Genomic DNA, 115,343 nt, shown 5'->3' on the forward strand with positions numbered 1-115,343 from the left:
AATTACGTCAGTTCTTTCTTTCTTTAGAAAGAAAGAGGATTTTGTTTTGTTTCAGCGTACGATTAAAATGTCGACAGTAACGAGAGCGTTAGCAATTGTCGTTGCTAGTCAAATACTTATTTTTACAGCGGTATTTGTATTAATGCTTACAGAAGACTTCAGTTTTATTCAGTTATTATTTGAGACAATTTCGGCGTTTGGTACAGTAGGGTTAACAATGGGGATTACTGCGAAGCTATCGGCGTTTGGAAAATGTATTATTATGTTTGTTATGTTTTGTGGATTAATCGGACCGTTAACACTTGTGTTCTCTTTGGCACGACCAGCAAAACAAAAAATTAAATATCCATCAGAAGATGTATTTACAGGATAAGGTATCCCGCATAAAGCGAGATACCTTTTTCTTTTTAAAAAAGAGAGAACAATAAACCAATAAGCGCCACTCGGAATAAAATCGCAATGAGTGCAGCGATACCACCCACAATGGCAGCGGTACCGCCAGTTACAGTAGCCCCGCGATTATAAGCGTAAATACCAAGTAGAACAGACACAAGACCAAATAGTGTTGGGAATGTGAATAATGATAATATTGCTAAGGCAAGAGCAATGAAACCAGCAGTCGATCCAGCTGCAGACGATCTTACATCATCGTTATCTTTATCATCATAATCGATACGCTGTGGTGCAACTTCAGCTGCGTATTCTTCTTTATAATCACTATCTATTCGATCTCTTTTTTTATATTCATCAAATTTCTCAGTCAAAGTAAGGACTCCTTTCATAACAAGGTTCAATAGTAGTATGTTTCTCTTTACTGTTTTTATCCCGCTATTTGCGAGCAGTAAGACTCCCACCTCAAAATTTGGTTGGAGCCCTGCGGCTCGTGAACGCCCGATTGGTGTGGGCTAATAATCAGTGGGGGATGAACAAAGCCTCCACTGATTAAAGTTTCACTTTATCTGAACTTGTACAGGGGGTAATATCCAATTGGAAAGTGGAAAATGTTTTTTCAAAATAGGAAAACTTAGTATGACTTCCTCTATTTTGGAAAGTATAAAAAAGAATAATGAGGAAAGGGTGTAGTACATAATGGAACATCCAATTGAAAATTTAATGAAAACAGCAATGACAAATTTAAAAGAGATGGTAGATGTAAATACGATTGTTGGAAGTCCGGTTTCAACAGCTGACGGAAATGTAGTATTAACAGTATCTCAAGTGGCTTTTGGTTTTGGAGCTGGTGGAAGTGACTTTAAAGGTGATTTTATTTCCGAAAAACATAACGGCGGACAAGGGCAGCATAAAGAGAACAAGCAAAGTCATCCATTCGGAGGCGGAAGCGGGGCTGGGGTTTCTATTAGCCCAGTTGCTTTTTTAGTAGTTGGTTCTAACGGTGTGCAAGTATTGCATCTCAATAGTAGTACACATTTAATTGAAAAAGCGTTAAATACTGTGCCAAGCACTGTGGATAAATTTGTGAATGGTCGCCAAAAGTGAACTTGCATTTTTTAGGAATTATGATATATTAGAAAAAGTGCGCTTTATGACGATCGGAATAATTGAACTGTAAATATATATGATGTGTGGAATAAGGGAGAGGAATTTATGATTAATATCAAAAACTTAGTAGTTGGCTTATGTATGTTAGTAAGCGGTTTTGTTGTATATGTAATAAAAGAAAAAGCTCCATTCTAAAACAGACAAACCGTTAATGTCTGTTTTTAATTTGTAAAAAATGTTGACAAGTTATTGTATTGGTGTTAGAATTTTAATTCGTGTCTCGGTTAAAGCTAGTGTAAAGTAAATAAATCTTATGAATATAATACGAAAAGTTTGCGAAAGATCGGGTAGTCTTACCAACAACTTTTGTGAACAAACCCTATAAATTGTATATGTAAGCTTTATATGTATACTAGTGAATCAAGGAGCGGTCAGTGGAACCGTAATGATGAGAGAGAGGTAGGGCTTTCATCCAGTATATGTTACTTTCCCGTTAGGTGAATATAAAAAAGAGGGCTCCTTTTGAAAAGGAGCCCTCTTTCTATAAATAAATTGAAACTATAATCAGTGGGACCATTCCATTCCCTTTACATGTTAGCTCACAAATAATGTGATAAAAATGATTAAGTGCGGTTTTCAACTTGCTTACAAATTTCATCTGTTGTTAAACCATGTGCTTTAATTACAGATCCTTTTATCGATGTATCTGCAATGCCCATCATATTAGAATCTTGCCCGGTTACAACGCAACAATCACACCCATGTGCATCATTTTCAGAGTTAAGTGAAACGACTTCATGTCCTTGTTGCTGAAGAGCTTGTTGAACATCTGTTAAAGAGTTCTCAACACCAATTCTAGCCATAATTTTCACCTCCTACCATCTAGTTGCTAGTATGCTCAAGTCCATAGCATATATTTATGAAAAAATGGTAGGAAGAGAATATTTGTTTAGTCGTTATATACACCAGTAAGCATTTGACTAACGAATTGATCATTTAATGTATCTTGTGCTGAGCTGTTATTAGACTGAATATCGATTGAAGCTGTGTAGTTGTTATGTTTCCTACTATTTGGTTCTACTTCAACGTAATTATTGAATTTACAAAATCCTTTCGTATCCATTAGATCAAATAGTTGTAGCATTTCTACTACCTCTTGTCTCGTTCCTTTAATTTGTACACACGCCATTGTTATTTCCTCCTTCAATTTGACAAATTGTTTTTTAAAAATAGGATTATGATTACTAAATGAAAAATATGAATGTTATTTTTAGACAGCGTTATTTTTGTTATTTTCCCCCTTTTTCACCAAAAGTCGTTGTATATTCCCGGATTTATAAAATCGGACGTCCGTTTATTGAATACAATAGATTCGTATCAATTGGCGAAAACCCTTCTTTTAAACAAATATTTTTTTAGTAGAATTTGACGAGAAAATTTTTTTGACTTTTTTGTAAACGTTAACAATGTTATTAAATCAATATAAACAAAGATGTACGTACGATTAAAAATTAAAAATTTTCTAAAAATTGACTTGATTTATTTGAAAAGGAGAGTAGACTAGGAAACAATAAAAAACTCATAGAACATAGGGGGCGCTTTCAAGTGAACGAGCAGTGGATTTTCTTAAATGGAGAATTTGTTCCAAAAGACGAAGCAAAGGTTTCAGTATATGATCATGGCTATTTATATGGCGATGGAGTGTTCGAAGGAATTAGGGTATATAGCGGTAATGTTTTCCGTTTGAGAGAGCATCTTGTCCGGTTATATGAATCAGCGAAATCCATCATGTTAGAAATTCCATATACGTTAGAAGAAGCAACGAAAATCGTTGTTGAAACGATTCGACAAAACAAACTATCTAATGGATATATCCGCCTCGTTGTATCAAGAGGACCTGGGAACTTGGGATTAGATCCCGATTCTTGTACGAAACCAAATGTAGTAGTAATTGCAGAGCAATTATCTTTATTTCCACAAGAATATTATGAAAAAGGGATTCCGATTATAACAGTTGCAACGCGTCGCAATCGCCCGGATGTTTTATCGCCCCAAGTAAAATCTTTAAATTACTTAAATAATATTTTAGTTCGCATTGAGGCGAAATTAGCTGGAGTACAAGAAGCACTTATGTTAAATGACCAAGGATATGTAGCTGAAGGCTCTGGAGATAATGTATTTATTGTGAAGGGAAATAAATTAATTACACCACCAAGTTCTGCTGGAGCGTTAGAAGGTATTACACGAAACGCGATTTTAGAAATCGGCGAAAAACTTGGATATGACGTAAGAGAAGAATTATTTACAAGGCATGATGTATATGTAGCTGATGAAGTGTTTTTAACAGGAACAGCTGCTGAAGTAATTGCTGTTACGACAGTAGATGGAAGAACGATTGGTTTAGGTAGAACAGGGCCACATACGAATCGTTTATTAGAAGAATTCCGTAAATTAGTTGTAGAAGATGGAGAGAAAATTTACGAAGAAAATAAAGTTGGATAATAGCTCTTATGACATGATAAAGCGTTGATAGGGAGGAGTAGTTGACTGTGAAGCCTCACAGAGAGTCGGTGGTTGCTGGAAACCGATGGTTCACGTCGACGAACATCACCCCTTGAGTGCTAAGCTGAAACGTTTGTTTAGGCTTAGACGGTAGCTCCGTTATTAGCTAGACTCATATCCCGAGTCACTGAGGCAAGAGTAATCTTGCAAAGAAGGGTGGTACCGCGAAATCTTTCGTCCCTTCAGCACATAGCTGGAGTGTGGACGTAGGATTTTTTTATTTTATAAATGTTTTAAAAAAGGGGGCTTATAAGAAAAATGTCTTCAAAAACGGAAGAGAAACTGGCAACTGGTGCACAGCTATTGTTAGAAGCGCTAGAAAAGGAAGGAGTAGAGGTGATTTTTGGTTATCCAGGTGGTGCGGTTTTACCTCTATATGATGCGCTTTATGATTGTGAAATTCCGCATATTTTAACGAGGCATGAGCAAGGTGCAATTCATGCTGCTGAAGGATATGCAAGAATTACAGGAAATCCAGGAGTGGTAATTGCAACAAGTGGACCGGGTGCTACAAATGTTATTACTGGTCTAGCTGACGCGATGATTGATTCATTGCCACTTGTTGTATTTACAGGGCAAGTAGCAACAACGTTAATCGGGAGTGATGCTTTCCAAGAGGCTGATATTATGGGGCTTACGATGCCGGTGACAAAACATAATTATCAAGTACGAAAAGCATCGGATTTACCCCGAATTATTAAAGAAGCATTTCATATCGCTAGAACAGGAAGACCAGGCCCAGTCGTAATTGACCTTCCGAAAGATATGGTAGTAGAGAAAGGTGAGCGATGTAGTGATGTACAAATGGATTTACCAGGATACCAGCCTAATTACGAACCGAATCTACTACAAATAAACAAATTATTACAAGCGATTGCGACTTCAAAAAAACCGTTAATTTTAGCTGGAGCAGGTGTATTGCATGCGAAAGCATCGAAAGAATTAACAAGTTTTGCTCGCAAATATCATATTCCAGTTGTTCATACATTACTTGGTCTTGGTGGGTTTCCGCCAGATGATGAACTATTTCTAGGGATGGGAGGAATGCACGGTTCATACACCGCAAATATGGCGTTATACGAATGTGACTTACTTATTAATATAGGTGCAAGGTTTGATGATCGTCTTACTGGAAATTTAGCTTATTTTGCTAAAGAGGCGATTGTCGCACATATAGATATTGATCCAGCGGAAATTGGGAAAAATGTGCCGACTGAAATCCCTATTGTTGCGAGTGCAAAGCAAGCATTAGAAGCTCTACTTATTTTTAAAGAAGGGGAAGTACATCACAATGATTGGCTTTCGTTATTGAATAGTAGAAAAGAAAAATACCCTCTTTCTTACAAAGAACATGCAGAGCGTATTAAACCTCAATATGCAATTGATATGCTATACGAAATTACGAAAGGGGAAGCGATTGTAACGACAGATGTTGGGCAACATCAAATGTGGGCAGCTCAATATTATCCGCTGAAAAATCCAGATAAATGGGTAACTTCTGGAGGCTTAGGAACAATGGGCTTCGGATTTCCAGCAGCAATAGGTGCACAAATCGCAAAGCCTGAAGAACTAGTTATTGCAATTGTCGGTGATGCTGGATTTCAAATGACCTTGCAAGAACTTAGTGTGTTAAAAGAGCATTCTTTACCAGTTAAAGTTTTTATTTTAAATAATGAAGCTTTAGGGATGGTAAGACAATGGCAAGAGGAATTTTATAATGGGCGATATTCGCACTCCTTACTTTCATGCCAACCAGATTTTGTTGCGCTTGCCAATGCTTATGGCATAAAAGGTGTTCGTATTGAAGACCCACTTCTTGCAAAGCAACAATTACAGTATGCAATTGAGTTAAGAGAGCCTGTTGTAATTGATTGCCGCGTACTTCAATCCGAAAAGGTAATGCCGATGGTTGCCCCAGGAAAAGGCGTTCATCAAATGGAGGGAGTGGAGAAAAGGTGAAGAGAATTGTAACAGCGACAGTTCGAAATCAAAGCGGTGTGTTAAATCGAATTACAGGTGTTATGACACGTAGACATTTTAATATTGAAAGTATTTCAGTAGGTCATACGGAATCATCGGATATTTCGAGAATGACGATTGTTGTACACGTTGAAAATGAACAGCAAGTTGAGCAGTTAATTAAACAACTTCATAAGCAAATCGATGTACTGAAAGTATCAGATATTACAGAAGAAGCGATGATCGCTAGAGAACTTGCACTTATTAAAGTAGCAACGTCTGTAGCAAGAGCAGAATTATATAGTTTAATTGAACCGTTCCGAGCCGCTGTAATAGACGTTGGGAAGGATTCCATAGTGGTGCAAGTAACAGGTACCCAGGAGAAAGTAGAAGCGTTAATTGAATTACTTCGTCCATATGGTTTGAAAGAAATTGCTAGAACAGGTGTAACAGCATTTACACGTAGTATGAAAAAACAAGATAAACAAGTTATGTTAATTCAATAATTATTTAAAAAATAGGGGGAAATGAAAATGGCGAAAGTTTATTATGAAAAAGACGTAACGGTAAATGTATTAAAGGAAAAGAAAGTAGCAATCATCGGATATGGATCGCAAGGCCATGCGCATGCGCAAAACTTACGTGATAACGGATTTGATGTGGTAGTAGGACTGAGGAAAGGGAAGTCATGGGATAAGGCGAAAGAAGACGGTTTTTCTGTATATACAGTAGCGGAAGCAGCAGAAAAAGCAGATGTAGTAATGATTCTACTACCTGATGAATTACAGCCGGAAGTATATGAAGCTGAAATTGCACCAAACTTACAAGGCGGCAATTCTCTCGTTTTCGCGCATGGATTTAATGTTCACTTTGATCAAGTAAAACCGCCAGCTAATGTAGATGTATTTCTAGTAGCACCGAAAGGTCCAGGACATCTAGTACGTCGTACGTTTGCGGAAGGGGGAGCTGTTCCTGCATTATTTGCAGTATATCAAGATGCAACAGGAGTTGCGACTGAAAAGGCACTTTCATATGCAGATGGAATTGGGGCGACGAGAGCAGGTGTATTAGAAACAACGTTTAAAGAAGAAACAGAAACAGATTTATTTGGAGAGCAAGCTGTACTTTGCGGCGGAGTAACTGCACTAGTAAAAGCTGGGTTTGAAACGTTAGTTGATGCTGGTTATCAACCGGAAGTTGCATATTTTGAATGTTTACATGAACTAAAACTAATCGTTGACCTTATGTATGAAGGCGGACTTGAAAATATGAGATATTCAGTTTCAGATACAGCGCAGTGGGGCGACTTCGTATCAGGACCACGCGTTGTAACGGAAGATACGAAGAGAGCGATGGGTGCAGTGCTAGCAGAAATTCAAGATGGTACATTTGCAAGAGGCTGGATTGCAGAGCATAAAGCAGGAAAACCAAATTTCCATGCGACAAATGAGAAAGAAAATGAACATGAAATCGAAGTAGTTGGACGTAAATTACGTGAAATGATGCCTTTCGTACAGCCCCGAGTAAAGGCAGGGGTCAAATAATATGAAGCAAATTTTGTTCATGGATACGACGCTACGTGATGGCGAACAATCACCAGGAGTTAATTTAAATGAACAAGAGAAATTACAGATTGCGAGGCAACTAGAGAGACTTGGTATTAATGTAATGGAAGCTGGATTCGCAGCAGCTTCTGAAGGTGATTTTCAATCGGTAAAACGTATCGCAAATACCATTCAAAATGCTACGGTTATGAGTTTAGCTAGAGCGAAAGAAAGTGATATTCGAAGAGCCTATGAAGCTGTGAAAGGCGCTGTCTCTCCTCGTTTACACGTATTTTTAGCTACGAGTGACATTCATATGAAATATAAGCTTTGTATGTCAAAAGAAGATGTATTAGATAGCATACATCGCTCGGTTACGCTCGGGAAATCACTATTTCCAACAGTTCAATTTTCAGCAGAAGATGCAACAAGAACATCGAGAGCATTTTTAGCGGAAGCAGTAGAAGTCGCGATTCGCGCAGGAGCGAATGTAATCAATATTCCTGATACAGTTGGATATACGAATCCAGAAGAATATTATTCTCTCTTTAAATACTTACAAGAATCCGTTCCGTCGTATGAAAAAGCAATTTTCTCTTGTCATTGTCACGATGATCTTGGGATGGCAGTAGCGAATTCGTTAGCTGCGGTTGAAGGCGGAGCGTTACAAGTAGAAGGAACGATTAATGGAATTGGAGAAAGAGCGGGGAATGCGGCGCTAGAAGAAGTCGCGGTTGCTCTCCATATTAGAAAAGATTTCTATGAAGCAGAATCCTCTATGACATTAAAAGAAATTAAAGCGACGAGTACGTTAGTAAGTCGGTTAACGGGTATGGTTGTACCGAAAAATAAGGCGATTGTTGGAGCAAATGCTTTTGCTCACGAATCAGGTATTCATCAAGACGGTGTATTAAAAGAAGTAACGACGTATGAAATTATTGAACCATCACTGATTGGAGAGTCACAAAATTTATTTGTATTAGGAAAGCATTCCGGGCGCCATGCGTTTACTGAAAAAATGAAAGAACTTGGTTATGAGTTTACAAAAGAAGAACGAGATGTGGTGTTTGAAGCATTTAAAAACTTGGCTGACCGTAAAAAAGAAATTACAGAAGAAGATTTACGTGCGCTTATGCTTGGTGAAGCAGCATTTGCGGCCCAGCAATATAGCATTACTCAATTGCAAGTACATTTCGTATCAAATAGTACACAGTGTGCAACGGTTGTACTAAAAGATGAGGAAGGAAATATGTACGAAGATGCAGCAACTGGTTCTGGAAGTATTGAAGCGATCTATAATGCAATTCAAAGAATTTTAGGATTAGAATGTGACTTAGCGGATTATCGCATACAATCTATAACGCAAGGTCAAGATGCACTTGCACATGTTCATGTTGAATTAAAAGAAGGAACTCATCAAGTATCAGGTTTTGGTGTTGCGCAAGACGTATTAGAAGCATCGGCGAGAGCGTATGTTCATGCGGCCGGAAAATTAAAATCTTTTATTACTCTTGTGAAGTAACTGTTTGATAAGTGAGGGGATCGTCCCTTACTTATCAAAATATATTTCTGAAAATCCAGATAAAAAGGAGTGTTTTAATTGGAAAAACGTATCGTTTGTTTAGCGGGTGATGGTGTTGGTCCGGAAATTATGGAAAGCGCGAAGGAAGTATTGCATATGGTAGAGAGGCTATATGGACATCACTTTCATTTACAAGATGAGTACTTTGGCGGAGCGGCTATCGATTTAAATGGGCAACCATTACCACAGCGAACACTTGCCGCTTGTTTAGCGAGTGATGCGGTTTTACTTGGAGCGGTTGGTGGACCGCGGTGGGATGATGCGAAAGAAAGGCCAGAGAAAGGATTATTAGCTTTAAGAAAAGGACTTGGTGTATTTGCGAACGTTCGTCCTGTAACAGTAGAAAGCGCAACTGCACATTTATCGCCATTAAAAAACGCAGATGAAATTGACTTCGTTGTCGTTCGTGAACTAACAGGCGGTATTTATTTCTCTTATCCGAAAGAAAGAACGGAAGAATCGGCAACTGATACACTTACGTACCATCGTCATGAAATTGAACGTATCGTGTCGTATGCTTTTCAATTAGCGAGTAAGAGAGAGAAAAAAGTAACCTCTATTGATAAAGCGAATGTTTTAGAATCTAGTAAATTGTGGAGAGCTGTTACGGAAGAAGTAGCTCTTCGTTATCCTAATGTTGAATTAGAGCACATTTTAGTAGATGCAGCTGCTATGGAGTTAATTCGAAACCCAAGGAGATTTGACGTTATCGTAACAGAAAATTTATTTGGTGATATTTTGAGCGACGAGGCTTCTGTATTAGCAGGGTCATTAGGAATGCTTCCATCAGCGAGCCATGCGGAAAACGGGCCGTCTTTATATGAGCCTATTCACGGATCAGCGCCAGATATTGCAGGTAAAAATAAAGCGAATCCAATTGCGATGATGCGTTCAGTAGCGATGATGCTTGGGCAATCATTTGGATTAACGAGAGAAGGGTATGCGATTGAAGAGGCAATTTCTGCAGTTCTTCAATCTGGGAAATGTACAGCTGATATTGGGGGGAATGAGACGACAACTTCATTTACGAGGGCAGTCATTCAAGAAATGGAAGAGCAGGCACTAGTAGGGAGAGGAAGATAATGGGGAAAAGGTTACTAGATAAGCTTTGGGAAAGACATGTAGTTGTAACGAATGAAAATGGATTGGATTTATTATATATCGATCTTCATCTCGTTCATGAAGTAACGTCACCGCAAGCCTTTGAAGGCTTGCGGCTTGCAAATCGAACTGTTCGGAGACCGGAATTAACGTTTGCAACGATGGATCATAATATTCCAACGAAAGATGTTTGGAATATTACCGATCGTATTGCGAAGCAGCAATTGGATACACTTCGTGACAATTGTAAACAATTTAAGGTGCGATTAGCCGATATTGGTGATGAAGAGCAAGGAATCGTTCACGTTATAGGACCAGAACTTGGGCTCACACAACCGGGGAAAACGATTGTATGCGGTGATAGCCATACAGCAACCCACGGTGCTTTCGGTGCTTTAGCGTTTGGTATTGGTACGAGTGAAGTAGAACATGTATTAGCAACTCAAACGCTGTGGCAACGAAAACCGAAAGCGATGGGGATTGAATTAAAAGGAAAGTTACCGAAAGGCGTTTATGCAAAGGATATTATTTTGCATCTTCTCTCAAAGTACGGTGTAGCGGTTGGAACGGGGCATGTAATGGAATTCTACGGAGAGACGATTCGTGATATGGGTATGGAAGAGAGAATGACACTTTGCAATATGGCAATTGAAGGGGGAGCGAAAGCTGGCATCATTGCACCAGATGAGAAAACATTTTCTTATGTAAAAGGGCGTGAATATGCACCGAAAGACTATGAAACGTTTACGGGAAAATGGTCGGAGCTTTATACAGATTCAGATGCAATTTATGATTTACATATTTCGGTAGATGTTACGGATTTAGCACCGTATGTCACTTGGGGAACAAATCCTAGTATGGGTGTTCCTATTGATGAAAAATTACCAGAGAAGCATAACGAAAATGATGAAAGAGCATTTTCATATATGGGATTGAGCCCTGGGCAAAGTACGTTTGAAATTCCTGTTAAGCATGTCTTCATTGGTTCTTGTACAAATTCACGTTTATCTGACTTAGAAATTGCTGCATCTGTTGTAAAAGGGAAAAAGGTAAAAGAAGGTGTGCGAGCACTCGTTGTACCAGGATCAAAAAGTGTGAGAGAGCGGGCGATGCAAAAAGGCTTACATCGCATATTTGAAGAAGCGGGATTTGAATGGAGAGAGCCTGGATGTTCAATGTGTCTTGGGATGAATCCAGATCAAGTACCTGAAGGAGAACATTGTGCTTCTACTTCAAATCGTAATTTTGAAGGAAGGCAAGGGAAAGGAGCACGAACACATTTAGTAAGTCCAGCTATGGCTGCAGCAGCTGCGTTATATGGTCATTTTGTTGATATTAGAAAGGAGAGTTACGATGGAACCATTTCATATTCATAAAGGTATTGCCGCAGTACTTATGAATGATAACATTGATACAGATCAAATTATTCCGAAGCAATATTTGAAGAGAATTGAAAGGACGGGATTTGGAAAATATTTATTTGATGAGTGGCGTTACGATAATGAGCGCCATGAAAATCCTAATTTCCCCCTTAATGCACAAGAACGAAAAGGAGCAAGTATATTAATTACAGGTGATAATTTTGGATGTGGTTCTTCAAGAGAACATGCTCCGTGGGCGCTTGCGGATTATGGTTTCCGCGTTATTATCGCCGGAGGATTTGCAGATATTTTTTATATGAATTGTATGAAGAATGGTATGTTACCGATTGTAATGGATAAAGAGATGCGTGAACAACTTGCCAAAACGAATGCGAGAGATCAAATGGAAGTTGATTTAGAGAATGAAGTAATTATTACGAATACGCACAGGTTTCATTTTACAATCGAGAAAATGTGGAAAGAAAAATTATTAAATGGTCTAGATGAAATCAGCATTACAATGCAATATGAACAAGAAATTGAAGAGTATGAAAGAAAAGTAGCTTCACATTAACTAAAAGTAGAATATTCGAAATGTATTTACATTCAGAATTAACTGTTATATAATATGTAAAAAATCAGAGGAGAAAGGGAGTAAGTATTATGAATATCGTGCAATCTATTAAAATGCTTACAAAACTACATCATCATACATGAAACCCTTGAACCTAACGTGAAAACGTGTAGGCACAAGGGTTATTCCCGTTGTACCTACACTCTACTAAAGAGCCTTGTAGGTATTTTTTCTACAAGGCTCTTTTTATTTTCTGTTTGTGTGGATGGAATGGGCATAAATTAAAGAGGGAAGGGTGTGTGAATTCAGATGACAAAGTGGAAACGGGCAAATCCGAATGGAACGAGAGATTACTTATTCGAAGAATGTACGTTAATTGAAGAAGTGGAACAAAAATTAAGACGGACCTTTTTAGAGAGAGGTTATGAAGAAATAAGGACACCTACAATTGAATTTTATGATGTTTTTGCATTTCAAAACAGGCCGATAGATGAAGAAAAGATGTATAAATTTTTCGATGAAAAAGGACGGATTATCGTTTTACGCCCAGATATGACAATTCCTTTAGCAAGAGTAATTGGAACAAAGAGAGGAGATATTCCTCTTAAAGTAACTTATAGCGGGAATGTATTTCGGGCGAATGAGTCCCTTACTGGGAAATATAATGAAATAGTGCAAAGTGGTATTGAAATTATCGGGATTGAAAATGTAAGGGCTGAAATTGAATGTGTGATAAGCGTAATTCAAGCACTTCAAAAATTAAAGGTGCAATCTTTCACAATTGAGATTGGGCAAGTGCAGTTATATAAATGTATCGTAAAAAAGCTCCCCATTAATGATGAAGAAGAGAAGTTACTTAGAACGTATATTGAAAGTAAAAATTATGCCGCACTCTCACACTTTATAGAAGAAAAGAAATTAAATCGGTGTGATGAAACAGTAAGGTTACTTGAGAAACTACCAAGGTTATTCGGGAGTTTAGATGTTGTTGAGGAAGCAGAAAAACTCGCCTCAAGTAATGAAATGAAAATGGCCATTGCGAGAGTGAAAGAAATATATGAAACAATTGAACAGTTAGGATATGGCTCTTACATATCAATTGATTTAGGTATGGTTCAACATTTGGATTATTATACGGGTGTTATTTTCAAAGGGTATATATATGAAATTGGAGAAGAGATTGTTAGTGGCGGAAGATATGATGAGTTAATTGGAAATTTTGGAGAGATGATGCCAGCGGTTGGGCTCGCGGTGCAAGTAAATCAAATAGTTAAGGCACTTCAAGAGCAGCAAGAACCATATAAACGAAAGAGAATAGATATTATGATTCATTATGAGTTAAATAGATTAGCAGAAGCGGAAAGGTTACGAAATTTACTTCAAAAGGACGGGAAGAATGCCCAGTTATCTTTATTCTCTAATTTAAACGATACTTTTCAATTTGCAAACAAGAATAAAATAATGACAGTCGTTGAGGCGAAGAGTGAGTCACTAGTGGAATATGTATGGAGAGAGAAATGGATCATCCAGAAAGAAGGGGAGGCTTCATGCGTAACATTCAAATTGCGTTAACGAAAGGAAGATTAGAAAAGCATGTTATTCCACTGTTTGAAAAAATTGGAATTGATTGTTCAGAGCTCAAAGATAAAGGAAGAAAACTTGTGTTTAAAAGTAAAAACACAAACATTTCATTTATTTTAGTGAAAGCGGTAGATGTTGCTACTTATGTAGAACATGGCGTAGCTGATATTGGAGTCGTTGGAAAAGATATATTAATGGAATTTGAGAAAGATATATATGAGATGGTCGATTTAGGAGTGGGCGTGTGTAAATTTTGTGTCGCTTCTATTCCTACGTATAATCCCAAGAGCTATCGAAAAAAACGAATTGCTACGAAATATCCGCACATTACTTCTACATATTTTCATGATAAAGGGGAGGATGTAGAAATTATTAAAATAGAAGGATCTGTAGAGATTGCTCCACTTCTAGGTTTGGCAGATGCCATTGTTGATATTGTTGAAACAGGAAAAACATTACAAGAAAACGGGTTAATTGTATTTGAGGAAATGTGCTCTATATCAGCTCGAATGATTGTGAATAAGGCTGCATTGAAAACTAAAAAAGACGAAATATTCTGTATTATAAATATGATGGAACAAGAAATTTTGTCAGGGAAATAGGGGGACTTTAAATGGAGATAGTTTTTGAAGATTTCCAAGAGGCTTTATCGAAAATAAAATCGCTACGAGAAAGCGCTAATATAATAGAAGAAACTGTTCAAAGAAGTGTAAGTGAAATTGTTCAAAACGTAAGGAAGAGTAAAGATGAGGCTTTATCGTTCTATACAAAAAAGTTTGATGGTGTAGAGACAAAAGATTTTCGTGTAAGTGAGGAAGAAATAAAACAAGCAAGTAAGTTTGTAGAACAAGCTTTTTTAGAAGCGTTAAAAGAGGCGAAGAAAAATATTATCTCGTATCACGAAAAGCAAAAAAGACAATCTATGTTTGATTGCGTGAGTGAAGGGGTAATTAGAGGGCAGCTTATTCGTCCGTTAGAAAATGTAGGTGTATATGTGCCGGGTGGGACTGCTTCGTATCCTTCATCAGTATTAATGAATGTATTGCCAGCAAAACTCGCAGGAGTGAAAAAAATTGTAATGGTAACACCGCCGAAGCAAGGAGGAATTGATCCGCATATTTTAGCTGCTGCAAGTCTTGCAGGTGTAGATGAAATATATATGGCCGGTGGTGCTCAAGTAATTGCTGCTCTAGCATATGGAACGGAATCGATTCCTAAAGTAGATAAAATAGTTGGGCCAGGGAATTTATATGTCGCGCTAGCGAAGAGAGAAGTATATGGGATAGTCAATATCGATATGATTGCTGGACCATCAGAAATTGTAGTTATCGCAGATGAAACAGGAAATGCCGAATATATTGCTGCTGATTTATTATCACAGGCAGAACATGACGAGAGGGCAACAGCTATTTGTATTACAACAAATATAAAGCTTGCTAAAGAAGTAGAAAGAGAAATAGAAAGGCAGCTAGAGACGTTGCCTAGAAGTGAAATCGCTCGTGAATCCATAAAAAGAAATGGAGCAATTTTTATTGTCCCTTCTTTAGAAGAGGCGTTTCATTTATCAAATGAAATCGCTCCAGAACATTTAGAGTTACACATAAAAGAGCCAATGAATGCTCTAGCTTATGTAAAGCATGCTGGATCAATTTTTCTTGGTCCATATGCACCTGAACCGCTCGGAGATTATTTGGCGGGGCCGAATCACGTATTACCGACAAGTGGAACGGCAAGATTTTTTTCTCCGTTATCCGTCGATGATTTCGTAAAAAAATCAAGCTTCGTTTCGTATACGGAAGAAGCGTTAAGAAGTGTACAGCATCATATTGTAGAACTTGCAAATAAAGAAGGTTTACATGCACACGCAAGAGCAATCCAAATTAGGTTTAAGGAGGAAGAATAATGCGCGAGTCTAGTCAAGTACGTGAGACGACGGAAACAAAAATTAAATTAAGTTTGCAACTTGATGAAAGTACGAATGTTTCTGTGCAAACAGGAGTTGGATTTTTTGATCATATGCTAACTTTATTTGCTAGACACGGAAGATTTGGTTTGCAAATTGAAGCTGAAGGTGATGTATTCGTTGATGCTCATCATACGGTTGAAGATGTTGGAATTGTACTCGGAACTTGCTTGAAAGAATCATTGCAAAATAAAGAAGGGATTAACCGTTACGGCTCAGCGTATGTACCGATGGATGAATCTTTAGGATTTGTCGCGATTGATATAAGCGGGCGCTCATATATTGTATTTCAAGGTGAATTAACAAATCCGAAGCTAGGGGATTTTGACACAGAATTAACGGAAGAATTTTTTAGAGCAGTTGCTCATGCTGCAAATATTACGTTACATGCTCGCGTTTTATACGGAAGCAATACACATCACAAAATTGAAGCTTTATTTAAAGCGTTCGGTCGAGCGCTTAGAGAGGCAGTCGATAAAAATGCCAATATTAATGGTGTAAATTCAACGAAAGGGATGTTGTAATTGATTGCAATTATAGATTATGGAATGGGAAATATTCGTAGTGTGGAACAAGCATTAAAATATATTGGAACAGAGTACATCATAACGGATGATAAAAAAGAAATATTGAGAAGTGATGGAGTTATTTTACCAGGAGTAGGCACATTTCCGAAAGCGATGGGCGTTTTAGAAGAAAAAGATTTAGTATGTGTGCTAAAAGAAGTTGGGAGCTTAGGAAAACCGCTTCTGGGTATTTGCTTAGGAATGCAGCTTTTATTTGAAAAAAGTGAGGAACTACAAAATTGTAACGGATTAAATTTATTGCCAGGTGTTATTCGAAAGTTAAAAGTTCCTTATAAAATTCCACATATGGGGTGGAATGAATTAAAAAAAGAAGGAGAAATATCGCTTTGGAATGGAGTAGAGGACGGTTCTTTCGTATATTATGTCCACTCTTATTATGCAGATTGTCCGAATGAAATTGTGTATGGGGCAAGTGAATATGGAGTGAAAGTACCTGGTTTTGTAGCAAAAGGAAATATATTTGGCGCACAGTTTCATCCTGAAAAAAGTGGGGAAATTGGGATGCGAATGTTAAAAAATTTCAAAGGGGTGGTAGAAGCATGGAAATCTTCCCAGCTATCGATTTAAAAGAAGGACGATGCGTCAGGCTTTATCAAGGAGAGTTTAGTAAAGAAACGGTGATGAATGAAGATCCAGTCGCACAAGCAATCATATTTGAAAAACTTGGAGCGAAAATACTACACGTTGTTGATTTAGATGGAGCAATTGTTGGGGAGTCAGTAAATTTACCTGTCATTGAAAAAATATGCAAGGCGGTACGTATTCCGGTGCAAATTGGAGGAGGAGTTCGGTCACTCGCGGCAGTGGAGAAGTTGTTGTCAGTAGGTGTAGAAAAAGTGATATTAGGAACGGCTGCTCTTTACGATAAATCATTTTTAGAAGAAGCGGTTCGTCTATATAAGGAGCAAATCATAGTTGGAATTGATGCGAAAAATGGTTTCGTAGCAACGAGGGGCTGGTTAGATGTGTCTGAAATTTCGTACATCGATTTAGCGAAGCAAATGGAAAGTGTAGGTGTTCAAACGATTGTGTTTACGGACATTTCAAAAGATGGGACACTTGCAGGACCAAATTTTGAGCAATTAGAGTTACTGCAAAAAAGCGTGGGTATTCGTGTGATTGCATCTGGAGGTGTCGCATCTATTCAAGATGTGAAAAGATTAAATGATATGAACATATATGGCGTCATTATTGGGAAGGCACTTTACGAGAAAACGATTGATTTAGAAAAAGTGTTACAGGTAACAAAACTATGTTAGCAAAACGAATTATTCCATGTCTAGATGTGAAAGAAGGGCGGGTAGTAAAGGGTGTGAATTTTATAGGGTTACAAGACGTCGGTAATCCTGTTGAAATAGCCGCATTATATAATGATGCGGGAGCAGATGAAATCGTATTTTTAGACATCACTGCGACGCATGAAGGGCGAAAAACGATTATAGATGTTGTAGAACAAACAGCCTCAAAGGTGTTTATTCCTCTTACAGTTGGCGGGGGGATTTCAAGTGTTAAAGATATGTACAATTTACTAAGAGCTGGAGCAGATAAAGTTTCAATAAACTCAGCGGCAGTGAGAAATCCGAAGTTAATCCAGGAAGGTGCGGAACATTTTGGCTCACAATGTATTGTCGTAGCAATTGATGCTAGAAAAGTAGAGGAAGATAAATGGAATGTATACGTGAACGGCGGAAGAGTCGATACAGGGATGGATGCAATCGAATGGGCGAGACGCGTTGCCCAGCTCGGGGCAGGAGAAATTTTGTTGACGAGTATGGATGCAGATGGAACGAAAAACGGATATGATCTTCGTTTAACAGGAGCAATTTCAAACAGCGTTTCTGTTCCAGTAATCGCATCAGGTGGATGTGGTCATGTGGATCACATTATAGAAGTATTTCAAAAGACAACAGTTGATGCAGCATTAGCGGCATCAATCTTTCATTATGGTGAAGCGACTGTACAAGATGTAAAGAGAAAATTAAGAGAAGCAAACGTTGAGGTGCGGTTATGAAACCTAATTTTGCAAAAGGATTGATACCAGCTGTTGTTATCGAGGAAGATACGAAAGAAGTTTTAATGTTAGCTTATATGAATGAAGAAGCGTATGAGAAGACGCTGGAAACGAAAAGAACATGGTTTTATTCCCGTTCGAGACAATCGTTATGGAATAAAGGAGGTACATCGGGAAATGTCCAATATGTGCAATCACTTTATTTAGACTGTGATCAAGATGCAATCGTTGTTGTCGTAAAGCAAGTAGGGCCTGCTTGCCATACGGGAGAAAAAACGTGTTTTCACTACAAAATTATATAGGGGGATACATATGGAAGATATCCTTAAGTTATTATTTGAAACAATTGAAGAACGAAAGAAAAATCCACTCTCTGAATCATATACGAATTATTTATTTTCAAAAGGTGAAGATAAAATTTTAAAGAAAATTGGTGAGGAGTGCACCGAAGTAATTATTGCGTCTAAAAATAATGATAAAGAAGAAATAGTAAAAGAAATGGTTGATGTGTTCTATCACTGTTTTGTTCTATTAGCCGAAAAAAATATTCCATTAGAAGATGTCATGCAAGAAGTGAAAGAAAGAAATGGAAAGCTTTCGCGAGTAGGGGACAGAAGAGAAATAGATACATTATAAGGGGGAATATGGATGAAAGTGGACTATCACATTCATTTAGAAGAAGGACCATATTCAATAGGGTGGCTAGCTAAAGTAAATGATGCGCTACAATATTTTGAACCGCTTAAAGAAGAAAAACATTCTATGGAATGGCTTATGAAAACACAAGAACGCCTGCAAAGACGTGTGAAGGAAGGTCCATTTACAGCGAAATGGATTGATTTATATTTAGAAGAAGCTGTGCGAAAAGGTATAAAAGAAGTTGGTATTGTCGATCATTTATATCGTTTTCATGAAGCGAAAGGATATTATGAAAAGTATGTAGATATTAGTGATTCTAGGCTTGGTCGTCTGCAAAAAGAATGGTTAGATCAAGTAAGAGTAACGTCTATTTATGATTTTACAAAGGCGATTGAAGAGGCAAAAGAGCGATGGAGTAAACGAGGGATAACGCTCAAACTTGGAATTGAAGCGGATTATTTTATCGGGGGTGAACAAGAGTTAAAAGGTTTACTAGCATTAGGAGACTTTGATTATGTAATCGGTTCGGTCCATTTTATAGATGGATGGGGATTTGATAATCCAGATACGAAAGAGTATTTTGGTACGCATGAGTTACATACTTTATATCACACGTTTTTCGCTACAGTTGAAAGTGCTGTTCGTTCCGAGCTTTTTGATATTATAGCTCACCTCGATAACATAAAAGTATTTAATTACCGGTTAGATGAGAATGAACAGCTTTCTTATTATAAGGAAATTGCTCGTGCGTTAGTGGAAACAAATACAGCAACAGAAATAAATGCGGGATTGTACTATCGATATCCTGTGCGCGAAATGTGCCCAAGTCCGCTTTATTTACAAGTATTAGCTAAGCATGGAGTTCCGATTACTCTATCCTCAGATGCCCATTATCCGAATGATTTAGGAAAGTATGTGGAAGAGAATATAAAGACATTACGCAATCATGATATTTCTCACATAGCTACATTTACGAAACGAGTAAGAACGATGAGATTGCTTGAAGAAGAAGTAATAATTTCAAAATGAAACACGATTTTTTGATGAAAATCACCCTTTTTGTTCAAAATAAGAAAGAATGAAAAGGAGGATGAAAAATGGTGAAACAACAAAATAAACAAAACGTACAAGCGGCAGATCAAGCCTATACTTCTGAAACAAATAATACTGCTAACTCAGTTATTGAGGAACAAATTAGCGATACAGTTACAGAAGGAACAATCGATGCGAAGCTTGGGAAAGAATCGCAAGAAAAAGCGTAAAAAGAGGGGAGAGTTGCATCTCCTCTTTTTTTATGGAAAAGTGTCGATTTTCAAAACTATAATCAAATTCCTTGGTTTTTATATGTAGATTTCTTACAATGAAATATAAGAGATATCATATTTTGTATAGAAGAGGTGTTAGTAGTTGGCGAAAATATTAGTAGCAGGGAAAATTCCAGAAATCGGATTAGAATTATTGAAAAATCATGATGTAGAAATGTACAATAAAGAAGAATTAATTAGTGTAGAAGAGTTAGCAGAACGTGTAAAAGATAAAGATGCACTTTTAAGCTTACTTTCTACGAAGGTATCGAAAGAGGTTATTGACGCAGCACCAAACTTGAAAATTATCGCAAATTATGGTGCTGGTTACGATAATATTGATTACACATATGCTGGAGAAAAGGGTATTGCTGTTACAAATACGCCGAAAGTATCAACTGAAGCGACAGCAGAATTAACGTTTGCACTTCTTTTAGCAGCGGCACGTAGAATTCCTGAAGGTGATACGTTATGTCGTACAACTGGATTTAACGGATGGGCACCGTTATTCTTCTTGGGCCGCGAAGTACACGGTAAGACAATCGGAATTATTGGCCTTGGAGAAATCGGGAAGGCAGTTGCAAAGCGTGCGAGAGCATTTGGAATGAATGTTTTATATACAGGACCAAATCGAAAGCCTGAAGCTGAAAGTGAACTGGAAGCGACATACGTAACGTTGGAAGAATTATTACAAACAGCGGACTTTATTACAATTAACTGTGCTTATAATCCGAAATTACATCATATGATTGATGAAGAACAGTTTAAAATGATGAAGAAAACAGCATATATTATAAATGCTTCACGTGGACCAATTATGAATGAATCAGCACTTGCTCATGCACTAAAAACGAATGAAATTGAAGGTGCAGCTCTTGACGTATTTGAATTTGAACCGAAAATTACAGAAGAGCTAAAAGGATTAAAGAATGTAGTACTTGCTCCTCACGTAGGAAATGCAACATTCGAAACACGTGATGCAATGGCTGAAATGGCAGTAAGAAATATTTTAGCTGTATTAAATGGTGAAGAACCTGTAACACCTGTAAATCAAAAAGTATTAGTTACAAAATAAAAAAGAAACCTTCCGAAATACGGAAGGTTTTTTTATTTTTCTTTATTCGCTTTTTTAGAAGGTCTTTGTCTAATAAATTGAGATAACATATACAAAATGTATAGTGGAATGGCAATGAATAAGAAAACAGAAATGTTGCCAAAACTTGTTTGGTACATTGTGATAATAATTCCAACTAAAAATAGTGTAATAATTATGCTATATCGTGGAATTGGTACATCTTTTAAACTTGGGATACGAACACGGCTCACCATTAAAAATGCGAACGTTACAAATACGGTAATGAGAACGATTTTTGGAATGGTATGTGAAAATAATGTTAAGAAAGCAACAAGCCCTCCTGCTGCAGTAATCGGAACTCCAGTGAAATATTTCATAGAAGTAGAAGATGGTGTTACATTAAATCGTGCTAAGCGATATGCTCCGAACAGAGGGAATAATCCCGCTATGTATAGTCCAATGATTCCGTAGTTGGAAAAAGATGTGTAATACATTAAAACAGCAGGTGCTGCGCCAAATGTTACAACATCCGCGAGTGAATCAAGCTCTTTTCCCATTTGTGAATCAACGCGTAATAAACGAGCGACACGACCATCAAGACTATCTAACATCATCCCGATCAGTACTAAAATAGCAGCTGATTTATAATATCCTAAAGATGCATAGCCGATTGACAAAAATCCGCTATATAAATTCCCGAGCGTAAATAAGTTTGGAATAGCTGCTCTATACAAAATCTGATCCCTTGCTTTCTGTTATAAATTCTTAATTAGTGTATGAAAGTTTACTTATTTTATCATACCATAAATTTCTTTCTCAGACGAAAAAAATTCCCAATTTGTGAAAGATTGTATAGAAGAGAAATTTGAAAAATAAGTAAAAAAAGGAAGCAACTTTTGTAAAGTTGCTTCCTACACTATTCAAATTTCGTTGTCATCGTTCCGGTTTTATATCGATTGTTAGGATCAAATCTTAATAAATCTCCATAAATGAGTTTGTCGGATAATTTTAATTCTGTTTTTGCTTTTTCAATATAAGGCTGACATAGTGTTAAATCAGCTTCTTCACCTGTGCTTCTTTTATAGCACATATTTTTTGTATAAACATAATCTTCCGAAACAAAACTGCCGTCCCGCATTACCATAAGAGGGTCTTTTTCTTTCGTAAATAAGTCTGTTCCAAATTCTACGGATTGATTTGTTTTAATACCAAGTAAATGAAGTAACGTTGGTTTAATATCAATTTGACCAGATACTTTAGAGATGACCTTTCCTTCTTGGCCAGGCACATGAATAATGAGAGGGACGCGTTGTAATTGCATAGAATCAAACGGTGTAATAGCGTCTTTCCCAAGGAACTGAGCCATAGCTGTATTATGGTTTTCAGAAATGCCGTAATGATCACCATAAATGACAATAACGGAATTATCATATAGTCCTTCGTCTTTCAATTGTTTAATAAATAATTTAAGAGCTTCATCCGTGTAACGAACGGTTGGGAAGTAGCGATTTAAAACACCACTTTCGGAATTAAATTCATCAACATATTGATCTTCTGGATTTAGAAGAAATGGAAAATGGTTTGTTAACGTAATGAATTTTGTATAGAACGGTTGTGGTAAAGATTTTAACTTTGGAATAGATTGCTCAAAGAACTCTTTATCTTTTAATCCCCAACCGACAGACATTTGTTCCGTTCCTACGTAATCATTTAAATTAAAGTAACGATCATATCCAAGCGCAGGATACATTATGTCACGATTCCAAAACGTTTTATCGTTTGAATGGAAGACAGCAGAAGAATATCCGTATTTCTTTAATTGTTCTGGTGTGGCAGTGTATTCATTTGTTGCATGAGTAAAGAATACAGAACCACGGTCTAACGGATAAAGGGAATTTTCAACGATAAATTCAGCATCAGAAGTTTTACCTTGTCCCGTTTGATGATAGAAGTTATCGAAATAAAAACTATCTTTAATAAACTCATTTAAAAATGGAGTAATCTCTTTTCCATTTATTTTTTTATTAATAACAAAACTTTGTGTAGATTCCATTGAAATTAAAATTACATTTTTACCCTTTGCAGCTCCAAATAAGTTTTTATCAACTTGTTTATCTTTTGAGTCTGTATAGTTTTTAATTTCAGAGAACCCGTCTCCACTTGCAAATACACGCTCAGCTGAAGACTTAGATTGAAGTGTAATATCAAATAGATGATATGTGTATAACCCTAAATTTTTCACGACAGTTTGACGATCAAATGAGCGTGAGAACATTTGTGGTTTATATATAACTGAAACAACAATTTGTAGTGCTAATAATACTGTTACACCGCTAAAGAAAGTTCGCTTCTCAGAGCGAGAAAGGGGTGTTTTATCACCAAATGATGGGAATTTACGCGAAATAAACATTAAAATAATTGCGTCTGCAAATAAAAGTAATGTTTTATACGTAAATAGTTCTTTTATACTCGTCCCTAAGTCAGCCATATTATTTGTTTGGAATAAAACAGGGAAAGTAACAAAATCGTTATAGAACCCGTAAAACATTGCATTTCCAAATAAAATAAATGACAGTATAAAACTAATTACAATAATAATTCGGTTTCGGTACTTAGATGCAAGTAAAGCGAAACCAAAAAATAAAAGTAACGAAGCTAGTGGGTTAATAAAAAGCATAAACTCTTCAAAGAAGTTATCAATTCTAATATCAAATGCTAGCTTGTACACAATATATGTTTTTATCCATAATAAAACGACTGCAACTAGTGCAAATCGCAGTTTTGGAAACAGATTTTGTAGCATAATATACTCCTCTCCTAAAAGCATGACGGTTCTTGTGAGCCGGTTTGATTAGCGCCTCATTTTATATATACGAACAGTCCTTTATTATTATGTTTATTATACTATGAGTATCATTATACGAAAATAAAAGAGAGTTGTGGGCTTTTTTATAATAATTGAGTAGAAAAAGGGCAGTGGGAGACAATAAAACGGAGTTTCTATGTATGATAATTATCGTGCGCAAAAAGAATCGAGTAATAAAACGGAGGTTATAATGCGAAAATTATTATATTTTATAGTATGCAGTAGTGTTATACTTTTTGCTTCACCGAGTGTGTCGGTAGCACAATATGATGCACCCCTTATGGAAGATGCCCTTTATTCTGTTTTATTTCCAAAAATAAATAAGGCAATTGAAAAACAATATGGGAGCTTGAAGTCTTATCAATGTCCTAAAATTATTAGTTTAAAAAAAGTGTATAGTGGTACATATTTATTTCAAGCGAGTATTGAAGTAACGAAGTATGAACAGGTTGGTGGGAAAATTGTTCCACCATTTGAGAAGGTAACGATTACATTTAATAACGAAGAGGGCGAATGGGAAGTGACAAAGGTTTCAGTAAAGCGCTTACCAAATGATACAAAATTAAACTGTAAAAAAACAATATAAAAAATTGTTTGACAAATAAAATGGTCCTTTGGTATGGTTAATAGCAACAATTAGATGTTTGAAAATTAAATAGACTTACCTCATCTACTCTCAAAGGTAGAGGCCGCGATAGGAAAGAGTAAGCTATGGGAGATTTAATGGAATCTGTGATCATAGGTTGAAAGGGACTATTGCCGAAATATAAGAATAACCATCTTATTCATATATTGGGACTGCATTGAATAAATGTAGTACTGTCATAAGATTTATTTTATGAAGAGCTATTTGGAGATGTTGATGCGGTTTCTTATTTTGAGGAGATAACAACTCGTTTATTTTTTCAATATATATTTTTCCTAATAAGAAACGCGTGTGAACATTGTTCCGCGCGTTTTTTGTCTATCTAAAAGCGTGCTGCAATGAATAGAAGATTGGGGTTATGAGTTTTAGAGGAAATAAGGGAGGAATTTAAATGTATTTACACGGCACAAGCCGAATCAATGGGCAAGGACACTTAGAAATTGGTGGGTGCGATACGACGCAACTAGCAAAACAATACGGAACACCACTTTATGTATACGATGAAGAGTCTATTCGAGGAAAGTGCCGCGCGTTTCATCGTGCTTTTAAAGAAAGTGGTTTCTCTTATCAAGTAGCATATGCAAGCAAGGCGTTCTTGTGCATGGAGATGTGCCGAGTAGCTCGTGAAGAGAATATGTCTTTAGATGTTGTTTCTGGAGGAGAATTATATACTGCGCTCCAAGCTGGTTTTCCGGCATCGCGTATTCATTTTCACGGAAATAATAAAACAGAAGAAGAAATGATTATGGCTCTTCAGGCGAATATCGGTTGTTTTGTAGTAGATAATTTCTTAGAATTAGAAATCTTACATGATTTAGCAATGCAACATGGGAAATTTGTGAACATATTAATCCGTGTAACGCCTGGAGTAGAGGCACATACACACGAATATATAACAACAGGTCAAGAGGATTCGAAATTTGGATTTGGTGTTTCAAATGGTCAAGCGATGCAAGCAATTGAGCTTGCCTTGCAAAAATCAAATTATAATGTGCTAGGAATTCACTCGCACATCGGATCACAAATATTTGAAACGGCTGGATTTGTTCGAGCAATTGAAGTACTCCGCCAATTTTTAGAAGAAGTGAGAGAGCGAACACATTATGTGATGAAAGTATTAAATGTGGGCGGAGGTTTCGGTATACGTTATACGGATTCAGATACACCGTTAACACTTGAAACGTATGTGCACGCTGTAACAAGTACGATAAGAGAACAATTTACATTATGTGAATATCCGCTTCCAGAAATATGGGTTGAACCAGGTCGTAGTATCGTAGGTGATGCGGGAACAACACTTTATACAGTCGGAGCGGTGAAAGAGATTCCTGGCATTCGGAAATATGTTTCAGTCGATGGTGGAATGACAGATAATTTAAGACCAGCTCTATACGGAGCCCGTTATGAGGCGATGTTGGCGAATCGAGGGAATGATGAGAATGAGGAACTCGTTTCGATTGCTGGGAAATGCTGTGAAAGTGGAGATATGCTGATTTGGGATATTAACTTACCGCAAGTTGCTTCTTCTGATTTACTAGCAATTTCTTGTACGGGGGCATATGGGTACTCGATGGCGAATAATTATAATCGTATTCGTAGACCAGCTGTCGTCTTTGCAAAAGGCGGGACGTCACAAATTGTCGTAGAACGTGAAACATATGAAAATATCATTGGGAACGATCGCATACGTATTAAAGAACTGGTGTGAATGAGAAAGAAGGAGTTGTCTAGTAAAGGCAACTCCTTTTAAAAAAAGAAAAATAATTAAATATATCGGAAAACTAGGATTGAAAAAAAACAGAATTGTGATAAAATACAAATACAAAGCTTATCAAGAGAAGCTGAGGGAACTGGCCCTACGAAGCTCGGCAACCTGCTTATAGAAAGCAAGGTGCTAAATCCAGCAAAATGGAATCCATTTTGAAAGATAAGGTAAAATATATTACCGAACAGTCTTTTCGAAATGGGAAAGATTTTTTTTATGAATAAAAAGGGGGGCTGTTTGCGTGAGCGTACGGGAGCATTTTGATGAAGTATCTGAGAAAATTCAAGCGATGCTTGCTGATATGAAATATGGTTCCATTACAATTGTTGTGCAAGATGGAAAAGTGATTCAATTAGAAAAAAGTGAAAAGGTTCGTTTAAAGTAAAAAGCGCTGACTAGAAAAACTAGAGGCGGTTTTAATCTATTTTTAATAGGTTAAAGCCGTCTTTTTGCTTTTACAGGGGGAAAAAACATGTTGACGTACGAAACGTGGAAAGAAAATAGTGTTTCATTTTCTGAAGAAGATGAAACGAAAGGCGCGCTATCAGTATTAAGTTGGGCTTATAACGAATATAAAGATGAAATTGTATATGCATGTAGCTTTGGGTTGGAGGGAATGGTTTTATTGCATCTTATAAACCAAGTAAATCCATCTGCTAAAGTTGTATTTTTGGATACAAATGTTCATTTTCAAGAAACGTACGAATTAATTAAGAAGGTACGCGAGAGATTTCCTTCATTAAATATTATAGAAAAACAGCCAGAACTTACACTCGATGAACAAGCGAAGCTTCATGGAGAGAAGTTATGGGAAAGTAATCCGAATCTTTGCTGTAGTATTAGAAAAATTTTACCGTTAGAAAAATCATTAGCAGCGGAAAAAGCGTGGATATCAGGCTTAAGAAGGGAACAATCAGAAACGCGTAAGCATACACAGTTTATAAATCAAGATCGTCGTTTTCAATCTATTAAAGTTTGTCCGCTCATTCATTGGACTTGGAAAGAAGTTTGGCGATATGTATATAAACATAGTTTGCCGTATAACCCATTGCATGATGTTGGCTATCCGAGTATTGGGTGTGAGAAATGTACATTACCTGTAGGTGATGGTGGCAACTCAAGAGATGGAAGATGGGCTGGGAAAATGAAGACGGAATGTGGCCTTCACTTTCAATGAGATAGATTTTGAAATAAAGCTAAGAAGGGATATAAGAAGATGAGTACAACAAATGAATTAGTAAACCGCATTGATGAAACATATGAAATATCGAACATTGTAAAGGAAATCGAGATAGACAAAATTGCACTTAGTGATTTAGAACTTTTGGCGACAGGAGGATATAGCCCTCTTACAGGATTTTTAGGGAAGAGAGATTATGATTCAGTAGTAGAAACGCTGCGTTCAGCAAATGGTAGCGTATGGAGTATACCGATTACACTACCGGTAACAGAAGAAGTAGCCGAGAAACTGCAGGCTGGAGAGGAAGTAAAACTTGTCAACGCAGGAAATGTATATGGTGTTATTCAAATAGAAGATATTTTTGTACCAGATAAAGAAAAAGAAGCGTTACTTGTATATAAAACGACGGATGAAGCACATCCAGGTGTGAAAAAATTATATGAACGACCAAACGTTTACGTTGGAGGAGCTATTATTCTTACAAAACGCTTTGGAAATAATCCGTTTCCTTCTTATCATTTAGATCCAATTGAAACGAGAGAAGAATTTAAAAAACGCGGTTGGAAAACAGTAGTTGGATTTCAAACGAGAAACCCAGTACATCGTGCCCATGAGTATATTCAAAAATCTGCCCTTGAAATTGTAGATGGTCTCTTTTTAAATCCGCTCGTTGGGGAAACGAAGTCAGATGATATTCCTGCTGATGTAAGGATGGAAAGCTATGAAGTATTACTTCAAAACTATTATCCGAAAGATCGTGTCTTTTTAGGTGTATTTCCTGCAGCAATGCGTTACGCAGGACCAAGGGAAGCGATATTTCATGCACTAGTAAGAAAGAACTTTGGTTGTACCCACTTTATTGTAGGGCGTGATCATGCTGGGATAGGGGACTATTACGGAACATATGAAGCGCAGGAAATCTTTACGAATTTTACAGTAGAAGAGTTAGGGATTACGCCGTTATTTTTTGAACATAGTTTTTACTGCACGAAATGTGAAGCAATGGCTTCAACGAAAACATGTCCGCATGGAAAAGAAGACCGTGTCATCTTATCGGGTACGAAAGTACGAGAAATGTTAAGGAATGGTGAGATTCCGCCAAGTACATTTAGTCGTAAAGAAGTAGTGGAAGTGCTAATTAAAGGTTTGAAAAAAGAAGTAGTAACAGAATAGGGAGAGAATGAGATGGATAAGAATATTACTTGGCATACAGCTTCTGTTTCAAAAGATGAGAGAAGAGTGAAGAATGGGCATCACAGTTTTGTAGTTTGGTTTACTGGTTTATCAGCTTCGGGCAAATCTACAGTAGCGAATGCGGTTGCTCGTAAACTATTTGAAAAGAATATCGGAAATTATGTGCTAGATGGGGATAACATTCGGCACGGTTTAAATAAAGACTTAGGTTTTTCTGAAAGTGATCGTATGGAAAATATAAGACGTATTGGCGAAGTGGCAAAGCTATTTGTAGATCAAGGTACTGTTGTCCTTACAGCGTTTATTTCACCATTTCAAGTAGATCGAAAACAAGTTAGGGATTTATTAGCGGCAGATGAGTTTATAGAAGTGTTTGTAAAATGTCCAATTGAAGAGTGTGAAAAACGTGATCCAAAAGGGTTATACAAAAAAGCGAGACAAGGTGATATTAAAGAGTTTACTGGTGTTGATTCACCGTATGAGGAACCAAAACAAGCAGAATTAATTGTAGAAACGCACAAGTATTCTATTGAAGAATGTGCAGAGCAAATTGTGAAGTACTTGCAAGAGCGTAGTTTCATATAGGGGGATAAAAGATGAGTTATGAAAAAGTGTGGGCTAATAATGAAAAATTAAATCAAACAGAGAAAAAGAAATTAGAGAAAGACGGATTAGAAATCTTTAATGATATTCCTTACTATGCGGAGAATGGATTTGAATCTATTCCGAAAGAAGAGTGGGACGCTTTTAAATGGGCGGGATTGTATTTGCAAAGACCGAAAGAAGCGGGCTATTTTATGATGCGTGTCAACATTCCTTCTGGAATTATTACAAATGCGCAGGCAGAGGTGTTGGCTTCCATTGCTGAAGATTATGGGCGTGATGTGTTAGATATTACGACAAGACAGGCGATTCAGTTTCATTGGTTAGAAATTGGGCAAATTCCGGATATTTTTAAGAGGTTAGCTAGAGTTGGTTTATCTTCAGCAGGGGCATGCGGTGATATTACGCGTAATATTACAGGTAATCCACTTGCTGGAATTGATGCGAATGAACTATTTGATACAACATCGATTGTTAAAGAAATATACGATTACTTCCAACATAATGAAGAGTTTTCTAATCTACCACGTAAATTCAAAATGTCTATTAGTTCTAACATTTATAATTCAGCAAATGCAGAGATTAACTGTGTGGCGTTTACACCTGCTAAGAAAGAAATAAATGGTGAGGAAAAGGTTGGGTTTCATATAAAAATAGGCGGAGGATTATCAGCTCGTCCATACTTAGCGGAAGAATTAGATGTATTCGTTTTACCAGAAGAAGTGAAGGCAGTGTCGATTGCAATTGCTACTATATTCCGTGATTTTGGATATCGTGAAAAACGCCACTTAGCACGTTTGAAATTTCTTGTCGCTGACTGGGGCGCTGAGAAATTTAAAGAGAAACTAGTAGAATACACAGGCCCATTGCAAAGTAAAGGGGAAAGTGCTCTCAAAGGCTGGAATGCAGGATACTTTTATGGCGTTCAAGATCAAAAACAAGCAGGATTAAAGTATGTCGGCTTTAATGTACCAGTAGGGCGTTTACACGCAGAGGAAATGTTTGAGATTGCAAGAATTGCAAAGAAATATGGAAACGGGCAAATTCGAACTTGTAACTCTCAAAACTTCATTATTCCGAATGTTCCGCCAGAAAATGTTGCAGGATTATTAAGTGAACCGTTGTTTGAAGCAATTTCAGCAAATCCGAAATCGTTTATCGGTCATGCGGTTTCATGTACTGGCATTGAGTATTGCAATCTTGCGTTAGTAGAAACGAAAGAAAGATTACGCAAAATCGCAGAGTACTTAGATACACAAATTGCACTCGATGTTCCAGTTCGAATTCATATGGTAGGATGCCCGAACTCATGTGGTCAACGTCAAATTGCTGATATTGGTTTGCAAGGGATAAAACTGAAAACGAAGGAAAAGGGAATCGTTGAGGCGTTTGAAATATATGTGGGCGGAACACTATTAGACGGAGGAGCATATAACGAAAAGTTAAAAGGGAAAATAGATGGAGAAGATTTGCCGGATGTTCTCGTGTCCTTTTTAAGTTATTTCCAAAAGAATAAATTACTAGCCGAAACGTTTTATGATTTCGTAGGACGTGTTGGAGTGGAAGAATTACAAATTGTACTAAATCGTGTATTAGAAGAAGTAATAGCATCTTAGGAGGGGCAATATGGACTTATATCGATTTGAAGCTGTATTAGTAAATAGTATTGTTCCAATTGTTGTCGTTGCTCAGAGTGAAGAACAGGCATTTAAGCTTGCGGAAATTGAGCTTGAAAAACATTTTTTACCGTTACCAGAAGTGAAAGAGATTTCTTTGTTTGAAAAAAAGAAGATTCGAAAAGGGGCGGCATTTGTTATTCATGAGTAGAGAACATGTAATACGACATAATAGTAACTTCCATTCGTGATGAAGAGTGGAAGTTTCATTTTATAGTAGAAATGAGGAGAGATTATGGGGAAGGTTTATATCGTCGGGGCGGGTCCTGGTGATCCGGATTTAATTACTGTTAAAGGGTTGAGATGCATCGAGAAGGCTGATGTTATATTGTACGACCGTCTCGTAAATAAAGAATTGCTTTCTCATGCAAAGCCTGAAGCGGATTTAATTTATTGCGGGAAACTCCCAAATTATCACACGATGAAGCAAGAGACAATTAACACATTTCTTATTAAATATGCGAAAAAAGGAAAAGTTGTAACGAGACTTAAGGGCGGAGATCCATTTGTATTTGGAAGAGGTGGAGAAGAAGCTGAAGCGTTAGCAAAGCAAAGTATCCCATTTGAAATTATTCCTGGTATTTCAGCTGGTATAGCTGCTCCTGCTTATGCTGGAATTCCAGTAACGCATCGCGATGCAAGTGCAAGTTTTGCTGTTGTGACAGGGCACCGGAAAGAAGGGGCTGAAGAGGAAGTGAAGTGGGAAAGTTTAGCGAAAGGTGTAGATACATTAGCGGTCTATATGGGGGTTAGTAATTTACCTTACATATGTGAACAACTAATAAAACATGGAAAAGATCAAAGTACACCTGCCGCTATCATTGAGTGGGGAACGACATCTATGCAGCGTACTGTTACAGCGACGTTAGGAACAATTGTAGATGTTGCCAAAAAAGAACGAATTCAAAATCCGAGTATGATTGTTATTGGAGAAGTTGTCCGTTTTAGAGAAAAGATACATTGGTTTGAGAAACAAACGGAAAATGCATATCAAGTAAGCGGAGTATTGTAAAATGAAGGCTGTTATATATATATGTCATGGAAGCCGTTTGAAAGCAGCAAAAGAAGAAGCGGTTGCATTTATTACGTCATGTATGAACCGTGTAGAGGCAAATATTCAAGAAATTTGTTTTTTAGAGCTAGCGAATCCTTCTATTGAAGAAGGATTTCGTACATGTGTGAAGCGTGGTGCTACAGAGATTGTCGCTATTCCTGTTTTTTTATTAGCGGCAGGACATGTAAAGAAAGATATTCCGCTTGAATTACGAAAGTTAAACGAGGAATATCCGGATATCAAAATAGTGTATGGTAATCCATTTGGTGTATCAGAAGTGCTTGTAAAAGCGGTATATAACGGAAGTGGTATTAAAGACTATAAGGAAGAAGTAACACTTTTGCTCGTTGCAAGAGGGAGTAGTGATCCGGAAACTTTACAAGACATAAAGTGGATTTCTTCTTTATTTCAAAAAGAAGAGAACATTAAAGAGGTGGAAGTTTGTTATTTAGCAGCCGCAGAGCCGAAGTTTGATGAGAGGTTGAAAGAAATTGTAGAACAAAAAGAACGGAACATTGTTGTGTTACCTTACTTATTATTTACAGGCTTACTCATGAAACATGTTGAGAAAGAAGTGCGTCAATATGAGTCGGAAGAGATAAAAATAAGTCCCTATTTAGGAAAAAATGTAGCGTTTCGAGAGATGTTAATTCAGAAAACAGAGGAAATATTGAAGGGAGATCAATATGTATCCACTTACAGTGCGAGTTGATAAGAAACGTGTTGTTGTCATTGGTGGAGGGAAAGTAGCGGGGTTTAAAATTATTCCTTTACTAAAACAAGGTGCGGATATTGTTGTAGTAAGTACAGAATTAGATGCAAATTTAGTGAAACTTGTAGAAGAAAAGCAAATTCGTTGGTATCAAAGAGAGTATGAGAAAAGTGATATTAAAGATGCTTTTTTAGTAGTTGCAGCGACTAGTGATTCGGTACTAAATGAACAAATTGCTGAAGATGCCGCAGTGAATCAATTGGTAAATGTTATTACGAATCCGGAAAGTGGAAATGTTCATTTTCCGGCGGCAATTCATCGTGGATTGCTTAATGTAGCTGTTTCTACTGGAGGGGCAAGTCCGAAACTTGCAAAAAAAATTCGTGATGATATCGCAAATAAATATGATGAGAAGTATGAATCGTATCTTGATTTTTTATATGAAGTTAGACTAAAAGTGAAAGAATTACAAGTAGAGAAAAGGCAAAAAAATATATTGTTACAAGAAGTATTAAAGTCGATATATATTCAAAGTGAACAAAAAAGAGAGCTTTTTTTACAAGAATTAGAGAGGGGAATTTATATAAGATAGTGAGTGAATTGTGCTTTACAAATATAAAAATATAATTTATAATCACAAGTAACTTCAAAAGATGAAATCGATGAGCAAGAAGAGTACGTATATTTGATGCGTTCAGAGAGCTGGGGTAAGGTGTGAGCCCGGTACGATAAAATATACAGAATGGGCTTGCGAGAGGTATGCTGAACATTGCAGTAGGCAACCCGGGTTCCGCCGTTAAAAGGATAGGGTATCGGAATTTTCCTGTACCTGAACAAGTGGGATTTATTGATCCAATTGAGGTGGTACCACGGTATTCTATTACATATATCGTCCTCTACATGCATATTTGCGTGTAGGGGACTTTTTTATTTTCTAAAGGAGGTGTGCGAGTATGAAATGAAAGTGTATAATTGATAAAAGTTATAATATTCAGAAAAGGAGAATTTATGATGAAAGAAACACAGCAATGGACGTCGAAAATTGGCTTTGTACTCGCAGCAGCCGGAGCCGCAGTAGGTCTTGGTGCAATATGGAAGTTTCCATATGTTGCAGGTAATGGTGGGGGAGGCGCATTCTTCCTTGTATTCTTACTATTAACTTTATTTATTGGTATGCCTCTTCTTTTAGCTGAATTTGTTATTGGCCGTAGTACTCAAAAAGAGGCCGTTACAGCTTATAAAGTATTAGTACCGAATAGCAAGTTATATCCTTGGATTGGTCGTATGGGGGTTGTTACTTGTTTTAGCGTACTATCTTTTTATAGTGTTGTAGGTGGATGGATTTTACTTTATTTATACTATAGTGTCACAGGTAGTTTCTGGAACGGAGTAGTCGATTATGGACAATTGTTTGCTGAAACAATTTCAAATCCAGTAAGTGCGATTGGGGCGCAATTCATCTTTATGCTTTGTACCATTTTTGTTGTTAGTAAAGGTGTGGAAAAAGGCATAGAAAAAGCAAGTAAGTACATGATGCCGCTATTATTCATTTTATTTATTGCTATCATTATTCGTGCGTTAACACTTGATGGTGCTATGGCTGGGGTAGAGTTCTTCTTAAAACCAGATTTTTCAAAGCTTACAGCAGATACGATTTTATATGCGATGGGGCAATCTTTCTTCTCACTAACGGTAGGTGCCTCGGTAATGGTAACGTATAGTTCGTATTTAAAGAAAGAAGAGCATTTAGCTAAATCAGCAACATCTATTGTAAGTTTAACTGTATTTATTACAGTACTTGCAGGATTAGCGATTTTCCCAGCGATTTTCGCATTAGGAGTTAAACCGACAGAAGGACCAGGGCTACTGTTTATCGTTCTTCCTGCTGTCTTTGCAAAAATTCCATTTGGACAATTTTTCTTCATTATGTTTTTAGTTTTATTCTTCTTTGCGACTTTAACATCTGCGATTTCAATGCTTGAAATTGTAGTAGCATCTGTTGCGAAAGATAATGAGAAGAAGCGTCCGTCAGCTTCTTTATTAATTGGTATTCTTATTTTTGCAGTTGGTATTCCATCAGCGTTATCGTTTGGAATTATGAGTGATGTAAAAATATTTGGTAAGACATTCTTTGATTTCGTCGATTTTTCGGTAAGTAATGTATTACTGCCACTCGGAGTGCTAGCCATTTCGCTATTCGTACCAAATAAAATGAGTAAAGAGTTATTAATGAAAGAATTAGAAGTTACGGAAACGAAAGGGAAAACATTATTTAACATTTGGTTCTTCTTACTTCGTTATGTTATTCCGGTAACTGTAATTATCGTATTTTTAAATGCGATAGGCGTATTTAAAATGTTTGCATAATAAAAAGACGGAGATGTGGATTCTCCGTCTTTTTATTGTGTTGTAGAAGTATTTAATAAGCGATTATATGCTTTATAAGCTGTGACAACTGCGATAAATGATCCAATTAAAAATAACGCTGAGCCGCCGAATGTAAATAGCCGGCCAATGTATGTTTCTCTAGCTTCTTCTATTTCTTCTTGTAATTGTGTATTCATATTTATCACCCCGCAAAATATAGGCATTTAGTTGTAGTTTATGTAAAACGCCTAAAAAGTGTGAAGTAGTAAAAAAAACTCGGTATGCACCGAGTTTTTTATAATCCGATATAAGGAGACGGATCAACTGCGTTTGTCTTACCAACATTCCATTCCCCAAGGTGAAGTTCGAAGTGTAAATGTTGTCCGTATGATTGGCCAGTGTTCCCCATAAAGCCAAGTTGAGTGCCTTGTTTTACAGTTTGTCCATTAGATACAGAGCGGCTACTCATATGTGCATATACAGTTGTATATGTTTTTCCGTTTATACGGTGAGATAAGTATACAACATTTCCGTAACTAGATGATAATTCTGAACGGATAACGACGCCATCTGCAGCGGCAATAATTGGCACTGTTCCTGAAGCTGCGATATCGATTCCTTTATGGTTATCTAAAGAACGTGTACCAAATCCTGAAGTTTTCGATCCAGCGGCAGGTTTAATAAATCCACCTTTGTTCGTATCTTGCGGTGTTGGTGCGGATTGTGTGCTTTCTTTAGCAGAAGCGGCGGCTTGTTTTTTTGCTTCCTCAGCCTTACGTGCCTCTTCGGCTTTACGCGCTTCTTCTGCACGTTTTTCTTCTTCAATTGCTTTTTGAACAGCTTGACGCTGGTTTTCTAAAATGCCTTTTGATTCTTCTAACCCTTCAATCTCTGAATCTACTTTTGCTACTTTCGTATGTAGATCGTTAATAAAAGTTTGTTGCTGTTGTTGATTACTTTGTAACTCTTGTTGTTTTTGTACTAATTTTTGCTCGGATTCTTTCAATTGTTGCTCTTTTTTCTCAACAGCTTCTTTTTCTGTTGTCACAGCATTCTGATCACTTGTTTGCTTTTTCACAATATCTGTATCGTTATTTAAAATTAAACTTACAGAATACATATTATCAACAAGATCGGCAATATTTGCAGAACTTGTTATTACTTCTGTAATGATACTCGTACGAGGCTTTTCTTGCATAGATTGTAGTCGTTGTTTAATAACTTCCTGCCGTGTATCTATGTTCGTTTGTAATTGCTCTATATGTTTCTTTTTTTCAGTAATAACTTGCTGTGTGTTGCTAATTTCTTTTTTTGTATCGTTTAATTCAGCTTCGTTTTTATTAATAGAAGTAGTTAATTCGTCGATTTTCTTTTGTAATTCCTGGATTTCTTTTTCTATTTGTTCTTTCTCAGCTGATTTATTTTGTAAGTCATTTTGTTTGCCTTCTAATTCGGATTGAATATTAGATAATTTATTCTCATTCGTTTCAGCGTATACGGGTGAAAGTAACGGGGAAACGAAAATCGTTCCAGCTGCTAAAACACTAAATGCTGCAAATTTCTTTTTCATGGTTGTCTTGCTCCTTTCCCTATGAATGTTATATATCATAAGAAGAAGAGTGTCTATCGTTGTAATCATAATGTAAAGAAAATTTTATAATTTTGCTAAGTTTTGTCGGAATTTAGTATCTTTTCGTAGTGTTTGTCATAAAGTTAAAATGCTTGAATGTATAGAAAAAGATATCAATTTCTATATTTTTAAAAAAAACATGGGAAATGATGGAGTTTTCCATAATGAAACAGTATTTTAAAAACCTATCAATCACTAGTAAGGAATCGATTTCATGTGAGGTTTTCTGACATGGAGTTTGTTTTTGTCAAGAAAATTATTTGCATTCGTGCAAACTTATTTTGTTGTCAGATTTTAAATTTTGATTTATGATTTTCAACAGGGACAAAATGTAGTGAATTGTCGAATAATATGTAATACTCTTAATTTCAAGTTTTATAGAGATAGAATGAGAGATAGAGTGACACATCGAAGAGGGGGTTACCACAAGTATGAAAAGAATAGGACTTGCATGGCAAATTTTAATAGGACTTGCGCTTGGTATTACAGTTGGGGCGATTTTCTTTGGCAATCAGGAAGTGGTGAAGTACTTACAACCAATTGGTGATATTTTCATCCGATTAATTAAGATGATTGTTGTACCGATTGTTGTAGCGAGTATTGTTGTTGGGGTTGCTGGTGTTGGCGATATTAAAAAGTTAGGTCGACTAGGCGGAAAAACAATTATTTACTTTGAAATTATTACAACACTTGCAATTGTTGTTGGTTTATTAATAGCAAACATTTTCCAACCTGGAAAAGGCGTTGATATGGATAAGTTAACAAAAACAGATATTTCTAAATATACACATACGACAGAGCAAGTACAAAGTCATTCGTTCGCGGATACGTTTGTAAATATTGTTCCGACGAACATTATGAAATCATTAGCTGAAGGTGATATGCTTGCTATTATCTTCTTCTCGGTATTATTTGGTTTAGGTGTAGCAGCAATTGGTGAGCGTGGTAAACCAGTTCTACAATTTTTCCAAGGTGTAGCAGATGCAATGTTTTATGTAACGAACCAAGTTATGAAGTTTGCACCATTTGGTGTATTCGCATTAATTGGTGTTACAGTTTCTACATTCGGATTAGCTTCATTAATTCCATTAGGGAAATTACTCATTGTAGTATACGGAGCAATGATCTTCTTCGTTGTAGTTGTATTAGGACTTACAGCGAAAATATTTGGAATAAACATTTTCCAATTCTTTAAGATTTTAAAAGACGAGCTGATCTTAGCGTATTCTACAGCAAGTTCAGAAACGGTTTTACCGAAAATTATGGAGAAAATGGAGAAATTCGGTTGTCCGAAAGCAATTACATCTTTCGTTATTCCAACAGGTTATTCATTTAACTTAGATGGATCAACTTTATATCAAGCAATTGCGGCAATTTTCTTAGCGCAAATGTACGGTATTGAATTATCCATTACACAACAAATTACGTTATTACTTGTATTAATGGTTACATCAAAAGGTATCGCGGGTGTACCGGGCGTATCATTCGTTGTATTATTAGCAACACTTGGTACAGTAGGTATTCCAGCTGAAGGTTTAGCGTTTATTGCAGGTATTGACCGTATTCTTGATATGGCTCGTACAGCAGTTAACGTTGTAGGTAACTCTTTAGCGGCTGTAGTTATGTCTAAGTGGGAAGGTCAATATGACGCTGAAAAAGGACAAGCCTATTTAAAAGAGATATCTGAAAAGGGTCAAGCAGCTTAATTATAATATGAACAAGCTCTCACATAATATGTGGGGGCTTTTCTATATATAGAAGAGGAGCGGACGTAATGAAACGTAAATATGGTGACGGTTCTTCGTGGAAGCGACTAATAGAGAAGGATTATAGGGTTAAGCAAGTAGAGGATGGAATGTTAGGAATACTGGACATAAAAAAAGTGAGAGAACCTAGTTATAAAGAATACAATGGTAAACAGCTTTGCATTGCAGGTGATGGGTATACATGGATGCAATATTTTATAAACGGGGAAAACTTTGCAATTACAGCTATGTTAGACAATCAAAAACAATTAGTACAATATTATATCGACGTGACGAAAGAATATAAAATAGACGAGCGTGGTTTACCTTATTTTGATGATTTATATTTAGATGTAGTATTGTTACCGAACGGTGAGATCTATGTACTGGATGAAGACGAGTTAGAGGATGCCTATAAAATTGGTGATGTTACAAAAGAAGAATATGAGTTAGCATGGAATACAACAAAATGGATTATCGCGACGATAAAAAATAGAAAATTTTATTGGATCTCAATATTGGATAAAGAAATCGAAAAGTTAAAATGATTGGTTTATTCATATTTTTGTATAATTACCAAAAAAATCTATACAAAAAATAATTGACTTTTGTTTTGTAAGCGAGTAAAGTTAGGAAAGAAATTATTATTAAAAAATAAATATGAAACCTTCTTATAAAGAGAGGCGGAGGGACTGGCCCTACGATGCCTCGGCAGCGGACTCGATTTCAGAGTGCTGTGCCAAATCCAGCAAGCATGTGCTTGAAAGATGAGAAGAGTGTTTCTTATAGATGTATAAGACCTCTTCTCATCGGAAGAGGTCTTTTGTTGTTCATTAGAAAAGGTTGAAAACTAGGGAGAGATGATACTTTGAAAGAAACGAGAGGAAATGGTTTAGCGTTATTACCACTTGGAATATTTTTGGCGCTATTTATTGGTTCTGGAATTATTACAGGTGATTTCTATAAATTGCCGATACTTGTAGCAATTTCAATTGCCGTAGGAATTGCTTTAGTGATGAATCGTAAGGAAAGCTTTAATGTGAAAGTAGAACGATTTGCTAAAGGTGCAGGAAACCCTGATATTATGATTATGGTATTAATTTTTGTACTTGCAGGGGCGTTTTCTGAAACAGCAAAAGGAATGGGCGGAGTTGATTCCACTGTTAACTTAGCGTTATCTATTTTGCCACCAGGATTTATCGTTGCTGGAATTTTTGTTATAGGGGCATTTATTTCATTAGCGATGGGAACTTCAATGGGAACAATTGCAGCACTAGCACCGATTGCTGTAGGTATTAGTGGGCAAACTGATATCTCAATAGCACTTGCGATGGCTACTGTTGTGGGCGGAGCGATGTTTGGTGATAATTTATCATTTATTTCAGATACGACAATTGCTGCTGTTCGTTCACAAGGAACAGAAATGAAAGATAAGTTTAAAACGAACTTTTTAATTGTATTACCAGCCGCTATTATTACAATTGTACTATTAGTAATAATTACTTTAGGAAGTGATACACAAGTTAAAGCCCATAGTTTTGACTGGATAAAGATTTTACCGTATGCAGGAGTACTTATTACAGCACTACTTGGCTGGAATGTACTTATTGTGTTAACTGGTGGAACAATATTATCAGGTGCTATCGGCCTTATAGATGGAAGTTACACGTTAGAGAGTTTCTTTAAAAGTGTAACGACTGGAATGGGCGGTATGATGGAGCTAGTACTACTTGCTATATTAATCGGTGGTATGGTTGAACTTATCCAATATAATGGTGGCATTCAATATTTAATGAATCTTTTAACACGTAATATTCGTTCGAAAAAAGGAGCAGAGTTTGGTATTGCTGGTTTAGTGAGTATGACGAATATGTGTACAGCAAATAATACAATTTCTATCATTTTTACAGGTCCGCTTGCGAAAAATATTGCGGATCAGTATGAAATTGATCCCCGTAAATCAGCGAGTGTACTGGATCTTTTCTCTTGCTGTGTACAGGGGTTAATCCCATATGGTGCTCAAATGTTAACAGCGGCAGGATTTGCTGCGTTATCTCCGGTCGAATTGTTACCATATGCATTTTATCCAATTTTAGTTGGAGTATGTGGAATCATTTCTATATTAATTGGTTTCCCGAGATTTTCTAAAGTGGCGGAAAAAAAAGAGTATCATAAAACTGCATAACATAAAGAGACATTTATTATTAGCAGTTGAAAACGCTCGGAGAACATTCTCTGAGCGTTTTTTATTATTTATAAATCCTTTTTCAAATAGTAGTGTTTATAATCTCTTCCTACGTTATCGAGGATACCATACTCTTTATAACCATATTTTTTATAGAAATCTAATGCTTGAAAGCTTAAAGTGTCAACTTTTATAAAATCACAATTTCTTTCTAAAGCGATTTTTTCTACTTCTAATAACAGTTTAGTTCCATACCCTAATGCACGTATATCTTCATCGATGATAAAAGAGTGAATCTCTAACCAATTCCAACAGACTTCACCTAATATTCCCCCGCATATTTTACCATTTTCATCCTTAAGAAATAAATGAATCTCTAAGTATCTGTCTCTTAAATCAGATGGAAAGTGCTTTAAATTATATTCATAAAGCTGATTGTTTATACAGTTTTTAGCGGCGGTATTGATTTCTTTCGTAATGTGTAAATTCATGATATATCCCCTTTAATTTAAATGTAGCCTTCTGATTTATTTTAACATAATTTTCTTAATAATATATTTAATGTAATTTAATAAACGTTTGTATGTATTACTAATTTTTTGGACGCGCAAGTTGAGATTTTCATCCGTTATTGAATAAGAATTTTTCTGTATCTATACGCATCGTATACATGTTCGTTTTGCAAAAGGCTGAATTCAACTCGGTCTTAAGTCTGAGTCGAAAACAGTTCTTAAGCTCGTTATGAAAAAATGAAAAAATAGTTAAGATAAGAGTATCAAATCGAAGGGAGGCAAGCACAAGATGAAACAATTTCTAGCGTTTATCGCAGCCGGTATTTTGGCTTTAATTGCTCTTGGTAGTCTTGCTGGTATTGTAGGATTCGCCATTGGAGCAGGAGTTGTGTACTGGAGCTATAAATCATTTGTGCGAGCTAAATCATTTTTTGGAAAGTTAGCTTGGGGTATTGTTGGTTTAATCGGTTTGTCCATTGCACTTTCTCATTCCCCAGCATTAATCGGTATCGCAGCATTAGTAGTTTTATACTACGGATACCGTGAGTGGAAAAAAGGAAAAAATGTAGTTGTTGATTCTGCTCCAGAAAGTGCTAAACCATATAGCAACTTTGAAGATGAGTGGAACAAGTTAATGAAAAACTAATATAAAATAAATCAAATTATAAAGTAGAAGAGAGGAAGATTATAATGAAACAATCTTTATTCGGACGTGTACGCGATGCAATTTTAGCTGATTTTCATAATGTGTTAGATGAGAAAGAAAGAAAAAATCCAATTGCTATGTTAAACCAATATTTACGCGATAGTGAGCGTGAAATAACAAAAATTGAGAAGTTAATTCAACGTCATAAAACATTAAAATCTAACTTCGCTCGTGAGCTTGAGCAAGCACGTTATTTCGTTAATAAAAGATCAAAGCAAGCTATCATCGCACAAGAAGCAGGCGAATTGCAATTGCATGAACGTGCATTAGAAGAAGTAGCGTATTATGAAGGGCAAGTAACTCGCTTAGAAGAAATGTATGCTGGTGTTGTAGAGCAAATTGATGAGTTAGAGCGTCGTCTTTCAGAAATGAAAAATAAATTAAAAGAAATGAACGCAAAGCGTATGGAATTAATGGCCCGTGAAAATATGGCGCATGCAAACCGCCGTATGAATACTGCTATGCATAAAATGGATGAAAATAATCCGTTCTTACGATTCGAAGAAATTGAAGATCACATTCGTGACATAGAGCTTCGTATAAATGAAGAGCATGAGCGTGATACATTTGATATGAAAATTGCAAAACTAGAGAGTGAAATGAAAGAGAAAAATGAAGTATCGTTAACGAAAGAAGTAACAAAATAATTGTAGTATATAATAAAACAGGCTTATGATATAGTGATAGGAGAAAAGGTGTTGGAAAGCAATGCCTTTTCTTCTATGTATATGTGACAAGGAGGGGGGAGCTGAAATGAAGAAGCAATTTTCAAAAACACAATTTATGGGGATGCTCCTCATCATATTTGGATTCGGTCTTTTTCTTGATATGATACTTGGACATTTTGAACCAGGTGGTCTAATATTTGCATTTATTATGATTATGTTTGGAAGACATTATCGAAAGAAGAACCGTTATGTAAGAGGGAATGTATTTTTATTTGTCGGTGGTATTGTCTTCTTATTCTTCTTATTTTCATCAGCGGCATTCGTACTTGTTGTGTTTGCTTGTTTAGCTTTAATTGGTTATCAACTTATTCAACAAGGACATCGGCAAAAAGCAATGAAAGTTGAAATTAAAGAAAAGGGATATATAAATGAAGAAAAACAAATATATCGTACAGAACCGTATATAAAAAATATGTTTGTAGGTAATGTACGAATGATGGATCATATTTATGAAATAGAGGATATTAACGTCCAATATGGTGCTTGTGACGTCGAGATTGATTTAACAACTGCTATGATTCCAGAGGGAGAAACGGTTATTGTGATTCGGGGCGTCATTGGTAATATTCGCTTATATGTACCATATGATATTGAATTGTCTTTAAATCATTCTGTTATTGTTGGGCGAGTGCTCCTGCCAGGACACGAAGAAACTGGATTTAACCGTAATGTTACGTTTAGAACAGAACAGTATAAAGAAGCCCCTCGTCGTATTAAAATTATTTCTTCGCTTGTCGTAGGCGATACGGAAGTGAGGAAAGTATAATGAAAAAACAAAGGAATATTTCGTGGATGTATATTCGTTATTCTATGTTGTCCTCTGTGAGTATCGCACTTATTTGTACAATTGTATATGTATGGAAAAGCGAGCAACAAGTTTATGATTTACTCTGGAAAGAATCCATTGCTTCTGTTCCAATTGGCTTGTTTATTATGAGTACGAGTCTTCTTATCGGAGGAATTGTAGGATATGCAATCGGTTATTATATAGAACAGCGTATACAAGGATTAAATACTTTTCTATTTGAAGTAGAGCGAGGGAATTTTCCGAGTGATGTTTCATTTACTGCGGACGATGAATTTCATGAAGTGGAACGAAAAGTAATTGGTCTTGCTCGTCGCTTAGAGGAGCAAGCTGGGCTATTTCAAAAAGTAACGAATGAACGAGCCCATTGGAATGAAGAGATGAGACAAGAAGCGATTTCTCAAGAAAGGCATCGATTAGCGAGAGAGCTGCACGATTCTGTAAGTCAGCAGCTTTTTGCAATGTCGATGATGATGTCAGCCATTAATGAGCAAGCAGCTGAAATTCCAGACACGACGAAAAAACAGTTGCAGCTTGTTGAGAATATGGTTGTAAATGCACAATCAGAAATGAGAGCATTGCTCCTTCATTTACGCCCAGTGCAGTTAGAAGGTAAGAAACTAACAGAGGGTATAGAAGAATTATTAACAGAACTGTCTAGAAAGCAACATATGAAAATTGAATGGTTAATTGAACCGATTCAATTAAAAAAAGGTGTAGAGGATCATTTATTCCGTATTGTACAAGAGGCGCTGTCTAATACTTTACGGCATGCGAAGGCAAAGAAAACCGAAGTACGCCTTCGGAAAATTGATCAATATGCGATTTTGAAAATTATTGATGACGGTGTTGGGTTTAAAGTTGGTGTTAATAAGGCTGGTTCATACGGTTTAAGGTCAATGCAAGAGCGAGTTCATGAAATTGGTGGTACATTAAAAGTTCTTAGTTTTCCGAATAAAGGTACGCAAATAGAAGTGAAAGTACCTATTATGATTGAGAGAGGGGGAGAATCATGATAAAAGTATTACTAGTTGATGATCATGAAATGGTTCGAATGGGTGTATCAGCATATTTATCAACGCAGCCAGATATTGAAGTAGTTGGAGAAGCTGAAAATGGAAGAAAAGGTTCAGAGTTAGCTTTGCAATTAAGACCGGATATTATTTTAATGGACCTTGTTATGGATGAGATGGATGGGGTTGAAGCGACACGTGCTATTATTCAAGAATGGCCAGAAGCGAAAATTGTAGTTGTCACGAGCTTTTTAGATGATGAAAAGTTATATCCTGTTATTGAGGCGGGGGCGACAAGTTATTTATTAAAAACATCAAGAGCGAGTGATATTGCAGATGCTGTAAGAGCTACTTATGATGGGGAAACGGTATTAGAGCCGAAAGTTACTGGCAAAATGATGTCTCGTATGCGTCAGAAGAAAGAACAACCTTTGCATGAGGAGTTAACAGAAAGAGAGTCTGAAATTTTGTTATTAATTGCAGAGGGGAAAAGTAATCAAGAGATTGCAGATGAGTTGTTTATTGCCCTTAAAACAGTAAAGACACATGTGAGTAATATATTAAATAAGCTAAATGTAAGTGACCGGACACAGGCGGTTATTTATGCGTTTAGACACCAATTGACGAAATGAGAAGGAAGCTTTGACTATATATGGTCAAAGCTTTTTATTGACGGTTATTTATGTAAGCGTTATCATTAAGGTGTTAACAGTACATACAAAGGGGAGAGAGTGTATGTTAGTTCAAACGATATTTGGAATGGATGAAACGAAAAAATTAGGTAACTATGTGAATGCGTTGCAAGCACTTTGTGAACAATATGATATTGAAACAGATCGTATTGCAATTATTGAGGCGACAGAAGAATATTATTTATTTCTAGTGAAGCAAGAAGATTGCTATGATGTTGTAAAAGTAGAAACAGTGGATACGAATATTGATTACTATACGAAAGCTTATAAAGTAAGTAGCTTTAATCATACTTCTTATCAAATGTAAAAAACTCCCGAAATGGGAGTTTTTTTATGATACTTTCGATTCAGGTGAATGATCCGTTAATGGTACTGCTTTGGCGCCACTTAATTTTGCGATAGCAAAACCGATAATAGCCCCAACTAATGCTGGTACTAACCAGCCAATTCCTTCATTATATAATGGAATAAACTCGAAATAAGATGTGATAGATGAAACAGGAATATTCCCTTGTTTTAATCCATCAAATACGCTCACAACTGCAGAACCAATTAACGCACCTACATAAACAGAACGATATCCACCGAAATATTTATGAAGTAATGATAGTAATACGAGTACAATCGCAATTGGATATACAACAAGTAAAATAGGAACAGAGATTGCGATAATTTTTGTTAAACCTAAGTTGGCAACTAATAATCCTAATGTGCAAATGACACTTGCTAACGTTGTGTATGAAAATTTTGTTAATAATGTTGAGAAGTATTGACTGCATGCAGATACAAGTCCAATACATGTTGTTAAGCAAGCGAGTGTAACGATAAGAGATAATAGAATTAGACCATATGGACCGAGTAATTGTTGTACGATAATGGTAAGTAGCTGTCCGCCGTTTGTTGCGTACCCGAGAGAGACACTAGTTGTACCGAGCCAGCCAAGTGCACCATATACAAGTACGAGACCAGTAGCGGCAATAAGTCCTGCTTTTGTTGTTGCGATGGCAATTGATTTGCGGTCATTCACACCTTTTGAGCGAATTGCATTTACAACGATAATTCCAAATGCAAGCGCTGAAATGGTATCCATCGTTAAGTATCCTTCCATAAAACCTTTGAAAACTGGAGAAGTTTGATACTCTTGCATTGCTGGTCCTGATTGCCCAAGTGGTGAAAATACACTCTTAAAGAATAATAAGAAAATAGAGAGTAATAAAATAGGTGTTAATACGCTTCCGATACGATCGACGAGTTTAGAAGGATTTAAACTAAGCCAAAATACGATAGCAAAGAAGATGACTGTGTATAAAAATAGCGTTAGGCTGCTAGAGCGAATAGTTTCTGGTAAGAAAGAACTAATTCCCATTTCATAAGCGACATTAGCAACACGTGGGATGCCCATAGATGGACCGATTGCAATGTATACAACTACCGTAAAGAATATTCCGAATAATGGGTGAACATGACTCGCAAGTTGTTGCATTCCATTTCCTGATAGAGAAATAGCGATAACAGTAAGTAGTGGTAAGCCGACTCCTGTTAGTAAAAAACCAATCATTGCTGGCCAAAAGTTTTCACCAGCATTTTGTCCAAGCATTGGAGGGAAAATTAAATTTCCTGCTCCAAAAAATAAAGAAAACAGCATAAGACCTGTGAAAAAAACATGTTTTTTTGATACAGTGTTCATTGTTTTTTTTCTCCTTTTTTGTAAATTCATTGTAAGAACACAAAAAACTCGTCCCTTAAGAAAGGGACGAGTTATATTTACCCGCGATACCACCCTAATTTATACATGTAGAAATATATCTATATGTATACGGCTTTACAACGTACAACATGATACGTGTTCCTTGTAACGGGGGACGACCGGTAAGAACTTACTTTAGCATTCGGTTCTACTTCTCGGAGATGATTTTCGGTTACGAACTGAGCGTTGGCTTTCAGCAAAATACCAACTCTCTGGGGAACAGCTCTATAACATACTCGTTCTCGTCAATGAATTTTTATTCAAGTATTCTGACAACATTTTTACATGTTTTTTTTAGAAAGTCAACATATTTTTTGGGAAATACACTTTCCTGTAGAAATATAGCTGAGAATATAAGGGTTAATACTATTTGTAAAAATGCTGTAAAACAGTATAGAGAATTGTAAAGTTTATGGAGAAAATCGATATTTATAGGAGTAAGGGAGGAATTGTTTGAATTTGCAGAGAATAATACAACAATCCACTTGCTGGAAAGAACAAACCAAAAGAGGTGACTGAAATGCTTGCGATGGGAGTATTATTTGGCATTATTGCTATAATTGGTTTTATGTGGTTATATTATTCGCGTTCGTTTAAACAAGCAGAAGTTTTACTCTTTCAAAAAGGTAGTTTGTTGACAAATCAGTCTAGATATTTAGTATGTCCGAAGTGTGGAAGTGCACAGGCCAGGAGTGGAGGATATCAAGAGTGTTGCAAAATTAGATTATGAAAGAAGGAAGCCTCACATTATTTTGTGAGGCTTCCTTCCTTACAATTTTTTCGCGCTCCAAATTGTCCAACGATCTCTTTCGATGATAGGAGAGACGTTTTGTAATGCCGTTTGGATATGATGTAGAAGTTGAGAAAGTTCATTATCTGTTAGTTCATATAGAATGGATCGGCCTGTTCGAGGAGATAAATCTTGTAGCAAAGCCTCTACAGAATCATGTACTTTTCGTACTTCCCATTGTGTTTGAATGGGGAGCGCTTGAAGAGGATATGTTTGTAATAATTGCTGTATAGTAGTGGTTTTTGGTCTTCTTTGCGCTTCTGTTTCAATGAGTTTTGGAAAGATCGAGAAAAAATATCCACGAAGGTGTTCAGGACTTCCTGGGATTATACAATCTTCAATGGTCCGGTCTTGTAAAATAAGTAGACCGTTTTTTTTTAATATACGAGAAGCCTCTCGTATAAATGTGGGAATATCATGCAAATGATGAATGACTGCACGAGAAATGACAAGGTCGAATGTTTCATTAGGGAATGAGATATTATGTGCATCACCGTGAATGAATGAAATGTTTGGGAAGGCATTACAATTTTCTTTTGCAGCTTGTAATATTTCTTTTGAAAAATCAAGCCCAACAACACTTTTGGCTCCTATAAGAGCAAGTTCTTTCGTATAAATGCCGCCACCACAACCTATATCAATTACTTGTTTATTTTGCACATCTACAATATTGTTTATTGTTTCCTGCCATGAAATATGTGCGTTACGATTTGCATACGTATACTTATTATTTGCATCATGAAAATTAATGGACATTGTAAAATCCTCCCTTCAGTTTATAGTATAGCTCATTCTATATAATGTAACGTTTTTGTTTTATGCATGAGGGTTATAAGAATTTCTTATTGGAAAAGGAGAATCGATTTGAAAGGGAAATATTTAATGTTTTTATGTGTTATTTTACTCGCGTCGTGTGGTCAATCCGAGCAAAAGAAAGAACCGAAACAAGTAGAGGAGACAGTGAATGAAATGAGAGAACCATTACAAGTAACTGTTATGCAAAAAGGTAAAGAAGAAAAAAATTTAAAGAAAATGGATGCGGAGTTGGTGGTGGATATTATAAACAAAGCGGAAAAACAAGAAGTAACGGGTAGTTTTGGTGAACCGGAATATGAAATACAAATTAGTAGTGATGGAAAAAAAGAAACATATTATGCATGGTTAAGAGGAGAAGATCGCCGAGGATGGATTCAATATAAGAAAGATATCTATATGCTTAACGAAAAAGATACGGAAAAGCTTTTGGCTATCTTTCCAAAGATTCCAGAACAAAAAGAAGATGAGATGCAGGTAGGTACTTTAACGGAAGTAACAAAAAAGACATGCAGATTACTGCGTTTCATATTAAAGCAGGTGATCAAAAAATGAATTATACAGTACGTTATACGATTTCACAATCACTATATAATAAGTTAGCAAAGGAACAAGAATATTATTTGCAATTAATTTTCCCGGAAAAGGTCCAAAAATTAATTGGCGCAAAAGAGAGTGAAATAATTTCAGCTGAAAAAGTAAAGGAAGGGTATAAACAGTATGAGTTGAATGTTACTGTTCCGATAAAAGATGCTTCAGAATCACAATTAAAATCACTAGAAACCTATTATGATAATCACGATTTACAAATATTAAATAGTAAGAAAGAAAAAGTAGGAGCATTTCAAAACATTATTCAAATTGTTAAAGAGTATGGTGAAAAAATGAATTTACAAAGATAAAGTGAAATTTTAATCAGTGGGGGCATCCCCCGCTGATTATTAGCACGACTCCTACCTAAATTCTTTGCTCCAGCCGAATTTTGAGGTGGGATTCTTACTGCCCGTAAATAGCGGGCAGTAAGAATCATAAAGTCTATATGGCCTTTCCTAGGAAATGATAATAGAGGGGAAAGATCCCCTCTATTATTTTGCTTTTGCAGATGGCTCATTCATTGATTTTCGTGTAATTAGAAAGGAAATCATAAGAGCAGAAAGAATAATAAGGGCTATAAATAAGTGATTTGGCAACCAATCTAATAATAATACGTAGCTGACGGTATAAAAAATAAGAGTTGAAGCTAAAAACGATAGAGCGCCTATCATAAGAGATTGTAATTTCATTTGTATTTACCTCCTTTTATTTTTATTTTTGGCTAAAAATGGATGGAATAAACATTATTTCTAACAATAGAAAAAAATATGTCATAATAGAGAAAAAGAATAAGTTTTGATGAGTGTATATGGCTCAATAAAGCGAGATAAAGGAGAGGAATATGAAAAATAATAAAAAAGGATTATGGGGAGTTATAGTTGCAATAGGGTTATTTTTACTATCTAAGTTAAAATGGGTATTTGCAATTTTTAAGTTAGCAAAATTTTCAACAGTATTTAGTATGTTTTTATCGCTTGGTGCATACGCAGTCATATATGGTTGGAAGTTTGGGGTAGCACTCGTATATTTATTGTTTGTACATGAGATGGGGCATTTATGGGCAGCGAGAAAGAAAGGGATACCAACATCGCCAGCAATCTTCATACCATTTATGGGAGCTCTTATTGGGATGAAAGAGATGCCGAAAAATGCAAAAGATGAAGCTTACATTGCATATATGGGACCTCTTTTCGGATTGCTTTCATTTTTACCTGCGATCCCACTGTATATAATCACGAAAGAGCCGTTTTGGGCGCTTGTTATTTTACTTGGAAGTATGATTAATTTCTTTAACTTAATTCCAGTTTCTCCATTAGATGGTGGACGAATAATTTCAGTTGTAAGCACGAAAATTTGGGGAGCAGGGCTAGTTTTACTACTCGGCTATTCTATTTACTTCAAGAGTATTTTAGGAGGATTTATTTTTATTATCGGCTGTATGGAACTATATAGAGTAATAAAGAGAGATGAGCCGATTAAGGAATTAGGATATAAAATCGATGGAATGACAGGATATGTTGCTAGGCTTGAAGAGGAATTAAAAGAAACTGGTGCGGTGCATCGAACGATTTATATAATTCACCATGAAATGAATGTATTAAGACAAAGAGAACGTGAAAAAGAATTAAAAACAGGAGAACTTCAAAAGATTGAAGTGCTAGAGTACCTTTTACCAAAATTTGAGCCACTTGATTATGTCCCATATGAAGATGAAAAAGAAATGCATACAATTCATATAAGAGAAGCATTTGAAATGTCAGAAAGAAAATTAAATGAATGGGAAACAGAAAAGGAACAACAAGAAAATTATTATAAAGTCGATACGAAAACGAAATGGACAGTATTTGCTTGTTATATCGGATTAATGGCTATACTCGGTTATACAGCTTATGAAGGTTATGTTGTTTTACAAGAGCATTTACCAAGGAGAAGTTTGTAGAAAAATAGTGTCGAAATGAAAAGGAGGATTTAAACAGGAATTACATTTCTACGAGAGAATGTTACAAGTGTAACAGTACATTGTAATATTCATAGTAGAAAAGGGGTTCTGTATATGAAGAAATTGTTAAGTGTATTGGTAACTATTACTGTGATGGCAATAGCGAGCTATAGTCTTATGAAAGTACTATTATATTATGCGAATAAGTCTGCTGGAGTAAATACAGTAGCACAAATAGAAGAGGTGCAAGAGAAGAAGAAGACACTCGATTTTGTTCGTACGACACATGAAAGTTATAATAATTTCTTGAATTATGGCAAGGCAGAGAAATATACAGATGGGGATTGGAAACATTTTAAACAATGGTTTCAAGAGCAAGAAGCCTCTTTAAAAAATATACATAAAGAAATAAAAAATGAAAAAATAAAACGCGATGTGAATAGAAGTTATGAAATTGTAAAAAAAGGTGTGGAGCTTCAGAATATTGAGTATGTAATCTATGCTCATCGCGTATATCATGACTTGGATATACTTGTGAATAAACATAAAGGTGAAACGAATATATGGGGGTATACAGAGTTTGGAGATGGGCAGAATATAAGAGTAATTGAACAAGCAATACAAACAAAGTAGTAGGCTAGCTAGAATTCTAGTTAGCTTTTTTTTGAGCACAATTAATGGGGGCTAATAATTAGTAGCGGATGGGAGCACATCACTATTTAAAATTTATTTAATATGTGCATTGTTCATATATTTTTCACAAAAACACCATGTTAATAGTGATTAAAATCACAATATGTATTATACAATTCAGTTAAACTAAAAACAGTTAAGGAAATAGAGGAGTGGGATACAATGTTAAGTGCAAAAACAATTGAAATCGTAAAGTCAACAGTACCGTTATTACAAGAAAAAGGCGTTGAGATTACAACGAGATTTTATCAAATTTTATTTTCGGAACATCCGGAGTTATTGAATATTTTCAACCATACGAACCAGAAAAAAGGAAGACAACAACAAGCATTAGCAAATGCTGTTTATGCAGCTGCAATGTACATTGATAATTTAGAAGCTATTATTCCAGTTGTAAAACAAATCGGTCATAAGCATAGAAGTTTAGGTATTAAAGCAGAGCATTATCCAATAGTAGGTACATGCTTACTACGAGCGATTAAAGAGGTCGCAGGCGCGCCTGATGAAGTTTTAAATGCATGGGGAGAAGCGTATGGCGTCATTGCTGATGCATTCATTAGCATTGAAGCGGGTATGTATGAAGAAGCTGCACATAAAGAAGGTGGGTGGAAAGATTTCCGCAACTTTGTGATTGTTAAAAAAGTGAAGGAAAGCGACGTTATTACATCATTTTATTTAAAACCTGAAGATGGCGGGAAAGTTTCTTCATTCATCCCAGGACAATATGTAACGATTCAAATAAATATTAAAGGTGAGACATATACACATAATCGTCAATATAGCTTGTCTGATGCTCCAGGAAAAGAATATTATCGTATTAGTGTAAAGAAAGAAAAAGGTGTAGATACACCAGATGGTAAAGTATCTAATTACTTACATGATCATGTAGGGGAAGGGGATGTCTTACCAGTAAGTGCACCAGCGGGAGATTTCGTATTAAATATGGAGTCAACATTACCTGTTGTACTAATTAGTGGTGGAGTAGGTATTACACCGATGATGAGTATGTTAAATACGTTAATTGAACAAGAATCCAAGCGTAATGTATGCTTTGTTCATGCAGCGATAAATAGTAATACACATGCGATGAAAGAGCATGTTGAGACAGTAGAAAAAGAGTATGAACAAGTTAAAGCATATACTTGCTATTCTTCACCGACAGAGCAAGATGTGGAAATGAAGAATTTTGATCAAGAAGGATTCATTGAACGTGAATGGTTACAAACTATTATTCCAACGACTGAAGCAGAATTTTATTTCTGTGGTCCAGTACCATTTATGAAGCATATAAATGCTGCATTAATTGATTTGGGTGTTAAACAAGAGAACATTCATTATGAATTTTTCGGTCCCGCAGCAAGCTTACAATAGATTAATGTTGCCAAGCAAAAAACGAGGTATTATTTTACCTCGTTTTTTGCTTGTTCTCTTAATAAGCGATTAACTGTTTCGCGGCGTACACCTATGAGCTGACCAATTTCAGTTTGTGTTAATATTTCATAAATAGGGATGTCATCTAAATATAAGGTGAACCACTCTTGTAAACGATGAAGGCGCTCTTTAGGAGAGACAGTTGTCAATTGATCGATACGCTGTTGCATCATTCTTAACTTCGATTGTAATTGTATAGCGATATTTTCATATGATGCAGGATTTGCCTGAAGTTTGTCGTACCATTCATTGCTAATTATAGGCTCCACTTCTGTTTTCATTAAAGCGATAGCTGTACCGTGATATTCCTTCGGTGAAATTAAAGAATGGTGAGGTATCGTTTCACCAGGAACGATAATATTAAATAAAAATGGTGTTCCGTCTTCTTCTAACCGAATAACTTTTAATAAACCTGTTTTTATAAAATATAATGGACCGTCCTCACCTTGACGGAATAATACATCTCCCTTATGTAGAATCAATGTTAGCCCCCCATTAAAACATTTCTATTTCTTATATTTTAGCGTATATGTATAAAGACAATATGCTTTTTAAACAGCAATTTCATTGACGAAATGTATGCTATTACAGTAGTATACTATTTAGTGTGTAATAGTACTAGCAATGAATACGCTGTAGGGGGTTTAGTATATTGTTAGATGCGATGAAGATGACGGATATGAGAATTCCGGCGAATGCTATCATTCATGTGGAAGAGATGAAAGGTGGAGTCGTTTTATCCGTTGAAATAGACGGCCAAATTATTTATACGATGGCTTATGATGAAGAAACAGATAGTTATGCTGAATTATATGATCGAAACGATAAGAGGGCGTGCCAGGTACATGAAGACTTTATGGGATGGTCACTTCTTCACTAAAAAGATGTCAATATGACATCTTTTTTTATTGAATCGATAGATTATACAAAGAAATGAAATATAAGGATAAAATTTGTAATAAATGATTTTGCATTGTTAGCTCTTTGTAACTGTAAGATAAGTGTTTTTTCGCTATCATAAAGATAACAGTCATAGCTATAGGAGTGATCTACTTGAAGAAATTACATATTTCAAATTTTATGCTATTAAGTGTTTGTTTAGTTTTATTTGTTCTCCTAGGAGCCTTTTTATATTCATGTGTATAAGAAAAAACGCATTCTAGAAAGAACGCGTTATAAAAATGAAGTAATGATTAATCTAGTTCCAAGAATAATTAATGTGATACGTAATAAATTAATTACTGCATTACCGCTTAATTTTGTGTTAATATAAGCCCCGATTTTTCCGCCAATCCATGCACCAGGAATAAGAATTAATGCATAAGCCCAGCTGACATTTCCTAGAGAGATGTGAGTTAAAGAACTTACAATTGCTGAGAGAAATACGATAAACATTGAAGTGGCTACAGCAATGTGTGCTGGGAACGCAAAAAGGAGCATCATCGCTGGCACAAGTAAGGCACCACCACCGATTCCAAATAATCCGGATATAAATCCAACTATAAAGGCAATAAAGATAGCGAGAAATGGTGGGAATTGATAGTCTACAGTATTTCCTTCGTTATCTGTAAAAGATCGCTTAATTACAGTCATATTTGATAGGGAAAGAGGTTTCAATTTGTCTCGTAGTATAAGAAGAATGGAGACGAATATAAGAAAAATCCCAAAGTATAAAGAAAATGTATCTTGGTTTAAAAATTTGTTTGCCCATGATCCGATAATACCACCAGGGCCACTCCCGATAAATAAAATAAGTCCACTTTTATAATCTACCCGTTTATGTTTCATATAAGTAAGGGTAGAAGCCAGCCCTGTAAAAACGACTGTTACCATAGAAGTTCCTACTGCGAGTTGTGGTGATAAACTGTGTAATCCAATTAATAACGGAACGATAATAATTCCGCCTCCAAGTCCGACTAGGCTCCCGACTGTCCCGGCGATTAATCCGATGAAAAGTAACATGATGTATTCCAAAATTGCCAACTCCTCTATATAACTTATCCATCAATCATTATACACGCTTTTTAATAAGAAATAGGCTTGTTCACAAAAAAGTCGTCTTCCTAGAAAAATAAGGAAGACGACTTTTGATTAAAAGATTAAGTGTAATAAGTAGTAAAATAATGCAGCTAAAGAAGCTGAAATAGGAAGTGTAATAACCCATGTAATTAACATGCGTTTTGCAGTTCCCCATTTTACACCTTTCACGCGATGTGAAGCACCAACTCCTAAAATAGAAGAAGAGATAACGTGCGTCGTACTAACCGGTAAGTGAATAAATGTTGCGCCGAAAATAACAAGTGATGATGATAAATCGGCAGCTACACCATTTACAGGACGAATTTTCATAATTTGTCCACCGACAGTTTTAATAATTTTCCAACCACCGACAGAAGTACCAAGACCCATTGCGATTGCACAAGATAATTGTACCCAGAAAGGGATATCGCCAGAAGTATGATAGTTATTGGCCATAAGAGCCATCGTAATGATTCCCATTGCTTTTTGTGCATCATTCGTACCGTGCGTATAAGCTTGCAATGCAGCGGTGAAAATCTGGAATATACGGAAGTTTTTGTTCGTTTTCGTTAAGTTAAAGTTTTTAAATACCACTTTAAAAATACTATATACGATGTAACCAATAACAAAAGCGATGATCGGTGAAATGATTAAAGCTTCAAGAATTTTTATAAACCCTTTATAGTTTAATGAGCTAATACCAGCAGCAGCAATTGCTGCACCAGCGATTGCGCCAATGATTGCATGCGAAGAACTACTTGGAATGCCATAGTACCAAGTGATCAAATTCCAGACTATTGCCGCAAGCAAAGCAGCTAAAATTACAAGAGAACCATTTTGCAAAGCAAACGGGTCAACAATATCTTTTGTAATCGTTTTTGCTACACCTGTAAATGTCATCGCACCTAAAAAGTTCATAATAGCTGCCATAACAATTGCATGTCTAGGCTTTAGAGCTTTCGTTGAAACAGCCGTTGCAATAGCGTTTGCTGTATCGTGAAATCCATTGATAAAGTCAAAAGCTAAAGCGCAAATGACTACTAAAACGGTCAGTATCAAGAGTGTATCCATGATCAAACTCCTTACGCGTTCTTCATAATGATTGTTTCTAATACGTTTGCAACGCTTTGACAGCTATCAGCTACTTCTTCAAGCTCTTCGTAAATCTCTTTAAATTGAATAATCTTAATCGGATCTTTCTCACGAGAGAATAAGTGCTTAATCGCATGACGGCGAATATCATCACATTGTGACTCGTAATCCTTAATCTTGATCGCATTTGTACGAATATCGACTAATTTCTTTTTAGAAAGTAGTTCAACAGAATTTGCAATCTCAATCGCACATTGATTAATTGCTTCAACGAATTTAATCATGTATTCATCAGCTTCTGTAATAGAATACATTTCGAATAGACCAGCACTGTGATCTAATCCGTCTAATACATCATCCATACTCATTGCAAGTTGTAGGATGTCTTCACGTTCAATAGGAGTAATAAACGCTTTGTTTAGCTCCATAATGATTTCGTGAATGAATGAGTCACCTTTTGACTCATACTCTTTCATGCGCATAGAAAACTCTTTTAAATCGCTAGCATTTTTAATTTTATACTCCACGAAAAACTGCGCGCCTTCTTTTAAATTTTCGGAAACGTTCATAAGCATTTCAGAAAATTTATCTTTTTTTGATTTAAAGACCATTATTGTTACCCCCACAAAAGTAATATATGTAAAATATATTGGCTAATCAATTCTAACAAAAAACTGTCGTTTTTTAAAACATTTTATCGAAAAGTTTACAAAAACTTAACAAAACTCTCATTGTTGTATTAATAATATTAATACTCAACAATGAATATCTTACTTGTAGAATGTCCTTTTCTTGCAAAAAGTATGAATGTGAAAGAAAAGCTTTACACTATAGGAACGACTACGTTATTATAATAAATTTAAAAGGAGGTATATTCTTCCTTTTAAAAAAAGAGTGTAAACAAATGAAGGAAGTGAACCAATGAAATTGAAGAACACTCACTTTAAAAAAACGCTTGAGTGGTTCAACAAGAGGAAGAAACTACGCAATTCATTAATTGTATTGGGAAGTTTACTTGCTACTCTATTTATTGTTGTAAATATAATAATTTCCATTCAAGATATATCTGAATTAAAACAAGCTGTTCCACAACCGACTTTAATTTATGATGCAAATAATGAAGTTGCGACTAAATTAGCTTCTTCTAAAACAGAAGGGGTCAAAAGGAAAGATATTCCTGATATTATGGTTCAAGCAATTGTTGCAGTAGAAGATAAGGAATTTTTTAGTCATCATGGTATTTACTATAGTGGAATTATAAGTGCTGTATTTAAGAACATTACAGCCGGTGAAGTTGTGGCAGGTGGTAGTACAATTACACAACAACTTGCGAAAAATGTATTTTTAACGCAAGACCGTACATTCTCGCGTAAAATAAAGGAATATTTTCTAACGAAAAAAATAGAACGTACTTATACGAAAGATGAAATTGTTGAAATGTATATGAATCAAATTTATTTTGGTGAAGGTGCTTGGGGGATAAAAAGAGCAGCTAAATCCTATTTTGATAAAGAAGTAAAAGACTTAACGATTTCAGAAGCTGCAACGATTGCAGGATTAATTAAAGCGCCATCTGCGTATTCGCCGTATAAAAACTTTAATAAATCAATTGAAAGACGTAATGTCGTATTAGGTTTAATGAAGGAGCAAGGATATATTTCTGAAGAACAATATAATCAGGAGAAAGAATCAGGTCTTGTATTACGACGTGGTGTTGACGATAAATATAAGGGGAAATATTCTCAATACGTAGATTATATTGTTAGAGAAGCGATGGACAAGTATGAATTAACACAAAATGAAATTTTAGCAGGTGGCTATCGTATTTATACGGAACTTGACTCGAAAAAACAACAAGCGGTTGAAGATGTTGTGAATAATGATAGTTATTTTAAAGATAGTGGCTCAGATCAGCTTATGCAAACTGGAGTGGTCCTTATGAATCCAAAAACTGGCGGTGTTCCGGCTTTAGTTGGAGGCAGAGGTCCTTATCAATTTTTACAGTTTAATCATGCAACACAATTAAAAAGACAGCCAGGTTCAACGTTAAAGCCTCTTGCAGTGTATGTACCAGCGTTAGAACAAGGATATGAAGTATACGATGTCTTAAAAGATGAACCGTTTAATATTAAAGAATATGCACCACAAAATAGTGATCATACGTTCCATGGTAATGTGACGATGTATGAAGCGGTGGCAAAGTCATATAATGTTTCAGCAGTTTGGCTATTAGAGAAAATTGGATTAGATAAAGGATTGAAATCTTTAGAGCGGTTTGGTATTCCATTAGAGCCTGAAGACCATACGTATCCGATTGCTTTAGGAGGTATGCATGTAGGGACTTCACCATTTGTAATGGCTCAAGCGTATAGCGCACTTGCAAATGATGGTGTCCAAGTAGAAGCTCATGCCATTAGAGAAATCCAAAATGCTGAAGGGGAAACAATTGGAAAATGGTATAAGAAAGAAACTCGTGTGACGAACGAGAAAGTTGCCCAAAAGATGACATACTTATTAAAAGGTGTTATTGAAAGGGGAACAGGTGAAAAAGCGAAAGTTAATAATATCGATACCGCAGGCAAGACAGGGACTACCCAGCTTGTAAATGGACCAAGCACTGGTGCGAAGGATTCGTGGTTTGTTGGATACACACCGGATTTAGTAGGTGCGATTTGGGTAGGGTATGATAAAACGGATAGTGAGCATTATGTGCCAGGAGGCAGCCAAATTACAACGACAATGTTCCGGAATATTATGAAGAAAGCGAATGGAAATCCAGCTCAAAAGGCATTTCAGTTATCACTAATACCTGAGGCGGATTATACAAAGCAATTAAAAATGATTGAGGAAGAAAAACGAAGAAAAGAAGAAGAGAAAAAACGAAAAGAAGAGGAACAACAAAGAAAAGAACAGCAAAATGAATGGATAGATAAAGTGAAAGAGTGGATTCCATTTTGGTAAAAAAAGAGGCGAATAACGAGTTCGCCTCTTTTTTATGAGAAATGAGCGGTTTTATCTCGGTTCAAAATGTGGCAACAGAAAAGAAGTTAGGTGAGAATCGAGCTGCCTATAAAAATTTGATGGGTTTAACTTAATAATCCGTGGGGATGGGAAAAGCGCCACGGATTAAAGCTTCAGTTTATTTATTTAGCGTAACATTGGTCCTACCGAAGGATTGAGAATCATACGTGACGGTTATTATTCCTTTACTAATAGGTTCATATGGCAATTCCTCTTCAAAATTTCCAGTATTTTCATTATGGATAGAGAGTGTTATTTCATCAACGTCTTTATTTTTATATTGATCTGTAATCGTTTCAGCGATTTGAAGTAGGTTTTCATAACTAGAAGCTTCTGTAATAAGCATTCCTTTTATAACTTTTTTTTCATTTTGTGTGGAAGAGGAATACGGGATGTTGTTTTGTTTTGTATACAGAAGTTCGTATGGAATTGTTTTTCTTTCTGCTTTTGAAACATTTGAATAGTTTAGAGTTAAAAGAAACCCTATACATAAAATTATGCATACCATAAGAACAAACCAAAAACGTGTCAGTGATATAATTCGCATTGTCATCCCTCTTTCATGTCTTTGTCTTCACTATTCATCATACAAAAAGAGGATTAAGCTAGAGTAAATTTGAAGTAAAGAAACGTAAAGAAGGAGCACTTATCCTCCAAAATAAGTGCTCCTTTTTATTAAAAGAAAGATTTAACATACAATCAAAATAATACAAATTACTATAAATCAAACATTCTTGGTCGTTCAAAAATAAAATGAAAACTAAAATTAGTAAATTCGGAAGACTGATAGTGTAGCTGTTGTGTCACCAGTGTTAGGGATGGAAATAGTATTTACTGTAGGTTGTACAGAGATTGTTGTACCAGCTGTTAAAGTAACAATTGTGGAGAAAGAAACCGCACTACCGATAACGTTAGTTGAAAAATTACGAGTAGGTGGTTGACCGTTGAATGAAATACCGAATCCAAATGGTGAAGAACCCGGGAAGGTTGTAGATGCTGAGAAACTAATATCGTATACTCCTGTTTCTAAAATAGTTAAAGTATCTGAAGTGTCATTAAAAATGAGATTATTTAGTTCGAAAACTTGATTAAATTGGATATTCGTTCCAGGTGATATAGTTTGTGGATTAGAATTTCCTATTGCTGCTATAGTTACAGGGAGTGGTGTGCCCGACGGTCCAGTAGCGCCAGTAGCACCAGCCGGCCCTTGAGCGCCTTGAGCACCTTGAGCGCCAGTAGCACCAGCCGGCCCTTGAGCGCCTTGAGCGCCTTGAGCACCTTGAGCGCCTTGAGCGCCTTGAGCACCTTGAGCACCTTGAGCACCTTGAGCGCCAGTAGCACCAGCCGGTCCTTGAATACCTTGTGGTCCTTGAAGTCCAGTAGCACCTTGAGCACCAGCAGGTCCCTGAGTCCCTTGAATACCTTGAGGTCCTTGAGGTCCTTGAGGTCCAGTAGGTCCTATTGTTCCTCCACCAAGGCAACCTGATCCATATTGAACTAGGATAGCTTGAATTTCTGTAATGAGCTTAACTAGTTTATCGATAGTACAGCAATCGATTTTGAATAACTTAGTAATATACAATAAATAATTAAGCAAACTTTGTAGTTCAACGTACAATGCTCCGCATGAGAAAGGTGAGGACTTTAGGATAGTTAATAAGTTAGCAATAATAGAACTACCAATTTTTTCTTGTGCAGGTGATAAATCTAAGCAACTGAGGAATTTTTGAAGATTATTGAGGAGAGCAATTAGTTTATCGATGTTATCTTGAGAAGGGTTTTGAAATACAGCTTGAATACTTTGACCAAGAGCTTGAAGAAGTCTAGCATACTCTTTTAGTTCTGCCTTAGAGATATTAATATAACTGCAAGCTCTTACTTCGCAACAATCATTACCATAAAACACTTTCCCTTTATTTTTGTTGGACATTTGTTCATTCCTTTCTTTTATAGAATAAATAGTCGTTACTAAATAAAACTAAACTGAATTCGTGAGGGACAAACTACTATTTCTAAAAAATAAGAAGTTTACCTATCTTGTGAAAACAAAGAACAATTAAGAGATAGAGAAAGATTTATATGAGTTAAAAAAGAATAGGTTAGAATAAAAAAACTGCACGCAAATTGTTAGATTATATCTAACAATTTGCGTGCAGTTCGTGGAACAGCCCAACCTTTTTAATGATTAATTCGTTCATAGTTCGCTTTAGGTAAAATTGGAATAGAAATAGTGAAAGTTGTACCGTTTTGATTACTAGACATTTTTAATGTACCGTTATGATTTTGAATAATTTTCTTCGTTACTGACAAGCCCAGTCCTGTTCCTGAATCTTTTGTTGAGAAGAATGGATCAAAGATATATTCTTGAATAGCTGGAGGAACCCCAGTTCCGTTATCTGTGAAAGTAATCCGAACAAAGTTATCTAGGCGATAACTAGAGATTTGAATGGAAAGAGGTCTTTCGCCTCGAGCATCGATAGCATTTTGAAATAAATTTAAAAAAACTTGCACAAGTTCATGACGATCGATATTGACAAGTACACCATCTAATTCCGTAGAAAATTCATAGTCAATAGAAATGTTGTGTAAAAAAACTTCACTAGCAAGTAGTTGTTGAATATATTCGCGTAAAAACGTATTGATGGGAAAAGGTTCTCTAGTAAATTCACGCGTTTTTGAAATGGCTAAAAATTTTGTGATAATACTATTTGCACGATCTAGTTCAGGAATGAGTAGACTTTTAAACAATTCTTTATTGGATGGAGAAACGTTATCTTGTAGAAATTGCAAGTATCCACGTACCGTTGTAAGGGGATTTCGTACTTCATGAGCAATCCCAGCTGCGATTCGTCCTGCTAATGAAAATTTTTCTGCATCACGTTCTGTGTTTAAATAATGGAAGACACTAATAACTCTAAAAATCTCTCCGTTATAATCCCGAATAATTCGATTGTTTAAAATACCATAGTTTTTGTCTAACACTTCTTCATTATATATTTCTGTTCCTGTTCTTAATGTTTCAATCGCTTTAATTTGTTCTTCTGGCAAGTTTAGTAATTGTTGAATTGGCTTTCCAATTATATCATTTCGTACTACACCAAAATCATCTGCTGCAGCTTGATTACATAAAGTTATATTTCCTTTACTATCAACAAAGGTGACATGATGTGAAAAAGCATCAAAAATATGAACAAAGCATGTTTCAAGTTGTTCAAATAAAAATAATGAATCGCAAGTAAGTTGAAAATCAGCCTTTTTATTCTCTTTTTGTATGTTTTGAATGGAATGAGTCGTTCTCGTTTTCTTTATTTGTAAACCAATATGTGGATTCTTGTATGTGAAATGATGTGGTAATTGATTCACAAGCTCTTCATATAACCGCACTTTATTTTCTAGTTCTTCTATTCGTTTTTCATGAGATACAATATCATCGTTTGGAAGCATAAATAAATAACCCCTCAATTTAAAAATTCTTCCATTTAGTATATCATATTTTTATACGGATACTCTTAAAGAAGGGGCTACTTAATGAAATTGATTAGCTGAAATGTCCGGGAAGTGAGTAGAATGGATAGAAGGTGAAGTTAAAAAGGGAGGGATATATTTGCTTTTCATTGGAGTGACAGGGTGGGGAGATCATGATTCTTTATATATAAATCCCTATGAAAATAGAAATAAATTGCGAACTTATAGTGAACATTTTCCCATTGTGGAAGTAGATAGTTCATTTTATGCGATACAACCTGCGCGGAATTATACAAAATGGGCGATGGAAACGCCGAAAGATTTTTCTTTTATAGTAAAAGCCTATCAAGGAATGACAGGACATATGAAAGGGGAAATCCCTTTTTCTACGTTCGATGAGATGTTTGATGTGTATAAACAATCCATTCTTCCTTTAATAGAAGCAAATAAATTAAAAATGATTTTATTTCAATATCCACCATGGTTTGATTGTAAAGTGAAAAATGTAGATTTACTTCGATACACGAAAGAAAACATGGAAGATTTACCATGTGCAATAGAATTTCGAAATCAAACATGGTTTTATCCAGAAATGAGAGATAAGACGTTACAGTTTTTAGAAAAAGAAAACTGGATTCATACAATTTGCGATGAGCCTCAGGCTGGAATAGGATCAGTACCGCTTATATTAGAGGCAACAAACTCGGACATGGCGTTAATACGTTTTCATGGCCGAAATGTTCATGGTTGGCTGGATAAAGGAGAAAATTGGAGAGCGGTTCGCTGTTTGTATCGTTATAATAGTAAAGAATTGGCGGAATGGGTAGAACGATTAGAGCGATTGAAAAAGAAGACGAAGGATATATTTGTATTGTTTAATAATAATTCGGGCGGAGATGCAGCGGATAATGCGAAACAGCTTATGAAAATGATGAACATTACATATGGTGAGCCGAAGCCTGAGCAATTAAATTTGTTTGAATGATGATAAACAAGAAAGGCACTGTACAAACAGGGGGAATGTACAGTGCCTTTCTATATGAAAAAGAGGGGTAACAATGTTACTGAGCGTTTGGTTGATTCATCAATTGTTGGCTTCGTAATAAATGATAATGGTTATCATTATCATTGTCAATGGTTTTTCGGAAAATAAGTAAAAAACTTTTTATCCCGCTATTTGCGGCAGTAAAACTCCTACCTCAAAATTCGGCTGGAGCAAAGAAGTTAGGTGGGAGCCCTGCTGCCCGTAAACGCCCGATTGGTGAAGGCTAATAATCAGTGGGGGATGAACAAAACCCCCACTGATTAAAGTTTCACTTTATATTTTAAATAGTAATAAAAAAAGAACAGCAATTATGAAGTGACCCCTAAAAGTTAGACACGGTTATTTCATTAGGCTACTTGATCCAAATGAGTCCGGTATTGTACCGGGCTCATTTTTAATTTTGCCTTAATCCGTTTCTTATTATAATAATCTATATATTTTTCTAATTCTATTTTAAAATGCTCTATGCATTCAAATTCTTTTATATAGAGGAACTCCGACTTCATAATCCCAAAGAAATTCTCTATTACTGCGTTGTCGTAACAGTTTCCTTTTCGAGACATACTCTGTACGATAGCTCTTGATTCAAGTGTACGGACGTACTGTCTCATTTGATAATGCCATCCTTGATCCGAATGCATCAGTAGCTGGTGGTTTTCAGGTAAACGTTCTAATGCTTTCTCTAACATCTCTGAAACAAGTGAATACGCCGGTCTAGAACCAATTGTATAGGTAATAATCTCACCATTATACAAGTCTAATACAGGTGATACATACAGTTTTTCTCCAAATAATTTAAACTCTGTGATGTCTGTTACCCATTTTTGATTCGGTGCATCTGCATAAAAATTACGCTCTAAAATATTGGGTGCAATTTTACCGACTTTCCCTTTGTAGGATTTATATTTCTTCATACGCACAACACACTTTAATCCAAGCTCTTTCATAATACGTTGCACCTTTTTATGATTCACTTTCTGACCACGATTCGCTAACTCATCACGAATGCGACGGTAGCCATAACGACCTTCATTCTCCTCATAAATCACTTTAATCTCAGCTTTCAAATCGGCATCTACATCTGGGCGATTCATTTTCTTTACTAAATCATAATACGTGCTTCGTGGAATAGTAGCTAACTCCACGAGTGCCTTCACCGAATATTTATGCCTTAATTCATAGACTACTTGCGCTTTGTCTTGTTTAGTGACTTTTCCTTGTTTTGAACTAAGGCATTCAACTTTTTTAAGTACTCATTTTCCATTTCAAGCTGTTTAATACGTGCTTCAAGTGCTTCGACTGACCCTTCAGCTAAAGCTTGTTTTACTTGTTTATTTGACTCTTTTTTCATGGATGGACGCCCCTTTTTTTTAGATTGAAGGGCATCAATTCCTTGTGTTTCGAGTTGTTTTTTCCAAACAGAAATCGTTGAAGGGGCAGGAATGTTAAAGATAGCTGCCGTCTCAAATAAGGACATACCGTTTTCAATCATAAAGTTTAGTACGTCTAGTTTAAATTGTTGTGTGTAATTTGTACATCGTTTTAGAAAAGCTTCCACACCATTCTGCTTATATTGGTTTACCCAATTCAAAATGATTGTGCCACTTATACCGATCGCTCTACCCATTTCTCGATAACTTTCATTTCCGTTCAAATAACGTAGAACGATTTGTATTTTTTCATCAGCTGTAAATTTAGCCATAGAAAAACTGCACCTCCAATTGTTAGACTGTGTCTAACAATTGGGGTGCAGTTCAATTACTGCTGTTCTTTTCCATTGATGATTTGTTGTAAATCAAAAGGAGTTATCGCTTGGATAAATTCCTTTGAGATAAGTGTTTGAACGAGAGTGCTTTCAGAAATTGTAGCACCTGTTTTCTTTTCATAAGATTTCTTTAATAAATCAAGTTTTTCAGCCGTTTCTTTCGGTAATTCAATTGTTAATGTGTTCATAATTTCTCCCCCTTACTATTAGAGTACCACTACAGTATAGGAGAGACAAGACAAGAAAAGAGAATATGAAACATAAAAAAGGTTACCAAATTTACAAATGGTAACCTTTTTATGTATAAGAGTTATTAAGCAATACCGATATACTTTAAAGTTTTGGATGGAGTACTGTGATCAAAGAAGTGTTGTAAAAATGCAATATCAACACCTGATTTGTATGCACAATAGCCCCAAGTTTTTCGAAGTGTATGTGAGCTAATCCCTTCTAATCCAACTTCTTTTGCAGCTTTGTTTAAAATGTACCATGCATGTTGTCTCGTAATAGACTTTGTTCCTTTTTGAGACTTTAATAATGGTTCATTACGTTTCCAAGTTTTACGTTCTTTCATGTAGTCTTCGATTGCGTGCTGTAAGTCTTCATTTACAGCAAACCATTTATGTTTCTTTACTTTTTCATTGTAAAATAAAATGGAATGGCGAACATTTTCGTCTTCATCGATTACATCACTAACTTTTAATTGTAAGATTTCACTTACTTTTAAGCCAGAATTTACAGCTAATACGAATAATAAGCCATCACGTTTCGAAGATTGTAAAAGTATATTTTTGATAGTTTCTAATTGTTTTTCATTTTGAATAGGTTGTCCTGCTTGTTTCATTTCACGCACTCTCCTCTTTTATATGTGTAAAGGAAAGGATTAACTTGTTTCTTACTATAAAGGGAGAGTGTGAATTTCATGTGAACTCCTAGTGAAATTAAGACAAATTATTTGACTTCTTTTACTTTTTGTAAATTAAAATAAAATACAACGCTATTAGTGGTATTATACACGCCGTATTCAGCGTGATGGAGATCTAAAATGTTTTTCACAATGGATAACCCAAGGCCAGTACCTCCAGTATGACGGCTACGAGAAGCGTCTAAACGGTAGAAGCGATCCCAAATTTTTTCAAGGCTTTCTTCTGGAATAGGATTACCTGTGTTTTCAATTTTGATTTTCACTGTATCTTCCGTTTCTATAATAGAGACGTGTATTTTTTCACCATCTGGAGTATATCGAATTGCATTGCTAAGTAAGTTTACAACGACTTGCTCAATACGGCTACGATTTGCTTTAACAAATAGAGAAGAGTCAGCATGGATGTCCACTTGTAAATGTTTTTCCTCCATGCTAAATAATAATTTTGTATAGACTTGTTGAATTAATTCACCGATCGAGAATGTCGACATTTCTAGTTTGTACGTACCTGATTCTAGTTTTGCTAATTCTAACATTTCAACAATGAGCCTGTTCATATTATCTGTCTCTTCCAAAATAACATTTGTATAATATGTCGTATCTTTACTTACGCCATCTTGAATACCTTCAGCGAAGCTACGAATAACACTAAGTGGTGTTTTTAATTCATGAGATACACCAGAAATGAATTCTTTTCTCGTTTTTTCCAATTGACGTTCGCGTTCAATATCTTGTTGTAATTTTGTATTAGCAACATTTAATCGGTCGATTCGATCTTTTAAATTTACAGAGAGTGTATTAATACCACTTGATAACCCGCCAATTTCATCGTCTGCTGTAACAGGTAACTTCTCGCTAAAATCAAAGTTGGCCATTTTTTTTGTAACACGATTTATCTTAATTAATGGTTTAACAATGATTTTTGAGTAGTAGAAGGATAACAAAATAATAACGAGAAACACGATAATTAAGGCATAGACATAATAATCTTTTAAAACGAGCATCGCTTCATTAACAGGTTGTAAAGATGCTATCACAAAAGCGTACTCCTTAGTTTTTCCGTTTTCCATAATAGGCTTTACAAAGACACTGTTTTTTATATTTTCCCCACTATCTAAAATATACGTGTTTAATTGATTTGAATTAGAAGTACCTTGTCTAATAGTGCTTGCAAAATATTCAACAGCTTGTAATGTTTCAAAATCATTTGCAAGGCGAACCTCAGATTTGGAAGGGATATGTAATTTAGATATCACACCGGTAAAACTGATCTGAGACGTAGTTTTATATCGATTTGTGAGTCTATTTTTAGAGGGGTTACCACTAATTGTTTGAAAATCCGAATTGACATTTTCATTTCGCCATCGATTATAATTAGTCGTCAGTTCTAGTGGCGTTATTATATTATCTTGTAAAAATCCCTCTACGTGAATCATGCCCTCTTTTTTTAAGCCTAAATTTTCGAATTTATTATATTCTTCGGGTGTTAAAAGATTATTAAGTGGGATGGAATAGGTTTTATTGTTATTAGGGTTAATTACCTCAATGTAGTAATTGTTTTCACTTTTAATAATGCCGTTAGAATCTAAAAATTGCATTTCAGCATTCGTTTTATCGTGAAATTCTTGTTTTAGCTTTCTGATTTCCTCAAAACTTTTGTCGCTTTTTTCATAATTATCTACGAATTTTTCAAAAGCCGTTTGAACGGTTTTTACTTTTTTATTAATATAAAACTTCTCTAAAAATAGAGATTGTCCAAGGAAAAAAAGGAGAAATATGATTGTAAATAAAGTTGATGTTAATAAAAATAGTTTAAAGACGATGCTTCTGTTCTTCACTGTTTCACCTCGTATGAAAAATACTGTAATATAAATGATTTCTTAATTATAACAAAGGTTACAAAAAAGTAGAGGGGATAAATCTGTCTCTCTCTAAAGTAGTTTTTTATAGAAAGTCACATAAAGAGACGGTACAGTGACTATAGAAGTATTTTAGCATAAAAAAGAACTCGCCAGACGTATGACGAGTTCTTTAGTGTACTATTGCTGAATTGCTGCATCTAAAGCGATTTCAATCATTTCGTTAAATGTAGTTTGACGCTCTTCAGATGTTGTTTCTTCACCAGTGAAGATATGGTCGCTTACTGTTAATACAGATAATGCATTTACACCATATTTAGCTGCTAATGTGTAAAGAGCAGTCGTCTCCATCTCTACTGCTAATACACCGTAATCTCCAAGTTTTTTAACCATGTCCATGCTCTCACGATAAAATACATCTGCTGTTAATACGTTACCAACACGAACGTGTAATCCTTTTTCTGTTCCAGCATCGTAAGCTTTCTTTAAAAGATCAAAGTTTGCAGCAGGAGCAAAATCAAAACCCGGGAATGTTAAGCGATTCATATTAGAATCTGTACAAGCCGTCATCGCAATAATAACGTCACGTACCTTGACATCTTTTTGAATTGCACCACATGTCCCAACACGAATTAAATTTTTCACTCCGTAGCTTTGAATTAATTCGTTTACATAAATAGAAATAGAAGGAACACCCATACCTGTACCTTGAACAGATACACGCTTTCCTTTGTAAGTTCCAGTAAAACCTAACATGCCACGCACGTTATTATAACAAGTAACATCCTCTAAAAATGTTTCAGCAATATATTTTGCACGTAATGGATCACCAGGTAATAGAATAGATTCAGCAATTTCGCCTTGTTTTGCTTCAATATGTACACTCATGAAAAATCCTCCTTATAATGTATTGATAGAAATCAATATCATTTGCATTATACACTACGACTCCTTTCAATTAAAATCTTTTTTATTTGTAATATGTGCAAAAGAGGAGGATTTCATAAATCATAATCTAGAATATATATTTAAGAGGTTTTGCATGGATAAAGACAATAAAAATGGTAGGTGATATTTTGAAAAATCTTGTCATTGGGCTTATTGCACTAGTACTTATTGTGGCAGGAGGATTTTACATAAAAAAATATCAAGAAACTGTAGAAACGACCGGAGATGTTCAAGAAGTGAAATGGGATGTGAAAAATAAAGAAGGAAATGAAAAAGTCGATATTTCGTTTCAATTGCTAAATAAAATGAATAATGAAGTTCGTGGTGTGAACGATCAAATTCGAGCAGTGATAGTGGATGGGAATTTGAAAAACATACAACAAACGAAGCCTATATTTGCTGGAAATGGATCGTATAAGCTATCTTCAGATGTAGCAAAAGGTGAAGAGTACACGATATTTTTGTATGAAGATGAAAACAAGTCCGTGGAATCATTTTCTAAGCAAGATTTTGGTGAAGAAAAAAAAGAGAAAAACAAGGACAAGAATAAAAAGAAACTACCTGTCGATACTGTACTTACAAAAAATATAGGAGAGCATCAAGTGTCTCTTTTATTTGGTGCATTACATCCGAATGAGGCAACGACATTAACATTTCAGTTTCAAGCGAAAAAGGGAGAAAAGCTGAAATTAAATTCAGGGAGAGGCGAAGTCAACGCGCTATATATCGTTGATGAAACGAGTGGACATTTTTTATATGCCATTCCTGTTGATACGGATGAGCAATTACAATATCGTATTACATTTCCAGAAGAAGGAACATATAAAATATGGGGGAATTTCTATATAAATGGTAAGAAGTATGAAAAGGAGTTTAGTATACAAGTGCAAAAACGAAAAAACAGCTAAGTACTTAGCTGTTTTTTCGTTTTCCTATTAATTTTGTTACAGAGAGCATTGTAATTGGTAAAGAATGATTCTTTCGAAACGCTAAATATTTTCCACTCCATGCAGGTTTATATTTTTCTTTGAAATGTCGTAAACCGCTGAAGCTATATGTGTAACGAACGTTATTAAATATTGCAGCAGCAACTCGTTCAGACCAGAACGATTGCGTTGATAAACCGACATTTGAGAGTGGTGCCATACCAATATTAAAGGAATGGTATTCATTTTCTTTTGCCCAGTGGAATAAGTGGATAAAAATTGCATCCATAATTCCGCTAGGGGCATCTGGATAATAACGCATTAAATCAACAGATAATATGCCACTTTGATATACTGGCATAAAGGTTGTGAATGCAATGATTTTTCCTTCTGCATCAGATAATGTAGCGATAGGGGCACGACTAATATACTCACGATCGAAGTACCCAAGTGAAAATCCTTTCTCTTTTTTTCCGCCGAGCCAAGCATCAGACACTTTCTTTAATTCCTCGTATAATTCGTCTGAGAATGGTGGCTCATGAATAGAGAATGTATAACCTTCTCGTTCAAAACGGTTGAAAGTGGCTCGCATACCAGCACGTTTCTTTCCTGTTATTGTAAACGTATTTAAATCAACGACAGCCTCTTCACCAAGTTTAAAGAAGTTGTAGCCAAAATCGTGGTATAAGCTCATCCATTTGCTTTCAATTTGATAGAATACGCAAATATACCCAAATCGATCAGCTTCAGTCAAAAATTCTTGCAATACAGTGCGGTAGGAGGATGGATCACCAATTGGATCACCTAGTACAACAAGACGTTTTCCAGTAATTGAAAAGAGAAGAAGTGCTTTTCCGTCACTACTGAAGAAGAACTGTTTATCCCCTAAAAAACCTAAATGACTAAGTACATTCCCGCCATGTTCATCTAAGAAGTTTTCTAACCTTTTATCATTAGCTGGTTGCCCGGGAAATTCACTACGGTAACGATTGGCAATTAGTGAGCCGATAAGTAAAAAAGTAGGAACGAAAAAGGCTGCTGCTAATGCACTTCGTTTAACTTGTGTAATATTTCGAACGACAAAATCAGGTTGGAACGCTTCTTTTGCACCCGCAAATAAAATACCTAAGTTTTTATATAAATATAACGTAAGTAATAAGAAGATAAATACTTTTACGATATCAGAAAGTGAGACTTCCATTTTCTCGCGTATAAATCTTTTACGAAGCATATACAACACAGCAAGTACGATTAATAAAATAAAGGTTTCTTCAATGTCAATTCCTTTTAGGGTATTAAAGATTGCTGCTCCAATTAAAGAAACAATCGTCATATAGTAAGAACGCTTTGTTCCATAATATATGCCTCGCGAAAGAATCAGGAGGAGAATACCGAATGTTAATGATAAGCTAAAAGAAAATTGAATAAGGTGCTTTGGAGCTAAAATATGTAAGGCGTGAGCTCGATTTATACTAGTCGGTAAAATTGTTGATAGAATAACCATTAAGCCAGCGAATACTGTTAAAGCGGCGGATGCCCATGAACCTAATTTCCCTAAAAAATCACGTTGTAAAGTCCAAATTACACCAGTTGTTTCTAACGCAGGTGCAATAAATGGTTTATCTTCAATTTTTTTTATGGCAGCTCCTGTCATTTCAAAGGCTGCAAAAATGAGACCTAGGCAGAATGGTAAGATGTAATAGACAAGTCGGTATAATAACATAGCAGGTAGTAATACGCCTGTATCAACGCCGTATTGTCCTAGTCCAGTTAAGAAAACAAGGTCAAATGAACCAAGGCCACCAGGAACAAGACTTACGACACCAGCTAAAGCAGCAATTACGTAAACACCTAAAAACTTTTGAAATTCGATATCAATTCCAAACAATATTAAAATGACGTACATAACGATACCGGCAGATACCCACTCGACTAATGAAACTAATGAATATAAAACAGTTGGATTTTTCTCTTCTTCTTCCTCTTGTTCGTCTAGCTGTTTTGTTTTTCTATTTTTAATTTTAGAAAACCCAATATATATAGGAACGAAAAGAGCAAAGAAGATAAGAACAGGCCATAACCACGGTTTTTCGTGCAGAATAAAACTAGTGTCTAATATTCCAATAAGGCCGAGGAATGACAGAATGGCTAATCCGTTAATAAAAGCGGTTGTCATCCAAGCAATACTTTTAATAAGTTTTCCATTATCTTTTATATGCGGACGATATAGCATTGTACGTACACCGGCACCAACAAGACCACCAAAACCGATAAATCCATTTAAAGTGTTGGCAATCCATGAGATGCGGAAGATCTTTTGTACAGGTATATCTGCTTTTAAGTAACGAAGCATAACAAAGTCATAAAAGAACATTGTTGAAACTGCAAATGCACCGAGTGTAATCGCTAAAAATACCCCACCAGTTGGAATGTTTTTAATTGTTTCAATTGCTTCTAAAAAAGAAATGCCTGCTAATTCTTTTTTAGCTTGAAAGAAAACAATTGTTAAGACAACAAATGGGAAGATTATTTTCCCGATTTGTAAGAAACGTTTCCATGAAAACGACATAAATACAACTCTCCTTGTGTAAGAAAACTGAGACAATAATATTATTATGACAAACTTCAAGAAAAATAAAAAGGTAAATTCCTGTATAGGGAAGCTATTTTTTATATAGGTTATATTTAAAAGAATATTTCGTTTATTAGAAAATTGAGTTAAGATAAGGTGAAAGAAGGAAGAGAGGGGAAGTAGATGATTATAATAGGTTATGCAGGATATGAGTTAGAAAAAGCAAAACCGAATACATCAGAAGATTTTTTTAATAGATCTGAAGTAACATATATATTAAATAATCAAGAGAAAACCTTTTCTGTCTTATATGTTCGATATTTTGAAGAAATTTTACAAGAAATTATCCCTTTTGAAGGAAATCCAGTTTATAAAGTAGAAGAACAAGACGTATATTTACGAGATATTGTAGCGATCGCTTGTTTAGTGAAAGATAAAGAGCTACGCGCGCAGAAGCGCTTGTATCTCAATGAAGTAACAGACTTTCAACGATACTTTGATGAGGGAACAGTGGTGAAAGTACAAGAAATATTAGCTGAATTACATAAAAATAAAAGAGTAGAAATAGCGTAAAACGGCAAAGGAGAGAGAAGCCATGTCTAATTTGATGGTTGAAAATCAAACAGAACAAGTTTCTATATTTTTAGAAGATGTAATTTCCTTGATAACTAATTATGTGAATTATCATACGTTACCTTCTTTATTGGAGGAGACACCAACAGGAAACGAGCAATACTATAAAGGGATATTAGCATCAATAAGAAGACTTCTTGTTTTTTGTGAAGAAGGACTTGATGCATGTTTTGTTTTGTTGAATAGCCAACCATTTCGAAAGACCGCAGCTGAAACAGTTTTATATAAGATTTACCATCAAGTAATTGCAGAGTTTTTTTCGCCAAAGAATGATCATTGGTATGAAAATAGTCGTTCTGCTTATACAGGGAAAAATTCTATTGTTTTTCAGCAAATCCCCCCTGGATCTATAGAACGAATGATGAAGGATTTAGAAGGGAAATTTCAATTGATGCGTGAAGAACTAGAATATTATGAGACAGATTACCAAACAAAAATGTTGCACAAATATTAATTAAGGAAAAGAAGCTAAGGATACTTAGCTTCTTTTCCTTTTGTCCAGTTATATAAGGGATTTTAATTGAATATAGTTAAAGTGGATAGCATCAAGGAGGTGTGACATGAGTCAGCAAGGTGTATTTACAGATTACTTTCATGAAGTAGAAAGCTGGTGTGAAAGTGTTCTTCAAGTATTAGATAGCCGTGCAATGGAAGTGTATGATGTCCATATGCTTGCTTATAAAATTCAAACGTTATTAGAGCGTATGAAAGAGCATGAATACGACACAGATGCCGAGTTTATGTATGAAATAAGTGATGATGTAGAACATATTCAACACCATTTACAGGAAGTATTTATGCAAGAAGGAGAGGAATATGAACTATGTGAAAGAGGGGATAGCGAACGAGCTGTTCCGATTGGGGGGCATACCCTTCCGCCATTACCTTATCCATATAATGCGCTAGAACCGTACATTTCACGAGAAATTATGATGTTACACCATGATAAACACCATCGTAGTTACGTGGAAGGATTAAATAAAGCAGAGAAGATGATGGAAGAAGCGAGAAAAACAAATCAATTTGATTTAATTAAGCATTGGGAAAGAGAAGCGGCTTTTCATGGATCAGGTCATTACTTACACACGATATTTTGGAATAACATGAAAAAAGATGGTGGTGGAAGTCCGAGAGGGGCTTTTTCACAACAAATTGAGCAAGATTTCGGAAGTTTTTTACGTTTTCAAAAGCATTTCACGGAAGCAGCTTCTAAAGTGGAAGGTTCAGGATGGGCAATTCTTGTATGGGTACCCCGTTCAGGAAGGTTAGAAATTTTGCAAAGCACGCTTCATCAATTGTTTACACAGTGGGATACGATACCACTCCTTGTACTGGATGTATGGGAACATGCATATTATTTACAATATCAAAATCGAAAAGATGAATATATTAAAAATTGGTGGAATGTTGTAAATTGGCCAGATGTAGAAAAGAGATTTGAAAGTGCGAAGCAAATTGAATGGACACCGTATTAGACGCATATCTCATGCGTCTTTTTTAGTGGAGGTGGAAGGAAGATTTCGTTCATATTTTAAAAGGCCAAGCATACACTTGTACAAAAAGTGCCAAAAGGACGTGGGGGGGAAATATGAGACGAATTTGTATAATAATTACGTTAATTATAATGTACGCAAGCGTTATGCCAATTCCTGCATATGCAAAAATGAACGGTGGTGTCAGTGCTCGTAACGCAGTCTTAATGGAACAACAATCCGGTCGTGTGCTATATGGGAAATTAGAACATGAGCCACAAAAAATTGCTAGTATAACAAAAATTATGACAGCATTGTTAGCTGCTGAATCAGGAAAAATGAAAGAGTTAGTATCGGTTAGTAATGAAGCGGTACGAGTAGAAGGATCGGCCATTTATTTAAAACCTGGACAAAAAGTTAAGTTAGAAGATTTAGTTTACGGATTAATGCTTAGATCTGGTAATGATGCAGCACAAGTAATTGCTGAAAATGTGGGAGGGAGTATAGAAGGATTTGTATATTTGATGAATGAAAAGGCGAAAGAAATCGGAATGAAAGATACGCATTTCTCAAACCCGCATGGCTTGGATGGGGATGGATCACATTATTCGTCGGCTTATGACATGGCATTATTAACGAAATATGCAATGGGGAACGAGACCTTTAAGAAAATTTTTGGAACAAAAACGTATAAATCAGATTCTTGGGATTATCCGTGGAAAAATAAACATAAGCTTGTGACATCTTATTATGAATTTGCAACAGGGGGAAAGACAGGTTTTACGAAGAAAGCAGGACGGACGCTTGTCACAACAGCTTCGAAAGATGGACTAGATTTAATTGTCGTAACTTTGAGTGCTTCTAGTGACTGGGATGATCATATGAATTTGTTTGATAAAGGCTTTGAACGCTATAAGCAAGCGAAAGTTTTAGGACAAGGCGCACTCGCTGAAATAAATGAAAAGAAATATGCCAATCATGTTTATACGAAAAATAGTTTTTCTGTACCTTTAACTGAAGAGGAAAGAAAGAGCGTGTTATTGAAAGTTGAGCTCGATAAAAGTGCAAAACTTACGGATGGAGTAAAGATTGGGAAGACAGAAATTTATGTAGGGAACGAGAAAGTTGGAGAACGAAATTTGTTTTACAGTAAACGAAAGTTAGTAGCTACAACGGGAATGTATTGGAATAACGTGAAAGAAATCTTCTCTTACATGATAGGTGTTGGGATAGATGGTTAATCTCGTATGGGCAGCGATGGCAGTTATAGGGATTGTGTATGCCATGATAAATGGAACGATGGAAGAAGTGACCAAAGCAGTGTTTGAAGGGTCAAAAGATGCTGTAACGATTTGTATTGGACTTATTAGTGTTTTAGTATTTTGGCTCGGTTTAATGAAAATTGCTGAGGAAGCTGGATTGTTAAAGAAGTTAGTATCACTTTTTATGCCGATAGTAAAAAGATTATTTCCAGAAATACCGAAGGATCACCCGTCAATGGGATTCATTTTATCAAATATGATGGCGAACTTTTTTGGATTAGGTAATGCAGCAACACCTTTAGGTATTAAAGCAATGGAACAACTGAAAGAGTTAAATGGTGGAAAGGATTCAGCAAGTCGTTCTATGGTGACGTTTCTAGCATTAAATACTTCAGCGATTACATTAATTCCGACTACTGTCATTTCGATTCGAATGACTTATGAATCAGCAAACCCTACTGAAATCGTTGGCGTAACATTTATAGCACAAGTGTTATCGATGATTGGAGCGATTTGGATTGACCGCTATTTTTACCGGAGAAGGAGTAGAAAGGGGCGGAAAAAATGAGTATTGTAAATACAATTTCATTATGGGTAATTCCTTGTGTAATTGGTTTTATCCTTTTGTATGGCACGATAAAGAAAGTTCCAACGTACGAATCGTTCGTTGAGGGCGGAAAAGAAGGGATTCAAATTGCGGTTTCCATTTTGCCGTTTATGGTTGGAATGCTTGTATCTATTTCTATTTTCCGGGCATCAGGTGCTTTAGATGCGATGATATCGGTAATGAAGCCGATGTTAGACTTTATTCATGTACCAGCCGAAATCGTTCCACTTGCACTTATACGTCCGATTTCGGGATCTGCTGGTTTAAGTATTACGACCGACTTAATCGCTACATATGGGCCAGACTCGTTTATTGGTAGGTTAGCTTCAACGATGCAAGGTAGCACAGATACGACTTTTTATATATTAACAGTATACTTTGGGGCTGTCGGTATTAGAAAAATGGGAGATGCATTAAAGGTAGGACTTTTTGCAGATTTAATCGGAATTATTTGTTCAATTGTGTTTGTTTCCCTATTGTTTCGGTAATGCTATTCATTTTTTGCGCTATTTAGCTTATAATACGTATACGACCACTATTAACGTGTAGTTTAATAGTGGTTTTTTTATGCGGTGTTTTTGACAAAATGATGAACTTTTAGCGTGGACAACATGAAAAAGTGTAAACAATAATAAAGGGTGAAAACGTGATATGCCTTTAGACGTTTATCATCATTGCTATGTTGTTAAAGATAGGCGAAGTAAATGGCATAAAGCTTAGGCGGTTGCCAAGTCTTTCTAATGTAAGGTAAGATAAATTTGAGGTGAAAAAAAGAAATGGAACGATTACAAAAAGTGATTGCGCAAGCAGGTATTGCATCGAGAAGAAAGGCTGAGGAATTAATTCAGCAAGGGAAAGTGAAAGTTAATGGGAAAATAGTGAAGGAGTTAGGAACAAAAGTAACTCCTCAAGATAAAGTGGAAGTAAATAACATCCCTCTTGAAAAAGAAGAACCTGTTTATTTTTTACTATATAAACCAACTGGTGTAATTTCAAGTGTATCAGATGATAAAGGAAGAAATGTTGTAACAGACTTTTTCCCTGAAATTAGACAACGTTTATTCCCAATCGGACGCTTAGATTATGATACGTCTGGCGTATTATTGATGACAAATGATGGTGAATTTGCAAATGTATTAATGCATCCGAGATATAAAGTTGAAAAAACGTATGTTGCAAAAATTAAAGGGCCATTAACAGGTGAGAAAATTCGCATGTTAGAACGAGGTGTTGCATTAGAAGATGGGAAAACAGCACCAGCACAAGTGAAAATTATTTCTTGGGACAAGCGTAAAGAGACTGCGATTGTACAATTAACGATTCATGAAGGACGTAATCGTCAAGTACGCCGCATGTTTGAAGCGTTAGATTGTAAAGTAGTGAAACTAAAGCGTGAACGCTACGCCTTTTTAGAAGTAGGTAGCTTGCGACCTGGTGATGCGAGAGAATTGTCACCACATGAGGTGAAACAATTACGTGCATTGGCTTCTACAAAGCCGCGCTAATCGATAGTGTGAAACTTTCACCAGTGGAATGCTCCGCTGGTGATTTATTAAAAAATACATATATTCATCACTCGTCGAAGAGAGGGGAGACAATATGAAAAAAAATCGCTTATTATTTCGTGTTATTATTCTACTCATTTTATGCGGTGCTGTAGGATTTACACTTTATCAAGGATTTTTTGCTGATAAAGAGAAAATGCAAATTGGAAAAGAAGCACCTAACTTTGTTGTGACAGATTTAGAAGGAAAGAAAATTGAACTGAAAGATTTAAAGGGAAAAGGTGTATTTTTAAACTTTTGGGGCACTTGGTGTAAACCGTGTGAAAAAGAAATGCCTTATATGAACGAATTATATCCAAAGTATAAAGAAAAAGGCGTTGAAATTATTGCGTTAGATGCAGATGAAACAGATATTGCTGTTAAGAACTTTGTGAAACAATATGATTTGAAATTCCCAGTTGCTATTGATAAAGGAACAAAAATCATAAGCACATATGGGGTAGGACCATTACCGACAAGCTTTTTGATTGATAAAGATGGAATAGTAGTCGAACAAATTATAGGTGAACAAACGAAAGAACAGTTAGAAGGATATTTAAAGAAAATTACTCCGTAATAAAGAAAGCCTTTACATATGAGGTGCATCCTTATAGTGCCTCTGATTTAAAAATTCTGAGTATTGCGGTAACTTGAGGTTAGAATATACAATAGTACATATAGATATAGGGGCGGTGAGAGTGTTGAAAGAAATTAAGTGTGAATGTGGGCATGTTAATCCGATAGGAACCATTTTTTGTGAAGCATGTGGGAAACCATTTGAAAGTAATGAAAATATAAAATTATTGGATATGAGATATGAGGGGAGTGCTCGGAGATCTCTCACACATACAAAAACGATAGTCGATAAAATTTGGAGTTTTTTCTCTTCTGTAAAAGTAGGTGTATGGTTAATCGTAATAACTTTAGCTGCATCGGCAATAGGAACTATCTTTCCCCAAGAAATGTACATAACTCCAGGAATCGAACCAGCTGAATATTATAAGACCGAGTATGGATTTTTAGGACAATTATACTATCAATTAGGATTTAATAATTTATATGGATCATGGTGGTACATGATTTTAATTGCTTCTATTGGTATTTCACTTGTTATATGTAGTTTAGACCGTGTCATTCCTCTTTATAAAGCTTTAAAAAAACAAGGGGTGAAAAGACACCCAAGTTTTTTGAAAAGACAGAGAGTGCACGGGACTGGTACGCCGCATGAAGGTGACTTAGAACGAGTTCAAATTAATTTAAAGAAACGTAATTATAATGTGAAAGTGGAAGACGGTAACATTTTAGCTGAAAAGGGACGGTTTTCACGCTGGGGTCCATATGTGAATCATATTGGTCTCATTATCTTTTTATTCGGTGCAATGCTCCGTTTTTTACCGAGTATGTACGTAGACGAAGCCCTTTGGTTACGTGACGGTGAAACGAAAGAAATACCAGGAACGGATGGTCAATACTATTTAAAAAACGAGAAATTTATTAAGGAAGTTTATGATAAAAGTAAGGACAAGGAAGTTTTTGATGAAGCGATTGATCGTGTAGGCGATAAAATGATTGCGAAAAACTTCCAAACGAATGCTGTATTATATAAAGCGGTCGGCGAAAATATAGCAGGACAAAAACCGAAATTAGAAAAAGTAAAAGAAGCGGAAATTCGAGTGAATGAACCGCTGAAATTTGATCAATTTGCTGTATATCAAGTGGATTACAAAGAAAGTGAATTTAAAAGCATGTCATTCCATTTGCAAAACAAAGAAAATAATCAAAAGTGGGGACCGATTAAAGTAGATTTAACGAATCCTACAGAAAAATTTGATTTAGGAAATGGTTATTCTTTAGAACTATTAAGCTATTTTCCAGATTTTTATTTTGACGAGAATGGAAGACCAAATACGAAAACGAAATTACCAAACAACCCTGCATTTGTGTTTAAAATGTTTACGCCTGAAACACCAGATGGTGAAGTGAGTTTTGTCGGTATTCAGCAAAATATAGAACCAGATGGGAATAACAAATATAAAATGTCCTTTGCAGGTGTGGAAATGCAAAATGCAACAGCACTTACTGTAAGGAAAGATTTAACGCTTTGGATTCTCGGTATTGGAGGATTTATATTTATGGTTGGTGTGATTCAAGGGATGTATTGGAATCATCGCCGTATTTGGATACAACGCGTTAATGATGAATGGTGGATTGCAGGACATACGAATAAAAATTGGTTCGGTTTAAAGAAAGATATTGAAAGAGTACTAGAAGGTACAGCAATTCCGCAGCCAAGCGATAAAGTAGTGGATAAAAAAATTAGTTAAGGTGGGGAAACGATATGGTGCAAATAAGTAGTAACTTTCTCTTTACCGCATTTATTTTATATTTAATTGCAACTCTATTTTTCGGGGGAGCAATTAAAGAAAAAGGTCATAAATGGGCAAATATAGGAATAACGATTACAATTTTAGGGTTTATTGCACAAACAGTATATTTTGTTACAAGATGGATTGCATCAGGACATGCACCAGTTAGTAACTTTTTTGAATTCGGTACGTTTTTCGGCATGATGCTTGTTGGAGCATTTATTGTCATGTATTTTATGTACCGCGTAAGTATAATTGGACTCTTTGCATTACCAGTTGCGCTTTTATTAATTGCATATGCGAGTATGTTTCCGAGGGAAATATCTCCGCTTATTCCATCTTTAAAAAGTAATTGGTTACATATTCACGTGACGACTGCAGCAGCAGGACAAGCAATTTTAGCAATTAGTTTTATTACGGGCGTTATGTATTTATTGAAGAATGTAGATCAATCAACGAGAAGCAAACGTACATTTTGGTTAGAGACAGTAGTTTTCACACTTGTTTGTACAGTTGGGTTTATTGGAATAACAACGGTATTTTCTAGTATGAAATACGAAGCGAAGTTTCAATGGATTGATAAAAATGAACAACAAGTTGAAATGAAGTATAATCTCCCTGCTTTAGTTGGACCGCATGAAGGGAAGTTAATGACAGAAAATAAATTAGAGCCAACAGTTGAAGTTCCAGCGATTGTAAATGCGAAAAAATTAAATACTGTTATTTGGTCAGTGTTAGTGGGAACGCTACTTTATATTGTATTAAGACTTGTTTTACGTAAGCGAGTGTCAGCGGCACTTCAGCCGTTAGTAAAGAATACGAATAGTGATTTATTAGATGAAATCGGATATCGTTCTATTGCGATAGGATTCCCGGTGTTTACATTAGGAGCATTAATCTTTGCAATGATCTGGGCTCAAATCGCTTGGACGCGCTTTTGGGGTTGGGATCCAAAAGAAGTTTGGGCGCTTATTACTTGGCTCTTTTATGCTGCGGTATTACATTTACGTTTATCTAAAGGATGGCATGGAGAAAAATCCGCCTGGCTTGCAGTGATTGGTTTTGCAATCATTATGTTTAACTTTATTGTAGTAAACTTAATTATCGCGGGTTTACATTCATATGCATAGAGAAATAAAATAGGAAAGTGTATGTCACGTTCCTATTTTATTTTTGTCAAATTTTCTTCTTTTTTGAGAAAAACATGACAAAGTAGCGGTTGATTCTGTAAAATGATGTCGAGGACCAAATATACTGTTCAAAAAAAATACATAGTTTTGGAAAAAAAATGAACAAACTTTATTATTCTTGTGAAGCATAATATGGGAAGTGGAACGTTAAAAAATGCTTAATTAAACGAGGATAGGTGCAACATTATATTGTAGAAGGGTAGGTGTAAACCGTTGTGGTAAAAGTACGCAGCGGGTAGAAATGGAAAATGAATCAAGAATTTTAATTGTAGACGATGAGGATCGTATTCGTCGTTTATTAAAGATGTATTTAGAAAGAGAGCAATACACAATTGAAGAAGCGGATAATGGTGATACAGCTTTAGAAATGGCGTTACAAAATGATTATGATTTAATCCTACTGGATATTATGATGCCTGGTAAAGATGGTATCGAAGTGTGTAAAGGGATTCGTGAGAAGAAAGCGACGCCAATTATTATGCTGACAGCAAAAGGTGAAGAAGTAAATAGGGTACAAGGATTTGAAGTTGGAACTGATGATTATATTGTAAAGCCGTTTAGCCCGCGTGAAGTAGTACTTCGTGTGAAAGCGGTATTACGCCGCGCTGTACCAACGACATTCTTTACACAAGATACAACGACGAAAGATGTTACTGTTTTCCCTCATTTAACAATTGATAATGATGCGCACCGCGTTACAGCGGATGGTAATGAAGTAAACTTAACACCGAAAGAATATGAATTACTATTATTCTTAGCGAAATCCCCGGATAAAGTTTTTGACCGTGAGCAATTGTTAAAAGAAGTATGGCAATATGAGTTCTTCGGAGATTTACGTACAGTTGATACGCATGTAAAGCGTTTACGTGAAAAGTTAAGTAAACAATCACCAGATGCAGCGAAAATGATTGTTACCGTTTGGGGCGTAGGTTACAAGTTTGAGGTTGTGAACGACTGATGCTTTGGAGAAGTGTAGTAGGGAAGTTATGGATGACCATATTACTTCTCGTTTCGTTTGTTCTTGGATTTGTTGCTATTTTACTTTCACAGTTTTTTAGAACGTATTATGTTGATATGAGTGAAGCTAGGCTTCAGAAAGTTGCAACAAGTGTCACGGAATTAATTGAAGAAGGTGCCGATGTAAAAACGATTGAGGATATTGCTTACAAATTTTCTGATCCACTTTCAAGGATTATCATTGTAGAAGACGGTAAGGAAATTTCTTCTTCGCCGAAACAAGAAGGATTAGTTACTCTTACAATAGATGATTTGAAAAATGATAAAGAATTAGCAGCTGTTTTTACAGATAAAAAGGATATTAAGAATAATATTAGAAAAGCTTCTAATAGTAGGAAGAATAAAAATACTGAAAATGATATTATGATTGTCGGGAAACCAGTACAGTCAAAAAATCAAAGTGCAGTGTTTGTATATGAATCATTGCAAGTTCCAATACAAGGTATGGAGAGAACGACTGATTTTATTTTCTTATCAGCCGGGATTGCGATTATTTTAACGACTTTCTTTGCATTTTTCTTATCTACTCGAATTACGGCACCACTTCGTAAAATGCGTGAGGTTGCATTTGAGGTAGCGCGCGGGAAATTTGATACGAAAGCCCCTATGGTGTCGCAGGACGAAATTGGTGAGCTTGCAACTGCTTTAAATCAAATGGGAAAACAGTTGAAGTTTAATATGAATGCCCTGCAGCAAGAAAAAGAGCAGTTAGCTAGCATTTTGAGTAGTATGGCAGATGGTGTTGTTACGTTAAATCAAGAAGGTGAAGTCGTTGTTATCAACCCACCGGCAGAACACTTCTTACAAGTTTGGCAAGAAGAAAAAGAAGTAGAGTTAATTAAAAAACTGCCTTCTGAACTTGTTGAACTATTCCATCTCGTTGTAGAAAGTGAGCAACAACAAGTTGTTGAAATTAATTTGCAAAAAGGTAACTACGTAGTTCTTATGACACCGCTTTACAATCAAACAAAAATTCGTGGAGCTGTAGCAGTATTGCGAGATATGACGGAGGAGCGTCGTCTTGAGAAAATGCGTCAAGACTTTATTGCGAATGTATCACATGAACTTCGTACACCGATGGTAATGCTTCAAGGATATAGTGAAGCAATTTTAGATGATATTGTGCAAACGAAAGAAGAAATTAATGAGTTTGTTCAAATTATTTATGATGAATCTGTTCGTTTAGGTAAACTTGTAAATGAGTTATTAGATTTAGCCCGTATGGAAAGTGGACATGTAGAGTTACATATAGGGGAAGTAGATATTCATCCATTTGTCGAAAAAATTGGCCGTAAATTCCAGGGGATTGCAAAGGATAAAGAAGTCCAATTAACAGTGGATTTCCAAAGTCCAATTGAACAATATCCGTTTGATGCAGACCGTATGGAACAGGTACTGACGAATTTAATTGATAATGCAATCCGTCATACAAATGCAGGTGGACATGTTACACTTGTAATTAATACGAAAAATAGTGGCCTTACTTTCGAAGTGCAAGATTCAGGTGCTGGTATTCCAGAAGAAGATATTCCGTTCTTGTTCGATCGATTCTATAAAGCTGATAAAGCGAGAACTCGCGGGAAAAAAATTGGAACAGGACTCGGGCTTGCGATTGCTAAAAATATTGTTCAAGGTCATGACGGGAAGATTTTTGTATCAAGTGTCGTTGGAGAAGGAACTACATTCTCTGTATATTTACCAAATCGTATAATTTAGATGTATATGTTTTTTGAAAGTTGATCATGAATAAAAGCTTTACTGTTTTTTTATTTTTTTGTAAGTGCAATTAAATAAAGAATGGTAGAGTTTTTTCTTTAATAATCAGAATGAAAATAAAAAAAGAGGTGTCATAATGAAATGAAACTTTATACAAAAACAGGTGATAAAGGGGAAACGAGTGTCATAGGTGGCCGAGTGGATAAAGATCATATACGTGTAGAAGCTTATGGAACAATTGATGAGGCGAATTCTCATATCGGATATGCCATGTCTAAATTACAAGAGGAATGTTTTCGTAACATTTATAACGAACTTGAAAATATTCAACATGAACTATTTGATTGTGGAGGGGATTTAGCAATAGTAGAGAAGAAAATCCCTTATAAAGTAACGATAGAGATGGTCGAGTATTTAGAGAGACGAATTGATTCGTATACAGAAGAAGCGCCGCCTTTAGAGCGTTTTATTTTACCAGGCGGTAGCGAGATATCGGCTGCACTACACATTGCACGTACAGTTATAAGAAGAGCAGAACGTTGTATAGTGTCATTGCAAAAAGAAGGAGAAACCAATGAAATTGTTCTAAAGTATGTAAATAGGTTATCTGATTATTTATTTGCGCTTGCTAGAGTAATAAATGCGCGTTTACAAGTGAAAGATGTGGAGTATAACCGCAGTGCACTTGTTTTTCGTAATAAAGAAGAGAAGGAAGTGGAGTAATCCACTTTCTTTTTTTTGTATACTTTTTTCTGTAATATCCCACAATAGAGAAGGTATGACGGTTATTAGAAAACGGAGGATGTATATGAAAGCGTTAAAATGTGGCGTGGTGATATTGAGTGTATTATTTTTATCTCAATTACATGTTTACGCTGAAGGGAATCAGTGGATATGGCCTGTTGATGGGCAGATAAGTGATTATTTTGGGACAAGACATGGGAAACACTATGGTATTGATATAGCTGCGCCTATTGGAACGCCTGTTGCAGCTATTCAAAATGGTAAGGTGACAAAGTCTTATTTTTCAAGTAGTTATGGAAATGTTGTGTTTATTAAACATGGAGAATATGAGGCTGTTTATGCGCATTTAAATAAGAGATATGTAGTTCAAGGTGATAACATTTCAAAAGGAGAGCTAATTGGAGAGGTAGGGAATACAGGAGAATCGCGAGGAGCGCATTTACATTTAGAAGTGCATCAAGGGAGATGGACGATGGAGAAAAGGAATGCGATGAATCCGTTGCTTGTTTTAAATGAACAAAAAAATCAAGTTGTGTCATCATCACTATATATTGTACAAAAAGGTGATACTTTAGTTGGTATTGCCCGGAAATTTAGTATGACAGTTGAGGAAATTAAAGTGAGGAATGGATTGCGACAAGAGCAAATCTATCCGAACCAACAACTATACGTCAAGTAAAGGCAACGTCTCAAAAGCATAACTTTTGAATAAATTTATTTTTTTCTTATTTAAGATTGCGATAGTAAATGAAATTATATCGAACATAGCTCTTATTATATCGACATTTCGACAAGAAATGTCGACTAACAATAAAATGCGACAGTAAGAGCAACCTATTCCTAACGAAAAACCGTCCCAAAAGATCTTTTGGGACGGCTTCTTTTACCAAAAAATAAAGACACATATAAATCCAGTAATAGCTAAGTAGCTATATAAGTAAAAGACTTTTGTTCTTGTTTTTTCTTTTGTCCGAAATAGTACGATAGTTGGTTCGATTAGACCAATTGTAAGACAAAGTAAACCAAGAAGCATAAAGCCAATTGAAAGAGAATACAGGGCGATTTGTGGTGCTTGAAATGGAATCATCCATTTTAATAAAAATGCAATAAGTGCAGTGTAACAAATGCAACCGATGTATTTATTCAATGGTGTATCAGAACGGAAACCAGGAAGTTTCTTGGAAAACGGACGGGAAACAACTTCCGTTTGTAAAGATGTATGTTCTTCAATTATTTTTTGAGCTTCTTTTCCTTTTTGGAAAAGGGATAAAATCCAGTTTCGCTCACCTTGGAAAATAAATTGAGAAGTTGTTAAATAGTGATCAACTTTTACCTTATTCCAACTCTTCCATGGATGACGCTCACACAATTTTAATTTACTTTCTGTTTTTTTATCATACTGATAAATACTTATGCCATCTTGGTCAAAAGTAGCGTAGTATGTCTCTCTTGAGAATGTGCCTAGATCAATTGGACAGTAGAAAAGTAATTCTTTTTTCAAATAAAAGTATTCTTTTCTTAAGTTCTTTTTCATTGCTTCTCGAATAGAGTGTCTTTTATCTTTCTTCATGACATTTCCTCCATAACTCAGAAAATGTTCTTATCTTAACAATTCAACATCTTATCACTTTTGACGACATATGACTAGGGGGATTCATAAGAGAAATACCGAATTATAAAAAATATGGGTTGTATTGTAAAATATAGTGATCGTTTCTTTAATTATATAAAATCAATAACTTATTTATAGTAAGTTACACTTTTTTTGTTCACAATACGATCATGTTGTTGTATAATGAAGTGGAAAATAGAATATCGGTCTATCTTCGGGGCAGGGTGAAAATCCCGACCGGCGGTGATGAACATTTAATAATTTCGTTCTAAGCCCGCGAGCCGTTAAGGCAGGATTTGGTGTGATTCCAAAGCCGACAGTACAGTCTGGATGGGAGAAGATGGAGGTTCAAGCGTTCAAAAAAGATAAGTATTTGAACGTCTGTTTGATGTGCCTTAAAATTCTCCCTTTGTGTAAATCACAAAGGGTTTTTTCGTTCTATGAAAAAATAGGCATAGCAGAACCTTTCCACTTTCCATGAGAAGATCGATGGAAAAGGAGAGAGAAAGATGAAACAAAAAAACAGTGTAGTGCAGATGGTGAGTGTAGCGATGCTAAGTAGTATTGCGTATTTACTAATGATGTTGGATTTTCCATTCCCAGGGCTTCCGCCATTTTTAAAAATTGATTTTAGTGATGTGCCAGCTTTAATTGCGGCGATAATTTTTAGTCCAATTGCAGGTGTAATTGTAGAAGCGATAAAAAATATTTTGCATTACGGAATTCAAGGAAGTTTAACGGGAGTACCAGTAGGAGAAGTAGCAAACTTTATAGCGGGATGTTTATTTATTGGTCCAGCAGCATTCTTATTCCGAAAGTATCGCACAGTAAAAAGTTTAACGACAGGATTAATGCTAGGTACAATTACTATGACAGTTATTATGAGTGTGTTAAACTACTTTATTATTTTACCAGCGTACACTTGGTTTTTAAATTCACCAGCTATGTCTAGTGATATTATGCGACAAACTATTGTAACGGCAATATTACCGTTTAATGTAATTAAAGGAATTGTTGTAACAATTGTATTTGTAGCATTATTTTCACGCTTGAAAGTATGGGTATTTGCAAAAATGAAAAATGCTTAAAAATATTAAACCATTGGCAGCGTAACTGCTAATGGTTTTTTTGTTAGTGAGAATGAAAAAGAGTGCAAAAAATCCCCCTCATAAGTATGAGGGGGATTTTTTGAAGTTAATAAAAGACTATTCGAATTTTAAAGAGTCGCCATCAAATGATTCGTCAGCAACTTTAATTGAGTCAGTTGGACAACCTTCGAATGCATCCATCATATCTTCAATTAATACATCTGGAATTTCAACGATACCTTGGTTATCGTCTAATGTTACAAATGCAATGCCTTCATCATCATAGTCATAAATGTCTGGTGCAGCAGCACCACAAGCACCGCATGCAATACAAGTATCTTTGTCAACGATTGTATATTTTGCCATATTTTTTCCCTCCTGATAATATGTATGTGAAAAGTTCGCCAAAAAATTATAATCTTATTGTAAAACGGTTTTAAAAACTTTTCAACATAAAATTATAATGATAATGCTTATCAATTAGAGTGTCAACTTATTTTTGAATTATTTCATAAGATTTTCAAAATACTTAAATGTTATTTCGTTTGATACAATAGAATATATACAAGCATGTAGTGTGAATATGATAAGTTAAATGAATAGCAGTTAATGTGCAATCGTATTGAAAAAGGAATGAAGCTAGACTGAGAGGTGGAAGCGGTAATGCAGCTACAATATACTTTATTATATTGTTTAAAACAATTGAATGGTGAAAGAACCGTTTCTTCGATTTATTATTTATTAAAAGGAAAGAGATCGTCGCAAACATTACAAGATGGGAATATGTTTCAAATTTCTTTTTTGTTTGGGATTTATAAGTCATTAAATAGAGCTGATTATGATCAAGAAGTTGCAAAGTTGTTACAAACGGATTTAGTTCAAGGTATACATGATAATACATATGTGTTAACGACTGCTGGTAACTTGCAATTAAACAAATGGGAAGGTGACTTTGCCTTTCCGACATATTTAAATGGTTTACACTATGGTGAAATAGGTGAAACGTTTTGGAAGAGATTATCATTGATCGTTCAAACCATTTCGAATTTACAACAGGCGAATACGAAATTTATTCCAATTCAACAGGATACAGAAATAATGATGTGGGTGAAACGTTTTCTCACTGGAATACCGTATATGAGAAGTGAATTGGCTAAAAGATTATGGAAGGAAATGCATACTCTTTTACAAAAAAATAATCCAGTAGAGGCGACAATCGTAATATATCGGTTAACTGGGTATAAACGTATTGGGTGTACTTTACAACAATTAGCGGAAATTACGAAACAAGATATATTTCGAGTGTATTTTTTATTTTGGGGTACAATTCATTTCCTTATTCAAGAAGTTCGCAATAAAGAAAATGAGTTTCCGTTATTAGCTGAAATTATATCTTATCCAAATGAGAAAGCTGATTTATTTAGTTTATCAACGAAAAAAACATATAATCTTTGGAGACAAGGACGCTCTTTAGAAGAAATAGCAACAATTCGGAATTTGAAGGTTGCCACGATAGAAGACCATTTTGTAGAAATTGCTTTACGAGAAAAAGAATTTTCTATTGAAATGTTTATGGAAAAAGAAAAAATGGAAAAAGTAACAAAAGTAATTGAAGCATTACAAACACGTAAATTGCGTGTGTTGAAGCAAGCGGTTGGAGAGGAAATCTCTTATTTTGAAGTACGTCTTGTATTGGCACGGATGGAGGGTATAAATGAAGCTTGAGGAATATTTATATAAGTGGTTTGGATATTCTGAATTTCGTCCGGGGCAAAAAGGAGTTATTACGGACTTATTGGAAGGAAAAGATGTTGTAGCAATGCTTCCGACTGGAAGGGGAAAGTCAATGTGTTATCAACTTCCGGGGCTTCTGCAAGAGGGTACGGTGCTTGTTGTATCACCATTATTATCTTTAATGGAAGACCAAGTTACGCAATTAAAGTATGTCGTGAAAAATCGAGTTATTGCATTGAATAGTTTTCGGACGTTAATTGAAAAAAGAGAAGCAATGAAAAAGCTATCTTTTTATAAATTTGTTTTCGTATCGCCAGAGATGTTGCAGTCGGAACTTCTAATAAGAGAATTGAAAAAAATTCATATTTCATTATTTGTCGTAGATGAAGCGCATTGTATTTCACAATGGGGCTATGATTTTCGGCCAGATTATAAAAAATTAGATAAAGTAATTGAGAGTATCGGATCTCCGACAGTACTAGCATTAACAGCAACTGCGACAAAGGATGTATTGCGAGATATAGCGGAAAGTTTAAATCTAAAAAATATTGCTGAGCATGTGTACTCAATTGATCGTCCAAATATTGCGATGGAAGTGCAATTTGTGGAAACAATAGAAGAAAAAAAAGAGGCGCTTTTTGAGCATGTAATGTATTTGCAAGGGCCTGGTATTGTTTATTGTTCAAGTAGGGCCTGGACAGAGCGTTTAACCGAGTATTTAAGAGGAAAAGGAATTACAGGTGTAGCTTTTTATCATGGTGGTATGGAACATGAAGAGCGTATGTTAATTCAACAACAGTTTATGAATGACCAGTTGCAAATTGTAATATGTACAAGTGCTTTTGGGATGGGGGTAAATAAGGCGAATACAAGATATATTATTCATTTTCAATATCCGACAAATGTAGCTTCCTATTTACAAGAAATTGGAAGAGCGGGAAGAGATGGAGAATTGAGTATAGCCATTTTATTATGTAGTCCATTGGATCACGATTTGCCAATTTCAATCATTGAAGATGAATTACCAAGTAAATCGCAAATACAATTTTTATTTTCGTTACTACAAGAAAGAATGTTTCAAACGAAAGTATTACCATTAGAAGATGTAGAAGAAATTTGTTATAATGCAGCAAGATTTAATGAACAGTATTGGCGCTTTACACGTTATCATCTCGAACATCTTGGAATCATACAACAGCGAAATCTCATGTTAGAGAGCTTGTCAGATGAAATAATGCACAGATTAATAGCGGAAGTGGAAGTGAGAATGCGTAATAAATATAGTGAGCTAGAAAATATGAAGTCATGGATACAAGTTCAAGGATGTAGACGTGAATATTTATTACAACAATTCGGTTATAGAAAAGAAAAAGAGATAGAAAACTGTTGTGATTACTGTGGTATTACAAAAACGGATTATAAAAAAAGACGAGCGCAACAGTTAGTTTTCGACTATAATTGGGAAACAGAGTTACAAAAGCTTTTCGGCCTAGGAAAGATGGAGGAATGATGAACATTCAAAGGCATAATGTTGAAGATATGAGTCCGAGAGAAATAAGACTGAATCTCTACATAACACAACTAATCATTATTGGTATCGGTTGTTTACTAGCATATATATTATTTCAAGATAAAAGAGAAGTTTATAGTTTATGGAAATGGGAACCGGTTTCTATACTTTTAATAGGTAGCTTGTTAGCGATTTGTATTGTGTTATTAGATTATGTTGCAATGCGAGTGTTTCCAGAATCTTGGTTTGATGATGGTGGCATTAACGATAGAATGTTTCAAGGGATTTCTGTCATGCATTTACTCGTTATCACGTTTATTATTGGCTTTGTGGAAGAGTTTTTATTTAGAGGTGTAGTGCAGACTCATTTCGGAATTGTAATAGCGAGTTTAATTTTTGCTGTGTTACATATTCGGTATATAACGAAGCCTTTTTTGTTTTGTTTCGTCTGCTTTATTAGTTTTGTTTTTGGTTATGTATTCGAGTGGACAGGAAATTTGTTTATAACAATCTTTGCACACTTTCTTGTTGATTTTATAATGGGGCTCCAATTAAGAAAATAAATGGAAGGTGGTGGTGAACAACATGAGAAAACGAATTCCTGATTTTGAAGAGGAGTTAGAAGTTGAGCAAGTGGAAGAAGATGAAAGTTTACCGCCGCGTAGTGAAATTCATAGAAATAAAGAGAACAAACCAAAGTTTAAAATGAATCACATTTTCGTCCGAGTGTTAACATTTTTGTTCATATTGTTACCTATTAGTATCCTATGGTATACGGATAAGTATATACAGGTAAAAAGTGATAGTAATAATGCTGAGAAAAGTGCGTTTGAAGTAATTTTCTTTGATTCCGCTAAGACTGAATCAAAGAAGCAGCCTGAGAAAGTAGCAACTCATGTTGTGAAAGATGGAGAAACTTTAGAAAGTATAGCGAAGCAATATTTCTCAGATGAAGATGGGATAGAAATAATAAAAAAGTATAATGATTTACAAGAAGACGAAGTGAAGGTAGGACAAGAATTGAAAATTCCTATAAAAGATAAGTCCACGAAGTATGAGAGCTAGCTAAATGAGTGATATATAGCTCAAAATTAAGGACTATACTTTACGAGGAGGGAGAGTAAAAAATATATGTCATGGATTATATTATTATGTACTCTCATAAGCATTGGTTTTGTATGTCTTCTTGGAATGTATAAAGAAGCGATGCGTAATACAGTGTTGGAACATACTTTAGTATTCGAAGAATTTCCGGAAAGTTTTCAAAAAGTTAAAGTTTTTTTTATTTCGGATATTCATAGAAGGATCATTTCTAGCTCGCTAATTGAACGAGTGAAAGGAAAAGCAGATATCGTAATTATTGGCGGTGATTTAGCTGAAAAAGGAGTACCTTTATCGCAAATCGCTTTAAATATTCAAAAGTTAAGAGAAATAGCCCCTGTATATTTTGTATGGGGAAATAATGACTATGAAATTGAGTATCACGAATTAGATGCTTTATTAATAGAAAATAATGTGAAGGTATTAGATAATACAAGAGTTGTATTTGAGTCTGAATTAGGAGAGAAAATTTGCTTACTCGGTATCGATGATGTTGGATTAGAACGAGATCGTTTAGATTTAGCGTTGTCTGATTGTAAAGAAGAAGGTTTTCGCATTTTAATTAGTCACAACCCAGATATAATAAAGAAAATGTCTGGTAATGAACAAATTTCGCTCGTATTAAGTGGACATACACATGGAGGCCAGATTCGGTTGTTTCCATCTGAAAAGTATTTAAAGGGTGGCGTATATAAGCATTCTAATACGACTCTCTTTGTTAGTAATGGGTATGGAACAACATTGTTCCCTCTTCGTTTTCGGGCACCTTCCCAAACACATATCATTACGTTATGCGGAGGGAAATAATGCCGAATTCAAATGGAAAATATAATATAAAAGCTGTCTCAAATATACTCGGAATTCAACCGAGTACACTTCGCGCATGGGAAAGACGCTATCATATTATTGCCCCAAAGAGAAATCGTGCGGGGCATCGTTTATATACAGAAGAGCATATTCATATTTTGAAATGGTTAATGAACAAAGTTTCTGAGGGGATGATGATTGGACAAGCAGTTCAGTTATTAGAAGGGAATCGGTTGCAGAACAACGTTCAAAAAGAAAAAATTACTGATACAGAAGTTGTTTTAGTGGACGATATACTACAAGCTTTGTTAGAATTTGATGAAATTACAATTTCTGCATTATTAAACGAGGTTTTTAGTATATATTCAACGGAAAAGGTTGTTGCAAGCATCATTCTTCAAGTGGCAAACAAGTTGTTAACTTTAAAAAGTAATAATGAGATTACAATGTCGCAATTCAAATATGTTGTATCATTCTTACAAACACGTTTAGGGATGATCTATCATAATGCGTCGGTGTATTCTTCCGTTAACAAAGTTTTCGTTTTAGAAAATAATATATTAAAAGGATTTATTTTCGCGACGTATTTACGACTAAAAGGATATCAAACAATGTATATGGGGACAAGTTTAGATGAAGAAGGTATTTTACTAGCTATTGAACAATTACAACCTAAATATTTGTTTATATCTTTTGATGATGAACGAGAACTTGAAGAGGCAGTAGAATTTATTGACTTGTTGCAAGAAAAAAATGAAAACATCTCTGGTGGTTTTATAGGAAGAAAAGGCATTGGAGATGAATTAAATCTTCAAAATATCCTAATTGGTAACACGAAAGAAGAATGGGATGGATGGTTAAAGATGCCGGAATAGTCGTTCGAAAAGAACCATCTATTTTCTATTTCATATAATAAAAATTAGATGCAATGGTTACGTAGGGAGGGTATGAGATGAGACTGGAACGTTTAAATTATAATAAGATTAAAATTTTCCTAACATTTGATGATTTATCTGAACGAGGATTAACGAAAGAAGATTTGTGGAGAAATGCACCGAAAGTACAGCAACTATTCCGTGATATGATGCAAGAAGCAAATACAGAATTAGGGTTTGAAGCGGATGGACCGATTGCTGTTGAAGTATTTTCTCTACAAGCTCAAGGTATGGTTGTAATTGTAACAAAAGAAAATCACGAAGTGGACACAGAAGATGAGTTCCGTGACGAGTTTATTGAAATGCAAGTGACTCTTGATGAAAGTGAACATATACTTTACGAGTTTGCTACATTAGATGATGTAATCAATTTGTCAAATCGCTTATATAACCTTGGTGTAACTGATGGGAAGTTGTATACGTGGGATGATCGTTTTTATCTTTGGATAGAAGAAGAAGAGCAATTTCAATTATTGAAGGCGGATTTTATAGCTATTTTAGCGGAGTACGGTAATCCGTCAACAGCAACAATTTACCGCGTAATGGAATATGGTAAAGAATTAATGGATTCTCAAGCGATTGAACAAATATACAATTACTTTGTGAAAAAACAAAACCTCAGCTAATGTAACGTAGCTTGAGGTTTTATTTTTATTCAGCTGAAAATCTAAAATCTATAAAACGAAGTGTAGGTAACAAGACTAGCCGATCTGTATGTTAAAATGTAATCAGTATTTCTTGATGAAATAATGGTTTTATCGAATGTGTTTTGATGAAAATAAAAAATATTTAAATATTTAAGTATTTTACTTTTCTAAAAGCAATAAAAGGACTATAATAATAGTGAAAACGCTTGCAATGCAAAATAGTTTGTATATATTTGTTAGCGTTTTCTATTGCATTCCAAATTTAACGGTGTATACTAGGCAATGAAGGTTTACTAAACAAGTGAAATTACAGGGGGTTTACTTACTATGGTAGCCGAAAAGGGAACTCAAACGAAAACACAACAACAAGGGGAACAACATTTTGAATTGTTAAATTCAACACAAATTGTAATTAATGAAGCATTAGAAAAATTGGGTTATCCAAACGAAGTATATGAATTATTGAAAGAACCAATTCGTATGATGACAGTGAAAATTCCAGTTCGTATGGATGACGGGACTGTTAAAATATTTACAGGATATCGTGCACAACATAATGATGCTGTTGGTCCAACGAAAGGTGGAATTCGCTTCCATCCAAACGTAACAGAAAATGAAGTGAAAGCACTTTCTATTTGGATGAGTTTAAAATGTGGTATTGTTGATTTACCATATGGTGGAGGTAAAGGTGGAATCATTTGTGACCCACGTGAGATGTCTTTCCGTGAATTAGAAAGATTAAGCCGCGGTTATGTACGAGCAATTAGCCAAATTGTTGGTCCGACAAAAGATATTCCGGCTCCAGATGTATTTACAAACTCACAAATTATGGCATGGATGATGGATGAGTATAGCCGTATCGATGAATTTAATTCACCAGGATTTATTACAGGTAAACCACTTGTATTAGGTGGATCACACGGACGTGAAACAGCGACTGCAAAAGGTGTAACAATTTGTATTCGTGAAGCTGCGAAAAAACGTGACATTGATATTAAAGGTGCACGCGTTGTTGTTCAAGGATTTGGTAATGCGGGTAGCTTCTTAGCTAAATTTATGCATGATGCAGGCGCGAAAGTAATTGCAATTTCAGATGCTTACGGTGCATTACATGATCCGAATGGATTAGATATTGACTACTTACTAGATCGTCGCGATAGCTTTGGTACTGTAACAAAACTATTTAATAATACAATTTCAAATACAGAACTGTTAGAACTTGATTGCGACATTTTAGTTCCTGCTGCAATTGAGAACCAAATTACAGAAGAAAATGCTGATAAGATTAAAGCGAAAATTGTGGTTGAAGCTGCAAATGGTCCAACTACATTAGAAGCAACAAAAATCTTAACAGATCGTGGTATCTTACTTGTTCCAGACGTATTAGCAAGTGCTGGTGGCGTTACGGTATCTTACTTTGAGTGGGTACAAAATAACCAAGGTTACTACTGGACTGAAGAAGAAGTAGAACAACGTTTAGAAAAAGTAATGGTAAAATCATTCGATTCAATTTATGAAACATCACAAGTTCGTAAAGTGAACATGCGCTTAGCTGCATACATGATTGGTGTTCGTAAAATGGCTGAGGCTAGTCGCTTCAGAGGTTGGGTATAATATATAATGTTTTGAGAAAACGTGATTTCCTTTCGAGGGAATCGCGTTTTTTTGTTGAAGTATTAAATGAGGTGTTGTATATGGGGAATGAAATAATGGAACGAGTAGACCAATTAGAAGAAAAGGTTAAGGTGTTAGAGGGTGAACTTGCAAGAGCTAAGAGAGCCCGAAAAACAAGTGTCGTTCGGGTGTTCGGCGAAGGATTATTATTTTTAATATTTGGTGCAGTTGTAGTTGGACCAATTATCGCGTTTATATTCACAATTATTACTTGGTTTGGTGAAAAATAGAATAAAAAACAAAAAAAGAACGCTTGTTCTGCACGAACAAATGTGCTATACTTTCCTTAGATAAGCAAAACGGAAATGATTTTAAGGAGAGATAAATGATGAAAATGACAGTAGACCAAAGATTTATGATGCCAGCAGATGTTGTAGAACGAGTGGAAGTATTACGAAACAAACAAAGCAAGCGTGGCACATTATTACAATCGGTAAATAAATTTTTCGGTTTAGATACGAAAGAAGATTGTATTTGGTTTTACGGTTTTTACGGAGTGGCTGTAAGTATTGTATTATTTATGGTATTCACATCAAATATTTTCGATGTTCTCTTCGCATAAGAAATATGCCATAAGGACATTGCCACCGAATACATATATAAGGAAGTAAGGTAATTTTTTAGAGCGGGAGTTGGTAGTAATGGCGATGTTCCCTATAGAGCGTAACTATATTGGGTATGGAAATTCACGACCAGGAATTCCTCTTTCAAAAGTAAGATTTATTGTAAGTCATGACACGGGGAACCCTGGTAGCAATGCGATAGGAAATCGGGATTACTTTAATGAAATACAACCGAAAGCTTCAGCGCATACATTTATTGATGATAAAACAATATTAGAAATTGTCCCTATAAATGAAGTTGCGTACCATGTTCGATACAATGTGCCAACGGATAATGAGTTATTCGGTTATGATGCGAATAAGGCTGCAATTGGGGTTGAACTTTGCTATGGTGGCGACGTAAACTTTTGGGAGGCGTATACTCGTTTTACGTGGTATCACGCTTATTTATGTCGAAATTTCGGTTTAAATCCTAAAAAGGCTATTGTGTCACACAAAACGTTGGATCCTACTCGGAAAATCGATCCTGAGAATGTATTAGGGCAACAAGGAATTAAATTTCAGCAGTTTTTAGCAGATGTCTATCGGATGTATGTTTCGTTTAGATGACAAATATATGAAAAATGAATACAATAAAGATAGATGCCTACTGCTGTAAGTAGGTTTTTTCTTGTTTATATAAATAGAGCAGAGGTAGAAGACTAGGAGTGAACTAAGTATGCAAAAAGAAACAGTTACTATTATCGGAGGCGGTCCATGCGGATTAGCAGCGGCGATTTCGTTGCAAAAAGTGGGGTTAAATCCGTTAGTAATCGAAAAAGGAAACATTGTAAATGCAATTTATAATTATCCAACTCATCAAACATTTTTCTCCTCTAGTGAAAAATTAGAAATTGGTGAAGTTGCTTTTATTACAGAAAATCGTAAGCCATTTCGTAATCAGGCGCTTGCGTATTATCGTGAAGTAGTAAAGCGTAAATCTATACGTGTAAATGCATTTGAACGAGTGGAACAAGTTCAAAAAGATGGTGATGTTTTTAAAGTTGAAACGACGAAGCGTGATGGAAATAAAGAAATATATGTTGCGAAATACATTGTTGTCGCAACTGGATATTATGATAATCCGAATTATATGAATGTACCTGGTGAGAAACTTGAGAAAGTAGCTCATTACTTCAAAGAAGGACACCCTTATTTTGATCGAGATGTCGTTGTAATAGGTGGTAAAAATTCAAGTATAGATGCAGCGTTAGAGCTTGTTAAATCGGGTGCACGTGTAACAGTTCTATACCGTGGTGGGGAATACTCGCCAAGTATTAAGCCGTGGATTTTGCCGGAATTTGAGGCGTTAGTACGAAATGGGACAATTCAAATGCATTTCCATGCGCATGTAAAAGAAATTACTGAGCATACGTTGACGTATACAGTAGATGGTGAGGCAAATACAATTCAAAACGATTTTGTATTTGCTATGACGGGTTACCATCCAGACCACAGCTTCTTAACAAAAATGGGAGTTCGGATTGATGAAGAAACAGGGCGCCCGATTTATATAGAGGGTAGTATGGAAACAAACGCTGAAAATATTTTTATTGCAGGTGTAATTGCTGCGGGGAATAACGCAAATGAAATATTTATCGAGAACGGTAGATTCCATGGAGATGCGATTGCGCAAACCATTGCATCAAGAGAAGAATAAAAAGAAGCTGTCGAAATGCAGTGACCCCTGTCAAGTAGACAGTATTTAAAAAGCGCAACTAAGCAACCTGAGTTCTATATTTATATGGACTCAGGTTATTTAATTTCTTTTGAAATCTTTGATGATTATAAAAGTGCATATATTTACGCACGGCAAGTTTGACCTCATTCGCTTTACGGAAGGAGTATAAATGAAAACACTCTGCCTTAAAGTGACTGAAGAAGTTTTCCATACAAGCATTATCCCAACAGTTGCCTCTTCGAGACATACTTGCCTTCATCTGATATTTTTTAAGTAATTGATTATATTGACGAGATGTATACTGGGATCCTTGATCACTATGTAAGAGGATTCCCTTCACATTTCGTTTTTTCTTTGCCTTTTTAAGCGTATCTAACACAAGCTTTAAGTCGTTTCTACGACTGGTTTCATAGGCAACAATTTCATTATTGTATAAATCCTTAATAGCGGATAAGTACAAGCGCTGTCCATTGAAAATCAAATAGGTAATATCGGTTACCCATTTCTCATTCGGTTTTGAAGCCTGAAACTCCCTATTTAGATGGTTCTCTGAAATCACATAAGCTTCTTTTTTTCCGTAATAAGGTCGTTTTTTCCTAATTACGGCTTTGATACCTAGTTCACTCATCAATCTTTGGATGTGCTTATGGTTCAAATGAAGGTTATATGTGGCTTTCAGCCACACTTGTATTCTTCTATATCCATAAATTCCTCTTAATTTTTTATGACACTCCAATATCTTTTTCTTAATTTCGATATCCTCTGATTGTTTTTTAGAAGGCGTCGTATGCCGTTTTAGCCATTTGTAGTATCCACTTCTGGTTACACCAGCAATATCGCATAGAATGGTCACTGTATAACCTGTTTTTGTCATTTCATGGATGACTTCGAATTTTTTTATTTTGGATACGACTTTCATTCCTCCTTTTACATCCCTAAGAGCTTTTTTAACATTTCATTTTCCGCTTCTAATCGTCTGATCTTAGCTTCAGGATCTTCGGGTCTAACCCTTGGTCTACCTAAACCTGGTCCTTTCGCTTTACCGCGTTTTTCTTCTAGTCCTTTGATTCCTTCAGCTTCAAAGTGTTTCACCCAACGACTTACAACCGAGTGATGAATACCTAATTCTTTCGCAATGGTTTTATAGCTCATGCCTTCTTTTAAGTATAAATCTATAGCTTGTTTCTTAAATTCTACATCGTAAGTGACTCTAATTTTTCCCATGAAAAAATCCCCTCCATAGTAAACAGGTTAATGTGCTTTCTTTTTCCTGTCTACTATAAGGGGATCATATCAAAATCTTCGACAGCTTCTTTTTAATCGTGCATAAACATATGTTGGATTGTTTCGTGAGAGTTTGTGTTTTCTAGTGCGACTAGTAATTTAATTCGCGCCTTTTGAGCGTTTAAACCGTAGGTGAAAACAATGCCCATATCTTTTAATTGTTTTCCGCCACCTTCATAAGAGTATACGTCTTGAACGATACCGTTAAAGCAGCGTGAAACTAATACAATTGGAATGCCTTTTTCTATTAATCGCCCTAGACTAGGAAGTGTTCTTGGAGGTAAATTACCTTGTCCAAGTGCTTCAATAACAATTCCGTCTACTGGTAGCGTTTCGATTGCTGATAATAATGTATCATCCATACCTGCGTATGCTTTTAGAACGACAACGTTTTTAGAAATCTGTCGTACTGTGCATGTTTCGTGATGCACTAAAGCATGATGGAAAACAACACCACGTTTTGTTACCATGCCAATTGGTCCGTACTGTGGACTTTGGAATGTCGCGACATTACTTGTGTGCGTTTTTGTTACATTTGTAGCACAATGTATTTCGTCATTTAATACCACTAGAACGCCTTTTTCAGCAGCTTCATTACTACTAGCAACTTTTACAGCTGATAAGAAATTATATAGACCATCAGCACCTAATTCATTACTAGAACGCATTGCCCCTGTCACAACGATTGGGATAGTTGCTTGAACTGTTAAATCAAGAAAATAAGCTGTCTCTTCTAATGTATCGGTACCATGCGTGATGACTACGCCGTGAATATCGTCTTGTTTTACTCTTTCGTCAATGATGACTTGCAATTGTAGCATTTCGCTAGGAGTCATGTGAGGAGATGGAAGATGGAACACATCTTCGACAATTAAATCAACATCGCCTTCTAAATCAGGAATGAATTTTAAAAGAGGATTCTTTTTACCTGGTTGTACGACCCCAGTTTCTTTATCTTCCTCCATTGCAATTGTTCCACCTGTGTGTAAAACTAGGATTCTTTTCAATGCTTATACCCCTTTCAAGTTGAAAAATACATTTAGAACATAACATGTTTTGAGTAAATTCGACAATGAAAATGTATAAAAGTATGCTTAGAAAATGACAATAAAATAAATTACCTTAAGTGTGCTCCGGTAAGTGGTTATTAGGTTAGGTTTTGTTTATGGAAATTTATGAGAGTGGATGTGTAAGTGTAGAGTGGGAAGGAGTGAGTTTTTTGAAAAAAGTGGAGAAAATTATAATTCGTATATTACTGATTCAATTTATTTTTCTTTCTGTCGTCCAACTGCTTTTTATACATAAATCTTCAGTGAAATATTTATCGAAAATTGTTTATTACGAAGGTGTCGTCACGAAAAATAAGGCGGAAATCTTACAGGTGAATAAGTAGTTTTCATTTTCTTCTATGATGGATTATGCTACAATTATTGAGGATTTAATGACGTGAGGCAAATGAGAAGAAGCAGGGGGAAAATACCTGCTTTTCGTTTTGTTTTATAAGTGAAAAATGAGGTGTTACAATGGATAAACGAATTTCGATTGCTATAGATGGTCCAGCGGCTGCTGGGAAAAGTACAGTGGCAAAAGTTGTTGCAAAAAAACTTTCATATGTTTACATTGATACAGGCGCAATGTACCGTACTATTACATATGCAGCCCTTGAACAAAAAGTGGATATTGAAAATGAAGAAAAGTTAATGGAAGTTGTAAAAAATGTAAAAATTGAATTTCAGCAAGGGGAAAATACACAACTTGTATTTTTAAATGGACAAGATGTTTCTGAAGTGATTCGTACGCCAGATGTGACGAATCGTGTATCTATTGTAGCAAAGCATCGTCTTGTTCGTGAAGAAATGGTACGTCGTCAACAAGGATTAGCTAAAAAAGGCGGCGTAGTAATGGATGGCCGTGATATTGGTACACATGTACTACCGGATGCTGAAGTGAAAATCTTTATGCTTGCTTCTGTAGAAGAAAGAGCGGAAAGAAGACATTTAGAAAATATGAATAAAGGTTTCGATTCTAATTTAGAGCAGTTAAGAGAAGAAATTGCTAGGCGTGATAAATTAGATTCAGAACGCGAAGTTTCTCCTTTGAAAAAAGCTGATGATGCATTGGAATTAGATACAACTTCTTTATCAATTGAAGAAGTTGTCCAAAAAATTATGGGTATTGTTTCAGGAGTATTTGCGAAATAAAGAAAGAGGACTATCCTCTTTCTTTTTTTTTTGAATTGTAAAGGATAAGTGAATTATAAGTCTCTTTTCTTGACAAATGGGCTAATTTGTAAGAAGTTAGTTACAGAGGGAAAAAACTGTCAGAATATATTCGCTATTATATTTCAAATCATACTTTCTTCAAGATGATTTTGCTGTATACTATTTATATAGATTTAATATAGTTTCTTGTGAACTGTATTGAAACAGAATATGTGATGATAAATTCTTAAACATGCAAATGAAAACATTTGTTTTCATTTCGTATATACATAAAAATGCTTTGTCAATTCTGTAGGGAGGTATTTCCATGGTAGAGAAAATGAATGAAGAAGTTATGAATTCAAAAGAATTACAAGTTGGTGACGTTGTTACAGGTTCTGTAACGAAAGTTGAAGAGAAACAAGTTCTTGTAAATGTTGGATACAAAACAGATGGCGTAATTCCGATTAGTGAATTAGCTAACGTTCATATTGAAAAAGCAAGCGATGTTGTAGAATTAGATCAAACACTTGAATTGAAAATTATTAAATTAGAAGATGATGATCTTGTTTTATCTAAGAGAGCTGTTGACGCAGAAAAAGCGTGGGTAGAATTACAAGAAAAATTTAATTCTGGTCATGTATTTGATGTTACTGTAAAAGATATCGTGAATGGTGGGTTAGTTGTGGACCTTGGTGTTCGTGGTTTTATCCCAGCTTCACTTGTAGAAGTACATTATGTAGAAGACTTTGCTGACTATAAAGGAAAAACATTAGCGGTGAAAATTGTTGAATTAGACCGTGAAAAAAATCGTGTTATTCTTTCACATAAAGCGGTAGTAGAACTAGAACTAGATTCTAAGAAAAAAGAAGCAATCTCTTCGTTAAAAGAAGGGGATATTGTTGAAGGAACAGTACAACGATTAACGGATTTTGGTGCTTTCGTTAACGTTGGTGGTGTGGACGGTTTAGTTCACATTTCACAAATTTCACACGAACGTGTAGAGCAACCTTCTGAGGTATTAGAGCAAGGTCAAAAGGTAAAGGTAAAAGTGTTATCTGTTGATGCTGATACGCAACGTATTTCTTTATCAATTAAAGCAGCTCAGCCAGGACCTTGGGAAAATGTTGCTGGCGAAATAAAAGCTGGAGATATTCGTGAGGGAGTAGTAAAACGCCTTGTTACATTCGGTGCGTTTGTTGAAATTTTACCTGGTGTTGAAGGGCTTGTACATGTATCTCAAATTGCAAATCGTCACGTGAAAAATCCAAATGAAGTATTGGAAATGGGACAAGAAGTAAAAGTGAAAGTACTTGAAGTCCATGTAGCAGAAAAACGTATTTCTTTAAGCATAAAAGAAACGCTTGAAGAAAATAATGTAACAGAAGATTATAGCCAATATGAGCCAAATGCTGATTCGGCTACTTTCCAGTTAAGTGATATTATTGGTGAACAACTGAAAAAATTAAAGAAATAAAGAGGGGTACAAGTGGTAAGGGCAAAACGTAAATTAGATCATATTGAATATGCTCTTTCTACTGGTCAGTCTCGTACGCATGGCTTTCATGATATTGATTTTGTGCATCAAAGCTTGCCAAATTCAAGTTATGACACTATAACATGTGAAACAAAAATCGGCGAACTTTCACTAAGTTCGCCGATTTTTATCAATGCGATGACTGGTGGTGGAGGAGAGCAAACATTACATATTAATGAGCAATTAGCATATGTAGCGAAACATCATAACCTTGCTATGGCTGTAGGTTCGCAAATGGCAGCTTTAAAAGATGAAAGTGAATCGGCTTCGTATAAAGTTGTTAGGAAAGTAAATCCGAATGGGATTTTTTTCGCAAACTTAGGAAGTGAGGCAACTGTCGAACAGGCAGAGCGTGCCGTTGATATGATTGAAGCGAATGCACTGCAAATTCATTTAAATGTCATACAGGAGTTAACGATGCCAGAAGGAGACCGTGATTTTACTGGTGTACTTCAGCGGATTGAGAAAATAGTTTTAAAAAGTAAAGTACCTGTCATCGTAAAAGAAGTCGGTTTTGGAATGAGTAAGGAAACAGTACAACAGTTAGCGAATATAGGTATAACAGCAATTGATATTGGCGGACAAGGTGGTACGAATTTTGCTGCTGTTGAAAATGAAAGAAGACAGCGAATGCTTTCTTATTTTAATAACTGGGGCATACAAACAGCTACCTCGATTATTGAAGCAACCTCTACAAATAATAACCTCTCTTTTATTGCATCTGGGGGTATACAAACAGCACTTGACGTGGCGAAGGCAATCGCATTAGGGGCGAATACAACTGCGTTTGCTGGATACTTTTTACGTATTTTAATGCAAGATGGTGTTGAGAATTTAGTGGATGAAATTGATCTTTTACATACAGATTTAAAATTTATTATGACAGCTCTTGGCGTGAAGACGATAGAAGAGTTACAATCTGTACCTCTTGTTGTAAAAGGTGAAACGTACCATTGGTTAGCGCAGCGAGGGATTGACACTGTACATTATAGTAGGCGATAAAAAATCAACCATCCGGTTGATTTTTTTGCGTTTTATTTTCGTAAAATGAAGAGGGAGGGCGAGAAGTTATCATTCTATATAATTCTATAAATGGAAAAAAGAGAGAATTTACATTATAATAAAAGTATATATAAATATTTTGTGGAAAAACATGGTAAAAGTAAGAAAGTATTCTTCTCTATATAGCTGGTTAGCGATAAAACAAGATAAGAGATTGCTATTTAAGAGTCAAAAGAAACAAGGGAAAATTTACGATAATTTTGGGGATGAGGATGTTAATAAAAAAGGAGATAATGTATCTTCAAATAGTAAAAATTCAATAGGACGCATTACATATAATAGTGAATATTTTAACATCCATGCACGAAATATAAGAGAAGATACAGCGGTTTCTGGATATAATAAAAAGGTTGAAATTTCATTAACTTCAAATGTAAGAGAAGGAGATTCTAGTTCAACAACAGCGCAATCAGCAATTAAAACGGCGAATATTGCAATCGCAGTCGGGAATAAATTGTATAGGAATCCAACGGTGAATGCAGGAAGTGGAATAGAAGCACTAATTTTGCCAAGGGAATTAGGAGAAGACAAAAATCCATCGGAAGATTCGTATGTAATTTATTATTTTAATATACCAAATGAAGCGAGTTTAAGTAATGCTGAAGTAGTATTACTTTCTGATCAAGGAAATACCATTGTGAGTAGGGAAATTAAAGGAGAAAAAGAAGATATTGTAGGTGCGAAAAAAGAGGTTGAGCGAAAGTTAAATGAGATAGGAGAGATGGATTATGTACGTGTAGAGGTAAAGAGTAAAGATCCTTCTCTACATACGTATTATGTTATTACATATTCTAAAAAACCAACAGGTGTAGTTACGATTGATGCCTCGTTGAGTGATAGGGTTTATAATGCGAAAACAAAAGAATTATATTACGAGTAGAAATAAATAAAATAATTGTGTAAAAAGACGGTTTCGTACAATATCGAAACCGTCTTTTTGTATTGCCTATTTGAGGGCAGCTTGATTGGTGTGGGCTAATAATCCCCCACTGAAGTTTCACTTTATTTAATGCTGATTCTGCTTTCGAGCTTGCTCCGGTGTATCAAGACTTGTTGCACCGGGATATTGAAGTGATTGGTCGCGATCAGATTCAACGCGGCGTGATTCTCTTAGCTTTCGTTCTTGGCGATCTTTACCCATTGTGAGTTACACCTCCTTATTAAAAGTTTTGCTGTTATGAGAAAAACTATGCACAAAGAAAAGGAGGATTAACTTTCATAAAAAGTTCCCATAATGGAAATCATAGGAGGTGAAATGATGGATGGGAGTACTTTTTATTTTGTTGCTTGGATAGGGTGGATTGTCGTGACCTTTTTTATGAAAAAGGAATCTATTCGTTGGAAGATAAGTGCTTGTATATTAATTTTTATTATTTGTTCTCCGTTAAATGTGACGATTGCTTCTTTCACAATATCGGTAAATGCCCTTTTGCTTTGTATTATTTCTTTTGTAGGTATCGCGTTATATTCTATTTGGAAAAAATTATATACCTTACTTTCGGCACTTATTATTGCAATGTTATATACAAGCTTTCATTTGTTAGAAGTATATGATCCAATTTGGATTGTGGTTGATAGGTTGTTGCTGTTAAGTGGTGCACTTGTGTATGCATCGGTTTTATTGCACGGGGATCGCATATTACGATTATGCTCCTTATATATAGGGATGTTACAAGGAGAATTATTGGTGACGCTGATTTTTCGTAAATTACATTTTCCTTATGAATACGGCAGTTTAGCTTTTTTAGATGTTGCTGCTGTTTCCACTTTATTTATGGCGATTTTACTTTGGATTACAAAGGCATCGGTATATATGGAACAATTTAAGAGGAAAACACGTAAAAGAAAGGCGAGGGTAATACATGACTGAATATACACCAGCTATTTTATGTGGCGTAATTGCAGGTACAATAACTAGGTTGTTAATGCTTCGTACCGATACGAGGCAATATCCGACGAGGCTTCACGGGAAAATTATTCATATCGCGATGGGATTAATTGCGGCTGCCTTAGGAGCAATTGCGATTCCGTCTGTTTTGAAAAAAGATTTCTCTGCAATTACATTTCTTACGTTAGCAGCGACGCAATTTCGTGATGTGCGCAATATGGAAAGAAATACGCTTCAACAATTAGATGGATATGAGCTCGTACCACGTGGTAATACATACATTGAAGGAATTGCATTAGTATTTGAAAGTCGTAACTACTTGGCGATGTTAACGTCGTTTGTAACAACGTTTGCGTATATAGGATTCGATTCATGGATTGCCGGGGTAATTACTGGTATAGTAAGTTTTTTCATTGCGAAAAAATTAATGTCAGGTAAAAGACTTCATGACCTTGTAGAAATAGAGCACGTTCCACTTCGTTTTGAAGGAGCGGGACTTTATATTGATAATATTTACATTATGAATATTGGATTGCCAGCAAGGCAAGAAGAAATTATGAAATATGGAATGGGATTTATTTTAAAACCGAAATCGATAGATGCGATGGTTACAATCTCAAACTTAGGACAACGGCAAGCTATTTTACATGATGTTTCGGTTGCTTTAGGAATATATAGAGATTCTGGAACGCCGGCACTTGTACCGTTAGCGAAGCGTGATTTAGAGGATGGGAGAGTTGGGATTTTTGTACTGCCGCAAGATCAAGATGCAGAAAAAGCGATAGGGGTAATCGGAAATGTACCAACATTAGAGAGTGCTGTTCATATGTCATCAGAAGCTCCGAAAGGAAGGGGAGATAAGAGATGATGTTAGAAAGTGTTATTCTCGCAGTCATTACAACAACGCCAGAGAAATTTGCAGGTGGTGCCCCTTTATTTATTTGCGAGTCGACAGAGGAACTGGAATTTGTTGCAAATAATTTAGAGGCTATTTTAGATGGTATTGCACATCGCTTACAAGATAATGTATATATTATTGTGAAACATTAGTAACGTGTGGTATAATGTGAGGTGTTTTGATACGTTGAGAAATATTCTGGAATGCAAATCCCTTCTTGCACAAAGAAGGGTTTTTTACATAATAAACAGAAGCAAGTTGAAAGGATGAAAGTATATGCCGAAACCAGTAATAGCGATAGTAGGCCGCCCGAACGTAGGGAAATCTACTATTTTCAATAGAATTGTTGGAGAAAGAGTTTCAATCGTAGAAGATATACCAGGTATAACGCGAGACCGTATTTATAGTGCGGGAGAATGGTTAAATCATGAGTTTAACATTATTGATACAGGTGGAATTGATATTGGAGACGAGCCGTTCTTGACACAAATTCGTCAACAGGCGGAAGTAGCGATTGATGAAGCAGATGTTATCATTTTTATGACGAATGGTCGCGATGGTGTAACTGCAGCAGATGAAGAAGTTGCTAAAATTTTATACCGTTCTAAAAAACCAATTGTACTTGCGGTAAATAAGGTTGATAATCCAGACATGCGTAGTGATATTTATGATTTTTATGCATTAGGATTTGGCGAGCCATTCCCGATTTCAGGTACACACGGTTTAGGACTTGGTGATTTGTTAGATGAAGCTGCAAATCATTTTCCAAAGATTGAAGAAGAAGCGTATGACGATGAAACAATCCGTTTCTCTTTAATTGGACGTCCAAACGTAGGGAAATCATCACTTGTAAATGCACTTCTTGGTCAAGAACGTGTAATTGTAAGTAATATAGCGGGAACGACACGTGATGCTGTTGATACACCATATAGTAAAGATGATCAAGATTATGTAATCATCGATACAGCTGGTATGCGTAAAAAAGGGAAAGTATACGAAAGTACAGAAAAGTATAGTGTACTTCGTGCACTTAGAGCGATTGAACGTTCTGACGTTGTTTTAGTCGTTTTAGACGGAGAAGAAGGAATTATTGAGCAAGATAAAAAAATCGCTGGATATGCTCATGATTCAGGACGAGCTGTTATTATCGTTGTAAACAAATGGGATGCAGTGAAAAAAGATGAAAAAACAATGAAAGCATTTGAAGAAAACATCCGTGCTCATTTCCAATTTTTAGAGTATGCACCGATTGTATTCTTATCTGCGAAAACGAAAAAGCGTACACAAACGTTATTACCGGTTATCAATGAGGTAAATGAAAGCCATAGCATCCGTGTACAAACGAATGTATTAAATGATGTAATTATGGATGCGGTAGCGATGAATCCAACGCCGACACATAATGGTAGCCGTCTGAAAATCTTCTATGCGACACAAGTTGCGGTAAAACCACCAACATTTGTTATATTTGTAAACGATACAGAATTAATGCACTTTTCATATGAGCGCTTCTTAAAGAACCGTTTACGTGAAGCGTTCGGTTTTGTAGGAACGCCGATTCACATTATCGCTAGAGCAAGAGACTAATGGAGAGGATGTGATTTTATGACAAAAATCACAGTAATAGGAGCAGGTAGCTGGGGAACAGCGTTAGCGATGGTATTAGCTGACAATGGGCATGATGTACGTATTTGGGGAAACCGTCCTGAACTCATGAATGAAATTAATACGAAGCGTGAGAACAGTAGATATCTTCCAGGGATTACATTGCCAAGCACAATCGTAGCCTACTCTTCTTTAGAAGAAGCATTAGTAGATGTAAATACAGTACTGCTAGTAGTACCGACGAAAGCGTACCGAGACGTATTGCAAGAGATGAAAGAAATTGTTACAGAGCCAATTACTTGGATTCATGCAAGTAAAGGAATCGAACCAGGTACGTCAAAACGTATTTCGGAAGTGATTGAGGAAGAAATTCCAGAGAGCTTGATTAAGGATGTTGTTGTACTATCTGGGCCGAGTCACGCTGAAGAAGTTGGATTGCGTCAAGCGACAACTGTTACGTCTGCAGCAAAGCGTATGGAAGCGGCTGAGGGAGTACAAGATTTGTTTATGAATAGCTATTTCCGTGTATATACAAACCCAGATATCGTTGGAGTTGAACTTGGTGGTGCTTTAAAAAATATTATTGCACTAGCTGCGGGGATATCTGACGGGCTTGGATTAGGTGATAATGCGAAAGCGGCATTAATGACACGTGGTTTAACAGAGATTGCTCGTTTAGGAAGAAAAATGGGCGGAAATCCGTTAACATTTGCTGGTCTAACTGGTATGGGAGACTTAATTGTAACTTGTACAAGTGTGCATAGCCGAAATTGGCGCGCTGGAAATATGCTTGGAAAAGGGCACTCTTTAGAAGAAGTGCTAGAAAGTATGGGTATGGTTGTAGAAGGTGTAAGAACAACGAAAGCTGCTCATGAATTGGCAGAGAAAATGGAAGTTGAAATGCCGATTACAGCTGCTTTATATGACGTGCTGTTCAATGGGAATAATGTGAAAGACGCAGTAGGCTCATTGATGGGACGTGTTCGAAAACATGAAGTTGAAGCGATACCTGATTTGTTATAAAGAAAGCGGTAGAAGTACATTTCGTACTTCTACCGCTTTTTGTTTTTTATGGGTCTTTTCACCAATTTTTCATCTCTGCATAGGATGAAGAGTAACTTGAGGAGAGGGTGAAAAGAATGGATAACAACATTTTTAATAACATTGAAAAAGAAGCGAAAGTGAACAAAGAAGATATTTTTAAATTAGCGTCGTCTGTTCAAAATGCGAACTTACGTGATGAGACAGTGCTTCGCCAATTGATTCATCAAGTTGCTCTAATGGCAGGACGCGAAGTGCCGAAAGAGCAAGAGGATCAAATTGTAAAAGCGATTATTAACAATAATATGCCGGCGGATTTTGGTTCGTTAAGTAAAATGTTTAAAAAATAAATTATGAGAAACAAAGAGTTTAGAGAATGCATATGATAGTTATGAAAGAATGGGAATAGAGCTGTTAAGGGCATATTTGGTCAACCGAAGCGCATCATTTCGTGCTTCGGTTTTATTATTTTAAATAAAAATCATCAATTCACGGAAAAATGATGATTTTTATTTGTTTAAAGATTTTAATTTGTTAAAATAGTATAAAAATAGATTGAAAGTAAAGGGGTGTATATATGTCGGAAGGACTTATGAAAATGTGGTTTGCTTTAGGGGCAATTGGATTTATGTTTCTTGCAGTAAGTTTTATTTTATTGAGTAGGCATAAAATGAAGAATAAATTTTTGAAAGGGATTACAGCTTTAGTAGCGTACACCCTCATGATTGTATCGGGAATTGTTATTTTCCTTGTTGTATTTAGTGGCCCTATTGAGCAATAAAGGATGTGTAGTCGGTAAATGTTACAAAAGCAACAGTCCATACTAGCATGAAAAGGTGATTGTCAGTGAAAAAAATCCATATTATTTTAATATTTTGTTGCATGAGCATTTTAACAGGGTGTATGTATCCAAGAGAAAATATGAAACAAAGTGCTATTCCTTATGAAGACCAGTTGCAAGTTGTACAAAAAGCCATTAATACATATAAGGAGCAAACGGATGGTTTATTACCAATTAAGACGCGTGATATGAGTACGCCGATTTATCAGAAGTATCCAATTGATTTTCAAAAAATTGCCCCAAGGTACATACAAGAGGCACCAGGGAATGCGTATGAAAGTGGTGGAGTATATCAATATGTATTAATAGATGTTGAAAAAAATCCGACAGTAAAGTTAATTGATGTGAGAATGGCGGAACAAATTCAAGAAGTGGCATTGAAGCTAAGAATGTATCGTGATGAACATCAATATCCACCTTTTAAAAAAGTGATCACAGATGGTGTTTATGAATTAGACTTCAAAAAACTAGGATATAAAGATGTACCACAAGTGACAAGTCCGTACTCAGGAAAAGGTCTCCCTCTTGTAATTAATGAAAAAGGAGAATTGTTTGTTGATTATAGAATCGACTTATATGAAGCGTTGAAAAAAAATGAAGGACAATTTAAAGAAGGTGAAGATATCCGGAGTATACTATCGAAGGATTCCCCGTTTGTTCCTGCATACTCTTTGCCGTATACAGTAAAAAATGGAGAACCAATTTTTTTAAAATCATAAGTCATGAACCTTTCTTTTAGTGAATAAGTTCTAGAAGAAAGGTTTTTTATGTTATACAACTTGCGATGCAAACAAAAGGTATTTTTAAATAGTCATATGAAATTGGACAAAATTATATGATATATTGTCCGAACTTCTAGAATACCATTATATTATATCAGATATTATAGGCAACATTAGAGAAGGTATTAGTTGACTATAAACGTGGAATTATTCCCAAAAATATTGAGGGAGGGAATCACTTGGAAAAGGTAGATATTTTTAAAGATATTGCGGAACGCACAGGCGGTGATATTTATTTTGGAGTTGTAGGAGCTGTTCGAACAGGGAAATCAACATTTATTAAAAAATTTATGGAACTTGTTGTTATTCCCAATATTGAAAATGAGTCAGACCGTCAAAGAGCGCAGGATGAACTGCCTCAAAGTGCTGCTGGTCGTACAATAATGACGACGGAACCGAAGTTTGTTCCAAACCAAGCGGTTTCTATCGAAGTAGATGAAGGTCTTGAAGTAAATATTCGATTAGTAGATTGTGTTGGATATACGGTTCCAGGAGCAAAAGGCTATGAAGATGAGAATGGTCCGCGCATGATTAATACTCCTTGGTATGAAGAGCCTATTCCATTCCATGAAGCTGCAGAAATCGGAACACGTAAAGTAATTCAAGAGCATTCAACAATTGGTGTCGTTATTACAACAGATGGAACAATTGGTGAAATTCCAAGAAGAGATTATATAGAGGCAGAAGAACGCGTTGTAAATGAGTTAAAAGAAGTAGGAAAGCCTTTCATTATGATTATCAATACTGTACAGCCATACCATCCAGATACGGAGCAGTTACGTCAAAGTTTATCAGAAGAATATGATATCCCAGTAATTGCGATGAGTGTAGAGAGTTTAAGAGAAACAGATGTGTATAACGTACTGCGAGAAGCATTATTCGAGTTCCCGGTTTTAGAAGTGAATGTAAACCTTCCGAGCTGGGTAATGGTGCTAAATGAAGGGCATTGGTTACGCCAAAGTTATCAGGAAGCGGTTCAAGAGACTGTAAAGGATATAAAACGTCTTCGTGATGTGGACCGTGTCGTTTGGCAGTTTAGTCAATATGAATTTATTGATCGAGCAAGTCTAGCTGGCATCGATATGGGGCAAGGTGTGGCAGAGATTGATTTATATGCGCCAGATGAATTGTATGATCAAATTTTAAAAGAAGTAGTAGGAGTAGAGATTCGAGGGAAAGATCATTTATTAAAGCTTATGCTCGATTTATCTCATGCGAAAACAGAATATGACCAAGTGGCAGATGCCTTGCGGATGGTAAAACAAACCGGATATGGAGTAGCAGCGCCTGCATTAGCTGATATGAGCTTAGATGAACCGGAAATTATTCGTCACGGCTCAAGGTTCGGTGTTAAATTAAAAGCGGTTGCGCCGTCTATTCATATGATTAAAGTGGATGTAGAATCAACATTTGAACCAATTATCGGTACTGAAAAACAAAGTGAAGAACTAGTTCGTTACTTGATGCAAGATTTTGAAGATGACCCGCTATCAATTTGGAATTCTGATATATTTGGGCGCTCTCTTAGCTCTATTGTTAGAGAAGGAATTCAAGCGAAGTTATCTCTAATGCCAGAAAACGCTCGTTATAAATTAAAAGAAACGCTAGAAAGAATTATTAATGAAGGATCTGGCGGATTAATTGCGATTATACTATAAGAAAAAATCCCTCTAATTGTAGAGGGATTTTTTCTTTTTGAGTACGTAATAGAAAAATAAACAGTCATTATCTAATATTTTGTTGTAAATTGTCAAGTTTCATCAGAATTTCACATTTTTAGAGTAACAATTTCCTTAAAAATATTGAATTATAAAGGAGAATCGTATAATATAGGCGTTGATAATGATTTATCTACATCTTTGTAGTATAGAATTTGTAAAAATTGCCTACAAATGAAAGTAAGACTCATTTTATGATCATTATACAGTCTTATCTTTGGGAGGAGGTGAATGGCATGAACAAGACAGATTTAATCAATGCTGTTGCAGAAGCAAGTTCCCTTTCTAAAAAGGACGCAACAAAAGCAGTGGACGCTGTTTTTGATTCTATCTTAGAAGCTTTAAAACAAGGTGATAAAGTACAACTAATCGGATTCGGTAACTTCGAAGTTCGTGAGCGTGCGGCTCGTAAAGGTCGTAACCCACAAACAGGTGAGGAGATTGAAATCGCTGCAAGTAAAGTACCTGCATTCAAACCTGGTAAAGCGTTAAAAGATGCGGTTAAATAATCCTTACATATTAACAGGGAAGAAGAGTTTCCTTTTTGGAAACTCTTCTTTTTGCTTTTAAAAACATAAATATGCTAGAATGTGTTCGTATCACTTTTAGGTTTTTCGGGAGGGCTAGCGGATGGCAAAAGTTAATTTAGAACAAATTGAACATGCAGTACGTCTTATTTTAGAGGCAATCGGAGATGACCCAAATCGCGAGGGAGTACTTGATACACCGAAACGTGTTGCGAAAATGTACGCAGAAGTATTCTCAGGAATGCATGAGGATCCGAAAGAGCATTTACACAAAGTATTCGGAGAAGACCACGAAGAGCTTGTGCTAGTAAAAGATATACCATTCTATTCGATGTGTGAGCATCATCTTGTTCCGTTTTATGGAGTTGCTCACGTTGCATATATTCCGCAAGGTGGAAAAGTAACGGGACTAAGTAAATTAGCTCGTACTGTAGACACAATTGCGCGTCGTCCGCAACTACAAGAACGTATTACATCAACAGTAGCTAACTCTATTATGGAAGTACTAGAGCCGCATGGTGTAATGGTAGTAGTAGAAGCAGAGCATATGTGTATGACGATGCGTGGTGTGAAAAAGCCTGGTGCGAAAACAGTAACGACTGCAGTGCGCGGCGTGTTAGAAAATGATGCAGCAGCACGTAGTGAAATTTTATCGTTTATTAAGACGAATTAAAGAAGAGCGGGAAACTGCTTTTCTTTTTTTATATACAAAAAAATGATATAGTTTTAATGTTAAAGAGCAAGAATATAAAGGTTGAAAATTACTTCTGCCTTTTGTGTAAATGAATGTTTGTAGTTGTTAGAGACGAAGATAACTTGTATGAATAAAAGTTGAGGCTTTATTCGGTAGCAGTTTGGCAGAAGTAGCCAAGTTTTGATTATAGAAAATAGAATGTATGTGTTATAATAAATTTTATGAATTAGAAAACAAGGGTGATTTTTTGTGTGTGA

Annotated in this window: 127 protein-coding genes, 1 pseudogene, 4 riboswitches and 3 other annotated features (2 of these 135 running past the window's edge); of the genes and pseudogenes, 98 read left to right on the forward strand and 30 right to left on the reverse strand. The window is 35.7% G+C overall.

Annotated features, from left to right (window positions below):
* Positions 1-373 carry the 3' portion of a TrkH family potassium uptake protein gene (locus tag JFT95_RS05200; protein ID WP_002140965.1) on the forward strand. The gene continues 971 nt to the left of window position 1, outside the view, so only the last 373 of its 1,344 coding nucleotides appear in the window; its start codon lies off the left edge, out of view; its stop codon occupies positions 371-373.
* 34 nt (positions 374-407) lie between these two features.
* Here the strand turns inward: JFT95_RS05200 and JFT95_RS05205 are convergent, their stop codons facing one another.
* Entirely contained in the window at positions 408-782 is a 375-nt protein-coding gene (locus JFT95_RS05205) for a hypothetical protein (protein ID WP_002011728.1), read from the reverse strand.
* Positions 783-1,089: 307 nt separating this feature from the next.
* Here JFT95_RS05205 and ytfJ point away from each other — a divergent pair, with 307 nt between their 5' ends.
* Together ytfJ and JFT95_RS05215 are read left to right on the forward strand one after the other, a co-directional pair.
* Positions 1,090-1,497 (forward strand): GerW family sporulation protein, encoded by a 408-nt coding sequence (gene ytfJ, locus JFT95_RS05210; protein WP_002030645.1) that lies wholly within the window; start codon positions 1,090-1,092, stop codon positions 1,495-1,497.
* 108 nt (positions 1,498-1,605) lie between these two features.
* Positions 1,606-1,695 carry a hypothetical protein gene (locus JFT95_RS05215; protein WP_000608225.1) on the forward strand — a complete coding sequence of 30 codons (90 nt, stop codon included), beginning with the start codon at positions 1,606-1,608 and terminating at the stop codon, positions 1,693-1,695.
* A 428-nt stretch (positions 1,696-2,123) separates the two neighbouring features.
* Here JFT95_RS05215 and JFT95_RS05220 read toward each other — a convergent pair whose 3' ends face one another.
* Positions 2,124-2,363, reverse strand: coding sequence for a YkuS family protein (locus JFT95_RS05220; RefSeq protein ID WP_201051641.1), 240 nt, complete (start codon positions 2,361-2,363; stop codon positions 2,124-2,126).
* An 86-nt stretch (positions 2,364-2,449) separates the two neighbouring features.
* Positions 2,450-2,689: a DUF3911 family protein gene (locus JFT95_RS05225; RefSeq protein WP_002140966.1), complete on the reverse strand. Its 240-nt coding sequence runs from the start codon at positions 2,687-2,689 to the stop codon at positions 2,450-2,452.
* Between the two features lie 416 nt (positions 2,690-3,105).
* Between JFT95_RS05225 and ilvE the strand changes: the two genes are divergently transcribed.
* The 20 genes from ilvE (at position 3,106) to JFT95_RS05325 (ending at position 21,343) form a co-directional block, all read left to right on the forward strand.
* Positions 3,106-4,002 (forward strand): branched-chain-amino-acid transaminase, encoded by an 897-nt coding sequence (ilvE, locus tag JFT95_RS05230; RefSeq protein ID WP_002011723.1) that lies wholly within the window; start codon positions 3,106-3,108, stop codon positions 4,000-4,002.
* A 15-nt stretch (positions 4,003-4,017) separates the two neighbouring features.
* Positions 4,018-4,247 (forward strand) — a binding site (T-box leader).
* Positions 4,248-4,320: 73 nt separating this feature from the next.
* Positions 4,321-6,021, forward strand: coding sequence for an acetolactate synthase large subunit (gene ilvB, locus JFT95_RS05235; protein WP_137076202.1), 1,701 nt, complete (start codon positions 4,321-4,323; stop codon positions 6,019-6,021).
* Positions 6,018-6,527 (forward strand): acetolactate synthase small subunit, encoded by a 510-nt coding sequence (gene ilvN, locus JFT95_RS05240; RefSeq protein ID WP_000822948.1) that lies wholly within the window; start codon positions 6,018-6,020, stop codon positions 6,525-6,527. The genes ilvB and ilvN overlap by 4 nt, the downstream gene beginning before the upstream one ends.
* Before the next feature lie 21 nt (positions 6,528-6,548).
* On the forward strand, positions 6,549-7,565 hold the full coding sequence (gene ilvC / locus JFT95_RS05245; protein ID WP_193663601.1) for a ketol-acid reductoisomerase: 1,017 nt from the start codon (positions 6,549-6,551) through the stop codon (positions 7,563-7,565).
* 1 nt (position 7,566) lies between these two features.
* Positions 7,567-9,087 (forward strand): 2-isopropylmalate synthase, encoded by a 1,521-nt coding sequence (gene leuA, locus JFT95_RS05250; protein ID WP_002064438.1) that lies wholly within the window; start codon positions 7,567-7,569, stop codon positions 9,085-9,087.
* A gap of 78 nt (positions 9,088-9,165) precedes the next feature.
* A complete protein-coding gene (gene leuB, locus JFT95_RS05255) occupies positions 9,166-10,230 on the forward strand; it encodes a 3-isopropylmalate dehydrogenase (RefSeq protein ID WP_002011718.1) in 1,065 nt (354 codons plus the stop codon).
* Entirely contained in the window at positions 10,230-11,624 is a 1,395-nt protein-coding gene (leuC, locus tag JFT95_RS05260) for a 3-isopropylmalate dehydratase large subunit (protein ID WP_002011716.1), read from the forward strand. Before leuB ends, leuC begins: the two co-directional genes overlap by 1 nt.
* On the forward strand, positions 11,602-12,183 hold the full coding sequence (gene leuD / locus JFT95_RS05265) for a 3-isopropylmalate dehydratase small subunit (protein ID WP_002140969.1): 582 nt from the start codon (positions 11,602-11,604) through the stop codon (positions 12,181-12,183). Before leuC ends, leuD begins: the two co-directional genes overlap by 23 nt.
* A gap of 309 nt (positions 12,184-12,492) precedes the next feature.
* Positions 12,493-13,755 carry an ATP phosphoribosyltransferase regulatory subunit gene (locus tag JFT95_RS05270; RefSeq protein WP_201051642.1) on the forward strand — a complete coding sequence of 421 codons (1,263 nt, stop codon included), beginning with the start codon at positions 12,493-12,495 and terminating at the stop codon, positions 13,753-13,755.
* Complete coding sequence (gene hisG / locus JFT95_RS05275; protein ID WP_033708301.1) at positions 13,731-14,366, forward strand: ATP phosphoribosyltransferase; 636 nt, start codon at positions 13,731-13,733, stop codon at positions 14,364-14,366. The genes JFT95_RS05270 and hisG overlap by 25 nt, the downstream gene beginning before the upstream one ends.
* A gap of 11 nt (positions 14,367-14,377) precedes the next feature.
* Positions 14,378-15,667, forward strand: coding sequence for a histidinol dehydrogenase (gene hisD, locus JFT95_RS05280; RefSeq protein WP_061675104.1), 1,290 nt, complete (start codon positions 14,378-14,380; stop codon positions 15,665-15,667).
* Entirely contained in the window at positions 15,667-16,251 is a 585-nt protein-coding gene (hisB, locus tag JFT95_RS05285) for an imidazoleglycerol-phosphate dehydratase HisB (protein ID WP_201051643.1), read from the forward strand. The genes hisD and hisB overlap by 1 nt, the downstream gene beginning before the upstream one ends.
* Positions 16,252-16,881 carry an imidazole glycerol phosphate synthase subunit HisH gene (hisH, locus tag JFT95_RS05290; protein WP_002011707.1) on the forward strand — a complete coding sequence of 210 codons (630 nt, stop codon included), beginning with the start codon at positions 16,252-16,254 and terminating at the stop codon, positions 16,879-16,881. It abuts the gene before it with no gap.
* On the forward strand, positions 16,854-17,573 hold the full coding sequence (gene hisA / locus JFT95_RS05295) for a 1-(5-phosphoribosyl)-5-[(5-phosphoribosylamino)methylideneamino]imidazole-4-carboxamide isomerase (RefSeq protein ID WP_002086736.1): 720 nt from the start codon (positions 16,854-16,856) through the stop codon (positions 17,571-17,573). The genes hisH and hisA overlap by 28 nt, the downstream gene beginning before the upstream one ends.
* A complete protein-coding gene (gene hisF, locus JFT95_RS05300; RefSeq protein WP_002166095.1) occupies positions 17,567-18,325 on the forward strand; it encodes an imidazole glycerol phosphate synthase subunit HisF in 759 nt (252 codons plus the stop codon). Before hisA ends, hisF begins: the two co-directional genes overlap by 7 nt.
* Positions 18,322-18,627 (forward strand): phosphoribosyl-AMP cyclohydrolase, encoded by a 306-nt coding sequence (gene hisI, locus JFT95_RS05305; protein ID WP_201051644.1) that lies wholly within the window; start codon positions 18,322-18,324, stop codon positions 18,625-18,627. The genes hisF and hisI overlap by 4 nt, the downstream gene beginning before the upstream one ends.
* Positions 18,628-18,637: 10 nt before the next feature.
* Positions 18,638-18,961 (forward strand): phosphoribosyl-ATP diphosphatase, encoded by a 324-nt coding sequence (gene hisE / locus JFT95_RS05310; RefSeq protein ID WP_002011702.1) that lies wholly within the window; start codon positions 18,638-18,640, stop codon positions 18,959-18,961.
* Positions 18,962-18,973: 12 nt separating this feature from the next.
* Positions 18,974-19,993: a histidinol phosphate phosphatase domain-containing protein gene (locus JFT95_RS05315; protein ID WP_201051646.1), complete on the forward strand. Its 1,020-nt coding sequence runs from the start codon at positions 18,974-18,976 to the stop codon at positions 19,991-19,993.
* Between the two features lie 68 nt (positions 19,994-20,061).
* The gene (locus JFT95_RS05320; protein ID WP_201051648.1) at positions 20,062-20,226 is read left to right on the forward strand and encodes a YozQ family protein; all 165 of its coding nucleotides are present in this window, start codon (positions 20,062-20,064) and stop codon (positions 20,224-20,226) included.
* A gap of 145 nt (positions 20,227-20,371) precedes the next feature.
* Entirely contained in the window at positions 20,372-21,343 is a 972-nt protein-coding gene (locus JFT95_RS05325) for a 2-hydroxyacid dehydrogenase family protein (RefSeq protein ID WP_002086726.1), read from the forward strand.
* A 32-nt stretch (positions 21,344-21,375) separates the two neighbouring features.
* Here JFT95_RS05325 and pssA read toward each other — a convergent pair whose 3' ends face one another.
* Positions 21,376-22,077, reverse strand: a complete 702-nt coding sequence (gene pssA, locus JFT95_RS05330; RefSeq protein WP_002011698.1) for a CDP-diacylglycerol--serine O-phosphatidyltransferase — start codon at positions 22,075-22,077, stop codon at positions 21,376-21,378.
* A gap of 182 nt (positions 22,078-22,259) precedes the next feature.
* Positions 22,260-24,146 carry an LTA synthase family protein gene (locus JFT95_RS05335; RefSeq protein WP_201051650.1) on the reverse strand — a complete coding sequence of 629 codons (1,887 nt, stop codon included), beginning with the start codon at positions 24,144-24,146 and terminating at the stop codon, positions 22,260-22,262.
* A 253-nt stretch (positions 24,147-24,399) separates the two neighbouring features.
* Between JFT95_RS05335 and JFT95_RS05340 the strand changes: the two genes are divergently transcribed.
* The 12 genes from JFT95_RS05340 (at position 24,400) to JFT95_RS05395 (ending at position 35,406) form a co-directional block, all read left to right on the forward strand.
* Positions 24,400-24,795 (forward strand): DUF3888 domain-containing protein, encoded by a 396-nt coding sequence (locus JFT95_RS05340; protein ID WP_193339761.1) that lies wholly within the window; start codon positions 24,400-24,402, stop codon positions 24,793-24,795.
* Between the two features lie 89 nt (positions 24,796-24,884).
* Positions 24,885-25,066: riboswitch (Lysine riboswitch) on the forward strand.
* A 180-nt stretch (positions 25,067-25,246) separates the two neighbouring features.
* Positions 25,247-26,563 (forward strand): diaminopimelate decarboxylase, encoded by a 1,317-nt coding sequence (gene lysA, locus JFT95_RS05345; protein ID WP_002030676.1) that lies wholly within the window; start codon positions 25,247-25,249, stop codon positions 26,561-26,563.
* Positions 26,564-26,680: 117 nt separating this feature from the next.
* A riboswitch (SAM riboswitch) is annotated at positions 26,681-26,789 on the forward strand.
* Between the two features lie 72 nt (positions 26,790-26,861).
* The gene (locus JFT95_RS05350; RefSeq protein ID WP_000116159.1) at positions 26,862-27,005 is read left to right on the forward strand and encodes a YezD family protein; all 144 of its coding nucleotides are present in this window, start codon (positions 26,862-26,864) and stop codon (positions 27,003-27,005) included.
* 87 nt (positions 27,006-27,092) lie between these two features.
* On the forward strand, positions 27,093-27,797 hold the full coding sequence (locus JFT95_RS05355) for a phosphoadenylyl-sulfate reductase (protein ID WP_201051651.1): 705 nt from the start codon (positions 27,093-27,095) through the stop codon (positions 27,795-27,797).
* A 39-nt stretch (positions 27,798-27,836) separates the two neighbouring features.
* A complete protein-coding gene (sat, locus tag JFT95_RS05360; protein WP_201051653.1) occupies positions 27,837-28,973 on the forward strand; it encodes a sulfate adenylyltransferase in 1,137 nt (378 codons plus the stop codon).
* A gap of 12 nt (positions 28,974-28,985) precedes the next feature.
* Positions 28,986-29,579, forward strand: coding sequence for an adenylyl-sulfate kinase (gene cysC / locus JFT95_RS05365; RefSeq protein ID WP_201051655.1), 594 nt, complete (start codon positions 28,986-28,988; stop codon positions 29,577-29,579).
* Positions 29,580-29,590: 11 nt separating this feature from the next.
* Entirely contained in the window at positions 29,591-31,213 is a 1,623-nt protein-coding gene (locus JFT95_RS05370) for a nitrite/sulfite reductase (RefSeq protein WP_201051656.1), read from the forward strand.
* 10 nt (positions 31,214-31,223) lie between these two features.
* Positions 31,224-31,424, forward strand: a complete 201-nt coding sequence (locus JFT95_RS05375; RefSeq protein ID WP_000366913.1) for a DUF3906 family protein — start codon at positions 31,224-31,226, stop codon at positions 31,422-31,424.
* A gap of 84 nt (positions 31,425-31,508) precedes the next feature.
* Positions 31,509-32,285: a uroporphyrinogen-III C-methyltransferase gene (cobA, locus tag JFT95_RS05380; RefSeq protein WP_002030683.1), complete on the forward strand. Its 777-nt coding sequence runs from the start codon at positions 31,509-31,511 to the stop codon at positions 32,283-32,285.
* A 1-nt stretch (position 32,286) separates the two neighbouring features.
* Positions 32,287-33,039 (forward strand): sirohydrochlorin chelatase, encoded by a 753-nt coding sequence (locus tag JFT95_RS05385; protein WP_016092989.1) that lies wholly within the window; start codon positions 32,287-32,289, stop codon positions 33,037-33,039.
* Positions 33,014-33,631 (forward strand): NAD(P)-binding protein, encoded by a 618-nt coding sequence (locus tag JFT95_RS05390; RefSeq protein WP_201051658.1) that lies wholly within the window; start codon positions 33,014-33,016, stop codon positions 33,629-33,631. The genes JFT95_RS05385 and JFT95_RS05390 overlap by 26 nt, the downstream gene beginning before the upstream one ends.
* Positions 33,632-33,692: 61 nt before the next feature.
* Positions 33,693-33,939: a binding site (T-box leader), on the forward strand.
* 111 nt (positions 33,940-34,050) lie between these two features.
* Entirely contained in the window at positions 34,051-35,406 is a 1,356-nt protein-coding gene (locus JFT95_RS05395; RefSeq protein ID WP_002140989.1) for a sodium-dependent transporter, read from the forward strand.
* Between the two features lie 32 nt (positions 35,407-35,438).
* Here the strand turns inward: JFT95_RS05395 and JFT95_RS05400 are convergent, their stop codons facing one another.
* Together JFT95_RS05400 and JFT95_RS05405 are read right to left on the reverse strand one after the other, a co-directional pair.
* Positions 35,439-35,603, reverse strand: a complete 165-nt coding sequence (locus tag JFT95_RS05400) for a hypothetical protein (protein ID WP_003188170.1) — start codon at positions 35,601-35,603, stop codon at positions 35,439-35,441.
* A gap of 98 nt (positions 35,604-35,701) precedes the next feature.
* Positions 35,702-36,976 (reverse strand): murein hydrolase activator EnvC family protein, encoded by a 1,275-nt coding sequence (locus JFT95_RS05405; protein ID WP_002030690.1) that lies wholly within the window; start codon positions 36,974-36,976, stop codon positions 35,702-35,704.
* 491 nt (positions 36,977-37,467) lie between these two features.
* Between JFT95_RS05405 and gltP the strand changes: the two genes are divergently transcribed.
* The 3 genes from gltP (at position 37,468) to JFT95_RS05420 (ending at position 40,966) form a co-directional block, all read left to right on the forward strand.
* Positions 37,468-38,742, forward strand: coding sequence for a glutamate/aspartate:proton symporter GltP (gene gltP, locus JFT95_RS05410; protein ID WP_002011680.1), 1,275 nt, complete (start codon positions 37,468-37,470; stop codon positions 38,740-38,742).
* Positions 38,743-38,810: 68 nt separating this feature from the next.
* Complete coding sequence (locus JFT95_RS05415; protein ID WP_002030693.1) at positions 38,811-39,329, forward strand: ribonuclease FAU-1 family protein; 519 nt, start codon at positions 38,811-38,813, stop codon at positions 39,327-39,329.
* 120 nt (positions 39,330-39,449) lie between these two features.
* Positions 39,450-39,555: riboswitch (SAM riboswitch) on the forward strand.
* Between the two features lie 94 nt (positions 39,556-39,649).
* On the forward strand, positions 39,650-40,966 hold the full coding sequence (locus JFT95_RS05420) for a Na+/H+ antiporter NhaC family protein (protein WP_033709769.1): 1,317 nt from the start codon (positions 39,650-39,652) through the stop codon (positions 40,964-40,966).
* Positions 40,967-41,034: 68 nt separating this feature from the next.
* On the opposite strand, the gene JFT95_RS05425 is transcribed toward JFT95_RS05420, so the two are convergent.
* A complete protein-coding gene (locus tag JFT95_RS05425; protein ID WP_201051660.1) occupies positions 41,035-41,457 on the reverse strand; it encodes a GNAT family N-acetyltransferase in 423 nt (140 codons plus the stop codon).
* A gap of 310 nt (positions 41,458-41,767) precedes the next feature.
* Here JFT95_RS05425 and JFT95_RS05430 point away from each other — a divergent pair, with 310 nt between their 5' ends.
* The 6 genes from JFT95_RS05430 (at position 41,768) to JFT95_RS05455 (ending at position 45,729) form a co-directional block, all read left to right on the forward strand.
* The gene (locus tag JFT95_RS05430) at positions 41,768-42,124 is read left to right on the forward strand and encodes a lmo0954 family membrane protein (protein WP_002011676.1); all 357 of its coding nucleotides are present in this window, start codon (positions 41,768-41,770) and stop codon (positions 42,122-42,124) included.
* 44 nt (positions 42,125-42,168) lie between these two features.
* Positions 42,169-42,831, forward strand: a complete 663-nt coding sequence (locus JFT95_RS05435) for a PspA/IM30 family protein (protein ID WP_002011675.1) — start codon at positions 42,169-42,171, stop codon at positions 42,829-42,831.
* Between the two features lie 106 nt (positions 42,832-42,937).
* Complete coding sequence (liaF, locus tag JFT95_RS05440; protein ID WP_002126337.1) at positions 42,938-43,678, forward strand: cell wall-active antibiotics response protein LiaF; 741 nt, start codon at positions 42,938-42,940, stop codon at positions 43,676-43,678.
* A complete protein-coding gene (locus JFT95_RS05445) occupies positions 43,678-44,733 on the forward strand; it encodes a sensor histidine kinase (RefSeq protein WP_002011673.1) in 1,056 nt (351 codons plus the stop codon). The genes liaF and JFT95_RS05445 overlap by 1 nt, the downstream gene beginning before the upstream one ends.
* Entirely contained in the window at positions 44,730-45,362 is a 633-nt protein-coding gene (locus tag JFT95_RS05450) for a response regulator (protein WP_000598709.1), read from the forward strand. The genes JFT95_RS05445 and JFT95_RS05450 overlap by 4 nt, the downstream gene beginning before the upstream one ends.
* A 10-nt stretch (positions 45,363-45,372) precedes the next feature.
* The gene (locus JFT95_RS05455; RefSeq protein WP_002126339.1) at positions 45,373-45,729 is read left to right on the forward strand and encodes a DUF3992 domain-containing protein; all 357 of its coding nucleotides are present in this window, start codon (positions 45,373-45,375) and stop codon (positions 45,727-45,729) included.
* 24 nt (positions 45,730-45,753) lie between these two features.
* Here JFT95_RS05455 and brnQ3 read toward each other — a convergent pair whose 3' ends face one another.
* Complete coding sequence (gene brnQ3 / locus JFT95_RS05460) at positions 45,754-47,109, reverse strand: branched-chain amino acid transport system II carrier protein BrnQ3 (protein ID WP_002188946.1); 1,356 nt, start codon at positions 47,107-47,109, stop codon at positions 45,754-45,756.
* 59 nt (positions 47,110-47,168) lie between these two features.
* Positions 47,169-47,427: a binding site (T-box leader), on the reverse strand.
* Between the two features lie 262 nt (positions 47,428-47,689).
* Between brnQ3 and JFT95_RS05465 the strand changes: the two genes are divergently transcribed.
* Entirely contained in the window at positions 47,690-47,899 is a 210-nt protein-coding gene (locus tag JFT95_RS05465; RefSeq protein WP_000880630.1) for a hypothetical protein, read from the forward strand.
* Positions 47,900-47,938: 39 nt separating this feature from the next.
* On the opposite strand, the gene JFT95_RS05470 is transcribed toward JFT95_RS05465, so the two are convergent.
* A complete protein-coding gene (locus JFT95_RS05470) occupies positions 47,939-48,715 on the reverse strand; it encodes a class I SAM-dependent methyltransferase (RefSeq protein WP_201051663.1) in 777 nt (258 codons plus the stop codon).
* Positions 48,716-48,823: 108 nt separating this feature from the next.
* On the opposite strand from JFT95_RS05470, the pseudogene JFT95_RS05475 reads away from it, so the two are divergent.
* A pseudogene (locus JFT95_RS05475) lies at positions 48,824-49,674 on the forward strand (YhfM domain-containing protein).
* Between the two features lie 183 nt (positions 49,675-49,857).
* On the opposite strand, the gene JFT95_RS05480 reads toward JFT95_RS05475, so the two are convergent.
* Complete coding sequence (locus JFT95_RS05480; protein WP_000776287.1) at positions 49,858-50,055, reverse strand: hypothetical protein; 198 nt, start codon at positions 50,053-50,055, stop codon at positions 49,858-49,860.
* A 152-nt stretch (positions 50,056-50,207) separates the two neighbouring features.
* Between JFT95_RS05480 and JFT95_RS05485 the strand changes: the two genes are divergently transcribed.
* From JFT95_RS05485 to hmpA, 3 genes are all read left to right on the forward strand, one after another.
* Positions 50,208-51,305: a site-2 protease family protein gene (locus JFT95_RS05485; RefSeq protein WP_201051664.1), complete on the forward strand. Its 1,098-nt coding sequence runs from the start codon at positions 50,208-50,210 to the stop codon at positions 51,303-51,305.
* A 114-nt stretch (positions 51,306-51,419) separates the two neighbouring features.
* A complete protein-coding gene (locus JFT95_RS05490) occupies positions 51,420-51,938 on the forward strand; it encodes a hypothetical protein (RefSeq protein WP_147740224.1) in 519 nt (172 codons plus the stop codon).
* A 222-nt stretch (positions 51,939-52,160) separates the two neighbouring features.
* Complete coding sequence (gene hmpA / locus JFT95_RS05495; protein ID WP_002126349.1) at positions 52,161-53,369, forward strand: NO-inducible flavohemoprotein; 1,209 nt, start codon at positions 52,161-52,163, stop codon at positions 53,367-53,369.
* A gap of 29 nt (positions 53,370-53,398) precedes the next feature.
* On the opposite strand, the gene JFT95_RS05500 is transcribed toward hmpA, so the two are convergent.
* Entirely contained in the window at positions 53,399-53,911 is a 513-nt protein-coding gene (locus tag JFT95_RS05500; RefSeq protein ID WP_201051666.1) for a Crp/Fnr family transcriptional regulator, read from the reverse strand.
* A 170-nt stretch (positions 53,912-54,081) separates the two neighbouring features.
* Between JFT95_RS05500 and JFT95_RS05505 the strand changes: the two genes are divergently transcribed.
* On the forward strand, positions 54,082-54,309 hold the full coding sequence (locus JFT95_RS05505; protein WP_000883004.1) for a hypothetical protein: 228 nt from the start codon (positions 54,082-54,084) through the stop codon (positions 54,307-54,309).
* A 293-nt stretch (positions 54,310-54,602) separates the two neighbouring features.
* Here JFT95_RS05505 and JFT95_RS05510 read toward each other — a convergent pair whose 3' ends face one another.
* The 3 genes from JFT95_RS05510 to JFT95_RS05520 form a co-directional block, all read right to left on the reverse strand.
* Positions 54,603-55,403 (reverse strand): sulfite exporter TauE/SafE family protein, encoded by an 801-nt coding sequence (locus JFT95_RS05510; RefSeq protein WP_002086690.1) that lies wholly within the window; start codon positions 55,401-55,403, stop codon positions 54,603-54,605.
* A 117-nt stretch (positions 55,404-55,520) separates the two neighbouring features.
* Entirely contained in the window at positions 55,521-56,519 is a 999-nt protein-coding gene (locus JFT95_RS05515; RefSeq protein ID WP_002126356.1) for an inorganic phosphate transporter, read from the reverse strand.
* 11 nt (positions 56,520-56,530) lie between these two features.
* The gene (locus JFT95_RS05520) at positions 56,531-57,151 is read right to left on the reverse strand and encodes a DUF47 domain-containing protein (RefSeq protein ID WP_000231445.1); all 621 of its coding nucleotides are present in this window, start codon (positions 57,149-57,151) and stop codon (positions 56,531-56,533) included.
* Positions 57,152-57,461: 310 nt separating this feature from the next.
* Here JFT95_RS05520 and JFT95_RS05525 point away from each other — a divergent pair, with 310 nt between their 5' ends.
* On the forward strand, positions 57,462-59,501 hold the full coding sequence (locus JFT95_RS05525) for a transglycosylase domain-containing protein (RefSeq protein ID WP_201051668.1): 2,040 nt from the start codon (positions 57,462-57,464) through the stop codon (positions 59,499-59,501).
* Positions 59,502-59,679: 178 nt separating this feature from the next.
* On the opposite strand, the gene JFT95_RS05530 is transcribed toward JFT95_RS05525, so the two are convergent.
* The 3 genes from JFT95_RS05530 to JFT95_RS05540 form a co-directional block, all read right to left on the reverse strand.
* Positions 59,680-60,108, reverse strand: a complete 429-nt coding sequence (locus JFT95_RS05530; RefSeq protein WP_002141001.1) for a hypothetical protein — start codon at positions 60,106-60,108, stop codon at positions 59,680-59,682.
* A 219-nt stretch (positions 60,109-60,327) separates the two neighbouring features.
* Positions 60,328-61,491: a Gly-Xaa-Xaa repeat protein gene (locus tag JFT95_RS05535; RefSeq protein WP_201051671.1), complete on the reverse strand. Its 1,164-nt coding sequence runs from the start codon at positions 61,489-61,491 to the stop codon at positions 60,328-60,330.
* Between the two features lie 248 nt (positions 61,492-61,739).
* Complete coding sequence (locus tag JFT95_RS05540; RefSeq protein ID WP_201051673.1) at positions 61,740-63,005, reverse strand: ATP-binding protein; 1,266 nt, start codon at positions 63,003-63,005, stop codon at positions 61,740-61,742.
* A gap of 160 nt (positions 63,006-63,165) precedes the next feature.
* Between JFT95_RS05540 and JFT95_RS05545 the strand changes: the two genes are divergently transcribed.
* Together JFT95_RS05545 and JFT95_RS29840 are read left to right on the forward strand one after the other, a co-directional pair.
* Positions 63,166-64,011 (forward strand): DUF72 domain-containing protein, encoded by an 846-nt coding sequence (locus tag JFT95_RS05545; protein ID WP_201051675.1) that lies wholly within the window; start codon positions 63,166-63,168, stop codon positions 64,009-64,011.
* A 42-nt stretch (positions 64,012-64,053) separates the two neighbouring features.
* Positions 64,054-64,179, forward strand: a complete 126-nt coding sequence (locus tag JFT95_RS29840) for a hypothetical protein (RefSeq protein ID WP_001117482.1) — start codon at positions 64,054-64,056, stop codon at positions 64,177-64,179.
* A gap of 239 nt (positions 64,180-64,418) precedes the next feature.
* Here the strand turns inward: JFT95_RS29840 and JFT95_RS05550 are convergent.
* The 5 genes from JFT95_RS05550 to deoD all read right to left on the reverse strand — a co-directional run bounded on the left by JFT95_RS05550 (position 64,419) and on the right by deoD (position 69,508).
* Positions 64,419-65,773 (reverse strand): IS3 family transposase gene (locus JFT95_RS05550; RefSeq protein WP_157404958.1). Its coding sequence is split into 2 segments (ribosomal slippage): positions 64,419-65,320 and positions 65,320-65,773, totalling 1,356 coding nucleotides; the frame shifts between segments, so codons are not numbered across the junction.
* Between the two features lie 56 nt (positions 65,774-65,829).
* A complete protein-coding gene (locus JFT95_RS05555; protein ID WP_002011737.1) occupies positions 65,830-66,024 on the reverse strand; it encodes a DUF3924 family protein in 195 nt (64 codons plus the stop codon).
* A gap of 125 nt (positions 66,025-66,149) precedes the next feature.
* The gene (locus JFT95_RS05560) at positions 66,150-66,680 is read right to left on the reverse strand and encodes a tyrosine-type recombinase/integrase (RefSeq protein WP_000806230.1); all 531 of its coding nucleotides are present in this window, start codon (positions 66,678-66,680) and stop codon (positions 66,150-66,152) included.
* Between the two features lie 107 nt (positions 66,681-66,787).
* The gene (locus JFT95_RS05565) at positions 66,788-68,599 is read right to left on the reverse strand and encodes a sensor histidine kinase (RefSeq protein ID WP_002141011.1); all 1,812 of its coding nucleotides are present in this window, start codon (positions 68,597-68,599) and stop codon (positions 66,788-66,790) included.
* Positions 68,600-68,800: 201 nt separating this feature from the next.
* Entirely contained in the window at positions 68,801-69,508 is a 708-nt protein-coding gene (gene deoD, locus JFT95_RS05570; RefSeq protein ID WP_000110707.1) for a purine-nucleoside phosphorylase, read from the reverse strand.
* A 173-nt stretch (positions 69,509-69,681) separates the two neighbouring features.
* Between deoD and JFT95_RS05575 the strand changes: the two genes are divergently transcribed.
* Complete coding sequence (locus JFT95_RS05575) at positions 69,682-70,476, forward strand: hypothetical protein (RefSeq protein WP_201051677.1); 795 nt, start codon at positions 69,682-69,684, stop codon at positions 70,474-70,476.
* Between the two features lie 4 nt (positions 70,477-70,480).
* On the opposite strand, the gene mprF is transcribed toward JFT95_RS05575, so the two are convergent.
* The gene (gene mprF, locus JFT95_RS05580) at positions 70,481-73,063 is read right to left on the reverse strand and encodes a bifunctional lysylphosphatidylglycerol flippase/synthetase MprF (RefSeq protein WP_002193214.1); all 2,583 of its coding nucleotides are present in this window, start codon (positions 73,061-73,063) and stop codon (positions 70,481-70,483) included.
* Between the two features lie 186 nt (positions 73,064-73,249).
* On the opposite strand from mprF, the gene JFT95_RS05585 reads away from it, so the two are divergent.
* From JFT95_RS05585 to JFT95_RS05650, 14 genes are all read left to right on the forward strand, one after another.
* The gene (locus JFT95_RS05585) at positions 73,250-73,639 is read left to right on the forward strand and encodes a hypothetical protein (protein WP_002030727.1); all 390 of its coding nucleotides are present in this window, start codon (positions 73,250-73,252) and stop codon (positions 73,637-73,639) included.
* A gap of 22 nt (positions 73,640-73,661) precedes the next feature.
* Positions 73,662-74,153, forward strand: coding sequence for a YpuI family protein (locus tag JFT95_RS05590; protein ID WP_002086668.1), 492 nt, complete (start codon positions 73,662-73,664; stop codon positions 74,151-74,153).
* Between the two features lie 106 nt (positions 74,154-74,259).
* Positions 74,260-75,174 carry a superoxide dismutase gene (locus JFT95_RS05595; protein WP_002030730.1) on the forward strand — a complete coding sequence of 305 codons (915 nt, stop codon included), beginning with the start codon at positions 74,260-74,262 and terminating at the stop codon, positions 75,172-75,174.
* Between the two features lie 113 nt (positions 75,175-75,287).
* Positions 75,288-76,412, forward strand: a complete 1,125-nt coding sequence (locus JFT95_RS05600) for a D-alanyl-D-alanine carboxypeptidase family protein (RefSeq protein WP_002086664.1) — start codon at positions 75,288-75,290, stop codon at positions 76,410-76,412.
* Positions 76,405-77,001, forward strand: coding sequence for a spore maturation protein SpmA (gene spmA / locus JFT95_RS05605; RefSeq protein WP_002086662.1), 597 nt, complete (start codon positions 76,405-76,407; stop codon positions 76,999-77,001). The genes JFT95_RS05600 and spmA overlap by 8 nt, the downstream gene beginning before the upstream one ends.
* Entirely contained in the window at positions 76,998-77,528 is a 531-nt protein-coding gene (gene spmB / locus JFT95_RS05610) for a spore maturation protein SpmB (protein ID WP_002086660.1), read from the forward strand. Before spmA ends, spmB begins: the two co-directional genes overlap by 4 nt.
* 288 nt (positions 77,529-77,816) lie before the next feature.
* Complete coding sequence (rluB, locus tag JFT95_RS05615; RefSeq protein WP_061675122.1) at positions 77,817-78,545, forward strand: 23S rRNA pseudouridine(2605) synthase RluB; 729 nt, start codon at positions 77,817-77,819, stop codon at positions 78,543-78,545.
* A gap of 94 nt (positions 78,546-78,639) precedes the next feature.
* On the forward strand, positions 78,640-79,161 hold the full coding sequence (gene resA / locus JFT95_RS05620; RefSeq protein ID WP_002141016.1) for a thiol-disulfide oxidoreductase ResA: 522 nt from the start codon (positions 78,640-78,642) through the stop codon (positions 79,159-79,161).
* A gap of 121 nt (positions 79,162-79,282) precedes the next feature.
* Positions 79,283-80,908 (forward strand): cytochrome c biogenesis protein ResB, encoded by a 1,626-nt coding sequence (gene resB, locus JFT95_RS05625; RefSeq protein WP_061675123.1) that lies wholly within the window; start codon positions 79,283-79,285, stop codon positions 80,906-80,908.
* A 14-nt stretch (positions 80,909-80,922) separates the two neighbouring features.
* Positions 80,923-82,080, forward strand: coding sequence for a cytochrome c biogenesis protein ResC (gene resC, locus JFT95_RS05630; protein WP_061675124.1), 1,158 nt, complete (start codon positions 80,923-80,925; stop codon positions 82,078-82,080).
* Positions 82,081-82,381: 301 nt separating this feature from the next.
* Positions 82,382-83,098, forward strand: coding sequence for a DNA-binding response regulator ResD (resD, locus tag JFT95_RS05635; RefSeq protein WP_002011758.1), 717 nt, complete (start codon positions 82,382-82,384; stop codon positions 83,096-83,098).
* Positions 83,098-84,873: a sensor histidine kinase ResE gene (gene resE / locus JFT95_RS05640; protein ID WP_002011760.1), complete on the forward strand. Its 1,776-nt coding sequence runs from the start codon at positions 83,098-83,100 to the stop codon at positions 84,871-84,873. The genes resD and resE overlap by 1 nt, the downstream gene beginning before the upstream one ends.
* A 141-nt stretch (positions 84,874-85,014) precedes the next feature.
* Positions 85,015-85,596, forward strand: coding sequence for a cob(I)yrinic acid a,c-diamide adenosyltransferase (locus tag JFT95_RS05645; protein WP_002011763.1), 582 nt, complete (start codon positions 85,015-85,017; stop codon positions 85,594-85,596).
* A gap of 85 nt (positions 85,597-85,681) precedes the next feature.
* On the forward strand, positions 85,682-86,296 hold the full coding sequence (locus tag JFT95_RS05650; protein WP_002141020.1) for a peptidoglycan DD-metalloendopeptidase family protein: 615 nt from the start codon (positions 85,682-85,684) through the stop codon (positions 86,294-86,296).
* Positions 86,297-86,500: 204 nt separating this feature from the next.
* Here the strand turns inward: JFT95_RS05650 and JFT95_RS05655 are convergent, their stop codons facing one another.
* Positions 86,501-87,187: a hypothetical protein gene (locus JFT95_RS05655; protein WP_002030740.1), complete on the reverse strand. Its 687-nt coding sequence runs from the start codon at positions 87,185-87,187 to the stop codon at positions 86,501-86,503.
* 248 nt (positions 87,188-87,435) lie between these two features.
* Positions 87,436-87,575: riboswitch (FMN riboswitch) on the forward strand.
* Between the two features lie 163 nt (positions 87,576-87,738).
* Between JFT95_RS05655 and JFT95_RS05660 the strand changes: the two genes are divergently transcribed.
* Positions 87,739-88,317, forward strand: a complete 579-nt coding sequence (locus JFT95_RS05660; RefSeq protein ID WP_002011769.1) for an ECF transporter S component — start codon at positions 87,739-87,741, stop codon at positions 88,315-88,317.
* 117 nt (positions 88,318-88,434) lie between these two features.
* On the opposite strand, the gene JFT95_RS05665 is transcribed toward JFT95_RS05660, so the two are convergent.
* A complete protein-coding gene (locus JFT95_RS05665; RefSeq protein ID WP_001151994.1) occupies positions 88,435-88,683 on the reverse strand; it encodes a ferredoxin in 249 nt (82 codons plus the stop codon).
* A gap of 297 nt (positions 88,684-88,980) precedes the next feature.
* On the opposite strand from JFT95_RS05665, the gene JFT95_RS05670 reads away from it, so the two are divergent.
* From JFT95_RS05670 to JFT95_RS05725, 12 genes are all read left to right on the forward strand, one after another.
* Complete coding sequence (locus JFT95_RS05670; protein WP_133059784.1) at positions 88,981-90,042, forward strand: YpbB family protein; 1,062 nt, start codon at positions 88,981-88,983, stop codon at positions 90,040-90,042.
* Complete coding sequence (locus JFT95_RS05675; protein ID WP_002086642.1) at positions 90,032-91,561, forward strand: RecQ family ATP-dependent DNA helicase; 1,530 nt, start codon at positions 90,032-90,034, stop codon at positions 91,559-91,561. Before JFT95_RS05670 ends, JFT95_RS05675 begins: the two co-directional genes overlap by 11 nt.
* Entirely contained in the window at positions 91,561-92,124 is a 564-nt protein-coding gene (locus tag JFT95_RS05680) for a CPBP family intramembrane glutamic endopeptidase (protein WP_201053592.1), read from the forward strand. The genes JFT95_RS05675 and JFT95_RS05680 overlap by 1 nt, the downstream gene beginning before the upstream one ends.
* 22 nt (positions 92,125-92,146) lie before the next feature.
* The gene (locus JFT95_RS05685; RefSeq protein WP_002126396.1) at positions 92,147-92,626 is read left to right on the forward strand and encodes a LysM peptidoglycan-binding domain-containing protein; all 480 of its coding nucleotides are present in this window, start codon (positions 92,147-92,149) and stop codon (positions 92,624-92,626) included.
* Positions 92,627-92,692: 66 nt separating this feature from the next.
* Positions 92,693-93,469: a metallophosphoesterase gene (locus JFT95_RS05690; RefSeq protein WP_002141026.1), complete on the forward strand. Its 777-nt coding sequence runs from the start codon at positions 92,693-92,695 to the stop codon at positions 93,467-93,469.
* Positions 93,469-94,344 (forward strand): MerR family transcriptional regulator, encoded by an 876-nt coding sequence (locus JFT95_RS05695; protein WP_063218620.1) that lies wholly within the window; start codon positions 93,469-93,471, stop codon positions 94,342-94,344. The genes JFT95_RS05690 and JFT95_RS05695 overlap by 1 nt, the downstream gene beginning before the upstream one ends.
* A gap of 77 nt (positions 94,345-94,421) precedes the next feature.
* Positions 94,422-95,030: a genetic competence negative regulator gene (locus JFT95_RS05700; protein WP_002011786.1), complete on the forward strand. Its 609-nt coding sequence runs from the start codon at positions 94,422-94,424 to the stop codon at positions 95,028-95,030.
* 348 nt (positions 95,031-95,378) lie between these two features.
* Positions 95,379-96,665 carry an NAD-specific glutamate dehydrogenase gene (gudB, locus tag JFT95_RS05705; RefSeq protein ID WP_000225168.1) on the forward strand — a complete coding sequence of 429 codons (1,287 nt, stop codon included), beginning with the start codon at positions 95,379-95,381 and terminating at the stop codon, positions 96,663-96,665.
* An 80-nt stretch (positions 96,666-96,745) separates the two neighbouring features.
* On the forward strand, positions 96,746-96,955 hold the full coding sequence (locus JFT95_RS05710) for a hypothetical protein (protein WP_002126403.1): 210 nt from the start codon (positions 96,746-96,748) through the stop codon (positions 96,953-96,955).
* Positions 96,956-97,050: 95 nt separating this feature from the next.
* Positions 97,051-97,287, forward strand: a complete 237-nt coding sequence (locus JFT95_RS05715; protein ID WP_002011789.1) for a DUF3961 domain-containing protein — start codon at positions 97,051-97,053, stop codon at positions 97,285-97,287.
* 79 nt (positions 97,288-97,366) lie between these two features.
* Positions 97,367-97,897 carry a peptidoglycan recognition protein family protein gene (locus JFT95_RS05720; RefSeq protein WP_201051678.1) on the forward strand — a complete coding sequence of 177 codons (531 nt, stop codon included), beginning with the start codon at positions 97,367-97,369 and terminating at the stop codon, positions 97,895-97,897.
* Between the two features lie 109 nt (positions 97,898-98,006).
* The gene (locus JFT95_RS05725) at positions 98,007-98,987 is read left to right on the forward strand and encodes a YpdA family putative bacillithiol disulfide reductase (RefSeq protein ID WP_201051679.1); all 981 of its coding nucleotides are present in this window, start codon (positions 98,007-98,009) and stop codon (positions 98,985-98,987) included.
* Positions 98,988-99,045: 58 nt separating this feature from the next.
* Here the strand turns inward: JFT95_RS05725 and JFT95_RS05730 are convergent, their stop codons facing one another.
* From JFT95_RS05730 to ansA, 3 genes are all read right to left on the reverse strand, one after another.
* Positions 99,046-99,927, reverse strand: coding sequence for an IS3 family transposase (locus JFT95_RS05730; protein ID WP_002140633.1), 882 nt, complete (start codon positions 99,925-99,927; stop codon positions 99,046-99,048).
* Between the two features lie 8 nt (positions 99,928-99,935).
* Complete coding sequence (locus JFT95_RS05735) at positions 99,936-100,232, reverse strand: transposase (protein ID WP_002135468.1); 297 nt, start codon at positions 100,230-100,232, stop codon at positions 99,936-99,938.
* A 92-nt stretch (positions 100,233-100,324) separates the two neighbouring features.
* Entirely contained in the window at positions 100,325-101,299 is a 975-nt protein-coding gene (gene ansA, locus JFT95_RS05740) for an asparaginase (protein ID WP_002030754.1), read from the reverse strand.
* A 212-nt stretch (positions 101,300-101,511) separates the two neighbouring features.
* On the opposite strand from ansA, the gene JFT95_RS05745 reads away from it, so the two are divergent.
* The 5 genes from JFT95_RS05745 (at position 101,512) to JFT95_RS05765 (ending at position 105,972) form a co-directional block, all read left to right on the forward strand.
* On the forward strand, positions 101,512-101,685 hold the full coding sequence (locus tag JFT95_RS05745; protein ID WP_002135263.1) for a DUF5359 family protein: 174 nt from the start codon (positions 101,512-101,514) through the stop codon (positions 101,683-101,685).
* Positions 101,686-101,815: 130 nt separating this feature from the next.
* Positions 101,816-102,493 (forward strand): (d)CMP kinase, encoded by a 678-nt coding sequence (gene cmk, locus JFT95_RS05750; RefSeq protein WP_088039054.1) that lies wholly within the window; start codon positions 101,816-101,818, stop codon positions 102,491-102,493.
* Positions 102,494-102,821: 328 nt separating this feature from the next.
* Positions 102,822-103,970, forward strand: coding sequence for a 30S ribosomal protein S1 (gene rpsA, locus JFT95_RS05755; RefSeq protein ID WP_002030757.1), 1,149 nt, complete (start codon positions 102,822-102,824; stop codon positions 103,968-103,970).
* Positions 103,971-103,982: 12 nt separating this feature from the next.
* Entirely contained in the window at positions 103,983-105,032 is a 1,050-nt protein-coding gene (gene fni, locus JFT95_RS05760) for a type 2 isopentenyl-diphosphate Delta-isomerase (RefSeq protein ID WP_088039055.1), read from the forward strand.
* Positions 105,033-105,183: 151 nt separating this feature from the next.
* The gene (locus JFT95_RS05765) at positions 105,184-105,972 is read left to right on the forward strand and encodes a hypothetical protein (protein ID WP_201051680.1); all 789 of its coding nucleotides are present in this window, start codon (positions 105,184-105,186) and stop codon (positions 105,970-105,972) included.
* Positions 105,973-106,098: 126 nt separating this feature from the next.
* On the opposite strand, the gene JFT95_RS05770 is transcribed toward JFT95_RS05765, so the two are convergent.
* Positions 106,099-106,233, reverse strand: coding sequence for a YpzI family protein (locus JFT95_RS05770; protein WP_000513901.1), 135 nt, complete (start codon positions 106,231-106,233; stop codon positions 106,099-106,101).
* Positions 106,234-106,350: 117 nt separating this feature from the next.
* Between JFT95_RS05770 and JFT95_RS05775 the strand changes: the two genes are divergently transcribed.
* The 12 genes from JFT95_RS05775 to JFT95_RS05830 all read left to right on the forward strand — a co-directional run.
* A complete protein-coding gene (locus tag JFT95_RS05775) occupies positions 106,351-106,962 on the forward strand; it encodes a YphA family membrane protein (protein ID WP_002086626.1) in 612 nt (203 codons plus the stop codon).
* The gene (locus JFT95_RS05780; protein ID WP_002086625.1) at positions 106,955-107,848 is read left to right on the forward strand and encodes a YIEGIA family protein; all 894 of its coding nucleotides are present in this window, start codon (positions 106,955-106,957) and stop codon (positions 107,846-107,848) included. The genes JFT95_RS05775 and JFT95_RS05780 overlap by 8 nt, the downstream gene beginning before the upstream one ends.
* Positions 107,845-108,030: a capping complex subunit for YIEGIA gene (locus JFT95_RS05785; RefSeq protein ID WP_002086624.1), complete on the forward strand. Its 186-nt coding sequence runs from the start codon at positions 107,845-107,847 to the stop codon at positions 108,028-108,030. The genes JFT95_RS05780 and JFT95_RS05785 overlap by 4 nt, the downstream gene beginning before the upstream one ends.
* A gap of 124 nt (positions 108,031-108,154) precedes the next feature.
* Positions 108,155-109,465 carry a ribosome biogenesis GTPase Der gene (gene der / locus JFT95_RS05790; protein ID WP_002011811.1) on the forward strand — a complete coding sequence of 437 codons (1,311 nt, stop codon included), beginning with the start codon at positions 108,155-108,157 and terminating at the stop codon, positions 109,463-109,465.
* Between the two features lie 18 nt (positions 109,466-109,483).
* The gene (locus tag JFT95_RS05795) at positions 109,484-110,506 is read left to right on the forward strand and encodes an NAD(P)H-dependent glycerol-3-phosphate dehydrogenase (RefSeq protein ID WP_002011813.1); all 1,023 of its coding nucleotides are present in this window, start codon (positions 109,484-109,486) and stop codon (positions 110,504-110,506) included.
* Positions 110,507-110,622: 116 nt separating this feature from the next.
* Complete coding sequence (locus JFT95_RS05800) at positions 110,623-110,874, forward strand: stage VI sporulation protein F (RefSeq protein ID WP_000369753.1); 252 nt, start codon at positions 110,623-110,625, stop codon at positions 110,872-110,874.
* 227 nt (positions 110,875-111,101) lie between these two features.
* Complete coding sequence (locus JFT95_RS05805; protein WP_002011815.1) at positions 111,102-111,305, forward strand: DUF2768 domain-containing protein; 204 nt, start codon at positions 111,102-111,104, stop codon at positions 111,303-111,305.
* 65 nt (positions 111,306-111,370) lie between these two features.
* The gene (locus tag JFT95_RS05810) at positions 111,371-112,084 is read left to right on the forward strand and encodes a hypothetical protein (RefSeq protein WP_002126422.1); all 714 of its coding nucleotides are present in this window, start codon (positions 111,371-111,373) and stop codon (positions 112,082-112,084) included.
* 242 nt (positions 112,085-112,326) lie between these two features.
* Positions 112,327-113,805, forward strand: a complete 1,479-nt coding sequence (gene spoIVA, locus JFT95_RS05815; protein WP_000416521.1) for a stage IV sporulation protein A — start codon at positions 112,327-112,329, stop codon at positions 113,803-113,805.
* A gap of 296 nt (positions 113,806-114,101) precedes the next feature.
* Positions 114,102-114,374 carry an HU family DNA-binding protein gene (locus JFT95_RS05820; protein ID WP_001043860.1) on the forward strand — a complete coding sequence of 91 codons (273 nt, stop codon included), beginning with the start codon at positions 114,102-114,104 and terminating at the stop codon, positions 114,372-114,374.
* A gap of 121 nt (positions 114,375-114,495) precedes the next feature.
* The gene (gene folE / locus JFT95_RS05825; protein WP_002011819.1) at positions 114,496-115,065 is read left to right on the forward strand and encodes a GTP cyclohydrolase I FolE; all 570 of its coding nucleotides are present in this window, start codon (positions 114,496-114,498) and stop codon (positions 115,063-115,065) included.
* A gap of 270 nt (positions 115,066-115,335) precedes the next feature.
* Positions 115,336-115,343, forward strand: the start of a protein-coding gene (locus JFT95_RS05830; RefSeq protein WP_002030763.1) for a heptaprenyl diphosphate synthase component 1. The gene runs 745 nt beyond the window's last position; only the first 8 of its 753 coding nucleotides appear in the window; it begins with the start codon at positions 115,336-115,338; its stop codon lies off the right edge, out of view.

This window comes from Bacillus sp. TH17, from assembly GCF_016651125.1.
Classification (GTDB): Bacteria; Bacillota; Bacilli; order Bacillales; family Bacillaceae_G; genus Bacillus_A; species Bacillus_A mycoides.

What these genes read in the sequence shown, in the direction of transcription:
- JFT95_RS05780 (WP_002086625.1), top strand. Translation starts at nt 106,955, where the DNA reads ATGACTGAATATACACCAGCTATTTTATGTGGCGTAATTGCAGGTACA.
- JFT95_RS05720 (WP_201051678.1), top strand. Translation starts at nt 97,367, where the DNA reads ATGGCGATGTTCCCTATAGAGCGTAACTATATTGGGTATGGAAATTCA.
- hisG (WP_033708301.1), top strand. Translation starts at nt 13,731, where the DNA reads ATGCGTAACATTCAAATTGCGTTAACGAAAGGAAGATTAGAAAAGCAT.
- ilvC (WP_193663601.1), top strand. Translation starts at nt 6,549, where the DNA reads ATGAAAATGGCGAAAGTTTATTATGAAAAAGACGTAACGGTAAATGTA.
- JFT95_RS05320 (WP_201051648.1), top strand. Translation starts at nt 20,062, where the DNA reads ATGGTGAAACAACAAAATAAACAAAACGTACAAGCGGCAGATCAAGCC.
- JFT95_RS05595 (WP_002030730.1), top strand. Translation starts at nt 74,260, where the DNA reads ATGAGTCAGCAAGGTGTATTTACAGATTACTTTCATGAAGTAGAAAGC.
- JFT95_RS05315 (WP_201051646.1), top strand. Translation starts at nt 18,974, where the DNA reads ATGAAAGTGGACTATCACATTCATTTAGAAGAAGGACCATATTCAATA.
- sat (WP_201051653.1), top strand. Translation starts at nt 27,837, where the DNA reads ATGAGTACAACAAATGAATTAGTAAACCGCATTGATGAAACATATGAA.
- ilvB (WP_137076202.1), top strand. Translation starts at nt 4,321, where the DNA reads ATGTCTTCAAAAACGGAAGAGAAACTGGCAACTGGTGCACAGCTATTG.
- JFT95_RS05765 (WP_201051680.1), top strand. Translation starts at nt 105,184, where the DNA reads ATGGTAAAAGTAAGAAAGTATTCTTCTCTATATAGCTGGTTAGCGATA.
- spmB (WP_002086660.1), top strand. Translation starts at nt 76,998, where the DNA reads ATGAGTATTGTAAATACAATTTCATTATGGGTAATTCCTTGTGTAATT.
- JFT95_RS05335 (WP_201051650.1), bottom strand. Translation starts at nt 24,146, where the DNA reads ATGCTACAAAATCTGTTTCCAAAACTGCGATTTGCACTAGTTGCAGTC.
- JFT95_RS05670 (WP_133059784.1), top strand. Translation starts at nt 88,981, where the DNA reads ATGCAGCTACAATATACTTTATTATATTGTTTAAAACAATTGAATGGT.
- hisF (WP_002166095.1), top strand. Translation starts at nt 17,567, where the DNA reads ATGTTAGCAAAACGAATTATTCCATGTCTAGATGTGAAAGAAGGGCGG.
- JFT95_RS05370 (WP_201051656.1), top strand. Translation starts at nt 29,591, where the DNA reads ATGAGTTATGAAAAAGTGTGGGCTAATAATGAAAAATTAAATCAAACA.
- JFT95_RS05645 (WP_002011763.1), top strand. Translation starts at nt 85,015, where the DNA reads ATGAAACTTTATACAAAAACAGGTGATAAAGGGGAAACGAGTGTCATA.
- JFT95_RS05520 (WP_000231445.1), bottom strand. Translation starts at nt 57,151, where the DNA reads ATGGTCTTTAAATCAAAAAAAGATAAATTTTCTGAAATGCTTATGAAC.
- JFT95_RS05220 (WP_201051641.1), bottom strand. Translation starts at nt 2,363, where the DNA reads ATGGCTAGAATTGGTGTTGAGAACTCTTTAACAGATGTTCAACAAGCT.
- hisD (WP_061675104.1), top strand. Translation starts at nt 14,378, where the DNA reads ATGGAGATAGTTTTTGAAGATTTCCAAGAGGCTTTATCGAAAATAAAA.
- JFT95_RS05355 (WP_201051651.1), top strand. Translation starts at nt 27,093, where the DNA reads ATGTTGACGTACGAAACGTGGAAAGAAAATAGTGTTTCATTTTCTGAA.
- JFT95_RS05650 (WP_002141020.1), top strand. Translation starts at nt 85,682, where the DNA reads ATGAAAGCGTTAAAATGTGGCGTGGTGATATTGAGTGTATTATTTTTA.
- JFT95_RS05800 (WP_000369753.1), top strand. Translation starts at nt 110,623, where the DNA reads ATGGATAACAACATTTTTAATAACATTGAAAAAGAAGCGAAAGTGAAC.
- resD (WP_002011758.1), top strand. Translation starts at nt 82,382, where the DNA reads ATGGAAAATGAATCAAGAATTTTAATTGTAGACGATGAGGATCGTATT.
- der (WP_002011811.1), top strand. Translation starts at nt 108,155, where the DNA reads ATGCCGAAACCAGTAATAGCGATAGTAGGCCGCCCGAACGTAGGGAAA.
- gudB (WP_000225168.1), top strand. Translation starts at nt 95,379, where the DNA reads ATGGTAGCCGAAAAGGGAACTCAAACGAAAACACAACAACAAGGGGAA.
- mprF (WP_002193214.1), bottom strand. Translation starts at nt 73,063, where the DNA reads ATGTCGTTTTCATGGAAACGTTTCTTACAAATCGGGAAAATAATCTTC.
- brnQ3 (WP_002188946.1), bottom strand. Translation starts at nt 47,109, where the DNA reads ATGAACACTGTATCAAAAAAACATGTTTTTTTCACAGGTCTTATGCTG.
- JFT95_RS05715 (WP_002011789.1), top strand. Translation starts at nt 97,051, where the DNA reads ATGATGAAAATGACAGTAGACCAAAGATTTATGATGCCAGCAGATGTT.
- JFT95_RS05415 (WP_002030693.1), top strand. Translation starts at nt 38,811, where the DNA reads ATGAAACGTAAATATGGTGACGGTTCTTCGTGGAAGCGACTAATAGAG.
- hisI (WP_201051644.1), top strand. Translation starts at nt 18,322, where the DNA reads ATGAAACCTAATTTTGCAAAAGGATTGATACCAGCTGTTGTTATCGAG.
- JFT95_RS05585 (WP_002030727.1), top strand. Translation starts at nt 73,250, where the DNA reads ATGATTATAATAGGTTATGCAGGATATGAGTTAGAAAAAGCAAAACCG.
- JFT95_RS05805 (WP_002011815.1), top strand. Translation starts at nt 111,102, where the DNA reads ATGTCGGAAGGACTTATGAAAATGTGGTTTGCTTTAGGGGCAATTGGA.
- rluB (WP_061675122.1), top strand. Translation starts at nt 77,817, where the DNA reads ATGGAACGATTACAAAAAGTGATTGCGCAAGCAGGTATTGCATCGAGA.
- JFT95_RS05725 (WP_201051679.1), top strand. Translation starts at nt 98,007, where the DNA reads ATGCAAAAAGAAACAGTTACTATTATCGGAGGCGGTCCATGCGGATTA.
- JFT95_RS05430 (WP_002011676.1), top strand. Translation starts at nt 41,768, where the DNA reads ATGAAACAATTTCTAGCGTTTATCGCAGCCGGTATTTTGGCTTTAATT.
- JFT95_RS05395 (WP_002140989.1), top strand. Translation starts at nt 34,051, where the DNA reads ATGAAAGAAACACAGCAATGGACGTCGAAAATTGGCTTTGTACTCGCA.
- resE (WP_002011760.1), top strand. Translation starts at nt 83,098, where the DNA reads ATGCTTTGGAGAAGTGTAGTAGGGAAGTTATGGATGACCATATTACTT.
- JFT95_RS05775 (WP_002086626.1), top strand. Translation starts at nt 106,351, where the DNA reads ATGGATGGGAGTACTTTTTATTTTGTTGCTTGGATAGGGTGGATTGTC.
- JFT95_RS05225 (WP_002140966.1), bottom strand. Translation starts at nt 2,689, where the DNA reads ATGGCGTGTGTACAAATTAAAGGAACGAGACAAGAGGTAGTAGAAATG.
- spmA (WP_002086662.1), top strand. Translation starts at nt 76,405, where the DNA reads ATGGTTAATCTCGTATGGGCAGCGATGGCAGTTATAGGGATTGTGTAT.
- JFT95_RS05540 (WP_201051673.1), bottom strand. Translation starts at nt 63,005, where the DNA reads ATGCTTCCAAACGATGATATTGTATCTCATGAAAAACGAATAGAAGAA.
- JFT95_RS05445 (WP_002011673.1), top strand. Translation starts at nt 43,678, where the DNA reads ATGAAAAAACAAAGGAATATTTCGTGGATGTATATTCGTTATTCTATG.
- hisA (WP_002086736.1), top strand. Translation starts at nt 16,854, where the DNA reads ATGGAAATCTTCCCAGCTATCGATTTAAAAGAAGGACGATGCGTCAGG.
- JFT95_RS05785 (WP_002086624.1), top strand. Translation starts at nt 107,845, where the DNA reads ATGATGTTAGAAAGTGTTATTCTCGCAGTCATTACAACAACGCCAGAG.
- JFT95_RS05490 (WP_147740224.1), top strand. Translation starts at nt 51,420, where the DNA reads ATGAAGAAATTGTTAAGTGTATTGGTAACTATTACTGTGATGGCAATA.
- JFT95_RS05680 (WP_201053592.1), top strand. Translation starts at nt 91,561, where the DNA reads ATGAACATTCAAAGGCATAATGTTGAAGATATGAGTCCGAGAGAAATA.
- JFT95_RS05340 (WP_193339761.1), top strand. Translation starts at nt 24,400, where the DNA reads ATGCGAAAATTATTATATTTTATAGTATGCAGTAGTGTTATACTTTTT.
- rpsA (WP_002030757.1), top strand. Translation starts at nt 102,822, where the DNA reads ATGGTAGAGAAAATGAATGAAGAAGTTATGAATTCAAAAGAATTACAA.
- JFT95_RS05575 (WP_201051677.1), top strand. Translation starts at nt 69,682, where the DNA reads ATGGTAGGTGATATTTTGAAAAATCTTGTCATTGGGCTTATTGCACTA.
- JFT95_RS05700 (WP_002011786.1), top strand. Translation starts at nt 94,422, where the DNA reads ATGAGACTGGAACGTTTAAATTATAATAAGATTAAAATTTTCCTAACA.
- JFT95_RS05480 (WP_000776287.1), bottom strand. Translation starts at nt 50,055, where the DNA reads ATGAAATTACAATCTCTTATGATAGGCGCTCTATCGTTTTTAGCTTCA.
- JFT95_RS05655 (WP_002030740.1), bottom strand. Translation starts at nt 87,187, where the DNA reads ATGAAGAAAGATAAAAGACACTCTATTCGAGAAGCAATGAAAAAGAAC.
- leuD (WP_002140969.1), top strand. Translation starts at nt 11,602, where the DNA reads ATGGAACCATTTCATATTCATAAAGGTATTGCCGCAGTACTTATGAAT.
- JFT95_RS05525 (WP_201051668.1), top strand. Translation starts at nt 57,462, where the DNA reads ATGAAATTGAAGAACACTCACTTTAAAAAAACGCTTGAGTGGTTCAAC.
- hmpA (WP_002126349.1), top strand. Translation starts at nt 52,161, where the DNA reads ATGTTAAGTGCAAAAACAATTGAAATCGTAAAGTCAACAGTACCGTTA.
- JFT95_RS05515 (WP_002126356.1), bottom strand. Translation starts at nt 56,519, where the DNA reads ATGGATACACTCTTGATACTGACCGTTTTAGTAGTCATTTGCGCTTTA.
- JFT95_RS05215 (WP_000608225.1), top strand. Translation starts at nt 1,606, where the DNA reads ATGATTAATATCAAAAACTTAGTAGTTGGCTTATGTATGTTAGTAAGC.
- JFT95_RS05435 (WP_002011675.1), top strand. Translation starts at nt 42,169, where the DNA reads ATGAAACAATCTTTATTCGGACGTGTACGCGATGCAATTTTAGCTGAT.
- resC (WP_061675124.1), top strand. Translation starts at nt 80,923, where the DNA reads ATGGTGCAAATAAGTAGTAACTTTCTCTTTACCGCATTTATTTTATAT.
- JFT95_RS05675 (WP_002086642.1), top strand. Translation starts at nt 90,032, where the DNA reads ATGAAGCTTGAGGAATATTTATATAAGTGGTTTGGATATTCTGAATTT.
- JFT95_RS05600 (WP_002086664.1), top strand. Translation starts at nt 75,288, where the DNA reads ATGAGACGAATTTGTATAATAATTACGTTAATTATAATGTACGCAAGC.
- JFT95_RS05270 (WP_201051642.1), top strand. Translation starts at nt 12,493, where the DNA reads ATGACAAAGTGGAAACGGGCAAATCCGAATGGAACGAGAGATTACTTA.
- JFT95_RS05560 (WP_000806230.1), bottom strand. Translation starts at nt 66,680, where the DNA reads ATGAAACAAGCAGGACAACCTATTCAAAATGAAAAACAATTAGAAACT.
- JFT95_RS05375 (WP_000366913.1), top strand. Translation starts at nt 31,224, where the DNA reads ATGGACTTATATCGATTTGAAGCTGTATTAGTAAATAGTATTGTTCCA.
- JFT95_RS05660 (WP_002011769.1), top strand. Translation starts at nt 87,739, where the DNA reads ATGAAACAAAAAAACAGTGTAGTGCAGATGGTGAGTGTAGCGATGCTA.
- JFT95_RS05465 (WP_000880630.1), top strand. Translation starts at nt 47,690, where the DNA reads ATGCTTGCGATGGGAGTATTATTTGGCATTATTGCTATAATTGGTTTT.
- JFT95_RS05470 (WP_201051663.1), bottom strand. Translation starts at nt 48,715, where the DNA reads ATGTCCATTAATTTTCATGATGCAAATAATAAGTATACGTATGCAAAT.
- hisE (WP_002011702.1), top strand. Translation starts at nt 18,638, where the DNA reads ATGGAAGATATCCTTAAGTTATTATTTGAAACAATTGAAGAACGAAAG.
- gltP (WP_002011680.1), top strand. Translation starts at nt 37,468, where the DNA reads ATGAAAAGAATAGGACTTGCATGGCAAATTTTAATAGGACTTGCGCTT.
- hisB (WP_201051643.1), top strand. Translation starts at nt 15,667, where the DNA reads ATGCGCGAGTCTAGTCAAGTACGTGAGACGACGGAAACAAAAATTAAA.
- JFT95_RS05400 (WP_003188170.1), bottom strand. Translation starts at nt 35,603, where the DNA reads ATGAATACACAATTACAAGAAGAAATAGAAGAAGCTAGAGAAACATAC.
- JFT95_RS05820 (WP_001043860.1), top strand. Translation starts at nt 114,102, where the DNA reads ATGAACAAGACAGATTTAATCAATGCTGTTGCAGAAGCAAGTTCCCTT.
- cysC (WP_201051655.1), top strand. Translation starts at nt 28,986, where the DNA reads ATGGATAAGAATATTACTTGGCATACAGCTTCTGTTTCAAAAGATGAG.
- resA (WP_002141016.1), top strand. Translation starts at nt 78,640, where the DNA reads ATGAAAAAAAATCGCTTATTATTTCGTGTTATTATTCTACTCATTTTA.
- JFT95_RS05205 (WP_002011728.1), bottom strand. Translation starts at nt 782, where the DNA reads ATGAAAGGAGTCCTTACTTTGACTGAGAAATTTGATGAATATAAAAAA.
- deoD (WP_000110707.1), bottom strand. Translation starts at nt 69,508, where the DNA reads ATGAGTGTACATATTGAAGCAAAACAAGGCGAAATTGCTGAATCTATT.
- lysA (WP_002030676.1), top strand. Translation starts at nt 25,247, where the DNA reads ATGTATTTACACGGCACAAGCCGAATCAATGGGCAAGGACACTTAGAA.
- JFT95_RS05405 (WP_002030690.1), bottom strand. Translation starts at nt 36,976, where the DNA reads ATGAAAAAGAAATTTGCAGCATTTAGTGTTTTAGCAGCTGGAACGATT.
- JFT95_RS05530 (WP_002141001.1), bottom strand. Translation starts at nt 60,108, where the DNA reads ATGCGAATTATATCACTGACACGTTTTTGGTTTGTTCTTATGGTATGC.
- JFT95_RS05390 (WP_201051658.1), top strand. Translation starts at nt 33,014, where the DNA reads ATGTATCCACTTACAGTGCGAGTTGATAAGAAACGTGTTGTTGTCATT.
- JFT95_RS05730 (WP_002140633.1), bottom strand. Translation starts at nt 99,927, where the DNA reads ATGAAAGTCGTATCCAAAATAAAAAAATTCGAAGTCATCCATGAAATG.
- cobA (WP_002030683.1), top strand. Translation starts at nt 31,509, where the DNA reads ATGGGGAAGGTTTATATCGTCGGGGCGGGTCCTGGTGATCCGGATTTA.
- leuA (WP_002064438.1), top strand. Translation starts at nt 7,567, where the DNA reads ATGAAGCAAATTTTGTTCATGGATACGACGCTACGTGATGGCGAACAA.
- JFT95_RS05425 (WP_201051660.1), bottom strand. Translation starts at nt 41,457, where the DNA reads ATGAATTTACACATTACGAAAGAAATCAATACCGCCGCTAAAAACTGT.
- JFT95_RS05690 (WP_002141026.1), top strand. Translation starts at nt 92,693, where the DNA reads ATGTCATGGATTATATTATTATGTACTCTCATAAGCATTGGTTTTGTA.
- JFT95_RS05735 (WP_002135468.1), bottom strand. Translation starts at nt 100,232, where the DNA reads ATGGGAAAAATTAGAGTCACTTACGATGTAGAATTTAAGAAACAAGCT.
- ytfJ (WP_002030645.1), top strand. Translation starts at nt 1,090, where the DNA reads ATGGAACATCCAATTGAAAATTTAATGAAAACAGCAATGACAAATTTA.
- folE (WP_002011819.1), top strand. Translation starts at nt 114,496, where the DNA reads ATGGCAAAAGTTAATTTAGAACAAATTGAACATGCAGTACGTCTTATT.
- cmk (WP_088039054.1), top strand. Translation starts at nt 101,816, where the DNA reads ATGGATAAACGAATTTCGATTGCTATAGATGGTCCAGCGGCTGCTGGG.
- liaF (WP_002126337.1), top strand. Translation starts at nt 42,938, where the DNA reads ATGAAGAAGCAATTTTCAAAAACACAATTTATGGGGATGCTCCTCATC.
- JFT95_RS05385 (WP_016092989.1), top strand. Translation starts at nt 32,287, where the DNA reads ATGAAGGCTGTTATATATATATGTCATGGAAGCCGTTTGAAAGCAGCA.
- JFT95_RS05535 (WP_201051671.1), bottom strand. Translation starts at nt 61,491, where the DNA reads ATGTCCAACAAAAATAAAGGGAAAGTGTTTTATGGTAATGATTGTTGC.
- JFT95_RS05710 (WP_002126403.1), top strand. Translation starts at nt 96,746, where the DNA reads ATGGGGAATGAAATAATGGAACGAGTAGACCAATTAGAAGAAAAGGTT.
- JFT95_RS05590 (WP_002086668.1), top strand. Translation starts at nt 73,662, where the DNA reads ATGTCTAATTTGATGGTTGAAAATCAAACAGAACAAGTTTCTATATTT.
- leuC (WP_002011716.1), top strand. Translation starts at nt 10,230, where the DNA reads ATGGGGAAAAGGTTACTAGATAAGCTTTGGGAAAGACATGTAGTTGTA.
- JFT95_RS05485 (WP_201051664.1), top strand. Translation starts at nt 50,208, where the DNA reads ATGAAAAATAATAAAAAAGGATTATGGGGAGTTATAGTTGCAATAGGG.
- JFT95_RS05695 (WP_063218620.1), top strand. Translation starts at nt 93,469, where the DNA reads ATGCCGAATTCAAATGGAAAATATAATATAAAAGCTGTCTCAAATATA.
- JFT95_RS05795 (WP_002011813.1), top strand. Translation starts at nt 109,484, where the DNA reads ATGACAAAAATCACAGTAATAGGAGCAGGTAGCTGGGGAACAGCGTTA.
- JFT95_RS05685 (WP_002126396.1), top strand. Translation starts at nt 92,147, where the DNA reads ATGAGAAAACGAATTCCTGATTTTGAAGAGGAGTTAGAAGTTGAGCAA.
- JFT95_RS05770 (WP_000513901.1), bottom strand. Translation starts at nt 106,233, where the DNA reads ATGGGTAAAGATCGCCAAGAACGAAAGCTAAGAGAATCACGCCGCGTT.
- JFT95_RS05665 (WP_001151994.1), bottom strand. Translation starts at nt 88,683, where the DNA reads ATGGCAAAATATACAATCGTTGACAAAGATACTTGTATTGCATGCGGT.
- JFT95_RS05555 (WP_002011737.1), bottom strand. Translation starts at nt 66,024, where the DNA reads ATGAACACATTAACAATTGAATTACCGAAAGAAACGGCTGAAAAACTT.
- JFT95_RS05450 (WP_000598709.1), top strand. Translation starts at nt 44,730, where the DNA reads ATGATAAAAGTATTACTAGTTGATGATCATGAAATGGTTCGAATGGGT.